Origin of the sequence: Arthrobacter sp. SAFR-044 (assembly GCF_051965175.1) — a bacterium.
Taxonomy (GTDB): domain Bacteria; phylum Actinomycetota; class Actinomycetes; order Actinomycetales; family Micrococcaceae; genus Arthrobacter.
The window spans coordinates 1-113,586 of record NZ_JBQCMK010000012.1 but is presented as its reverse complement, the minus strand read 5'-3'; the positions used below and the strand labels follow the sequence as shown (position 1 = coordinate 113,586).

Sequence of the window (113,586 nt, the reverse complement as noted above, 5' to 3'; positions counted from 1 at the left end):
CTCGTCGCCCGCTTCGTACCCGTCGGAGTCCCCGTCCCCGAATGCGACGGACCCTCAACACCAACATCACCCGTGGCAGCCGACGCAGTTAGCGGCACGACCAAACCACCCCCAAGCACGAGGAGAAGCGCAGTCAACAGGGCCCGCAGCCCCCTTTTCCGGGGCCCGCCGTAGGACCAGGACGCCTTGGGGACGTGCTCAAAGTGGCCAGAATTAGATAGTGGATGGTCCATCAACTTCACTCCCCGGTGTTGGATACTCAGCCAATCCCCAGGTTGTTCAGTGTTGGCGGTGCCGGTAGCAAAAACAACCCCCGGCGTGCCCCCTAAACCCTAGGGGACACAGCCCCTAATCCCCGCAAAACCCCTATTCCCTACCCCATGGAGGCAAAGCACGCGCCGGGCAGCCCCGGGGGTTCCCCTACTGCAGGGGGCCGGGTCCCCTTGCTGAGGCCGTCACGCCTTGCCGGAAATACCGGCAAGCAGCTGCTCGAACGGGAGGGATTCCAACGGGGCCGGCTTCCGCCCCGGCTGCGGCCCCTCCAGCAGGCGGGTGAACTCGCCGGCCGCGCGCTCGACCCGGTCCGCGAGGGATGCCGCGCCCTCCTCTGCGGTTCCCCAGTCTTGGGGCCCTGCAAAGACTCCAGTGGCCGCCATGCGCGTCCGGAGGTAGCTGAACAGTGGGCGCAGGGCGTAGTCAAGGACCATCTGGTGCCGGTCCGTTCCGCCAGTCGCACCGAGCAGGACAGCCTTGCCGTCCAGCGACTTGGGATCCAGGACGTCTACGAAGGACTTGAAGAGGCCGCTGTAGGAGGCGCTGAAGACCGGAGTCACGGCAATGATGCCGTCCGATGCCTCCACACTGGTGATAACTTCTGCCAGCCGCGGTGCCGCGTAGCCAGTGACAAAGTTGTTGGCGATGTCCACGGCCAGATCGCGGAGTTCGACGACGTCCAGCGCCACATCGTAGCCGGCAGCCCCGAGCTGCCGTGAGACGGCGGCTGAAAGCTGGCCGGCCAGCAGGCGGCTCGATGAGGGTACGCCAAGTCCTGCGGAAAGGACGGTGATGCGGCGGGTTTCCATGGCATTCTCCTGTACTCGTTCAATCCATCATACATGCATATGCATCTATACCGCTGAACCATTGCCAGGGGCCGGATATTCCCAACGAGTCTGCCGGAAGGGGCGGTTGGCGGGTCCGGGTTCACCGGAGGAGGCGCCACCGCACAAACGAAAGACCCCCGCCGCCGGAGTCCGGCAGCGGGGGTCTTTGACGTGGCGCAGGGGAAATTACTTTCCTGCCACCACGTCCAGTTCAATCACAGCGGCAACGTCAGCGTGGAGGCGGACGTTGGCCTGGTAGGAACCAACCGACTTGATGTGGGCGGGCAGTTCAACCTTGCGCTTGTCGATCTTGCCAAGGCCAGCGGCCTCAACAGCGTCGGCGACGTCGCCCTGCTTGACGGTGCCGAACAGGCGGCCGGACTCGCCGGCCTTGACGACCAGCTTGACCGGCTTGGCGGACAGTGCAGCGGCCTGCTTCTGAGCATCTTCCAGGGAAGCGTGCTCGCGGGCGGCGCGGGCAGCCTTGATGGACTCAACCTGCTTCTCGCCACCCTTCGACCAGGTCAGGGCGAAGTTGCGGGGCAGCAGGTAGTTACGTGCGTAACCGTCCTTGACCTCGACAACATCGCCGGCAGCACCGAGACCGGTGACTTCGTGGGTCAGAATGAGCTTTGCCATGTTAGTTAATCCCTTCCTTAGCCGCGGCCAGCGCCGGAGTAAGGCAGCAGAGCAACTTCGCGGGCGTTCTTGATTGCCTGGGCGATCTTGCGCTGTTCCTGCACCGTGACGCCAGTGACGCGACGGGCGCGGATCTTGCCGCGGTCGGAGATGAACTTGCGCAGCAATGCTACGTCCTTGTAGTCGATGACAGTGATGTCAGCGGCCTTCAAGGGGTTGGACTTTGGTTTGGGCTTACGGAGTTCAGCCTTAGCCATCGTGGAGCTCCTATTCTAGGGAGCCCGTGGATATTGATCCACGGGATGGTGGTGGTCCGACGGCGGCAGTACCTTGGGTGCGTGGCGCACCAGGCAACTCCCGCGCCGGGCCGTTTATGGGTTTTAGAAGGGAGGTTCGGAATCGGGGCCGTTGCCCCAGCCGCCTGCGTTGGACACACCGGGCGTAGCCCAAGGATCATCCTGTGCAGCCTGCTGGTTGCCGCCGCCCCAGCCTCCACCGGAGTTGCCACCCTGGTTTCCACCAGCGTTGCCGCCTCCGAAGCCACCGCCGCTGTTGCCGCCGCCGAAGCCGCCGCCACCCTGTCCGCCGGAGCGCTGGGTGCGGTTGACCTTGGCATTGGCGTAGCGCAGGCTGGGGCCGATTTCGTCGACCTCGAGCTCGATAACGGTGCGCTTTTCGCCTTCTTTTGTTTCGTAGGAGCGGCTCTTCAGGCGGCCGGTAACGATGACACGCATGCCCTTGGTCAGGGACTCGGCAACGTTTTCGGCTGCTTCACGCCAGACAGCGGCGCGGAGGAACAGGGTTTCCCCGTCCTTCCACTCGTTGGACTGGCGATCAAAGGTGCGGGGGGTGGAAGCGATGGTGAAGTTCGCTACTGCCGAACCGGACGGTGTGAACCGCAATTCCGGGTCATTGGTGAGATTACCGATGACCGTAATGGTGGTCTCGCCTGCCATCTACTGCCTCCTTGTTCGATCCTGGGTGAAGAGTGCGTTTCCTGCGGGGTAAAGAATGAAGACGGCTGAATTACTCAGCAACAACCTTCTGCTCTTCGGGGCGGGTGATCTTGGTGCGCATGATGGTCTCGTTAAGAGACAGCTGGCGGTCAAGTTCCTTGGCGGTCTCCGGCTTGGCGGTGAAGTTCACCACGGCGTAGATACCTTCGGACTTCTTCTTGATGTCGTAAGCCAGACGGCGACGGCCCCAGATGTCAACCTTTTCGATGGTTCCACCATCGTTGGTGATGACGTTCAGGAACTTCTGAAGCGACGGCTCAACGGTACGCTCTTCGACCTCGGGGTCGATGATTACCATCAATTCGTAAGGACGCATATGTGAACCCACCTCCTTTGGGCTAAGCGGTTACGGCATTTCCGTAACAGGAGGTTCATTTGCGATTCCGTGCAATGCCTTGCCGCCGGAACGGAGGCAGGACGCAGCACAGACTTCAATATCCTAGTGCATTTGGACCCGATAGGCGATTCGCGCTTGACTCAAGGCTAGGCGCGTGATGCGTCCCTTGGCAGCGTCCGGGCGGTTATGTGGAAAACCCGTCTCGGCGCGCGGCAACAGTTTCATCAGCACCACGCCGCTGGAGCCACTACCATCTGACGTATGCGTCGACATGTGATCGCCATAGGTGTGGCGACGATGTTTTTGTATGGCTGCTCTGCTCCCTTAGCCGAACCGGCAGCCAACGAGGCGGTTCCTGCCTCGGTTCCAGCAGCCCCGTCGGGGCCTGCTGGGCCAGAGACGGACTCGGCCGCGGCAATTTGGGATTGGGGCTCGCCGATTGCCGGCGACGAGTTCGACTACACCGGTGAACCGGACGCCACGAGGTGGTCCGTGTACGACAGTGCCGGGCATGCAGGCAAGGGCATTCGCAGTCCCCGGCAGGCGACGGTCGATGGCTCCAATTTGGTTATTACGGGAACAGCACGGGGTACTTCCGCTGGAATGAGCGCCAAATTTGGCCTCCAGAAGTACGGCCGGTGGGAGGTCCGGGCAGCAGGTTCAGGTGACGATGAATACCATATGGTGGCGATTTTATGGCCGGACAGCGGGGACTGGCCTTGCGACGGCGAAGTGGACTATATGGAAACTACCGGTGACTGGGGCCTCATCAACTTCTTCCACCATTACGGATGTTCGAACTCGAAGACTTCCGTATCCAAGGCCCTGGACCTTAGCCAGTTCCACAACTACGCCGTTGACTGGTCTCCCCATGCCATAGTCGGCTACGTCGACGGGGTGAAGTGGTTTGAGGACAACGATCCCGCGCACCAGCCTCCGGGTTCGATGCACCAGACGCTCCAATTGGACTGGTTTCCTGACGGGACCGCCAACGGGCCTGGCGAGATGCGGGTGGACTGGGTTCGCGTCTATGCGGCTGCAGGTGGTTCCCCGCCTCGTTAACCGCCGTCCCGCAGAGGGGTCCGTCGGCCAGGTACCCCCTATACCCCCAACGGCAATGCGGCAAGGTCCCTAATCTACCCAACCCCGGGTGAAGACCTGTCCCTCCACCCCTATCTACTGCGTAACGGCCAATTTCCCCACGTAGGACCCGGTGTAAAAGCGAGTACCTACTACCGGTGTTTACCTAGCGCCCCTACCCTACGCTCGATTCTGCCGGGGGAGTCACACCCCGTGGTTTTCGAATCCGCATAGGGGCACTGGCGGGCTTGGAGCCCAGGTATGGACACCACGGCTGACACTAATCAGACAGGGGAGGACCATGAGCACCAGGCGGACGAAGGCACTGCACTTCGACATTCACGGCCGCGTCAACATCAGCGTCGACGCGAACGCCCCGGCAGCAAAGCAGCTTCAGAGCATGCTGGCATGCTTTGCCTCGGACACGGAACGGCAAGCCGAAATCATCGTCGACGACCAGCCGGAATTCATGCCCGATGCAGGCCACGTGGAGCACGAACTGGCCTACACCGACCACAGCGTGCGTTTCCAGGCCGACCGGGTCCAGGTGGTACGGGATGCAGACAACTGGCGCATCCACGGCCCGGGCGAGCTGCTGACCACAGTGGTACCTGTTCTCGATGCCGCCATGGTGGCCCGGGGAGCAGCGATGTTCCACGCAGCAACGATGGCATTCCGGGGGCATGCCATCGCGCTTCCCGCAGCCGGAGGAACAGGCAAGACGAGCACCGCCGCAAAATTGATGCGACGCGAAGGATGGTCGTTCATGGGAGACGACTGGGCATTCCTCGCTGAGGACGCCACGCTGCTCGGGTACGCGAAGCCGATGTTTATCAAACCCCACCACCGGGCCATCTACCCGCACCTGTTCGAAGGTGCCCGCAAACCTCTCGTCCCCTCAAGGTTCTCCGGACCCGTCGGGCGCCTCACCACAGTCGTGCACCCTTACGTCATCCGTTATCCGCGGCTGGCAGATTTCTCCCGGCGCTGGTCGCCCGAGCACCGGATGGTTACCCCCCAGGCGGCATTCCCGGGCCGTGAAATAACCACCCAGGCCCCGCTCGCCGCTGCCATCTACATCGAGCGGTACGACGGCGCACGGACCAGGGCTGTAGAGCGGACCAGCGATTGGATGGTGGACCGCATGATCGGAAACTTCCATATCGAGATGGCGGGCTTCTCGCAGCGGGTCGTGACGGGCTTGGCGGCCACATCCGTCCTCCCTTGGCGCGAGCACTTCGCGGCGAAGGGACTCGTGCTGAACAAAGCGCTCGACGGCCGTCCCTGCCACCTGTTGCAGGTTCCTGAAGCCTACTCCGCGGACCAGGCGTCGGACGACATCGTCCGGCATCTTGAGGAGCTGTTGCCTTCGGTCCTCGACGAGCAGATCTGAAGGGGTTAGGACGATGGCCCACAGCACAGCAGACATCACGGCGGTCGTTCCGGCACGCAATGCGGAGCACTTGCTCCCCGGCTGCCTCGCAGCTTTGCGTCAGTCAGGCGTCGCCGAAATCATCGTGGTGGACGGCCTGTCCACGGATCGAACCGTCGACATCGCCCGCGAGGCCGGCGCCAGGGTCCTAAGCGACGAGGGCCGTGGATTGCCTTGGGCCCGGACCCTCGGTGTCCGCAGCAGCACGACACGTTGGGTCCTGCTCGTGGACGCCGACGTCGTATTTGGTGCCACCGGTGTCGCGGACTTGCTTATCGAGTTCGTGGAGGACGGATATGACGCCCTCCAGGCCGGGCTGGAAAGTGTTGCCGGCCCTGGCTACTGGGGTCAGGCGCTGGCGCATCACCATCGCACCGGCCGCAGCCGCAACTGGTTCGGGCTGGTAGCGACGTTGGTCGATCGGACCCTGATGTTGAACCTGGGCTTCGATGATTCTTTCAAGTCAGGGGAGGACATCGAACTGCGGTGGCGAATGAGGCAATCGGGAATGAAGACCGGCGTATCACAGCGGGTTCTCGTTGAACACAGATTTGCCGCAGACGACTTCGACTTCGCGCTCGACCAGTTCCTGATGGACGGAACAGGACTGGGACGGATGGTCCGCAAGCACGGCTGGCGCGGTGCGCGGTTGGCGCTCCTGCCGGCGGCTGCCGCAGCCCGGGGCAGCGTACTGAGCCTCGCCGCAGGCCAGCCTCAATGGTTGCGTTACTACATCGCCTTCTGCTGGTACAACTACGCGGGAATGGCTAGGGGTCTAGGTCGTGACGGCTGAACGGGAGATAGTGCCTCCAGAGGCCTCATCTACCGTCCGGCGGCACTCCCCCCTGCGCAGCTCCATCGGTCTTGTCATAGCCAAGGCCGCGCAAACCGGTACCGGTTTCGCCTTTTGGATCCTGGCCGCGCACGCTACGTTCGACCGTGAGGTCGGGCTCACCACAGCCGCCGTCTCGGCAGTGATGATATGCACACAACTGGCGGTGCTCGGCACTGGTTCTGCCGTGATCGTCTCGGTGGGGCGTGGGGAGCCTCCCGCCCGGGTGTTGGACGCAGCCTTCGGCATAGTGGGAGTCGCCGGCACGGTGCTTGCCCTCGGATACCTCGTGCTGGAGACATTTGTGGCCCCGGACACGGCCTCACTGTCGGTTCTCTTTTGGCTCACGTTTGTCGTAGCAGCGGTAGCGGGGACCATGTGTACGGTGCTGGACCAGGCTCTCGTAGCGTTGGGGCGCGGCGGCAGCGCGACGTTGAGGTACACGTTGGGCGGGCTGGCGTCACTCGCGGCGACAGCGCTGGTGGCCTGGCAGGCGCACGGTGCCTCCGCCGACGTGCTAATGGCCTGCTGGACTCTTGGGTCGGCGGTGTCGTGCATCATCGGCGCCGTCCAATTGCGGAAATTGGTCGGCTATCGGCCGCGCCCCACCCTGCACCCGGCACGCCACAGGCCACTGCTGATGCTGGGAATACCAAACCAACTCCTCACCCTTACCGAACGCGCCCCCGGACTCGTACTGCCGCTGCTGCTGGCGCACCTGGTATCGCCGGAGGTCGCTGCGTACTGGTACCCGGCATGGATGATGGCCTGGGCTGCATACACCGCACCAATGCTGATTGGCATCGTCCAATTCTCCGAGGGAGTGCGTGACCCGGACCGCCTGGCGACCACTACCTGGACCAGCTTCCGGTGGTCGCTGGTCATTGGAAGCCTGGCCGCCGTCGTACTGATTATCTTCGCCCACCCTCTTCTCCACCTGCTCGGTGACAGGTACGCAAACGCGTCCACCGTCGCCCTGCGGCTGCTGGCCGCCGGACTCGTGGCGTACGCAGTGCTGCAGGCCTATAACTCCGTCTGCCGCGTCCTGGGGCGCTACACAGAGGCCATCGTGGTCGGCGTAGTGCTCGGAACCGCGCTCTGCGTCTCGGCTCTATGGGCCGCTGAAAGGGGCTCAAGCGCCATGGCCCTTGCGTGGATGGTGGTGCTTTACGTCGGGGCCGTCGTGGTCGGCCTCCGACTGCTCGCAATTCTCCGCCGCGCCAAAAAGGAGGCGTCATGACCAGCACGCTGAAGCAACCGAGCCGGACCCGGGCACACCCCTGGAATGCCCGTGACATTTGGTGCGCCGTGGCAGGCGCCGTCTCACTGGCTCTGGCAGTGGGAAGTGCCGCCACAGTGGCAGTACCTGTAAACAGCGACCTTGGGCTAGTGGCTGTACTGCCCTATCCCTTCTGGGTGGGCGTTCTGATTGTCAACGTCGCCTTCGTCGTGGCGTTGCGGGGAGATGCCACCGGGCCCGCGCGCCGGCCGGTCATGCTGTGGCTCATCGCAGTCCTCGTGCTGATGCTCTTCGGCGCGGCCGCTTTCGTCACGGATGTCCCACGCGGCGAGGTTGCTTTCCGGCACCTTGGCATTGCCGACGCTCTTTCAACCTCCGGCGGCGTCGACCCGAACATCGATGCGTACTTCAACTGGCCAGGCTTCTTTGCGCTCCTGGCAACGGTGCTCCGGGCGACGGGTATTGATCCGGTGACCGTTGCCCTGTGGGCCCCGGTGTTCAACATGGGCTTGTGGCTCACGGCCGTGGGCGTGCTGGCCCGCTACCTGACGAAGGATCCGCGCCGGCGGTGGCTGGTGCTTTGGATCTTTTGCCTCGGCAACTGGCAGGACCAGGACTATCTGTCTCCCCAGGCCTTCGGTTTCTTCCTGTACCTGGTGGTAATCGTGCTGCTCATGGGCCCCCTTGCCGCCAAGGCTCCGACTTTCCCCGGCTTCAAGCGTGCCGGTCTCAAATCATGGTGGCAGGCGAGGACGCCGGCCGATGATCGTCCGGGGCACCGGGTCGGCGCCCTCGTGGTCACCCTCCTCCTGATTGCCGTCATCTGCGCAAGCCATCAACTGACGCCGTTCCTGGTACTGATCGCCGTCACCGCCCTCACCCTCAGCGGGCGGGTGTGGCCCGGCAGGCTGCCGCTCATCATCGGCATCCTGCTGGTGCTGTGGCTCGTCTATCCGGCAAGCACCTACCTTTCGGGCCACCCACCCCTGGCGGACGCCGGACTGCAGACCGCCATCGAAGCGAACGTTGTGGACCGCACGACGGGTTCAGCGGGACATGTGCTGGTGGTCCAGATCCGGATAGCGCTCACCCTTATTCTTTGGGCCCTCGCCACGATCGGTTCGATCCGCGACTGGCGCCGGGGATGCCTCGATATCCGGGTGGTCCTCCTGGCTGTCACTCCCCTGTTGCTCTTTCCCGTGCAGGCCTACGGCGGGGAAATGCTCATCCGCGTGTCGCTGTTTGCACTACCCTTCATTGCCGTGCAGGCGAGCTCGGTCCTGCTCCCCACCACAGGCGGCTTGCGTCTTTCGTCCCGCAACGCGGTGGTCCTGGTTCCAGCCTGTGTCCTGCTCGCTGTGATGACCGTGACCGGCAGGTTCGGCAACGCACAGTACGACGTGTTCGCTGACGATGAGATCGCCGCTGTCCAAGCCGTGGATAATCTCGCGCCACCCGGCTCCGCGATCATCTCGGCAGCCCATCCAACGCCGTGGCGCAGCCAGGACTACCTGGACCACCGGTACCGGACTATCGAGGACCTTTGCCCCTCCGACCTGTCGGCGGCAACGTGCGGCCCGCTGGTCTACCGTTACGCAAAGCACAACCCCGGCGGCGGCTACCTGCTGCTTATGAGTTCCGCGGAATCGAGCCTTGTACTGCAAGGCCAAACCACCCCACGCAGTTTCGAGGAGCTGGAGAATTGGCTCAAGGCACAAGACGGCGTAGATCTCGCGTTCAGCAACAGCGACGCCCGAGTGTACCGGGTGGCGCCATGAACGCCCGTACAGTAAGCCGGCCCACCATGGCGATCGCGCTCACGGCCGTGGTCCTCTCCGTGGTGTCCCTCCTCGGGCTGCCGACACCGATCCAGGCGGTCGCCGCACTCCTTGTTCTCGTCCTGCTCCCGGGACAGGCGCTCACCAGGCTTATGCGGGTCACCGACCTCGGCCTGGGCGCACTGCTCGTCCTGGCACTCGGCCTTGCCAGCCTTACCGCGGTATCCACGGCGATGTTCTACCTCTCCGTCTGGTCCTGGCAGGCCTGTCTCGTCACCATGGGTGCCATAACCATCCTTGCGTGCATTGCACGCGCACGGCAGGAGGCCGCGTCATGATCGATATCGCCGGATTGGTTGCCGCTGCGGTTCTGCTGTTTGCCCTTATCGGGCTGGAGGTCCGGCATACCGGGTCAGCCTCCGGACAGCCGGCCAGCCTGCGGCTCTTCAGCCGCGCCGTGAACATCAGGATCGCGGTCGGCGCCATGTGGCTGCTGGTGGTCATCCTCCTTTTCCCCCGTGTCCTGGGGCTGCTGACGTGAACCACGCGGCGCGATGGGTACTCCTCAGCGATCTCCACCTGGACGTGTCGGACAGCGACCCCCGGCACCCAGGGAAAGTCCTGCCGGAGTTCCTTCGCCGCGAGGTGTACGCAACCCGACCACCAGGCCTGGAGCAGCACGTCATCTTCCTTGGTGACACGTTTGAGCTCGTCAGGCTGGACGAAGCGCAGAGCCTTGCCAGGCTCGAGTCGATCCTCAAGCACCATCCCGAAACGTTGAGGGCGCTGCAGGCATGCGCTGCAGCGGGCGTGCGGCTGCATTTCGTCTGCGGCAACCACGACGTGGAGTTGGCGCGGCCCCCGGTGGCCGCGCGGTTGTCAGCGCTGCTGTCCCCCGGTGATCCCACGCGGGTCAGCGTGCACCCTTGGCTCCTTTACGTCCCCGGCGTGCTCGTGGCTGAACACGGGCACCTCCACCATGCGCTGCACCGGATACCCGAAGTGCTCCGCACCGCCGTCAATGGCACGGATGAGCTGGACCTGCCCCCACTGGCGGCCTGGCATGCGAATCCAACGGCATCGCGGCTTAGCCGTGCCGGAGCCGTGGCACGGGCCTGCGTGGCCTCGGAACGGGCGGAACGCCGGGTCGGGAGGCCTGCCTACGACGAGCTGCTGCAGACCGAATCGTTGCGGCTCACGCTCGACGGGACGGCAGTGCGGGAACTTGCCCGCCTCTCCCGTTTCCGGACCGTGTCAGCACTGCCCGTGACGGCCACCCGTATGGTGCTTGCTGCCGCCGGGCGCAACATCCATGGCGGCGGCCAGCCCCCCGCAGCGGCGGCCCGGGTCGCGGGGATCCTCGAAACGTACGGCTCCCGCGTGGCCTGGTATGTCTCAGCCCATACGCACCGTGCCCTCGAATCGACACTCGAGGCTTCTCCAACCCGATACATCAACACCGGGACCTGGTCATCCGACGTCCGCGGCCAGGGGCCCGACCAATCGGACCGCCAGGCTTTCCCCTATGCCCTGGTGGACGTTGCCGACGACGGTGCCACCAAGGGTGGACTGCGGTACTGGCGGCCGGAGCCGGGCCAGGTCTGAGAGTCATCCGGGCGCGGCTGTTATTGTTCAGGCGCTCTGCTGCGGAACCGGCGTCGATTTCCTCCCCCGGGACGTCGTGAACAGCGTGGCGTGATGTGAAAGGCGAGGGCCTGGGGACCCGGCCCTGTGCTGCGGCACGAGCGGCAGCGCGCACGCAGCCTGCGCGTGCCGCACGTGCTGCTTGCCGGCGTCGGCCTGGCAACTACCGTTGGACAGCGAAGTGCCGGGCCTTCTTGGATATGAAGACCCGGCACTTCGCGTCGCACCCCGACATTTAACTGTTAGCAGCCGCCGCTCACTGGACTTCCCGCCAGGGCGCGTCCTCAATTGCGAGCTCATCCAGGGGTGTGGAGCCATGAGCGATCCTGCGTCCACGTATGTAACCGGCGGATGTGAAGGCCAGCACGGCGAGGACGGACCCGGCCCGGCCCAGCCCTTGCGGGCTCCCACCCCGGCTCCAATCGCGGATTCCGGAAAACACTGCGCGCGGCAAGGTACTGCGGACGTACCGCCGTTCCGGGCCGAGGGCACGTTTCTGTCCCACGATGTGGCTGACCTGGGCTTTGGAGATGCCTTCAGACCAGGATCTCGAGAGCATGTAACGCACGGTGCCACGTTCCGCCGGTACATGGTGCCGGACCAGGGCCGCGGGTTCGTAGACGATGCGTGAGCCAGGTGATCCCATGGTGGAACGGATACAAATTTCTGTCTCCTCGCAACCGAGCGGCAACGTGCCTTTCCGGCCAAGCAACTGGTTGAAGCCACCCACCTGGCGCAGCACCTCACGCCGGAACGACATGTTGGCTCCAATGACGTTCCGGACTTCGGAAGCCACACGAGGCAACCCTCGGTGGCTGCATCCGACAATCCAGTCCAGTTCCTCCGCGAAGTAGCCCGGCCGGCCGGATTCCCACAGCGGAACAACCTTCCCGCCCACGGCAAGAACGTCGGGGTCGTCGTACAACGCCAGCAGTCGTTCAAGCCAATCCGGTGCCGCCTCGGCGTCGTCATCAAGGAAAGCGACGATGTCAGATTCGGCGAGCCCGACGCCTGTATTGCGGGCACCCGACAGACCGGGCAGTCCGGTGCTTTCCACGATGGTGACGTCGTCGACGATTTCGACGAGCCTCTCGTGCAGTTCCTTGTTGTGGTCGATGACAACCAGCACCTGGTCCGGTGCGAGGGTCTGGTTGCGGACTGATTCGATGACGTCCAGCAGCAGGCCCCACCGTTCCAAGGTGTAGGCGCAGATCACCACTGAGACAGACAGGGGTTTGATGCGGTCAAGCATGCCGGCTCACCGCCGACAAAAGGACGTTGTCGTGTGCGCTGGCCGGAGTGAGGACGCTGTGTGGGTCCACGGGGAGCCGCGGAAAGCGGACGTTGGAGTAGGTGTATTTCACGCGGCGAAGGGCCTCCGGCCGGGCGCCTGCCGTCGGCGCCTCCCACACCGTGCACTCCCGGGCCAGCGTGTGGAGGACCCGCCAGCCGTCGCGGAATGTCTGGAGGTTGGAGGCTCCCGAAATACGGTCCAGTTCAAGGCTGGGGACTTCCGCAATTCGCAAGCCGGCCCTGGCAGCCCGGACAATGAGCTCAGTCTCGATCTCGAAACCGTCAGACTCCAGTTCCAGCACCGGCAGGCATTCCCGACGGAAGGCGATGTATCCGTAGCAGAGATCCGAGTAATTGCTGTGCAGTACCGCGTTTGCGAGTCGGGTCAGGGCCCTGTTGCCGGCCTTCCGCAACCGGGTAAGGTCCTCCGACCCACCTCCGGTTACGTGCCGGGAGCCCTTCACGAAATCGAAATCATGCTGGAGCGGCGCAACGAACCACCCGATTTCCCGGGGGTCCATACTCCCGTCCGCGTCCAGCATCACGATGATGTCGCCTGTTGCAGCGGCAAAGCCGGAGCGAAGGGCTACGCCCTTCCCCTTCCGGGTTTCATTGACCACCACCACATCGGCACGCACTGCCTTGGCCACCTCAACCGTGTTGTCCTGCGAGCGGCCATCCACAATGATCACCTCATCGACGTAGGACGGCATTCGGCGCAGGACCCAGGGTATGTTTTTTTCTTCATTCAGCGTAGGAATGATCACACTGATTGACGCTTGCGGAGATAACAGTCCCGGCTCGGAAAACAGAGCTGGAAGTTGGGGCGAAATCGACAATTGCCTCACCACTTCATGACAGTTCGGATTCTTGACAATGCAGGCGTCGGTTACGGCGGCTGCACTAACGCTTAATCCGGTCATGGTCTGGTCGCTGTCCCCCAGCAACCCATCGCCAATCCTCTGGCCGTGTAGGAAGACTATCCCCTACCTAATGCGGGTATCACGAGTAGTAGGTACTCGCTTTTTACCTACCGTTTACCCCCTGTTAGGCAAGTAAGGGGCTGCGGGTTTTCCGAATTCGTTAGGTATAGGGGATTGCAACGGCCCTTAAGCGGTGGGGGCAGGGGAGGAGGACCTCCCCACAGGGCCTTGAGCAGGTCCGGACGCCAATCTTGATCGAATCCAGCGGTAACCATGTGGTGCGGCTGCTGGTTGCGACGCTATATTCGCAGGCACCGGCAGAAATCCGCACTGGGAGCGGATGCCGGGACATGTACTGGAAGTGCAGCAATGCGGTCTCCTTCTCGACGAATGGGGACACCATGCCACTTATCGGCCGAAGCAAAGAACTGGACCGCATCATGTCGGTCATCCGTGGGCCCAAGGACAGCGCATTAGCGGTAGTTGGCAGCAAAGGCACGGGCAAATCCGCCTTGTTGTCCGCCATTCCCACTCTTTCCGATTACCGCACCGTATTCCTGTCCGCCAGCGCTGCCGAATCGGACTGGCCGTTATCGGGGCTGACCGCGCTCCTGAGCGACATGGACGATCCCGTCCTGAACCGCATCGCCGACGAGCTCCTGCGGGACACCAGCGGGGCCATGAGCGTGCCGGCAGTGTCCAGCATGCTGCTCAACGGCCTGCACCAGCGCTCCTCGTCACGCACCATCATCGTGCTCGATGACGCCGACCAGCTGGATCCCAGCAGCCAGGCAGTGATCGGATTCGTAGCCAGGCGTTTGACGGGAACGGACATCGTCCTGTTTGTCAGCATGCGGGAGGACCTACCGGAAAGCCCCTTCAGCGGCCTTCCTGCCCTGGCCCTTGGCCCGCTGGGCTACAGCGACACGGTACGGATGCTGGAGAGCTTGCCCGCAAAGAGGACCACGACGGCGGCCGCCCACGCGGTTGCCGCAGCTACCGGCGGCAACCCCCTTGCCGCCGTCGACCTTTACGGCCGGCTGCTGGAAAGGCATGCAGAGGGCAAGTACGCGCTGCCCGTCCCGCTGCCCTCCGGGAGCAGCTTTGATGCGGAGTACGCGTCGGCGGTGGGTGCGCTGACCCCTGGCGCCCGCAACGTCCTGGACCTGCTGGCCCTTTCCTTCCGCAGTGACATCACCACGATCGAGAAGATCGACCGCGAAGTGTGGACGAGCGTGGACGAGCTGCTGGCTGCCGGCCTGGTCAAGCGGACGGGACCCCATCTGGGGATCGGTGACCAGCTGCTGCGGGGATACGTCTTCATGGCCATGACTCCGGCCGTTCGCACGGCCAACCACAGGGCCCTTGCGGAAGCAGCCGGCGACACGGACCCTTATGCCCGCAGGTGGCACCTGAGCTTTACCGCCCTGGAACGGCAAACCCCGTTCCAGCTGCTGCGGCACGCTGTTGACCTGATCCGCGGCGGTGAGGTGGGTTTCGCGGTCGAGTATATTGAGCGCGCCCTGACCATCAACCCCTGGGAAGCGGAAACGGCGGCGCGCCTGACCAGCGTGGCTGAACTGTTGTTCAACCGGGGTGAGTTCGTGTACGCGCGCCGCTACCTGGAATGGGCACAGCGGGTTACCCGCAACCCCGCACTGATCCTTCGGCTGACCGGCCTGTCTTTCGAAATCCAGTTCCTCCAAGGAGCCGCCGTGCGTTCCAGCATGGTTCTCCGGCTTGTGAAGGAGTTCGGCCAGCACGATCCGGCCTATGCCGCCAGCCTGCTGGCCATCGGTGCCCTCTACTACGCCGAGCGGTGGGAACTGCAGGAAGCCTCCGAGCTCCTGCGCCACAGCAACGCGTTCCGCGGGTCAGCATCCGCGCAGTGCCTGGGCATCGCCGACCGCGCCAAGCTGCTGGTCGAGTCGATCGGCGGCGACACGGCCAACCTTGGCCGCAAGCAGGAACAAACGGGCACCGCCCGGGCAGCCGGCCTCTTGGTGCACGGCCGGGCCCTCACGTACGCCGAGCACTATGAAGGCGCCCACGAAACCTTTGCCCTGCTCAATAATTCGGACGAACCAGGCCACATCAACTGGCAGAAGACCGCCGCATTCATGGCAGTGGACAACGCGATCCGCGCCGGCAACGTGCGCGCAGCCGTCCGGCTGATCGACGAACTTGAGCTTTCCGAACCCGAACTGAAGTACCACCGTGCGACGCGGCACCTCTTCCGGGTGTGGCGTGCACACTCCCTTGGCGATGATGCCCAGGCCCGTGCTTACGCAACCGAGGCGCTCCGGTATGCGGGCGCGGACAGCCACCCTGCCATCACGGCACAGCTTGCGGCCTGCCAGGGCCACTTCGCCCTGTTGCGCGGCGATCTGGCGGAGTCCGTTGCCCAGTTGTCGCACGCCGTCGACATCGGCAAGGGGTTCAGCAACCCCACCCTCCTGCGCTGCGAAGCGGACTTGGTGGAGGTACTGATCCGCCTGGGCCGGCACCACGAGGCCACGCAGGCGCTTCTGCGCCTCGAGAGCCGTGGGGTGGGGCTGCGGTCCCCGTGGCTGATGATGGCTGTTGCCCGGAGCCGTGCCCTGCTTGCGGACGGCGAACAGTCGCTGCAGCTTTTCAGCCAGGCACTCGAAGGCAGGAATGGGCACACCCTTGAAAGGGCAAGGACCCTCATGTGCTATGCGGAGCGGCTGCACGCGTTCGGCAGGCTGCGCGACGCACGGGATGCATTGCTCCGGGCCAAGGTGATGTTCGACGAGGCGGGTGCGGATGCATGGACCCAGCATGTGGATGCCCTCCTGCTGGATGAGCGCATGGAGCCTGTCCGCCCGCAGGGCAACCCGGCGATGCTGTTGCTCGCGGACCATGAGCGGGCGTTGGCAAAGATGGTGGCACGGGGCATGCGCAACAAGGAAATCGCTGCGACCTTGTACGTGTCCGTGCGCACGGTCGAAGTGCGCCTCACTGCCATTTACCGCAAACTCGGCGTTGAGTCCCGGGCGCAGCTGACCGCCCTCGCCGCGCGCAAGGGATCCACGGCCGCCGAGCCGTACGTCCTGCCTGTCCTATAGGCCTAAAGTCCTGCAATCTGCAGGTCCCCGCAGTTTCCACATCCTTCCCTTGCAGGATCCACAAAGGACTTGCCGGCCCGGCAAAACCCCGCACCTCTGCGGCTAGTTTTGCTTCACGGCCAGAGAACAGGCGGCTACGCCGGAAAGGGGAACCATGGCAGAGATACCAGTAGCCAAAACCCGGCAGGCTGCGTTCGGCTGGCCCGTTGCGCCCGCTGCTGCACAGCGGGTGTCAATACAGCAGTCGGCGGCAGCGGAGACCGCAGGAACCCGGTTTCCGCTGCCGCCGTCAGCATCGACTTCTCCCGGGGCGAAGACCAGGAGCAGAAAAGCAACGGCAAGTTGGATTTCGCTGCATCTCAATCTCCTCAGGGGAGCTGACGCCGCAGTGGTCACGGCAGCTGTCTACACAGGTTTCCTTCTCTCCGAGGACGGGTTCTCACCTGTTGGACCGAAAGATGGGGGTGCAGCGGCAGCCGCCGCTGCACTCACGGTCATCTGGCTGGGGGCACTGGAGGCCTACCATACGAGGGATGCCAAGGTACTTGGCATCGGTGCCGACGAATACAAACGTGTCGCATCAGCCACCCTGCGGATCTTTGGCCTGATGGCAATCGCTGCGGTGGTCTTCTCCATCCACGGTGCCAGCGCCTTCGTAACAGTCTCCCTCCCCCTGGGCCTGGTAGCCCTGACGGCTAACCGCAAGATGTTTCGCCGGCGGCTGGCAGCCGAAAAGGCAAGAGGGCGTCATCTCTCGCGCGCCGTAGTGGTGGGCGATCCTGAGGATGTTCGCTATGTGGTCCAGCAAGTCCGCAAATCAGGGGCTGTGTACGAGATCCTCGGCGCTTGCCTTCCCGGGGCAAGGCGGGGAGCCTGCCTGCGGGTGGACGGCCAACCGGTACCGGTGCTCTCCTCCACGGATGACATCGCCCGTACCGTCCGCTCGGTGGAGGCCAACTCGGTAATTGTCGCTGGTCCCCTACCAGGCGGAAACAGGTTCATTCGTGAGCTGGGATGGAAGCTGGAAGAGTCCGCGACGGAACTCATTCTGGCCGCAACCCTCACCAATGTTGCCGGTCCACGCATCCACTGGCGGCCTGTGGACGGATTGCCTCTGATGCACGTGGATATTCCACAGTACGCCGGAGCAAAACACGTCTTGAAACGGGTCCTGGATGTCACGGCTGCGCTGATCGCCCTCTTGGTCCTCTCACCCGTACTCCTCGTGCTCGCGCTGATCGTCCGGTTGGACAGCCCCGGTCCCGTCCTCTTCCGGCAGGACCGGATCGGCAAGGACGGCCAGGTGTTCGGAATGCTCAAGTTCCGCTCCATGGTGGTCGACGCCGAGGCGCGCCTGGCTGCCCTGAACCAGCAGAACCAAGGGGCGGGGGTGCTTTTCAAGATGAAGGATGACCCCAGGGTCACCCGCTGCGGACGCTGGATGCGCAAGTACTCGCTGGACGAACTCCCACAGCTTTGGAACGTGGTCCTAGGGGACATGAGCATGGTAGGGCCCCGGCCCCCGCTGGCTCGCGAAGTCAGCGGCTACGAACGCCATACCCACCGCAGACTCCTCATCAAGCCGGGAATCACCGGACTTTGGCAGATCAACGGCCGCTCCGATCTTCCTTGGGATGAAGCGGTCCGGCTGGACCTCTACTACGTCGAAAACTGGTCACTTGCAGGTGACCTGCTGATTCTATGGCGTACGTTTCGGGCCGTCGTCCGGCCGTCCGGCGCCTACTGACATCACATACACAGGAAAGAAAGTGACATGAGAGCATTCGCCAATCCATTCCGTGCCCCTACCCACCCGCAACCTGCCCGCAAACTCCAGATCGCCGTCGTCGGTGCCGGCTATTGGGGACCAAACCTGGCGCGCAATCTGGTCGCCAGCCCCGATTGGGACCTGGTGGCCATCTGTGACCTCGACCTTGAGCGGGCTCGGATGTTGGCCGACACACTCGGCGGGATTGCCTGCGTAGAGTCCCTGGACGAATTGCTGGACAACTTCGACGTGGATGCCGTGGCCATTGCGACACCGGCCCGCACCCACCATGGAACGGTCATGACGGCCCTGCGCGCCGGGAAGCACGTCCTGGTGGAAAAGCCGTTGGCGGACAGCAGGGAACACGGGCAGCAGATGGTTGCCGAAGCCCAGGCAAACGGACTGGTCCTCATGGCAGACCACACCTATTGCTACACGCCGGCCGTCCTAAAGATGCAGGAGCTGATTCAGTCCGGATCCCTGGGCGAAATCCTTTTCGTGGACTCCACCCGCATCAACTTGGGACTGGTGCAGCCCGACGTGAATGTTTTCTGGGACCTGGCACCCCATGATCTCGCAATCCTGGATTTCGTCCTCCCGGGCGGTCTGCATCCGGCCGAAGTGTCGGCCTTCGGCGCGGACCCGCTGGGAACCGGACGCGATTGCGTGGGACACCTCAACTTCCGGCTTCCCAACGATGCCACCGCCCATATCCACGTGAACTGGCTGAGCCCCACCAAGATCCGGCAAATGGTCATCGGCGGATCCCTGCGGACGCTGGTATGGGACGATCTGAACCCACAGCAGCGGCTCAGCGTGTACGACCGTGGGGTAAGCCTGGACCGGCAACCGAAATCAGTGGGTGAGAAGACGTCAACCGCCGTTTCCTACCGGCTGGGCGACACATGGTCCCCCGCCCTGCCGGAACGGGAGGCCCTTGGCCAGGTGGTAGCGGAGCTGGCGGCCTGTATCCGCAATCGCCGGGAGGCCCGGACAAGCGGCGCTTCCGGGCTCCGCGTGCTATCCGTCCTCGAAGCGGCCAACCAAAGCCTGGCTTCGGATGGCCGTCCGACACCCGTGGCCGGACCTGACTTTTCGGCGCCCGATGCTGAATTTCCTGGAAACAGCCCGGAACTGGAGGGTGCCCGATGAACGCGTTGGAAGGGGCCAGAGTCCTGGTAACGGGCGGGGCCGGCACCATCGGATCAACCCTTGTGGACGCCCTGCTTGACGGCGGTGTGCGGCACGTCGACGTCCTGGACAACCTGGTCCGCGGCCGGTTGGATAACCTCTCCGGTGCCCTGGCAACCGGGCAGGTTGAACTGGTTCGGGGCACCATCCAGGACCGGGACCTCGTCCATGACCTCACCAAAGGCAAGGACCTGGTATTCCACCAGGCCGCCATCCGCATCACCCAATGTGCCGAAGAGCCGCGGCTGGCCCTTGAGGTGCTGGTAGACGGAACATTCAACGTCCTGGAGGCCGCCGCGGAGCACAAAGTGGACAAGCTTGTGGCAGCATCAAGCGCCTCTGTGTACGGGATGGCCGAGGAGTTTCCCACCCCCGAACGGCATCATCACGCCAACAATGACACCTTTTACGGCGCCGCCAAGTCCTTCAACGAGGGCATGGCCCGCAGCTTCCGTGCCATGACGGGACTCGACTACGTGATCCTCCGCTACTTCAACGTTTACGGGCCCCGGATGGATGTCCACGGCCTGTACACCGAGGTCCTGGTGCGGTGGATGGAGCGGATCATGGACGGGCAGCCGCCACTGATCTTCGGCGACGGACTCCAGACCATGGATTTCGTGCATACCGCTGACGTGGCGCGTGCCAATGTCCTGGCGGCCGGCAGCGACATTGCCGAGGGAGTCTACAACGTGGCCAGCGGGGCGGAAACCAGCCTGCTGGAAATGGCGCAGGCACTGCTGCGGGTGATGGGCTCTGGTCTTGAAGTGGAGCATGGGCCTGCACGGCAGGTAAACGGCGTGGCCCGCCGGCTGGCCGACACGTCGGCTGCCGCACGCGATCTTGGCTTCAAGACCGAGGTGGAACTTGAAGAAGGACTTCGGCAACTCGTCAGCTGGTGGATGCCTCTGCGCGACGAGATTGCCGCTGCACGGAAGGTTGGTGCCCGATGACTGCGGAAGCATCCCTTACCCGGATCAACGTGATGAAGCCCTGGCTCGGGGAAGAGGAAGCCCGGGCCCTGGCCGAGGTGGTGGCCTCCGGGTGGGTGGCGCAGGGACCCAAGGTTAAGGAGTTTGAGTCCCGCTTTGCCGAATCCCAGGGTGTCCGGCACGGCGTGGCCACCTCCAGCTGCACCACCGCCCTCCACCTGGCGCTGGTGGTGGCGGGAATCGGGCCGGGGGACGACGTCGTCGTTCCGTCCCTGTCCTTCATCGCCACGGCGAACGCGGTCACCTACGTGGGCGCCCGGCCGGTGTTCTGCGACGTGGACCCGGTCACCGGGAACGTGACGGCAGAGACCATCCATGCCGCACTTACCTTGGACACCCGGGCCGTGATCGTGGTGGACCAGGGCGGCGTTCCGCTGGACATGGATCCCATCCGTGAACTGTGCGACCGCCACGAGATCACCGTGGTCGAAGACGCCGCATGCGCGGTGGGGTCAACGTACAAGGACCAGCCGGTGGGTGTGCGCGCGGATGTCACCGTGTGGTCCTTCCATCCGCGCAAGATCCTCACCACCGGTGAGGGCGGGATGCTCACCACCAACCGGGCCGACTGGGCGGCGAGGGCCAGGACCCTGCGGGAGCACTCCATGAGCGTGTCCGCCGCAGACCGGCACGGATCGCTGCTGACACCTTCCGAGGACTACCTTGAGGTGGGGTTCAACTACCGGATGACGGACCTGCAGGCCGCCGTCGGAATCGTCCAGCTGGGCCGGCTCCCGGCGGTGCTGGAACGGCGGCGGGACATTGCGGCGCGGTACGTAGCCGGCCTTTCGAGGGTGCCGGGCCTGCGGCTGGTGTCGGATCCTCCTTACGGCACCACCAACTTCCAGTCGTTCTGGGTGGAGGTCCTGCCGAGCTTTGGGACCACGCGGGACGGGCTGATGGAAAAGCTGGCCGAGGCCGGGATCTCGGCGCGCAGGGGCATCATGGCGGCGCACCGCCAGCCTGCCTACCGGTGGCGTGACTCCGGCGGATCCCTGCTGCAGCACACGGAACGGCTCAACGACAGGACCCTGATCCTGCCGGTCTACCACGAGCTGGACAACGACGGACTGGGCAGGATCATCAGCACCATCAGGGCTGCAGCTGCGGGGACGCGCACATGAGTGAGCTGATCCTGATAGCTGCCAGCGGCCTGGCCCGCGAAGTCCTGGCGATGGTGCGCAGCAGCGGCCAGTACGACGTCGTCGGCCTGCTTGACGACGACAAGGAAATGGCGGGCGTGACCGTGGACGGTGCGCCCGTACTGGGGACCATCGATGACGCCGCGAAGTACACGCACGCGTTCGTCCTGGTATGCATAGGTTCCGGCAGGGTCCGCGAAGCTGTGGTGGAGCGGTTGACCGCGATGGGCCTCACCGAGGCCCGTTATGCCATCGCCGTGGATCCCTCCGTCCAGTACCCGGAGGGGTGCCGTGTCGGGAGGGGCAGCATCCTGCTGCGGAACGTCACGCTCACGGCATCGGTCACGCTGGGATCGCACGTGGTTGCCATGCCGTCGGTGACATTCACGCACGACGACGACGTGGCCGACTTCGCGACCTTCGCTGCGGGCGTGTCGCTGGGCGGCGGAGTCCGGATTGGCCGGGGAGCGTACCTGGGCATGAACGCGAGTGTGCGGGAACGGACGTCCGTGGGGGCGTACGCCACGGTGGGCATGGGCGCTGCGGTCCTGAGCAACGTGCCCGACGGCGAGACGTGGGTAGGTGTGCCGGCGCACGAAATCAACGGGGAGAACTTCAAGTTTCGGGGGATGTCATGAGCACAGGGGTAGACGTAGAGAGCGTTCCGCTGGTGGATCTGGCCGCGCAGCAGGCGGAGGTCCACGAGGAAGTCATGGCGGAACTGGCCGACGTTTTTTCTTCAGCTTCCTTTATAGGCGGACCTGCCGTCTCAAATTTCGAGTCCGCGTATGCCTCCTTTCTAGGCGCCCGGCATTGCGTCGGCGTTGCCAACGGAACCGACGCGCTGGAACTTGCACTCCGGGCCGGGGGTGTATGCCCCGGCGGGGAAGTGATCCTGCCAGCCAATACGTTCATCGCGACGGCCGAGGCGGTGAGCCGGATCGGCGCCGTGCCCGTGCCTGTTGATGTGGATCCGGAGTATTTACTGATTTCCCCTGAGGCGGTCGCCGCTGCGGTCACATCCCGTACGCAAGCGATAGTGCCGGTGCATTTGTTTGGGCAGACCGCGTTCGTGGAGCGCCTGGTGCCCATCGCGCAGTCCTGCGGTGCCGTGATCATCGAGGACGCTGCGCAGTCGCAGGGTGCAACACGCTTTGGTGCCCATGCCGGGACATTGGGCGCGGCTGCAGGGACCAGCTTCTACCCTGGCAAGAATCTTGGAGCCGCCGGGGATGCCGGAGCGGTGCTGACCAATGATCCCGGACTTGCGGCGCGGGTCCGACTGCTGGGCGCGCACGGCAGCTCTGAAAAGTACAGGCACGAGGCCATAGGGTTCAATTCGCGGCTGGACACGGTGCAAGCTGTGGTTCTCAAGGCAAAACTTGCCAGGCTTCACGCATGGAACCTGCGGCGGCGCGCGGCCGCGGAACGGTACGCTGCGCTTCTGGCCGATGTGCCGGGGGTTGAGATCCCCCGGGAGGCCCCCGGAAACGTGGATGTGTGGCATCTGTACGTAGTGCGGGTCCAGCACCGGGATGCCGTCCTCCAGGCGCTGCACGCTGCCGGGATCCACGCCGGAATCCACTACCCGGTGCCGGTTCACCTCAGCGAGGCGTATGCCGGCGGCCATTCCGGTTCGTTCCCTGTTGCCGAAGAAGCCGCCCGCCGGATCCTGTCGCTGCCGCTGTTCCCGCACATCACCGCGGAACAACAGCAGCGGGTCGCAGAGGTGCTGGCAGATGCCGTGGGAGCGGCAGGATCTTGACGACGTCGTGGTGGGGTAATCGATGAAACGCCCGGGCCTGGCCTCTGACCCTGTGGATGGCAAAACGCCCCCAGGCCTGCGCGAGAAGTCCGGCGCAACCGCAGCGCTTGCCTGGAGCCTGCTGAACACGGGGGTCGCCAAGTTTGGCACCCTGGGCATTGGGATTGTCTTGGCCCGGTTGCTGGGCCCTGATTCATATGGCAGCTTTGCGGTTGCCATGGTGGCGCTGCTTGCCGTGCTGACAGTCAACGAGCTTGGTGTCAGCCTCGCCATCGTGAGGTGGCCGGAGGATCCCGCACGGATTGCACCCACCGTGACCACCATCTCGATCGTGTCCAGCGCACTGCTCTGTGTGGCCGGTCTTGCCGTCGCCCCCTGGTTTGCGGACCGCATGGGTGACCCCGGTGCGACGGATGTAGTGCGGGTCATGGTGTGCTGCGTCCTGGTGAGCGGCGTCGTCGCCACCCCTGCAGCCCTGATGCAGCGCGCATTCGACCAAAAGACGAAGATGCTCATCGACCAGGTGAATGTCTGGGTAGGGGCTATCGTTTCGATCTGCCTGGTATTGGCCGGCGTAGGTGCAATGAGCTTGGCTGTTGGCCGGCTCGCCGGAACGATGGCCGGCGGGCTGCTCTTCGTCCTCAAGTCGCCCCTGCCCGTGCGCCCCGGCCTTGACAGGAGCGTCCTGATGCCGCTGCTGCGGTTCGGGCTGCCACTGGCAGGGACCAGCATCATCGTGTTTTGCGTCGGATACCTGGACCAATTGGTTACGGGCAGTACCCTCGGACCGGTCATGTTGGGGATGTATGTACTGGCCTTCAACTTGTCGAGCTGGCCGGTAACCATGTTCTCCCAGCCACTGCGGAGTGTAGCTCCCGTGGTGTTGGCCCGGCAGCAGCATGACCCGGAAAGCATGCGTTCAACAGTCACGGCCCTGATCGGCGTGATGATGTGCGTTGTCTTCCCCGCAATTACGTTCCTGGCAGCCGAGTCCGAGACCATCGTCCGGATTGTTTACGGCGACGTGTGGGCGGGTGCAAGCACCGCCCTTTTTTGGCTTGCCATGGTGGCGGGACTCCGGATCCTGTTCGAGTTGATCTACGACTATCTTGTCGTTGCAGGAATGACGGGCTCCATCATGTCCATCCAGGTGGGTTGGCTGGTGGCCCTGATACCGGCACTGTTCCTCGGCGCCAGCGCTGGCATCGCCGGGGTGGCCATGGCCCAGTTCGTGGTCGTGGTGGCGCTGGTCCTGCCCCTGTACCTCTGGCGGTTGCGGGCCGTGGGAATCAAGCCGCTCCGGGTACTCCGCCAACTGCTGTTGCCTGCAGGGGCGTCGGCAGCACTCTTAACCCTCTCCGCCATCTTCGGCCGCCTGGAACTCGCTGTTCCATGGGCCCTGCTGCTCTCCGGAGCTGCCACCGTCTGCGTCTCAGGAGTCCTGCTCTGGTTCAAGCGCGCAGACGTTGCCATGTTGACGAAACTGGGAAGGAGCGGCGCCCTTGCGTAGCATCAGCAGTAACCGGGGAACCTTTGAAGGCCTGGTGGGGACTGCAGGACTACTGACTGCAGCCGGGTTTTGGGAACGGGCGGCTGTGCAGGCACAACTCGCCGCCCGCTTCGCCTGGACCGACCACACCGGGTACTTCGGCCATCAAGGGCTGGAAGAAGTCCTGTGTAAGCTCCGGTTCTCGATTGCACAACCGCCACCTGCACTCCGGGGGCGAGCGTCGGAGCGCCTTGTGGTCCATGTCGCCACGCAGCTGTACGGTACTGGCGGTCACACGCAGAGCATTGCCCACTGGGTCCGTCAGGATCCAGGCTCGCGCCATCAGGTGGTTGTTACCCGCCAAGGCAGTACCGAATGTCCGGCCAAAATTACGGCATGCCTCTCTGATCCCCACGACCTGTTCCTCCTTGACCGCGGGCCCGGCGGGCTCATCAGAAGGGCGGCCACACTGCGCAGGATCGTCGCTCGGGCCGACGTTGTTGTTGTGCACGCCCATCCGCACGACGTCGTCCCCTCCATTGCGTTGGGCGTTCCCAATGCGCCTCCCGCCGTCTACGTCAACCATGCCGACCATGTCTTTTGGCAGGGGACATCGGCGGCCGCCCTCGTCTTGTGCCTGCGTGGGAGCGGACGGGATCTGACCGTCCACCGCCGGGGAGTTGATGCGGACCGCTGCCTGGTGGCCAACAGGCCACTCGAAATTGCTCCCGCCCAGGCAACTGAACGAGCGCAGAGGGCAGCGGCACGGAGCGGCTGGGGCGTCCCGGAGACCGATTTCGTGGTGGTGTCCGCCGCGGCGGCCAGCAAATACGACCCCGTCGGTACGGACTCCCTGATAGGCCTGTTCCGTTCTTTTCTGCTCCGACGGCCGAATGCGCGCCTCCTCGTCGCAGGCCCCGCTCCGACCGGGGCCTGGGCTGCAGCGGCTGCTGCCACCAACGGAAGGATCCGGGCCGTCGGGAGGCTCACCAGCATCTCAACGCTCTTATCCGTTGCCGATGCATACGTAGACTCCTTTCCATTCTCTTCACTGACATCAATGCTGGAGGCCGGAGCACACGGGCTACCGTTGGTGACTTTCCGGGGCCATCCGGCAGAATGTGCGGTCCTTGGATCGGATTCACCGGGCCTGGAGGACCTTCTACTCGCGCCGTCAACGCCCGTGGGGTTCGTATCCGTCCTGACGGAACTGGCAGATTCGGCTTCCACCAGGATGGCGCGGGGGGCAGCCACCCGCGAGGCAATAGTCCAGGGCCATAGCCCTGCAGCCTGGCGGAACACAGCGGAACTGGTCTATGCCAAGGCCGATCTGGCGCGGATTGCACCTGCTGCACCACGTGCGACTCTCTGGGGAGACGGGCCTCTCGACCGGTTGGTGGGCTTGGTGCAGCAGGAAACCGGATTTGCCGGGCTGGACGCGGCATGGGCTGACATCATGCCCTTCCTTGGAACATCACTGCGCATCAAGCAGTGGGCCGCCTGGCGGAAGTCACCCCATATGGGCCTGGCGCAGTTGGTTCCGGACCGGAGCCGAGCGTGGGCTTCAGACACGCGCAGGCGCCTTATCCGACCTTCATAGCGAGGGGTGTCGAACGGGGGGTGCGGTAGTGTGCCTCCGCCGCATCGACACTGGGCCCCGTGAGCAGCCATGCTCCGGTATTTTCATGGAACCCCAGGATGACCCTTCTTCCCGCCAATGATCCGACCACCTCACGGGCAGCATCAAAACTGATATTTGTCACGGCCACGGTGGAACCCGGCTCCTGGGCGGACACCACGGCTGCAATGGCGGCCTCATCGACTGTCAGGAAGCTGAAACGGACACCTCGCCTGCTCAGCTCCAGGGGTTTGCCCAGTTCGTGCATGCCGGAACTCTCGGGAAGCGCACTGATAATCGTGGCGGCGCCGACGCCGGCGGCGGTACAGATGTCGTCGATGTCGCGGCGAAGGTCGCCCAGGACCGTCACAGGGCGCACTGCGGATCTGTTACGGAGCTTGTGGGCAGAGACAGATTCCCGGAGCCATCGGTACCGCCATTTCTGTGCCGTCAACAGCCTGCCAAAAATGGCGGGAACACCAGCGCGTTGCCGCACAGTACCGCACGTGGTCACAATCGGCAGCTGATCGGGATACGCTCCCGCTATCCACTGATGTGCCTCAGCCAACCGGTCCAGGTTGATGGTGAGGCTGTTATGGGTCAAGGGAATGTTGGCCACCACCACCCGGCTGCCCATCGACCGAAGCCGGGCTCCATATTCGACCGCGTACGCATGCCATGCAAGGTCCGGCTCCTGGCTGAGCGCATGCCGGAGAATTTGATCCCGCCGCACCATGAAAAGGACCTCATCCAGACTGTCTACGTCCGCAAGGCCGGCTTCCTGGCGACCGGACAAGACGATGCGGTCACGGATCAGACCCAGGAGGTGGCCTTGTCCGGTCATTCCGGTTGCCCCGACCATGCCCAGGGACAGATCTGCCATTAACGCGGCGGCGACCTTTTCCAATGCGGGGATGGAGTGGAGGAACACGTCCTGGTGGACAAAAACCACTACATCGTGACGCGCCAATGCCGCACCATGGTTTAAGGCGGCTCCGGCGGAAGAGAACTGCCGCGCCGTATTGTCCACTGGCAGGTATTCGATGTCCGGGGCATCGGCGTGGCCTGCCGCGACGGAGGCCGTAAGGCACTCTTGAAGCACTGCTGGATTGTTGAAGACACAGACAACAGAGACCGGGACCCGCCGCTCTTGGTCAACGTTTGGCTGGGACATCAGAGCCTCGCTCCTCAAAGGAAAGATCCTGCAGCTCGTGCTGGGGCAGCAGGAAGGGCGCATCATGCACGGTTGCCACAGATGGCTTTGGCTTCCGGCCTTCAACTGCCTTTGCCGCGAGAGCCGTGTCCGCTCCCGGTTCCTGGTCATCGTCCACGGAGGGGGCGGCCGGAGCGGCACGACGGTCGTCGGAGCGCCTGCGCCGGGACAATGGCTTGGCCTTATCCGCGGCGTCCTTTCGGGCAGCCCGCGAACTTTCCAGCATCCTCGCGATCGAGACAGCACCGAAGAGGAGGATGACGCCACCGATCAGCACCACGATCATGGAGCGAAGACGGCTGGAGAACTGTTCTGTTGCCTTGCTTGGCGGGTCAATTTGAAGCGCCGTGAACAGGTAGCGGTCGTCTGCCCCGTTGACCTTTTGTGCGTCCTTCAACTTAGCGGTGAGATGCTGGCCCAGGGCTTCCGCAGTCGAAATAGCCAACTGCGGGCTCGACCCCGTAGCCTCCATCCTGATGAGTTGTCCTGCACCAGTAGTGGCCGGCAGGGTCACGGTGTAATCCGGTGACAGCCCGTCGGCCCTGAGCGAGTCAACGACGTCACTCGAGCTCAACTTCGTCGCCATCACTTGCGTGATCAGGGAGCTATCCGCCGAGCGCAAGTAGGGGTTGTCCGAGTTGGCGGACGCGAGTGCGGGGTCGGTACGCATTTCTTCAGTGCTAGGGACCCGGGGGGTCACGAGAACGTAGACAGTCGACGCCATGTAGCTCCGGGGCGCGTAAAAGAATACGTAGGCGGCCGCAACCAGCGTGAGCACCAATACGGTAATCATCGAAGCTTTGTGGCGCCACAGGATTTTGAGAACCGAGACGGGAGTCATGGGAGCCTTTCAGATTCTGCAAGGTCGGAGCCTTGTTCCTTGGTAGTAGCGTTGTGCACCCGCCGCTCGCCGGCAACGAGCAACCAGACCGTCCCGGAGAGCCCGACGCAAATGGGATACACGAGCGCGAGCACGGGGAAGCCCAGTGAGTCAAAGGCCGCCGAAGCGGGGGCTGCCACGAGGCAGGCTGCCGCAACTGCTGCGGCAAGAGTCTTCAAGCATTCTTCCTTGGCGTTGAACGCTGCCAGCCACGCCGCAAGCCCTGGGACAACCATGTACAAAAGGAGTGCCAGGAATCCCGGTACGCCCATCTCGACGATCGTTTTCAGGTACTGGTTGTCCAGGACCTCGATGGCGTTCCGCGTCAGGTAGGCGCCGGGGCCGATTCCAAGCCAGGGCCGTGCGGACACCATCGCTTCCACGCGAGGATAATCCTCGAGCCTTGCGGTGATGGAAGGGTCGGCCGTCCCCGCTGTTACGGACCCAAACAGCGTTGCAACGAATCCCGGCACTGCCAGGAACAGGAGTGTCGCAGCACCAGAGAACCCCAGGACCGTCCACTGCCGTGATTTGGACGGCAGGAAGGGGAGGAACACCAACGCCACAGTCAGGACCCCCAGGACCGCGGAGCGGGAGATCGTCGCGGCGATAGCGAACACGATGAATCCCGTCCCCGTCCAGTGCAACCATTTGCGGCCCGCCCTGTCATACAGCGCGCGCCACAGCGACAGTGGAAGGAGCATGGATGCTATAACCCCGAGTTCAATGGGATGGAAGGTGCTGCCGGCAACCCGCAGGAAGCTGCCGCGTTCCTGGAACGGCTGGTTTCCGCCGTTGTCCTTGAAACCGGGAAGCACCCCCTGAAACCACGCCATGGGATCAACATGGGTGGTGAACTGGAAGGCCGCCACGATGCTGCAAAATACGGCACCGCGCAGGAGCGCACGAACCAGCATCATCGCAGCGTCGACTGTCCGCGTCGTTTCAGTTGTCACCAGCACCAAGCCGGACGAGGCGACCATCAGCAGCATCCAGCGGTCCGCAGCCGCCCGCGTTGCATCGGTGCTGCCCCCGCTGATACCTACATACATGGCGGCATAGGAGGCGCAGGAGACCGCAAAGAGGGCAATCAGCGCGAACCGGCCTGGATGCTCCCGGTCGATGGTCTTGTGCAGGCCGAACATGACGGACGTTGCCCACAGGGCGAAAACCAGCAACGCGAGTATGTGTGCCACATAGCCTGCGGCACCCAGCGGTTCCAACACCAAATTGGACGGAAAAACAAAACATGCCACAGTCGTCACCCTCAGCAGCAGGGGTGGCTTGTTGTCCGCACCATCAACGTGCAGGGGGGCGTCCAGTCGGACTTCCGCACCCAGCACAGACGAAGCTCGCAGATGCTTTCCCATATACCCCCAATCTTCCTGCCGGGGTTGAAATACCCTTACCGACGCAATGTTCAGGGTGATAGCGTAGCTCCAAAATGCTTATTTGTCGCCGAATATTCCCCATTTATTCCGTATGACATTTGACTCATGATTTTACGACAGGAAATGCGATGAGAAACTTGCTCGAAGCGCCGGGAGTAACCGCTCGGGGAATGCGCAATTCCACAAAATTTATCAAAAAAACCACAATTCTATTGACTTTGCTTTTGGCAGCCCCATGCATGTCATCGAGTACCGTGACTGCATCCCCAGCATTGGCTCAAGATCCCCTTCCAGACGGAATCACCATCCTCGGCGTGGATGGCGGGGCTGGCTTCTACGGCAGGTTCTCGCCCACATTGCCGGCTGACCACAACTTTTTTCCTATTGGAGTGTGGTTTGAAAGTGTTTTGCAGGCATCGGACGTTACGTCAGACCGTGGTGCTGGCCTGAACACCTATGTGCAACTCACCGAAGACTCGAACGTGGGGCTTATTCGAAGCAGCGGCCTTCATGCCCTCCCTTCCGTGGCTGTTCCAGGTGCCTCCGGGTTCGTTGTTTCCGATGAAGTGGACATGTGGGCCGGCGGGGGAGATTCGACGTGGACCGGGAGGTCCCAAGGGGAAGGTGTCATCTGTGATCCAGCAGACTCCGAATGTGGCTATACCGTACAAAGTGCCCTGGTGAAGCAGTTCCCGCCCCAGGCCTTGCTCTACTCGAACTACGGCAAGGGCGTCACATTTCAACTGAAAAATCCGCAGGCAGCCCAATTTGTCAACGGCTATCAGGACGTTGTCTCCGCGGATAACTACTGGTTCACTGACCCCTATATATGCAGTCATGTGGAAGGCGGCGCTGTATTCGCCAACGGGCGTGACTTGAGCGACGAGGAATGCCGCACGGGCGCCCACTATGGCTGGACGGTTGACCGTGTCCGGTCACTTGTCCAGCCAGCAGGTTCCAAACCGGTGTGGGCTTTTGTTGAGGTGGGCCATCCATTTTCCGAAACTGACTCGCTCACCATCAGCCCCGCCCAGCTACGGTCAGCGGTGTGGAGCAGCATCATTCACGGCGCGCAGGGAATTGTCTACTTCAACCATAATTTCGGCGGCCAGTGCCAGTCCCAACATGTGCTGCGGGATGAATGCGGCACCGCCATACGTCCTACGGTAACTGCAGTGAATCAACTCATAACTAAGCTGGCTCCGGCGCTCAACACGGGTTCGATAACAGGACTCATCACCGCAAGCAGCAAGGACGTCGACTTTTCCGTGAAGGCCAGTGCCGGCCAGTTTTACGTCTTTGCGGCGTCCACGCGTCCGGGTCCCCAATCGGTAACCTTCTCTGTACGCTGCGGTGGACCAAGCGAGGCAGAGGTACTGGATGAAAACCGTTCAGTGGCAGTGGCGGACCACACCTTTACAGATAGCTTCAGCGATGCTAACGCGGTCCACATTTATCGCCTCAGCGGTGGAAACACCTGCGGTCTCGGCTAGGCCAAGGCCTCGTATCCCTCACTGTACGCGGCTTGCGACACCGGATTGTGCCACGGACCGTCCAACTCTCCGCTTCCTGTACCCGTCGACTATGGGGTGGTGACCTCCACGTCCACCCAGTAGTTAGTGGCATTCCAGGTGGGGAATCCTCCTTCACCGTAGGCCTAAACCGTTGGGACCACTGGTACCGTCCATCGTGGTGAGGGATGGCACCCTCAGGACCCATCCACCTCCCTGCCAGGGCTCGGCCCGCGACACCGGATTGCGCCGCGGGCCCTTGAGCTGCCCTGCCTGTTATCCCCTCCTGCTACGGGGTGGTGACTTCCACATCCACCCAGTAGTTGGTGGCGTTCCAGGTGTTGCTGGGGAACCCGCCTGCACCGTAGGCGTAGACGCCGTTGGGACCGCTGGTACCGTCCGCCAAGCCGTGGAGGACGCCACTGTCCGCTGACTTCCCGGCGAAGAACGCACCGTCTGCCGAGTAATACCCGTTGGGCGCCAGGTAGGAAACCACGTAGACCGTATTGGCGCTGATCGGAATTGGCGTTGCGAACGTCGCCCGTTGCCAACCCGATGCGCCCTCATTGGTGAAGGTTACGGACCCCAGCAGTTGTCCTCCGGAGGTCCAGAGCTTACCGACGTGTGTGCCGGTGTTCTGGGGTCCCTTGTAGAACCGGACGGCCGTTACGGTGGCGTTGGTGTCCGCTGTGAACTTCATGCCCAGTTCCACTGATGAGTTGTCCTGGGCGGTGACGGTGGATGGAGCCGCGGTGGGGGCAAATACGGTACACGGGCAGCCCGCCGTTGGTTGCGGGGCTGTCGTGAACGACCAGGTGTACGAGGACGCCATGGCCAGTCCGTTGCTACCCGTGGCCCCGGATACGGTGGCGGTGAATGTTGTGCTGTAGGCCAGCGCAGCTGCGGGGGTAAACACCGAGGTGTTGGTCAACGTGTCATAGCTGAGCGTGCCCGGAACGTTCGCGTTCGCCGCGTCCTTGACGTTGAAGACCACAGTGCTCGGGTCAACTGCCCTGTCGTACGTCGCCTTGACCGTAGTGGAGGTGGCGATGTTGGTTGCACCGGCAGCCGGGGATGTGGATGACACCGTTGGCACAGTGGACGAACTGGATCCGTTCAGCACCACATCAACCCAGTAGTTGGCATTGTTGTAGCTGCTGGATGGGAAGCCGGACGTACCGTAGCGGTACACGCCGTTGAGTCCATCCACCCCGCTGGCAAGGCCGTGAAGTGGATAGCTGTCCACACCTTTCGTGAAGAAGGCTCCGTCCGCCGAGTAGTGGCCATTGGGTGCATAGTACGAAACGATATAGGTCGTGTTCGCCTGGATGGCCACGGGCGTGGAGAAGTTTGCCTGCTGCCAGCCGGAACCTGACTCTCCGGTGAAGGTGATGCTCGCCAGCAACTGTCCTCCGCTTGTCCAGAGCTTTCCGGTATGCGTCCCGGTGTTCTGGGAGCTCTTGTAGAAGCGGACACCGGTAACGTTCCCGGCAATGTCCGAGCGGAATTTCATCCCGAGTTCAACGGACGATCCGTCCGGCTGGTCGATGGTTCCGGGCAGTGCGGCCGCGGCAAACACGCTGCATGGGCAGTTTGCCGTGGGCTGGGCCACCGTGGTGAAGGTCCAGCTGTATGGCGCGGTCATTGCCTGGCCTGCCGCGTCTGTGGCCCCGCTGACAGTCGCCGTGTAGGTGGTGTTGTAGGCCAAGGCGGAGCCCGGCGTGAACGTCACTGTGTTCCCCGAGTAGCTGCTGGTACCAGTCACGCTGGTGGTCCCGGCTTGGAGGGTGAAAGTAATGCTATTGGCGCTGACCACCTGGTTGAACGTTGCGCTCGGCGCCGTATTGACACCAACTGCCGTGGCTTTATCTGCTGGCAGCGTTGACGTCACTGCGGGCGGAACAGGTGCGGTGGTGGTGGTGAATGTCCAGGAGTATGGGCTTGCCATCGCTTGGCCGGAACTGTTCGTGGCACCGCTGACGGTTGCCGTGTAGGTGGCGTTGTACGCCAGCGGGCTGCTGGGCACAAAAGTGGAGGTGTTGGTTGCGGAGCTGTAATTGGTTGTCCCCGGCACCGAGTTCAGGGACGGATCCAGCACGCTGAAGACCACCGAAGTGGGCACCACTGCCTGGTTGAACGTCGCTGCCGGTGTCACGGAGAGGGGTACGCCAGTGGCCTGGCCGGCTGGCGAAGTACTGCTGACGGCCGGAGCGGGAGGCGGTGCCCCGGTGGTGAACGTCCAGCTGTAGGGGCTGGCCATGGTTTGCCCGGCCGCATTGGTCGCGCCGTTGACGGTCGCCGTGTACGTGGTGTTGTAGGCCAGTGCGGCAGAGGGGGTGAAGGTGACGGTGCCTGAGCTGTAGGCGGCGGTGCCCGCAACCGCCGAATTGTCCGGCTTCTTCAGCGTAAACGTGATGCTGCCGGCCGTCACGGCCTGGTTAAAGGTGGCTGACGGCGTTTTGGCGATTGCGACGTTGGTGGCGGCATTGGCAGGGTCCGTTGAAGAGACTGCGGGCGGCACCGATGCCGACGGAACGAACTTGACGTCCACCCAGTAGTTCTCGGCGTTGTACGAGGACTGCGGGAATACGCTGCTGGCCCCGTAGGTGTAGACGCCGTTGCCCGAGGTGGGGGTGTTCCTCAGCCCGTGCAGCACTCCGCTGTCCAAGGATGAGTGCCCGGCCGGCATGGGCGACGGGTTTGGATACATGAAGCCGGCTGCCTGCGCATAGTGTCCCTGCGGAGCGAAGTAGGAGACCACATACGTGGTGTTTGCCGTAATGGCCACGGGGGTGGCGAAGGTGACCGTTTGCCAGCCGGTTGCCGTCTCACCTGTGAAGGTTGCCGTGGCCAGCCGGGTTCCACCCGACGTCCACAAACTGCCGACGTGCGTTCCCTTGTTCAAGCTCGACTTGTAGAAGGAAACGCCGGTGACGGTTCCCGCGGTCTGAGCGGTGAACTTCATCCCGACTTCCACACTTCCGCCGTCGCCGGAATCCGGCCTGTCGGGAATCATGCTGGACCCGAAGATCGAGCAGGGGCACGAAACGTTAACCGAAGCACCGGACCCCGGCACCTCGGTATTCCCTGAGTCGTCCGTGGCGCGGGTCTTCACGGCCACGGCCGGGCTGCCGTGGACCGTCCACGTGTAGGTCCAGTTGGTGGTGCCGGTTGCCGGGCGCCAAGTGGTTCCCCCGTCGGTGGAGACTTCGACGCCGGCGACAACCCCGCCGACATCGGACGCCGTTCCTGACACGGTGACGCTGGAGCCATCGGCCAGGGTCTGGCCGTTCAGGCCCGATGTGATGGTCGATACAGGACTGATGGTATCGGTGGACTTTGAAGCGGCCACCAGTCCCGTCATCAGGGTGGTTGGTTGGACACCCATGTCGGCGAACAGGTTGACGGTAGCCTGCTGCATGTTCTTATCGGGAGTGCTGGTGGGAATGGTGAAGTTGTCCAGGCCGTAGGCCCACTGGACAGTGCCGGCGCCAAAAACAAGCGCGCCGCTGGGAACCCGATACATGATCAAGTTGTGAGTTTGGGAGGACGCGGCAGTGGTACTGCCGTAGTCAGTGAACGCCTCGGGCACGGACACCGTGGTGGACGACAACTTGAAGGCGCCGGCGGGGCGGAAACCGTTGTCAGCGTCAACGTCCCATTCGTAACCCAGCGTGTCCAAGCCGCTTCCGAGGGTAAGTGACTGCGTTCCGGTCAGCTTGGCAGCTGCTGTGTTACGCCAGATCCGCATCCCTGCATACTGGGCCGGAACCTTGATGTCCGCGGAACCGGAATTAACCAGGAAGAACTGCCCGGTCAAGGAGTTCTCCGGGTTTCCGCCCCCGGACGACGTGCCAAAGCGTGGGTCGCGCCAGGTCCCGGTCCATTCCACAGGGTCTACGGGCGCGTTGTAGTGGGTGTCCTTATATGACACGAGGGTACGGCCGGCCGTCTGGCTGCCATCAATCGAAGCCTCCCAACGGGTCCGCCAGAACGCCTCGTTACCGCTGAAGAATGCCAGGTTGACTCCTGCATTCCGGGCGGCCTCCACGTTGGTTCGTTGTGTTCCGCTCCAGTATTCATCGTGCCCGGAGGACATGAACATCTTGTGGTTGAGCAGCAGGGGGCCGCGCGTTGCAGTGTCAAGCCCGCTTATGTAGCTGACGTCGTATCCATTCGCCTCCAGGAAGCGAATCATCGGGTACTCGGTGTCCATCAGCCAACTGTGACCTTGGTCGCCTGTGGAGAGGAACGGCCTGTTGTAGGACACCTTGAACGCCGACTTGTAAGCCTGCGGATTGCCAGTAGGGCACGCAATCGTGCATTGGTAAAGGCTGTTGCCGCCGTAGGTGTTGTAGGCCTGCCACGTCGTGTCGGAGGTTTGCACCACCATGCCGCTCTTGCCGGCGTCATTCCGGACCACGAACGGGATCATGCTGTCGCCGCCCGTATCGTTTCGGACGAGATGGGCAAAGTACACCCCCGAGACGGCCGACGCCGGAACAGTCCAAGTCGCTGAAATTCCCCAGTTCCCGCAGTCGACCAAGCCCGTTCCCGACTGGGTCAGGCAGGCGGGCTGGGACTGCGGCAACTTTACTGCGAGTGGGATATTTGCGGCGACCTTTCGCGCTCCATCTCCCTGATAGTAGCCAAATCGGAGAATGTCGATGTGGTAGGCGCTGGCCGTTGTCTTGATCTTGAAACTGATGGTTTCGCCCAGGTTGAGGCTCATCGACGTTCCATAACCCTGGATTGACGAGTCGCCGGATCCCGCAACTTCCCAGTCCGAGGAGGGCGTGCCAGGCAACGAGTTTTCACAGGCGATGGCGCTGGCAACGGGCGGCGTGCAGGCATCTGCGTGAGCCGCCGGCGCCTGGGAAAGCGTCGAACTAAAAGACAACATCGTGGCGACAAGAAATAGTACGGAAAAACTCACTGCCGAACGCAGCCTGCCTTTAAAGGGCCCTGATTTCGCAAACACTATAACTCCAATTCGAGACATGAATAGCCGTTTGGCGACAGATGCCCGCCCATCGCTTTGTACGAATATGCGGCCATTTAGAAATGTAGAATTAGAACTTCATGGGTACTTCTGGGATTTCAACCACAGCCGGCTCCCGGGGACTATAATCCATAATTCCGACTGCTTTCATCCCGCTCCCAGGCTGGGCTCTTGCGGCGTCGGGCGGCACGGCCGGCCAGCGCGAAAGCGGCATACACTATGGCATCCATCGCCGAGCTGGGACCCTTGATTGTCTGGGCTAGTTGCCCCGCCGTCCGTCCCGCATGGGCACCTGGAATATCGCGGAGTTGGGAGTTCCCCCTATACACGCGCTTCAGGGTGGAGAGCAGTGCGCCGGCGGTCCGCGGGGTGCGTACTATCACCGGTTGGCCGGCAATGGTGGCCTTTTCGGAGGCCGCGAACAGTCGGTCGACGTAGCAGTCGTCGGCCGTGACGGGCGGGAATTCCGCCAGCCGTTCATGTCCCCTGCAGCTTAGGCCGTAGACCCCGGCCCCCCACATCGATGCCGTTGCTTGGGGAAGTCGGTTGCGTGCTCTGTAGTAGGCGCGAACCGCCCATGAAGCGCCCGCAGTGTCATAAGCGAATGCCGGCCGGGCGCACAGAGGCCCGTCGTCGTCAGCCAGTGCCGCCAACGTGGCACGGAGCGCCGCCGCCGGTACCTCAATGTCGGCGTCAAGATACAACCGCGGCCAACTGCCAGCGGCTTGATCCCCGGCGTTGAGGGCAGCAGTCTTGGACGCCTCCTCCACACAGATAACCCGAACGCCGGGTACGGAACCAGCCACTGCTTCTGTCCCATCCGTGCATCCGTTACAGGCAACTATCACTTCCACATTCCCGCTGGCTATGGGCGCCTTGAGCGCTTCGAGCGTCCGTCCCAGTACCGAAGCTTCGTTGTGCGCCGGAATGATCACCGAGCCGAAAGGGAACTCCTGTTCCTGCTCCGCACGGCACGGGTAAGCGACAGCGTGCGGCAAATCGGCCCACCGGGATTCCAAGGCAATCAGACCCAGGATCCCTCTGTGACCCGGCAGTGGAGCCCGCAGCATGGCAGCAAGAAGGACGGCGGCACGAAAGAACCGCGCATACCCCGTCCGACGGTACTTGCGTGCATACCGGATGCGGTTAGCTTCCATCAGTGCATCGAGGGAAGGTGAACTCCCGGATGCACCACGGGAGTGAACCATGGCTGCCCGAGGCTCGAACCAGACGGCCGCCTTGAGGTCCCGGACGCGGTGCAGGTAGTCAGTCTCTTCCGAGTACAGGAAGTAGGATTCGTCCCAGTTGCCGACCTGTTCAGCGATGTCGGACCGGATCAGAAGCGCAGCCCCCGTGGCCCAGTCCACCTTGTGCGGGTGGGCGTAACTTTCCACATCGAAGTCGATCTCCGTGAGCCATCCCGGACGCCGTTGGAACCTACTTCCGAAGAGGGCATCACCCAACGCGCGCGAAATGCTCGGCTCCCGGCGAAGGGAGGGGTAAACGCTTCCGTCATCGTCCCGCAACAACGGCACCACCACTCCCGCACCGGTACTCCTCATGGATTCCCGAAGGGTCCGGACCGCATCCGGACAAAGGCTGAGATCGGGATTCAGGACCAGGTATGCGTCCGCACTTCCCGCTTTCGCGTAGGCCGCATTGATGCCGCCCGCGTACCCGAGGTTCCCCCCGGTAGCGAAAGCGGTCACACCGGGAAACTGCCCCAGGCAGGAAAGCGTCGCCGGGTTCGGTGAGTTATCCGCAACCACTACCTTGATGGACTGGTCCCGTGTCTGAAGCCGGAGGCTCTCCAGCAGCTCACAAACGTCCGCGCCATTGTTGTAGGTCACCACCAGGGCGGCAACGTCCGCGTGTTCGTCGGCATGTGCGAAGCCGGCAGCCTTGCTTCGGTCTTCGCGAATCGCACCGGATAGGGTTTCAGGGACACCGTCAGTTGGGGTGCCCGGGGCTCCATCTGCACTGTGGCGACGGAGCTTCAGGTAGGCTTCCGGTCCTTCGATAACGTATCGTTTGGCAAGCCGTCGCGGTTCCATGGCCAGCCGCCAAGCCCATTCAAGGCCCATGTTGCTGATGGGGGCCGGAGCGCGCTGTATGTGGCCACCGAGGAAATCGATGACGGCCCCGAAAGCAAGCAGCACATTGGCCCCGGTTTGCTTCCCATACTCCCGGATCCAGAGCTCCTGGCGTGGTTTACCCAAACAGACCACCAGTATCTCCGCTCCGGCAGCGCGGATCTCTGCACACAAGGCCGTGGAGGCGGCGGAATCAGTTAGCACTTCACGGGGGGGAGCCCACCACCCCGCCACGCGAAGGGCGGGCCGCTCTGCTGCGAGTCGGGTTGCAACCAATTGATGTGTTTCCCGGCTCCCGCCCAAAAACCCGATGGACCGCCCCTGTACCGTGGCTTCATCGAGGACCTGCTCGATCAGATCACTCCCTGCAAGCCGGGTCCACCGCTGCCCTGTGAGCTCCTCCGCCTTGGCCACCAGTGGGGCACCGTCAAGCAGGGTCAGCCACTCCAACGCTGGTATGCCCAGAGTTCCTTCCCACCGGCTGCCGGTCCCGAAATGGTTCACGTGGTCCAGGTTCGCCGACACGACGCCCAAGGGCACTGCGGCGCCACCTGCGGCACGTTCCATGATGGCCGCCAGGGCGCTTTCACGGCTCATCAGGTCCACCCGGACGCCGCCGAGCGTAACAGTCCGGTTCAGTGGTCCTGCAAGGCCCGATGTTGCCCGCGAAGTCACCAACCCGGCCATCCCGATTTTGTAAATGCGGCGGGGCATGCGTCCAAGTGCAGATGTCATTCCAGCTCCAGGGCTCACAGCGCAGGGGCCCGTGGGCCGGAACCGGGGTCTGCACTCCCCACTCCAGCCAGCGCCGGCTTACCGGCACAGCACCTGTCGCATCGGTCAGTTGTCAACGGGCGCCATCAGTCGGCAGGCCTGCGAGGACCTGGCATGCCGCCCGGAACCTGGACCGCATGCCCAACGGCATCCGTGTTTTCAACCGTAGGTGTTGGAAATACCCCCATCAGGAGAATAGGGGCTACCTATGTGGGTCCCCACATCAACTGTGCGGGGGTACCTATCGCAGGAAAGGAACTACGCCGCAGTCCCGAAAAACAGCTCCGTAACGGCAGCCAGGCGAAGGGGATCCTCCACACCGCACAGCTCGCGGGCGGAGTGCATGGACAGCAGCGGCACGCCCACGTCGACGGTCCGGATCCCGAGCCGGGTGGCGGTGAGCGGACCGATGGTGGAACCGCAGGGCATCACGTTGTTGGAAACGAATTCCTGGTACGGTACCCCGGCTTCACCGCAGAGCCGCGCCCAGAACGCCGCACCGCAGGCATCCGTGGCGTAGCGCTGGTTTGCATTGATCTTCAGCAGCGGGCCGCCGTTCAGCACGGGGTGGTTGGCGGGATCATGCCGCTCGGGGTAGTTCGGATGCACTGCGTGGCCGGCGTCGGCAGAGAGACAGAAGGACGCCGCCAGGGCCTGGCGCCGCTGGCTCACCGTTGCACCCAGGCCGTCGGAGATGCGCACCAGGATGTCTTCCAGGATGGGTCCGCACGCACCGGAACGGGAGTTGGACCCGATTTCCTCGTGGTCGAAGGCAGCGAGCACCGCAATGGGACCGCCGGCGCCTGCGGAACCGGCGTGGTCAATCAGTGCCGCCAGGCCGGCGTGCGTGGCCGAAAGGTTGTCCAGCCGCCCGGATGCGAAGAACTCCCCCTTACCCCCGAAAACTGCCGGTATCTGCGTGTCCGCAATGACGACGTCGTACCCGCCGATCTGCCCCGGATCGACGGAAGCGCCGGCAACCGAAGCGGCCAGGACGCCCAGCAGGTCCGAGTCCGTGGGATTCCCCAGGCCCCAGACGGGGTTCATGTGCCGCTGCTTGTCCAGGGTGAGACCCTCGTTCACCGCCCGGTCCAGGTGGATGGCCAGCTGGGGGAAGCGCAGCAGCGGTCCGGTGGCCGCGAGGTGCTGCGTGCCATCGAGCATCACCAGCCGGCCCGCGAGCCGAAGTTCGCGGTCCAGCCAGGAATTCAGCAGCGGTCCACCGTAAATTTCCACCCCGGCCTGCAGCCAGCCGTGGGCACCCGTGGTGGGTTTGGGCTTGAGTTTGAACGACGGCGAATCGGTGTGCGCGCCGAGGATGTTGAACCCCGTGGCCGGTCCCGCCCCTTCCGGGACCACCCACGCGACCAGCGCCCCGTCGCGGATCACGAAAAATGATCCGGCACCGCCCTCCCAGGGCTGCAGTTCATCCAGGCGGATGAATCCGGCTTCCTCGAGCCGCCGGCCACCCTCATGCGCAGCATGGAAGCTCGACGGCGATGCGCTCACATACGCGCCAAGGTCCTGGACGTGGTCTGCGGCAGAGGAAGGCAAAGGCATGGTCCCGAGTCTAGTGCCGCGCCTACTCAGCCGGTGCCGGGGCAGCCTCCGCTGCAACGGCGGGCTGGCCAGCGCCCTCTGCACCCTTTCGGCGGTAACGGAGCACGCCCACTGCCACAACCACGGCGGCCAATGCCAACGACAGCAGCAGGGATTCCCGCGTGGATTCCACGATCACCATGCCAATGAGCAGGGCCACGATGCTGATTATCGCTGCCCAGGTGAGGTACGGGAACAGCCACATCTTCAGCTGCAGGTCCTTGGCTGCGGCACCCATCCGCCGGCGGAGGACCAGCTGCGAGGCCGAGATGACCAGCCACACGAACAGGGCAATGGCGCCGGAGGTGTTTACCAGGAAGAGGAATACGGTGTCCGGTGCAATGTAGTTCAGGCCCACGGTGACGAAACCGACCACCGTGGAGGCAAGGACAGCAGCAGCGGGAACGCCGCGGCGGGAGATGCGGGTCCACGAGCGGGGGGCGTCACCACGGGTGGAAAGTGAGAACAGCATGCGGCTGGCGGTGTAGAGGCCGGAGTTCAGGCACGAGAGGACCGAGGTCAGCACCACGACGTCCATGATGGTTCCTGCGCCGGGGATGCCGAACAGTTCGATGACCGCCACATACGGGCTCTTGGCCACGGAGGCGGAGTTCCACGGAAGCAGCGTGACAACAACGGCGATGGAGCCAATGTAGAAGACCAGGATGCGCCACACGGTCGACTTCACGGCCTTCTTCACGGCATCAACGGGGTTTTCGGATTCGCCTGCTGCGATGGTGGCGATCTCGGCACCGAAGAAGGAGAAGACCACCACAAGGATGCCGGCCAGGACAGCACCCGGGCCGTTGGGCATGAATCCGCCGTTGTTGATCAGGTTGCTCAGTCCGGGAGCGGGAACCCCGGGGACGAGGCCCAGGATGGCGGCGGCGCCGAAGAGCAGGAAGAGGACGATTGCCGCCACCTTGATGGAGGCGAACCAGAATTCGAACTCGCCGTAGGACTTCACGGAGCCGAGGTTGGTCAGCGTCAGCAGCACCATGAGGACCAAGGCCCAAACCCACTGGTCAATGCCCGGCACCCACCGGTGCATGATGGCGGCGCCGGCGGTGGCCTCGATGCCCAGGACGATGATCCAGAACCACGCGTAGAGCCAGCCGATGCTGAACCCGGCCCAGCGCCCCAGCGCCTTGTCTGCATAGGTGGAGAAGGAGCCTGTCTCAGGGTTTGCTGCAGCCATCTCGCCGAGCATGCGCATCACCAGGATGACCACCAGCCCGGCGGCCGCGTACGCCACGAGGATGCCCGGGCCGGCCTGCTGGATGGCTGCCCCCGAGCCGACGAAGAGGCCTGCACCGATGACGCCGGCGATGGCGATCATGGACAGGTGCCTGGGTTTCAGGGACTTTGAAAGTTGCTGGTCAGCATGCATGGAAGCGCCGTCCTGTTGGGAAATAGCATGGGTTGAGCGACGTACCTTGGTGGACCCCGGCGGACCGTGTGATGCACCACATCGTTGTTTCACCCTAGATCCGCCATTATGCGCCCTGCTTTGTGCAGTCCAACAGATCTGATTCCCGCCAACAGGACGGCACTCCAAGCGGAAACACCAAGGAGCAATAAAAGTTGCCTTTCAGGCATATTTGTAATGTGCCCGAAACCACGCGCCCGGCGGGGTGGCGGAAAGAGGAGGGGGCTACACGTCCCGGCGTTTCAACAGGACGGCGGCGAGCAGGACGGGAATGACCACCCAGGCACCCAGGACCATTCCGGCCTGCCATGCCTCCAAGGTATCCGGGACGTGCTGGGCCGCCGTCAGCGGTTCCACGGTGTTGCCTGGCAGGTACTTACGCGCCTCCTTGAAGAAGTCCCCTGGGATGAGCTGGAACGCGATGGGGGCCACAAAGAAGATGCCCACCAGGCTCATAATGCCGCCGGCTGAATTCCTGATCAGCGTACCCAGGGCCATGCCGATGGCGGCCACGGCTGCCACATAGACGCTGTTGACCAGGAGGAGCTTCACGGACTGCGAACTGCCCAGGTCCAGCTTGAGGCCATAGTTGTCCAGGATGGGCACTGCCACCAGTCCCGCCACCCAGGTGGAGACGGCGGTAACCACGAAGGATGTCCCCATCACCACCACCAGTTTGGCAGCGAAGGCCGGGAGGCGCCGGGGTACCGCTGCAAAGGTGGACCGCGCCATTCCGGTGGTGAATTCCGAGCTCATCAGCAGTACGCCAAGGGACCCCAGGATCAGCTGGGCGAAGGCGATCCCTGACGTGGGCACGCTGACGGCAAGGTCTCCGCCCTGGGATGCCATCCGGGCCGCAGCCTGCGGGTCCCGGTTGGCCGCATCGGCGAACTGGCCCGTGCCCCATGCAGACAACGCGCCAAAGCCGACCATGACCACAGCGGTGGAGGCGAGCAGGATCAACGTGGAGAGAAGGCTCCGGAACTTAATGACCTCAGAGTTGAGGACCCGGATAAAGGTGGGGCCGGGAAGGGACCGTCCGGTGTTGCGGGAGCCCGGCACGGCGGGGGAGGGTACCGGCTCGCGCGGAGGCATGGATTCGGTGGTCGTGGTGCTCATGAGTGACTTACCTCCGCAGCGGGCAGTGAGTGGTATTCGACGTCGTCCTTGGTCAGCTCCATATATGCCTCCTCGAGGCTGGCAACCAGGGGCGTAAGTTCATACACCATGACCTGGTTTTCCAAGGCGGTGGCTGCGATGGCCCTTGGTTCGAGGCCTGCTACTTCGAGCAGCTCCCGTTCCGGAACCTCGACGGACGCACCCCGTACGGCAAGCAGCTGATGGAGGCGGTCGGGTTGGTCGGTGCGGACACGGACCCGGGACTGGCCCTTGCCGGTAATGATGTCCCGGATGGGGGCATCCGCAATGACCCGGCCGCGGCCAATGACGATCAGATGATCTGCCGTTTGTGCCATCTCGCTCATGAGGTGGCTGGAGAGGAATACGGTGCGCCCCTGCCCGGCGAGGTACCGGACCAGATTCCGCACCCAGACCACGCCCTCAGGGTCCAGGCCGTTGACGGGTTCGTCGAGGATGAGGGTCTGCGGATCCCCCAGCAGGGCGGCAGCGATACCCAGGCGCTGGCCCATCCCCAGGGAGAACCCGCCGGCCTTCTTCCGCGCCACCGCTTCCAGTCCGGTCATCTCGATCACCTCATGCACCCGGGCTTTGGGGATGCTGTGGGTGGCTGCCATGGCCAGCAGGTGGTTGTAGGCGCTGCGGCTAGTGTGTACGGCCTTGGCATCAAGCAGGGCACCCACCTCCCGCAGCGGTGCCTTGTGCTGAGCGTAGGGCAGGCCGTTTACCCTGGCGGACCCCGACGTCGGCCGGTCCAGCCCCATGATCATGCGCATGGTGGTGGATTTTCCTGCCCCGTTGGGTCCCAGGAAGCCGGTGACTTGCCCTGCCCTGACGGTGAAACTGACACCGGCCACGGCGGTTTTGGCGCCATAGACCTTTGTCAGCCCGTTTACCTCGATCATGAATCATCCTTTGAACGGCAGCGGACGGCTGCAGACGCTGCGGGTGCGGATACCTTCCCCACGGTACCGAGGCCGCCGCCGCTTTTCGCCGCTTTCAGGGATGATTCAGGGGAGAATCAGGGTAGCCATCCACTCTGCCGGCAGCGCTACCGGCGGGGCGAGTAGTACCTCAGCGCCCTGGGCCGCACCGCGTAGGCCACTTTGCGCACGCCGGCCAGCGCTTCTCCGTCCACTGCCAGCGCCATGGGCGCCCCGCCGGCGTCGATCCCCACTTCCCTGGCTTCCCGCAGGTGCGTGATCCTGGAACTTGCCACAGTCCCCGTCAGTACGGACCACAGCAGCCGGAGCCGGGCGAACGATTCGTCAGCGGTAATCAGCCGGACGTCCAGAACCCCGTCATCCATCACGGGCCGAATCAAGGGCGCATGGTCCCGCGGATAGAAGCGGCCCCGCCCCAGGTACGCGATCCACACTTTGTGCCGGACGCCGTCCACGGTGAGCGTGATGGGGGTGCCGGCAGCGAAGGTCCGGAACATGGCCACAACGCCGGCCAACGGCTTCCCGAGTGCCGGCCGAAGGTGCTCCCGGCGCCGCACAAAATTCGGGTAAAGACCCACGCTGGAAGTGTTCAGCATGACCAGCTCCGACACCTCCGGGTTTCCGGCCAGTCCGCGCTCCGCGGTGACCACGCCGAGGTCCGCCAGGGCGGCTTCACCCTTGCTGGCGGCCTCCACCGCGTCCTTCAGGCTGCCCGTGCCGGCATCCCGCGCAAAGTGGTTCAGGGTCCCGCCTGGCAGGACCAGCAGGGGAATGGAGCGTTCGACGGCGGCAGCGGCCGCCGCGCCCACCGTCCCGTCACCGCCCCACACACCCAGGGCCAGGGTGCCTGGAAAGTCGGCAGTGGCGGCGATGCGCTGCACCAGGTCTTCGTCAGGCTGCACGGTATTTATATGCGCCTTTGGAAATACTTCCTGCAGCGCTGACGCGGTTTCCTCCTTGAAGGAACCACCCAAGGTGTTCACTACGATGCTGAGTCCCTCACCGTCCGGCAGCACAGGGGCGTTGGTCCACGCGCGCGATATCTGCGGGATGGGCGGCCGGACAGGCCACCAGTGACGGGTCACCAAGGCAGCGCCGGCACCCAGCGCCGACCCGAACAGGACATCCGAAGGCCAATGCGCGCCGGTGTGAACCCTTGAATAGGCCACACCCAGGGCGGCCGGGGCCAGGGCGGCGCCCAAAGCCGGGCGGACCAGGCCTGCCCCCACCGCGAACGCCACAGCTGACGCCGAGTGCCCCGACGGCATGGAGGAACTCTTGGGCTGCGGATGCACGAAACGGAAAACGGGCAGATGCTCGGGCAACGGGCGTGTCCGGGGGAGCAGGGTCTTGAACACCACGTTGGTGACGGCGGATGCCACGCCCTGGGCGATCAGGCCATGCAGCGCAGCCCTCCGCGTTTTTCCCGGGAAGAGCGCCATGACCGCTGCCGCTCCCATCCACAGCTTGCCTTGGTTGGCAGAGGCAGACAGGCGGCGGAAAAAGACGTCGTGATTGCCTCCGGGCAGGCTGGATACATGTCTTAAAAGGTATCTATCGAGGCTGCTGATCCACGTCCGGCCCCGTGGCCTGGTGCTTTGCATCTGATCACCCTAACCCCATCAGCTACTCCCGCTCGGCAGGCTCCTGCCCCACGGGCAGCGGCCTGGCCGCGCCGGCAAGGAGCAGCGCCACCAGGATCGGCGCCATGATTGCCAGCAGTGCGGTGTGGATGCCGGTGAGGTCCCCGAGGTAGCCGAGCAAAGGCGGGCCTGCCAGGAATGATATATACCCCAAAGTGGATACGACGGACACGCGGGCCGCGGAGTGCTTGGGGTCGTCGGAGGCCGCGGACATGCCCATCGGGAAGGCCAGGGCGGCACCCACTCCCCAGAGGGCCGCACCGATTCCGGCCCCCCAGATGTTGGATGCCAGCACGAACAGGCCCAGTCCTGCGGCGGCGGCTGCCATGCTGGCCCGAAGTACCGCCACCCGTCCGTACTTGTCGATGACCCGGCCGCCAAGGAACCGCATCGCGGTCATTGCCAGGACGAACAAGGCAAACATGAGGGCGCCGGTTGATTCGGAGGTGCCAAGCCCGTCCACGGAGGCCTTGGCTATCCAGTCGTTGCCGGCCCCTTCGGTCAGGGTGGCGCCCAGTACCACCACACCGATGAGCAGGGTCCGGCTGTCCCGCCACGCCGACGGTCCCTTAGCCGGTTTCGGCTCCCCTTCCAGGGGGGCAGTCGATATATGCGGAAGGAAGTAACGCGGCACGGTCAGTGCCACCAGCACCACCACGGCTGCGATCACCAGGAGATGCAGCGGCAGGTCCACGCCCAGGGTTGACAGACCCGCCCCCACGAGGGCGCCTACGAAAGCCCCGCCGCTGAAGGCCGCGTGGAACTGGGGCATGACGGTCCGGCGGAGCTTATGCTCCACGTCGGCCCCTTCGATGTTTTGTGCCACATCCCAGAGGCCAATACCAATGCCGAAGAAGAACAGGGACACCGCGGTCCCGGGAATGGACGTGGCCAGGAGTGACACGGCAATGCCCACTCCCGCGGCCGCCGCGAGGAGCCCGGCAAAGCGCACGGTGTTGGCCGTTCCTATCCTGCCCACCACCAGGCCGGCGGTGGGCAGCGCGAGCAGGGAGCCCACAGCCGTGCAGAGAAGCAGCGTGCCCATTTGGCCGGAGGTGATCTGCAGCGTCTGGGTGACTGAGGGGATCCTGGCGGCCCAACTGGCAAAAACAAGTCCGTTGATTCCGAAAACCACGAAGGTGGCCACGGCGGCGGCCTTCAATCCTGCCTGCTGTTCCGTACCGGTATTGGTGCTCATACGCTCACTACTTCCACTGAGTATTTTTCGAGTTCGGCTTTGTCCTGTGCGCTGAATTTTCGGTCCGTGACGATGACGTCCACCCGGGCCAGGGCGGCAACGACCACACGGGCATGGGCCTGCCACTTCGCGGCTGAGGCGGCCACCACCACACGTCCTGCTGATTCCAGGCCGGCTGTCTTGACTGCTGCATCTTCAAGATCGTGGGCAAGGAGGCCATCCTTGAAGTCCACGGCACAGGGCGTGAGCACTGCGGTATCAAAGCGCAGCGACCTGATATTGGACTCGGCCAAGGGTCCGCGGAAACAGAGTTCGCCGGGTACCACGCTGCCCCCGGGCAACAGCAGCGCCGGGCGTGAGCCCTCGGCACCGTCCCCTTCAGCCGCCGCGTTGAGGGCCTGGAGCGACATGGGCATCAGCGTCAGCTCCCTGCCTGCCACGGCCCGCGCCACCGCGGTGGCGGTGCTTCCGCTGTCGAGCCAGACGTGTTCGCGGTCGGCCAGGAGGCCGGCGACGGCAGCCGCAATCCGCTTCTTGCCGTCCCGTTCCTCCAGCTCCCGCTGTCCGTACCCAGGGTTTTGCCCCTGCCCTATCAAACTCCTGGCCCCGCCGTGGACCCTTCGAAGCACACCGTGGCCGGCGAGTACCTCCAGGTCGCGGCGGATGGTGGCACCGGAAGCGCCGCACGCCTGCATCAGCTCTTCGACGCTCACCTCTGGCCGGTGCCGCAGGACGTCGGCAATGGTCCGGTGCCGCTCATCCGTCTTCATGATCAAATGCTATCAACTCTTGATCATTTGATCACGGAGGATGGACACCTCAGCGAATACGCTCTACCCGTTGTTCGTCCCACACCGGTTCCGCCGACTCGTACACTTTTCCGTCCGAGCCGAACACCAGGAACCGGTCGAAGGTCCGGGCGAACCAGCGGTCGTGGGTGACCGCGAGGACCGTCCCCTCGAAGTGGTCGATGGCGCGCTCCAGGGCTTCGGCTGAATGCAGGTCCAGGTTGTCCGTGGGCTCGTCCAGCAGGAGCAGGGTGGCACCGCTGAGCTGCAGGAGCAGGATCTGGAACCGTGCCTGCTGGCCACCGGAGAGGGACTCGTACTTCTGCTCCGACTGGCCCGCAAGGCCGTAGCCATCAAGGGCGCCTGCTGCGGCCTCGCGGCCCAGCCCAGACCTGTGCTCGTCGCCGCGGTGCAGGATTTCCAGCAGGGTCTTGCCCAGCAGATCGGGGCGGACATGGGTCTGCGCGAAGAAGCCGGGCCTGATCCGCGCCCCGAGCTTCACGGTCCCTTCGTGCGGGACCTCCGCTATTTCGACGTCAGAGACCGGCAGGTGTTCGCGTTCGGGGTCGGTGCCGCCGGTGGCGAGCAGCCGGAGGAAGTGGGACTTGCCGGACCCGTTGGATCCGAGCACGCCGACGCGGTCACCAAACCACACCTCGGTGGAAAACGGCTTCATCAGCCCGGTGAGCTCCAGTCGTTCCGCCACGATGGCGCGCTTGGCGGTCCGGCCGCCCTTGAGCCGCATCTGGACATTCTGCTCAATGGGCAGCGCCTCGGGTGGCCCAACTTCAAGGAACTTTGCCAGCCGGGTCTGGGCGGCGTGGTACCGGTTGGCCATATCGGAGCGGAACGCGGCCTTGTTCTTGTACATGTTGACGAGTTCCTTGAGCTTGATGTGCTCCTCGTCCCAGCGCTTGCGCAGTTCTTCGAAGCGCGCGTTCCGGTCCGCGCGGGCCTCGACATAGGAGCCGAAGCCACCGCCGTGGATCCATGCCGCGGCTCCGTTGATTCCGGGCTCCAGGGTGACAATCCGGCCGGCAGCGTTGTTCAGCAGCTCACGGTCGTGGCTGATGAAGAAGACCGTCTTCTTTGAGTCATTCAGTTTTTCCTCCAGCCAGCGCTTGCCGGGGACGTCCAGGTAGTTGTCCGGCTCGTCCAGGAGCAGGAGGTCGTCCGGGCCGGCGAACAGTGCCTCCAGCACCAGGCGCTTTTGCTCGCCGCCGGAAAGGGTCGACGCCGGGCGGTGCTGCGCGCGGTCAAAAGGGAGTCCCAGCGCGGCCATGCAGACCTCGTCCCAGACAGTTTCGACGTCGTAGCCACCGGCATCGCCCCAGTCCACGATCGCCTGGGCATACCGCATCTGGGTGGACTCGTCGTCGTGCTCCAGCATGGCCGTCTCGGCTTCATCCACCTCGCGGGCGGCTGCCGCGAGGGCCGGGGGAGCAGCGGACACCAGGAGGTCCCGGACGGTGGAACCGTCCCGTACCTGGCCCACGAACTGGCGCATGATGCCCATGTTTCCGGAGCGCCCAATGACGCCTTCATCCGGAACCAGGTCCCCGGCGATGATCCGGAAGAGGGTTGTCTTGCCCGTTCCGTTGGGCCCGATCAGGGCGGTCTTGGTGCCGTCCGGAACCTTGAAGGTCACCCCGTTCAGGAGCTGGGTGCCGTCGGAGAGGAAGTAGTCAATGCCGGAAACGTCAATATGGGCCACGCCGTCAATCTTCCCACGCCCGTCCTTAGCCCGCGGCGGTGAGGAACTGCTTCAGGAGGGGGCCTGACGTGGTGGCGCCCAGGCCGCCGTCCTCGACGAACACGGCCACGGCCAGGTCTCCGTGGACGGCCACGATCCAGGCGTGGGTCTTGGGCGGATTTTCGGTGCCGAACTCGGCCGTTCCGGTCTTGGCGCCCACCGGAGCACCGGGGACGCTGGAAAGGAAGCCTGCATGCCCGGAGGTGACCACGGCGCGCATCATGTCGGCCAGCGCTGCCGCCTCCGCTGCGGTGATGGGCTTGTCCGACGCCGTGGAGGGCGCCTCAGCGGTGGCCGTCGCCGATGCTTCGGCTGCTGGAGCGGTGGAGCCTGCTGTGGTCCCGACGGCGGGAGCACCGTCGTCGGGATTCAGGACCAGCTGCGCCGAGACCGGGGCGCCCTTGGCCACCGATCCGGCCATGATCGCAGCGGCCAGGGGCGACAGCAGCACCTTGCCCTGCCCGATCATGGAAGCGGCGTGTTCCGTGCCCTGGGCCTGGCCGGGAACGGACCCCAGGAAGGCTTCCGCACCAAGTTTGGGCGCCTCGACCGCCACCCCCATGGACGTGGCGGCGGCTTCAAGCTGGCCCTGTGAAACCGCGTCGCGCTGTGAGATGAAGGCGGTGTTGCAGGAGTGCGCAAAGGCGTCCCGCAGTGTGACTGCGCCCAGCGAGGTTTCGGGGTAGCCTTCGGAGTTCTTGAAGGTCCGTCCGTCCACTGTGAGCGTCGGGGTGCACTGGACGGTGGAGTCCGGAGTCATTCCGTTGCGGAACATCGCCAGGGAATCCACCATCTTGAAGATGGAGCCGGGGGCGTACTGCCCCAGCATGGCCGTGTTGTAGCCGTTGCTGCCCGGCCCCGAGGCTGCGGCCAGCACGGCACCGGTGGAGGGACGGAGGGCCACGATCGCTGATGCCGGACCCACTTTTTCCAACGTGGTTTCGGCCAGCGACTGCAGCCGGGGATCGAGCGTGGTCTTCAGCGGCGTCCCTGGCTTGGGCGCCACCTGGAAAAGGACGCGCCGTGGATCCGTTCCCGCGGACTGGATCTGTTCGCGGGTCAGGTCTGCCCGCTGCGCGCGGATCACGACGGCGTCTGATCCGCGAAGCTGTTCGTCATACTGCTGCTGGAGCCCGCCGATGCCCGTGACATCACCGGGGAGCAGGGCGCCGTTTGATGCCTCAATCTGCTCCGCGGAGGCTTCACCCACCGAGCCAAGGACCGCGCGGGCAAACGTCCTGCTCGGGGCCAGGGGGATCGATGCCGGAATCCCGCGGGCGCCGGGAATGGCCTGGATCTGCTCATCGGAGATAGTGCGGCCTTCTTCACGCAGCGTGATCGCTGGAACGAAGGCCTGCGCGCCGGCCGCTTTGACCTGCTGCACATAGGCGGCCGGGTCCACCCCTACCAGTGCCGCCAGCTTGCCTGCGGACTCGGCAGGGTCTGCGGCACCCAGCTGGGGCTTGTCGATACCCACATTGACCACGGGACGGTAGGTCACCAGCGGGACGTCACCGGCACCAAGGATGTCAGCGCGCTGGGGGGACTGGGATCCCTTGGTCACGATCTCGCTGTCCGCGAGGCCGGGGGCCAGGATAGCCGGGTCCCAGACGGTGAGCCACTTGTCACCGGACTTCTTGAAGTTCGCCGAAATGGTGTATTTCCACTCGGCATCGCCGAACTTCCAGGTGTAGTTCAAGGGTGCGGAGGCTTTGTCCCCGTCCAGCGTGAGTGCGCCGGACTGGACCGCGGGCTTTTGCGGATCCAGGGCGGCGAAAACCTGGTGCAGCTGGTCGTTGGCCGCTGCGGCGTCCTTGCCTTCGAAAGCCACAGACCCTACGTCCAGCGCCGAGACCGCGCCGGCCAATTGTTGGGCCGCGGCTTCCGCCCCGGATTTTCCGTCATCGCAGGCCACCAGCGAGGTACCAAGGATGAGCCCAGCTATGGCAAGCGAAAGTTTTGTTGATTTCCCCATGGCGCCATTATCCCCCGGGCCGTCCTGCTGCGGCGCCACCCCGGGGGTGTAAACCAACCCACCGGAACCTAGGAAAGCCCCAATGCCGGAACCGGCAACTTGAAGATGTCCTTGAGGGCGTGCTTTGCCGCGTGCATCCCGGGCATGCCCGTGACCCCGGGGCCAGGAGGTGTTGACGACGAGCAGAGGTAGACACCCAGCAGCGGGGTCCGCCACGGGACGGGGGAAACCACCGGTTTCTGGACAAGCCCGCGGACGTCCATCACACCGGCGCTGAAGTCGCCACCGATGTAATTGCGGTTGTACTCAGCCAGCTCCGCCGCGGTGATGACATGTGATTCCACCACCAGGTCGCGGAAGCCCGGCGCGAACCGTTCCAATTGGGCCACCACCTGGCTGGTCATGTCCTTCGTCGAGCCGGACGGCACATGGCAGTAGGTCCACAGGACGTGCCGGCCTTCCGGTGCGCGGCTGGAGTCGAAGCGGGACGGCTGCGCCACGAGCACATACGGCCGTTCGGGGTGGCGTCCGGCACTGACCTCGTTCTCCGAACGCGCGAGTTCAGCCCGCGTGCCGCCCACATGGACCGTCCCCGCGTCGGATAGCCCGGCTGCCTGCCACGGCACCGGCCCGGAAAGGATGAAGTCCACCTTGCAGGAGCCGTTGCCGTAGCGGAAACGCTCCAGTGCCCTGCGGTAGTGGGCGGGAAGGGAGTTCCCCGCCATGTCCAGCAGCCCCCGGGGCGCCACGTCCAGCAGGGTGGTGCGGGAGGCCGGAAGCTGTTCCAGCCGGTCGATCGGGGTTTCGGTGTGGATAACGCCGCCGTGGGCCCGGATGTCATCGGCAAGCGCTGCCGCTATTGCTGCCGAGCCGCCGCGGGGGATGGGCCAGCCGCCGGCGTGCCCCAGGGCGCCGAGCATGAGTCCGGCTCCGGAGGCTGCGAGGGAGGGCAAATGGGAGATTGCGTGCGCAGCCACACCGCTGAGGAGGGCCGGCGCAAGTTCGTCGCGGAACCTGGCGTTCCACAATCCGGTCCCCTGTTCCAAGGTCCGCAGTCCATAAATCCCCGCCACCAGGGGGTTCCGGGGAATCCGGAGGAGCTGGTTCTGCGTGAAGTCCATGACATCGTCGATATGCCGGACCAGCGGTTCCATAAGCCGCCGGTAGGCGGGTCCGTCCTGCCCCAGTTCCGCCGCTGTCCTGTCCAGTGATTTGTAGGCCAGCGCTGCGCGGCCGCCGTCCAGCGGCGAACCGAAGGAAACTTCCGGAGTGACCAGCTCCACCCGACGGGGCAGCTCGAAGGCACGGAAGAAAGGGGATGCAACGGCCATTGGATGCACCGCGGAGCAAACGTCATGGAAGTACCCCGGCCGCATCAGCTCCGTGGTCCGGGTGCCACCGCCGATTTTGGCTGCAGCCTCGAAGACCTCCACTGACAGTCCGGCCCGCGCCATGACCGCTGCTGCCGAAAGTCCGTTGGGACCGGAGCCTACTACCGCGACATCAGGCATGGGACCTTGCTTTCGGAGGAAGGAGCGAGGCGCCCGGCCGGAATGGATTCAACCGAAAGCGGTCCGGCGCATTCGCGAAAGGGCCGCCGTGCGGATCATCAAGATGGTGCCGGCGGATGGGGTCGTACGCGGGGTCGTAGATATCCCAGACGACCCGTGCCATGAGGTAGCCCACCGCGGCCATGTGCGCGGCTACGGCGAGGACGTAATAGGGCATGTCCAGGTTGTGCTGGGAGGAACCTGCGCTGGTCACCTGACCAAGGTACATCCAGATCGCAGCCCAATGCAGGGCTTCGATGCCCTGCCACACCAGGAAGTCCCGCCACCGCGGCCTGGCAAGGGCCAGCAGCGGAATGAGCCACACGACGTACTGCGGCGAATAGACCTTGCTGGTCAGGATGAAGGCAGCCACAACCAGGAATGCGAGTTGTGCCAGCCGTGGGCGGCGGCGTGCCGTCAGGGTAACAGCGGCAATCCCGCCGCAGGCCAGCACAAAGAGTCCCGCGGACAGAACGCTGACGCCTTCGGCACCAAGCCCGGACCAGCCCAGCCTGTCAGCCACAAGGTTGTAGGCGAACCAGGCTGAGCTGTGACCGGCACCCCGATCGGCGCTGTACTGGAAGAAATACGCCCAACCCGATGGGTTGGCGACAGCGAAGGGCAGATTGACCACCAGCCACGTGGCAGTCGCGCTGCCGGCGGTTACCAGCAGCGGGCGCCATCTTCCGGTGCGCACCGCAAGCAGCAGGATGGCCCCCAGCACCAGGAGCGGATACACCTTGGTGGCTGTTGCCAGGCCGATCATCACTCCGGCGGGAACGAGGCGCTGCCGGGCAAAGAAGTACATCCCCAACGCAAGCAGGCACGCAGCCCAAAGGTCCCAGTTGATGGTTCCGGCCAGCACGATTCCCGGCGCCACCGCCACCATGGCGGCGTCCCAGGGACGGCGGCCTGGCATACGGGCAACCACCACCACGGTGAGCATCGCCACGGCAGCCAACAGCACGGCGTTGATGTCGAAGTAGGCCAGCGCCTGGGCGTTAACATCCCCACCTGGCACCAGCCATGCCGTCAGCCCCGCGATTAAACCGATGAGCACCGGGTATTCAAACTGGCTGCCGCTGCCCAGGATGGGAAAGATTCCGGCCGCCATGCCGCGGTTCCGGAACAGCTCCGGGAAGTCCGAGTAGCAGGTGGCATAGAACTGTGTGGGCGTCGCCCACCCGTTGGCCCTGCAGTAGCCCTTGAGCAGGATCCCCAGCAGGGCTGCCAGTGCCGTGAGGGCAATGAGTACCCGCTCCACGGTGAAGATGCCCGATGTGACCGCACCGGGATCAGCCCTGGTCCCCAGCGGACCGCCGATCACCTCGGTGAAATTCCGCAGCAGGGAATCACTGCGGCTGGGCACCACGATGCGGGGCCGTCGTGAATCCTCCGGCGGCTGGGTCTCGTGCATGGGATCGAGCTTACAGCCGGCCCCTTCCCCCAGGTTCGGGGCCGCCTGTCAGCGCAGTCCGCCCAACTGTTGGTGCATCAGCACGAACACGTCGTTCCGGTGCTGCTCCAGCAGGGCACTGTTCAGGGAACTGCGGCGCTGCAGAGGCCGGGACAGGAGAACCAGGATTCGTCGTATCAAGGGAACCACCTCCTTTCTTTGATAATCAGGAATGAAAAAGGGCACCGTAAATCAGCACCGTTGTCGGGCGCAAAAGGGCATGCTAAAGCGGTGCGGGAATTCCAAAAAGGAAATCAGTGAATTAAGTCAGCGCAATTAAACAGGGCCGGCTACAAAACAAGCTGTTGGGGAACTGTAAAAGCCAAATGCCAGGTTCTCCGAGGAGGACCGTTCGAAGGCAGGGCACGGGCTACGCCAAGAGCTGTTTCACGGAGTCAGCGGGGAATCGCAGCGGTCCGCAGTCGGTAGGAGCTGGGCGGATACCGCAGCGGCAGTCCTGGCAGGGAAGGCCGGTGCGGGCTAGCGTCGCCGCAGCTGGACCGGGAGGGTGACAGGCCCACCCGTGCCGGCATTGACCGGGGCAACGCGTGCGGAATCAGCAAAGGCCGGGAACGCATTGATGCGGGCATTCCATTCGCCAGTCAAAGTCATCATTATCCCAACCTCCTTTTCTGCTGTCCGCTGCGTGGATTGCAATGCGGTCTGGAGCCCAAGTGGATCACCGTGGGGTCAGGAATAAAAGTACCGCAGGATTCCGTAAATTACCAGCAATTTACCGGGAAAAAGTAAAACTTCCCGAAAAGTAACGTTTACAGGCCCCAGCGGACAATTGCAGGAGTCTTCTTATCCCATCCCAGGGTGCAGACCTTCGCCGTCCCCAGGACAAAGTGCCGCCCTTCCGTGGGCGGCAATTCCAGCCAGCGGGCGGTCAGGATCCGGGAGAAATGCCCATGCGCCACGATCAGCACGTTGTCCATCCCGGATTCCAAAATCCGGCCGATGATCTTGTCCGCCCTGGCGGCGACCTCATCCAGCGTTTCACCGTTGGGCACGCCGTGGGTCCAGATCAGGTAGTCGGGGTTGTCCTTGCGGATCAGGTCGGAGCTGATGCCTTCGTAGTCGCCGTAGTTCCACTCCACTGCAAGCGGCTCGTGCCGGGCATCGGGGAAACCTGCCAGTTCGGCTGTCCGCCGCGCACGCCGCAGCGGGGAGGTGAGCACCAGGTCGAAATCGACACCGTCCAGCACCTTGCGGGCCTCCACGGCCTGCTGCTCACCTTCCACGGTCAAAGGAAGGTCGGTGAGCCCGGTGTACTGTCCGCTCTTGGACCATTCGGTCTCACCGTGGCGAAGGATCCAGAGCTGGGGGCGCGGGGCAAGGGCGGGATTGGTCACTTGGACTCCTCAACGGGTGAAGGTTCGACGACGGCGGGAGGGGCTTCGGCCCCAGGTCCGGCAGGTGCTGATTCAGGCTGTTCGGCCCACCAGCGGAGCAGGCGCGCCTCCGCTTCTTCGGCGGGCAGCGGGCCGTGTTCCATCCGCTCATTAAGGAGGAACTTGTAGGCGCGCCCCACAACAGGTCCGGGTTTAAGGTCCAGCAGGGCCATGATCCGCGCGCCGTCCAGATCCGGGCGCACCGCGTCCAGGGACTCCTGTTCACGCAGGACGGCAATCCGTGACTCAAGGTCGTCGTAGGCGAAGGCCAGTCGTTCGGCCTTCCGCTGATTCCTGGTGGTGACGTCCGAGCGCGTCAGCCGGTGCAGCCGCTCCAGCAGCGGCCCGGCGTCCGTGACGTAGCGCCGGACGGCGGAGTCACTCCAGCCGGCGTCGCCGTAGCCGTAGAAGCGCATATGGAGCTCCACCAGCCTTGATACGGCCTTGGTGGTGTCATTGTCGAACCGCAATGCCTTCATGCGCTTGCTGGTGAGCTTGGCACCCACCATGTCGTGGTGGCGGAAGCTCACCGCGCCGCCCGGTTCAAAACGGCGCGTAGCCGGCTTCCCGACGTCGTGCATTAATGCCGCAAAGCGCAACACGAAGTCCGGCCCGGGAACGGGGCCCTCCGCGTCCGTTTCCAGCTCCGCGGCCTGTTCCAGGACCTGCAGGGAGTGCTGGTAGACGTCCTTGTGACGGTGGTGCTCGTCGGACTCGAGGCGGAGGGCGGACACCTCGGGCAGCACGTGCTCGGCCAGTCCCGTGTCCACCAGGAGGTCAATACCTGTCCGCGGCCGGGCCCCGCAGACCAGCTTGACCAGTTCATCCCGCACCCGCTCCGCGGAGATGATCTTGATCCGGTCGGCCATGTTGGTCATGGCATCCCGGACATCATCGCGGACGGAAACGCCCAGCTGGGCGGCGAACCGGGCCGCCCGCATCATCCGCAACGGATCATCAGAGAAGGAAGCCTCGGGGGCGCCCGGCGTGGCCAGCACGGACGCGTGGAGGTCACGCACGCCGCCAAAGGGATCCACCAGCTCCATGGAAGGCAGCTTCAGCGCCATGGCATTGATGGTGAAGTCGCGGCGCAGCAGGTCATCGGTCAACGAGGAGCCAAATGCCACTACCGGCTTGCGGGAGTCCGGATCGTAGGCCTCGGCCCGGTACGTGGTGATTTCGATCTGGAAACCGGCCTTGCGCATGCCGATGGTGCCGAACGCCCGGCCGATCTCCCAAAAGTTGTCCGCCCACTTCTTGATCAGCGCCACGGTCTGGTCCGGCGTGGCGTCAGTGGTGAAGTCCAGGTCGGGGGAGGTCCGGCCCAGGAACAGGTCACGCACGGGACCGCCCACCAGGGACAACTCGTGGCCGGCGTCCACGAAGCGCTGCCCGAGCTCCAGGACCACCGGGGGCACCTTGAAGTCGACAGTGTGGGAATCAATCTTGTGATGTGCGTGCGCCATAGTTCCTTAAGCTTGGCAGAAACCAGCGGCTTGGCAGTCCAAAAAAGCGTCACGATCCGCGCTGATTCGCGATCCCCTCCGGAAAGTACGTCATATCCCGTCCATGTTGCTGTCATGTTCCGGTCATCACCGGAGGGCAACAGTCGTTAGAGTGGACTCCATGGCCCATCCAGTACCGAGCGCTCCAGGCAGGAGGACAAACGCACCATTGCCGTCGGCAATCGGTGCGCACGTTGCCCCTGCCCAGCAGTCGGCACCGGCATCGCTGCCTACGGTTGAGGAAGTCTCGGCCGGTGGCGTGGTGGTGGACACGTCCGACGCCGAATTGAGGGTGGCGATTATCGCCCGCCTTAACAGGGGTGGCCGCCTCGAGTGGTGCCTGCCCAAGGGCCATCCGGAGGGCAAGGAAAACAACGAAGAGGCCGCGGTCCGGGAGATTGCCGAGGAAACCGGCATCGAGGGCACCATCCTGGCTCCGCTGGGCAGCATCGACTACTGGTTCACCGTCAGCGGCCACCGGGTCCACAAGACCGTGCACCATTACCTCCTTCGTGCCACAGGCGGCGAGCTGACGATCGAGAACGATCCGGACCAGGAAGCCGTGGACGTGGCCTGGGTACCCATCCAGGAACTGGCCCGGAAGCTGTCCTTCCCCAACGAACGCCGCATCGCCGACCTCGCCCGCGAGGTCCTGCCCGGGCACCTTTAAGCCCGGACGCCGCCGTCGCCATTGCGGTGTTAAGTGCCCGCGGGTGAGACGATGAAGTCGATGTCAGCTACCAACTTTCCTTCCGACCGGTCCGGCCGGCCCGATGACGCCGCGCCCGACGGCGTACCCCCTGAGCCGGCGGCCCCGGACCTTGCGGAGCCTGCAGCGGCGGGCGTCAGCGAGACCCGTTCCAGCGCCATCATGGCTGCCGGGACGCTCGTTTCACGTTTCCTGGGCTTCGGCAAGACCTGGATGCTCGGCACCGCCCTGGGCCTCGGTTCAACGGTCAATGACACCTTCATCAATGCCAACAACCTGCCCAACCTGATCTTCCTGCTGGTGGCCGGCGGCGTGTTCAATGCAGTGCTGGTCCCGCAGATCATCAAGGCCAGCAAGGCTCCGGACAGGGGAGCGGACTACATCAGCCGGCTGCTGACGCTGGCTGTCCTGCTCCTCCTCGGGCTGACAGCGCTGGTTACCCTGGCGGCGCCGGGGGTTATCGAACTGACCACGCAGGGGTACTCGCCACAGCAGAAGGCGCTGGCGGTGACGTTCGCGTTCTGGTGCCTGCCACAGATCTTCTTCTACGGCCTCTACGCCCTGCTCACCCAGGTCCTGAACGCCAACGGCGCGTTCGGCCCTGCCATGTGGGCACCCATCCTGAACAACGTGGTGGCTATCGCCGGCCTGGGGATGTTCATTTGGATCTTCGGCACCAACGAGTTCAGTCCCCACACCCTGGACAACTGGGGTTCCACGCAGACGCTGCTGATCGCAGGGTTCTCCACCATTGGCGTGCTGTCGCAGACGGCCATCCTGCTGGTGCCGGTCTTCCGGCTGAAGCTGGGACTCCGGCCGCGGTTCGGCTGGCGGGGAGTGGGACTCGGCCACGCAGCCAGGCTGAGCGTGTGGACGCTCCTGACGGCCGCCGTCGGGCAGTTGGCTTTCCTGTACGTCATGCGCATCGCCACTATCCCCGGCGCTGAGCGCATCCGGCTGCAGGAGGCGGGGGACCCTTCCGCCTCCACCCTTCCGGGCAACGCCGTCCTTGAGGTGGCCAGCCAGCTGTACCTCCTGCCGCACTCGATCATCGCCCTCTCCCTTGCCACGGTGCTGTTCAACCGCATGACCCGCGCCTCACAGGAGGGCAATCGTGCGGAACTGCGGGATGCTCTCTCTCACGGTCTCCGGACCATGGCTGTGGCCACCGTCTTTGGAGCGCTGGCGCTGTTCGCCCTGGCAGGTCCGCTGGGCATGTTCTTCTCGGGCGGCCTCCGCCAGGACGGCGTCATGCTCGCCCAGACGCTGACCATCCTGGCCCTCAGCACGCCGTTCATGAGTGCCAATTTCATGATGTCCCGCGTTTTCTACGCCAACGAGGACGCCCGCACCCCGTTCTACGTGCAGCTGCTCCTTGCAGTGGTGTACGTGGCGGGCGCCTTTGCCATCCAGTTCCTGCCGGTGGGCCAGATCATCTACGCCATCGCCGTCCTCTACATGGCAGGCAACATTCTCTCCGTGGTCATCAGCGCGTTCTTCCTGCGCCGCATGCTGGGCAGCCTCGATGGGCCGCGCATCGCCAACTCCTACATCCGCATGGGGTACGCGGCCTTGGGCTCGGCCATTGCCGGTGCCGGCGCGCTCTGGCTGATGGGCAGCTACAACCCCGACGGGTTCGCATGGAGCGGGCGACTCCAGGCGCTGGTGACGGTGGCCGTGGCAGGGCCGGTCATGCTGGCCGTCTACTTCCTGCTGCTCAGGCTGTTCCGGGTCTCTGAGCTGAGCGATATGCTGCGGCCCCTGTTGGGACGGTTTGGCCGGGGCGGCCCGGCCCCTGCTCCTGAAGCCGGGGACGCGCCGTCGTCCGCTCCTGCCGGCGGAACTTCCGGCCAGGGTCAGCGTCCGGAGCGGGCCACCACGTCGGTGGACACCGGCCTCATCCCACGGATTTCAGGCGAGTTCGACGCCGTCTCCTTCCGTGCGGGCCCGGATCCGGAGCGTGGGGCCCGCCGCCAGGAAAAGTACGACGACGGGGCGCGGCAAGGTGCCGAGGAAGCCTACCTGCCGGGCGAGGACCAGCCCGGCACGGCCCGCGGCGGCCTGCTCAGCGACCAGATTCCGCTCCCCGGCCGCCGGACCTACCAGGGCAAAGCCGGTGAGAACCCGTATTTCAGCAGCCGGCGCAAGCGCAAAAAGTAACCCAGGTGCGCCCCCGCGGCCGTCTTCTCCGCGGCCGTCCGGGGCGGATCGGCTAGGATCGAACAGGTACAGGGGTAGTTGCATTCAGGGCAGGCCGTGCGCGGGCACCTGAAGGGCGGTTGCGTTATCGAGGCCGGCAATCCCGGACAGTCTAGGAGGAACACGTGTCCAACCCGATCGATGTCGGATCAGTACTGGGCGGCCGCTACAAGGTCACCGCCACAGTGCTGGCCTCGCACGACCACGATCTGGTGCTGGATGGTGTGGACCAGGTCCTCAACCGCCCGGTCAGCATCCTGGTTGCCGGACCGGAAAACACGGAACAGGTTGCGCAAAGCGCCCGCGAAGTGGCCACCGGCGAACGTCCCGGAACCGTGCAGGTCCTGGACCTTGGCGTCACCGAGGACGCCACCTACCTCATCACCAACCACACGTCCGCCGCCGACCTCCTGGACCTGGTGGTGGCCCCCAACCCGCCATACGTGGAGCCGTTCTTCACGGACACCCTGGGCAGTGAAATCTTCGGACAGGCGCGGTCACACGAGCCCGAACCGTACGACGAAGAAGACCACGTCGAAGCAGGCTACATCAGCTACGCCGATTCGCACCCCAACCAGGTTGATCCCTACCGTTCAGCTCCTGAGCGGTCAGCTCCCGCCGTTCCGCCCCGGCCGCCGGTCCGTCCCGCTTCCAGTCAGCCCACGCCGAGGGGCCGCGCCGGAGCAGCTGCCGCCGGTGTTGCCGGTGTTGCCGGTGCAGCCGCCACTGCCAAGACGGGGACGGGTGCCTCCCGGATGGACCCCGACGCCACTGCCGCCCAGCCCGTGGCACATGATGCCGTAACCGCGCCGGGCCGCGCAGTCTCCGCAGAGGCGGACACTGGTCCGAACGCTACAGCTGCCCAGGCCAACACTTCGTCAGTCACCCAGCCTTCCGCTGAAGAACGTAAGCCGAAGGTCTCCCTGTGGTCCAACGACGACTACGCCCAGCCGGGGGACCAGGACCACCACGAAGACACGGATCACGCCCCGCAGGAGCCTCGTCCTGTCAAGAGCAAATCCGCGCTCTTTGCCCGCACGGCAGCGCCCGCTACCGCCGGCGTCTCCTTTGCTGACCGAGACGACTACGACGATGACCGCGACGCATCCGAAAGCCAGCCGCGATCCATGCGCTGGCTGGTCGGGGGTCTGCTCGCTGTTGTCCTGATCGCCGGCCTCATCTTCGCCGTAACCAACCTCGGAAGCCTCTTCACGTCAGAACCGCAGGCCAAGCCCACGGCCGCGCCCGTTACCACCGGTGCTCCGCAAAACTCTGCACCGGCAACGCAAGCAGCCCCATCGGCGCCCCCGGTTGTTCCTCCGGCCATCGAGAGCGTCAGCCGGCAGGGGAATTTCGACTTCGCCGCCACGTTCGACGGCGACCTGATCAAGGCGTATGACGGTAACGCGGCCAGCTACTGGTCCGACATGGAATTCGCAACGGAGAACTGGGGCGGTTTGGCTCCCCAGGGGGTCCCGTTGGTTGTGAAGTTGAAGGGCACTTCCACCATCTCATCCATCACCCTCTCCCAGCTCGGTGGATCGGGCGGCAACATCACCGTTTACACCAACGACCGGCCCTCCATGGACGGAGCGAAGCCAGTGGGAACCAACAGCTTCACGTCCACTGACCTGAACATGCCCCTTCCGGAACCCGTTCAGGCACAGTACGTGATCGTCTCCATCAATTCGCTCCCCAAGCTGGCGGCCCCCAAGACCCGTTACGGCTACGGCCTCCGGCTCGCTGAAATCAAGGTCCAGTAGCGCTTAGGCATCACGGCGGCCCGGCTGCTGTAATCCATCCTGCAGCAGCAGGGACTGTAGTCTGGGAAAAGCGCCCTGATACGGCGGGACCTTTGTCTTCCGCTGTGCTTTACGTCGTCCGGGCGCTGGAATATTCAGCACTCGGACACAGTTGTGCCATGTGGCCGGCCTCCACGGGGAGGCGAGTCGAACAAGGAAGAGGTTCACGGTCCAGTGACCATCGAAGAGAAGACGGCGTCGGACGTTCGCGACGTCATTATTGTGGGCTCAGGCCCGGCGGGCTACACAGCAGCTGTCTATACCGCCAGGGCAGACCTTAAGCCTCTGCTGCTGGCTGGTTCGGTGACCGCCGGCGGGGAATTGATGAACACCACGGACGTGGAGAACTATCCCGGTTTCCCAGAGGGAATCATGGGACCGGACCTGATGGAAAACTTCGAGAAGCAGGCCGCACGATTCGGGACTGAAATCCAGTTTGAGGATGTGACCGCGCTTGAGCTCGATGGGCCCGTGAAGACGGTTACCATCGCCACGGGGGAGACCTTCAAGGCAAAGGCAATCATTCTCTCCACCGGCTCCGCCTATCGTGAACTGGGCCTCCCCAACGAAAAGCGGCTCTCTGGGCACGGTGTGAGCTGGTGCGCAACCTGCGACGGTTTCTTTTTCAAGGATCAGGACATCGCAGTCATCGGTGGCGGCGACTCCGCCATGGAAGAGGCCCTGTTCCTTACCAAGTTCGCGAAATCGGTAACGGTTGTTCATCGCCGTGACTCGCTGAAGGCCTCCAAGATCATGGCCGACCGGGCGCTTGCCCATGAAAAGATCAATTTTGTCTGGAACAGCACCGTAGACGACGTCCTGGGAACGGACAAAGTCACGGGTCTGCGGTTGAAGAATCTGTTGGACGGCTCAGTGTCCGATCTTGCCGTTACGGGAGTTTTTGTCGCTATCGGTAATGATCCCCGCACCGACCTGGTTGAGGGTGTCCTGGATCTGACGCCTGAAGGAACCATCGCGGTGGAGGGGAGGAGCTCCCGGACCAGCCTCCCGGGTGTGTTCGCCGCCGGCGACGTTGTGGATCCCACCTACCGGCAAGCCATCACTGCCTCGGGTTCCGGATGCGTTGCGGCTATCGATGTTGAACACTATCTGGCAGACCTGCCTGCATAATCTGCCCCACTGTTATTCGAAGAGAAAGATTAGGTTATGAGCAACGCTAAAGATGTAACTGACTCGAGTTTCGGCTCCGACGTCCTCTCCGCCGATAAGCCGGTAATCGTAGACTTCTGGGCAGAATGGTGCGGCCCCTGCCGCAAGCTGGGACCTATCCTGGATGAAATTGCAGTCGAGTACGGTGAGAAGGTGGACGTCGTCAAGGTAAACGTTGATGACAACCCCGCTATTGCTGCCCAGTATGGAATCACCTCCATTCCTGCGGTCTATCTCTTCCAGGGCGGCGAGGTGAAGAGCACTGTCATAGGCGCCAAGCCGAAACAGTTCTTCGAAAAGGAATTTTCTGACGTCTTGTCCTGATGCCTGCATCCCTCAGATGTTTAGTGGGGGATTGCCCGCGCAGAGATAGCGCTTGAAGTGGCCATCGCCTACCGGCGGTGGCCACTTTTTATTGTGTTGGCCCCCTGGTTGCTGGGCGACCACGTGCCGGAGACCGCATCAGCGCCCCTGTCCGTCATACGACGTGTTTCACGTGAAACGTTCCCAGTGGGCTAGTCAGGCGACAACTGGGCGTCCCTGAACCCGCACTTCAGTAACCGCCCTCGATCACGGTACACCCACGACTACTGCAGAGACACCGCGCAATGGAGACGCGTCGTCCGGGAATAAGCGTCCTCGTGTTGAGTCTCCTGCCTGCTTCATCTCTTCAACCCACCACTGCTGTCGCCCTGATGCTGGCAGGCGTCCCACGGACTATCTAGGCAGAGGGCGACAGGGGATAGAAACGCGCATACCCCGCCGGATCCCTTCAGAGACTCCGGGGAGTCCGTCGAGGTCCCGGCCTCCCCAAATCGGGGTGGAGCAGCCTGCGAGTCCTGATCGGCATGCGTCTTGGGAGGATGTTTCACGTGAAACGAGGCAGCATCTCTTTGTCCTCTAAGCTGCATCCCCTTACCGGGGTCAGTCTCCATACTTGCAGATTGAATCTCCACTATGATGCGAGGATTGGTCGCCTGTGCGTGGTGCGCGGCAGCGTACACCACTTCAGGCTCCCCAGATGCCTTCAAACTTACTAGTCACGAACACTATTCGAGTATCCTTTTGCGCAGGACCTACCAGTAGCAGCGGCGACGTCAGCTATCCACTACATTGAGACGCAGTATCCGTCTTGCAGCGGCCGCACGACCAGGGGAAGGCGATTGCAGTCGTGGATCGACACGAACGACAACGCTCGCGATAACCCGGAATACGCGACCAACCCGGCGCGCCCGGTCGAAATCTGCCGTCTCCGTCATCGCGTAGCTTCTCGGTCCGCGCTGCGCTGAACACCAAGCGTTGTTTGCCACTCAGCCACTAGGGCTCCGACGTGCTCATGCCCGGGAGAGTGGTGACACCGACACCAGCCAGCAGACGCGGGATCTGGTCTGAAGACCATAAGAACACTAGTGGTAGCTCCCCGCGGACGACGTACATCCAAGGTGCCATACCGCTTGGGGCCGATTCGCTGGGCACGGCCATTGGTATCCGATGGGCTGGGCCCGGATCCGCACGGCGAGCAGCAAGAGGGTGGGCAGCTGCGCGTCCGCAGTCACGGATGGACTGACAGCCTAGGTGCCATTGCGTCCCGGTCAGCGCAGGACGGGGAACTCGTTAGACTAAGCCTTTGGCTCGGGCACCATCCGGGTTTCCGCGGCCTCCCGCTGATTCAAGGACCGGTGAAACATCGGCGAATGATGATTGCGGGTTGTTCATTCACGTCCGCGATCCCCATCCAACGACCCGCACGCAACCCCGGTTCACTTGGAAGGCCGCACTCTGTTGCGCCGGTGCTTCACGTGAAACAATGGCGCCACCGGGGGACAAGTCCTGTTCACTCAGGCGCACTCCGGCCACTAACAGGACAATGTTTCACGTGAAACGTTCATGCGACACAGGACCGCGGCGAGGTGCAGGCGTAGACCCCAGGGAATAGGCAGGCGGGGGCATACCCATGCACTCATCGCCCACGATATGCACATTCTCCTTTAGGGATGTGCGACCCGCTAGACGATGATCGAGCCCCAGCCTTGAAGGAGGGCGTAGGAATATACCGCTAAACGGTTGACCGATCATGCGGCCTGCGCGAACAGCGGCGGTAGCAAAGGTCAGGCATGCATCCACGTGGCGGCCCAGGGGCCAGGCATCAGTCCATCACCGCGTGAGATCCACGCCATCGACTGAGGCCCCGCATCGTACGAGACTGCAGTAGGAGATGCTACCTTCCCGGCGGGTGCTGGCAGTCAGCTCAGTAGACCCGCACGGATATCGATGGTAGCCGGTCGCCCTGGGCTTATCGCACGCCAGGTGGCATTCTCTGAAGTGTCGTGCCCTGCATCTTGAAGGGTCCAGCGGCACAGCGCCCGACTGCGCGACGAGAACGGGCGAGGTCTAGCAGGAAGGCGTAGTCTCAGGGGGCAGAGGTCTGCCCGCCATGGTGATCTTGTCCACACGATTATCCACAGCTACACGGTGGGCTAATCCACAAGTTTATCCACAGCCCCCAAGGTGGGAGGCGGGCCGCGCTGTATAGGCTATCTTGCTATGAAATTGAGGACGGTCCTGGGCAGGCCTTCCTGTTCCTATGGGCAACATGGGACCAGTGCCAGCACTTCCCAGCGAATCGCGATTTTCAAGCCCGATTATTACCCTCTTTGGTTGTAAACTCAGTCTAGCTTCCACTACGAGTGCATGCGGCGCCAGCTGTTTCACGTGAAACAATGCTAGCGCCTCACGTCATCCGTCTCGGGTATCGGGACATATCCGGACGGTCGGCCGCTGGGTGGCCGGAGGAACCGGTAGGGGACTGCAGATGTGTCCCATTTATCCCCATGGTTATCCACAGGGATATCCACGGCCGGTCTCTCTGTTGATACCCCGCCACAGTGGCAGCGGGGCAGTACTGCGAAGCCGTAACTCGAAGGACGGTGACCGCAGCTCCGCCGCAACACTGGTAGGTCGCCAGAGGCCAGCCTCAGGACCAGGAGCGGACCCACCCCAACAACGGCATTCACGGTCCGCGCGGGCATGCGGAACAAAGAGATGCGGATTTTTCCCGGGGGGCGGATTTTTCCCGGGGGGCGGATTTTTCCCGGGGGACGGGCGCTTCAAATGGACTTCCTCAAGTCGTCATTCGGCTGCCGGGTACTTAGCTCCATGATGCTGGTAGCGACTGCCCCTGGACTTGGTCAAGCCAGAGGGGCACTGCGGGAACGCGTCGAACTCACTGTAGCGCAAAGGCCCATCCGTGACCGATGGGTAGCGGCGGACGTGGGGCCGCCATCTACATGCGGTTAATGAGAGGTAAACGAAATTGCACAGTTAACTATGTTCCGCCACGGTCGGCCCCATCGTCAGCTCGAGTACGTCGAAGGCGGTGGCTGGTGAGCCCACCTCACATGACCCTGCGGGCGCAGTCACAGCTCTGCCCAGCACTTTTTTCTGAACAGATCCTCGCACCGTCCTCCATGTGCGTAGCAGCGTTGGTCCGCCTACGTGGGGTCCAGGGACAATGCGGGCACCGCACGTGCAACTGAGTCGTCTTCCGCCAACCAAGGTCTGCTTAGGAAGATACGGACGGGTCAGGCGCCGGCACCGGTAGCCCTGGTCGACGCCGTGGGCGTACACGTTGTTTCACGTGAAACGCCGCGTCGATGGACGGTCTGGGATGAACGCAATTGCCCCATTCCCTCGCCACCCCCGGCTTCCCTTGCTCACCGGCTTTGTCTCATAGGATGAGTACCCGCTGCACGTCAGGACTTAGCTTTCCCGCACGATGAATTTGAACGCGTCTTGCTGGATGCCGCCCAACTCGTTAGCTGGATGAAGACGGCGGCCTTGCGTCCAGGTAGCCCGCAAAGCAGGTGAGGGGACCTTCGCGGTGGCGCCAACCTTGTTTCACGTGAAACACGGCAGCGCGTTTTCGCTGTCAATTCCGTCGGCACGTGCTGCAATCCGTGACCGACTATATTCACATAGAGGTACCCGGTCCTCCGTTGAGTCCCGACAGTCTCCTCTTCTAAACCTCCGTATACACAATGTTCGTCAGCAGACGATGAGTCACCCTAGTGGAAAGGCAGGGCGCAAGGGGTAGCGAAGCTAGTATCGCCGTGGTCTATGCTGCATCAGGGCTGGGGAGGCCGCGAACAGCTCATAGGATGCGAGTCCTGATCCGAGCCCCACCTGGGCGAGCACCACGGGGGCCAGCCGAAAAGCCCTTCAACGGATCCTTGGCAACCTTACCGTCAAAGCTGAAAGAGACGGCTAGGTTGGAATACTGGTCTTGTTCGCGCGTTTCTGGATGAAGCACATTTTGGGCGGCAGCCTAAGGCGTCAATGGCACGGGTTTCCGACCAACCACATGTAGAGCAGCGGCCACGGGCAGCTGTCACGCCCATTCACGGCCCCCAAGTAGGCGGCACATGCGCCGCGGTGGTGGCGTGCGCGTGGAGCTTCAAGAACGCGTGGAGTAACCTCTTCCTCGGGCCAAGAGGTGCTGCGATTCTGACGCGGAGACCATTAAAACGGCCACCACGTTGATTCACTGGCGGCTCATTCAGTGCAATGACGGATGTCGCCAGTAATCCAAGCACGGAATGCAAGACGTGTTTCACGTGAAACGTCGCAGCCGGGTAAGGGATCGAAAGGAGTTACCCTGTTCACTGGGCCAGCGTCACACCGCGGATCAGCAATCACCACGTAGGTTTAGCCAAGTCCTATCCTCGTTGAGCTGAAGCTCGGCTGTACTGCGGGAGCGGAGGCGCCAGTAGGCTAGTCACAAAAAGATCGAGGTATCCCGTTCAGGCAGACATCGAGGTATCCCGTTCAGGCAGACTGGGCAGCAATCGCCCTAGTACGTTGCAGCAAGCGTCGGCGCCGTCCAGATCGGGTTATGAAAGCAGTGCTACAAGGGAGGCACGGAAGCACCATCACGTGCGGGACATAAAGGGAAAGTGCAGGCGAGGCGCCAATCGAGCCAGTCTCGCGGTCGCTTATATTCATTGATCTGAGGTCCGCGAGGCACTACGCAAAACAGAAACAAAAAAGGCCCGGTCCACAACGGACCGGGCCTCTTCTGGACTCAATTATTGGAACCGGGAGCCAAAACGTCCATAATCCGGTTCAGGTCCTCAACGCTGGCAAATTCGATGCTGACTTTGCCTTTCCTGACACCCAGGGAGATCTTGACGTTGGTGTCCAAGCGATCTGAGAGCGAAGAGGCAAGGTAATCCAGTCGTTCATGCCTGGCCCCAGGACGCGGAATGTTGTTCTTGACCGGCTTGGCAGGATCCTGGTACAGGGTCACTGCTTCCTCTGTTGCCCGAACAGACATCCCTTCGGCAACGATTTTCTGGGCGAGGCGCTCCATGGCGGCCGCGTCAGGCAGCGAGAGAAGGGCCCTGGCGTGGCCAGCGGACAGCACACCGGCGGCTACGCGGCGCTGAACCAGCGGTGGCAGCTTCAGGAGACGCAGGGTGTTGGAGACTTGGGGCCGGGAGCGACCGATACGGTCCGCCAGCTGCTCGTGGGTGGTACCGAAGTCCTCCAGGAGTTGCTGGTAAGCCGCAGCCTCTTCCAGGGGGTTCAGCTGGCTGCGATGGAGGTTCTCGAGCAGGGCGTCCCGCAGAAGGTCGTCATCGGTGGTGTCCCGGATGATCGCGGGGATGGTTTCCAGCCCTGCTGCCTGCACTGCGCGCCAGCGGCGTTCACCCATGACAAGTTCGTAGGGTTCACTACCGTCTTCGGTTGAAGTACGAACCACGACTGGCTGCAGGACGCCGATTTCACGGACTGAGTGAACCAGCTCAGCCATGTCGTCTTCATCGAAGACACTTCTAGGTTGCTTCCGGTTGGGATGGATATCGGCGACGGGGATCTCCGCGAAGCGGGCACCCGGAACCTCTACGAGCTCAACACCGGAGTCCCCAGGACTACTTACGTCGGCGCTGGCGGCAGGAGCGTTGCTCTCTGGCCTCTCGGCACCAGCAGGCGCCTCCATTGGAGGAGCGGGCTCAGCTGCTGCCTTAGCCTCCGCAGCGGACGCCTTTTTGGCAGGAGCCTTTTTCGCCGAAGCCGCAGCTGCAGAAGGAGCGGGCTTCTCTCCGTCCCCACTGCCGTTGTCCACGGTGGACTTTGCAGCTCCCGACCTGGCTGGGGAACGGCGTGATGCCGCCGATTCCGCCGAGTCATTGTCCTGCGACCTGGCAGCGGCAGGCGCTGCAGGCTGCTCCAAGGGTTCGGTCTTCTTCCGGCCCTCGGGGAAAAACAAGTCCACAGGTCGGGATACCGCCCCGCCGTTACCGGAAGACCCATTGGCTGCGGCGGAACTAGGAATCAGCGCGCCAAGACCGCGGCCTAGGCCCCGTCGCTTCTCGCTCATGGGTAAATCCCTCCAGTGGTGGAGGCAGGACCAGCCTGGCTCCGTGCGTTGCGGTATTGAAGATTCTAGCGTTCGGCTATTTCAGCAGCGGCTTCCAAGTATGAAAGAGCACCACTCGAGGAAGGGTCGTATGTCATAACCGTCTGCTGGTAGCTCGGGGCCTCCGAGATGCGCACCGAGCGCGGAACGACGGCCGAGAGCACCTGGTCGGGGAAGTGCTGGCGCACCTCAGCGGCTACCTGTGCAGCAAGGTTGGTGCGGCCGTCATACATAGTAAGCAGGATGGTGGATACAACAAGATCGGCGTTGAGGTGCTTTTGGATCATCTCAATGTTCTTGAGCAGCTGGCTAAGGCCTTCCAGGGCGTAGTACTCGCACTGGATGGGAATCAGTACCTCGTTGGCCGCACAGAAAGCATTGACTGTCAGCAGGCCCAGGCTGGGCGGGCAGTCGATGAAGACGTAGTCCAGGCGCTCTTCGCCGTTCTTCTCGCGCGTCTTCGCGTAGACATCGATGGCCCGGCGCAAACGCTGTTCACGGGCCACGAGCGATACCAGTTCAATTTCGGCGCCGGCGAGGTGGATCGTGGCCGGCGCGCAGATCAGTTTTCCTATGTCCGGGCACGGGGCGACTACGTCAGCCAGCGGGACGTCGTTGATCAAGACGTCGTAGATGCTGTCGACGTCTGCATGGTGTTCAATGCCCAGTGCAGTGGAAGCATTGCCCTGCGGGTCGATATCGATAACAAGGACATTCAGCCCGGCGGCCGCCAGGGCCGCGGCGATGTTGACGGTCGTGGTGGTTTTGCCCACCCCGCCCTTTTGGTTGGAAACGGTAAAGACCCGAGTCTTTTCGGGCCGCGGCAGGTTCCTCCCCATCAGACGCTCACGGCGTTTGGTTTCGTGGGCGAGCTCACGGGCGATGGGACTCGAGTCGTCGATGGCGTCCATGACGTTGGAACGACCGGCAGAGGTTGTTTCACGTGAAACGGCGTTTCCCAGAGATGGCGAGGCAACCGCCTTAGGATGATTACCGCCGCGACCAGGAGCCATGGCGGTACCCGCCAGTCCTGACCCAGCGACAGAACGTGCCGACCCCAAGGACACAAACGGCGGGATCCGTTGTGCGGAGGCTTCACTACTGGTCACTGGGGCACACTCACTCTCGTTCAGCCAATTTTGCTGCCGTTGTCTAGCCTAGCTGCTCCGGCCTGCTGACAGCCGTCAGCGGGCCCGCGTTAGGACTTCTTTTGGGACTTGTTCACCACGATGCGGACCACCGTGGTGGGCTCCTCCAGGAGGTTGTCGCCCACTGTCAGCACCGACGTCTCCACGCCACCCAGCTTGCGGATGGTCTTGGCAGCCTTCTCGATCTCTTCAGCCGCGCTGCGGCCCTTGATCGCCACCACTTCGCCGTGCCCACCCAGCAGCGGGATGGTGAGGCCGGCAAGGTTGGACAGCGCGGATACGGCGCGGGCCGTCACAACGTCCGCATGCACGTGGCCCACGGCCAGCTCGGCCCGGGTGCGCATCACCGTGACGTTGTCCAGGCCGAGGTCATCAACCACTTCCTGGAGCCAGATCACCCTTCGTTCCAGCGGTTCGATGAGGGTCAGTTCCAGGTCCGGACGTGCGATGGCAAGGCAAAGGCCCGGCAGTCCGGCGCCGCTTCCGACGTCGGCCACGTGGCTCCCGTGGGCGATCTCGCTTTCGATGACGGCACAATTGAGCACATGGCGGCTCCACAGCCTGGGAACCTCACGCGGGCCAATCAGGCCCCGTTCGGTCCCGGACGTGGCGAGGTGCTCCACATAGCGTTTGGCCAGCTCGAGGCGGTCGCCGAAGATCTTCTCAGCAGCGCGAAGCTCTGCTGCCGTGATGTCAACCATAACTATTGGGTCAGCATTCTCTAGTCTGCGGAAACAACAATGTGGCGGCCGGCGCCTTCGCCCTCGGACTCGCTGACCAGGCCGAGGTCGGCCACAGCGTCGTGCACGATCTTGCGTTCGTAGGCGCTCATCGGTTCAAGGGCGACCGACTTGCCGGTTTCCTTCACGGAAGCCGCGGCGTCCTCGGCGATTTTCTGCAGATGTCCGGTGCGTTCCTGCCGGTAACCATTGATGTCCAGGACAAGCCGGGAACGGTTCTCTGTTGCGGACAGGACGGCGAGGCGGGTGAGCTCCTGCAGGGCTTCGAGGACTTCGCCGTCCTCACCAACCAGGCCCTCCAGCCCTTCGGTCTCCTCCTCGGCGACGATGGAGATGTAAGTCCGTCCGTTGCGGACCTCGATGTCGATGTCACCGTCGATGTCGGCGATGTCCAGCAGTTCCTCCAGGTAGTCGGCAGCGACATCCCCCTCTTCCTCGAGGCGGCTGGCGGCGGAACCCTTGGCAGCGGAATCATCCTGGCTCACGGACTCGTCCTGATCTTCGATCGCTTCAGAAAAGGCGTGTTCGGTGCTCTCAGCTGACATTACTTCTTCTTCCTGTTCTTGCGCTGGGGCTGGACGCGCTGTCCCTTGGTCTCAAGTGCGGCAGCCTCGGCGGCGTCGGCTGCTTCGTCCCGCTTCCCGCTCAGGACGGAAAGGGCCGGCAGGCCCTTGGCGGCACGGCGCTCGGCGAGGGCCTTGGCTGCGGGCGATCCCGGCGTCGGCATGCGTCGGATGACGAAGAACTGCTGGCCCATGGTCCAAAGGTTGGTGGTGGTCCAGTAGATCAGGACGCCGATGGGGAAGTTGATGCCACCCACGCCGAAGACGAGGGGCAGGATGTAGAGCATCATCTTCTGCTGCCGCATGAACGGGCTGGCCATGGCTTCTTCGGACATGTTCTTGGCCATGATCTGCTTCTGGGTGATGAACTGCGAGGCCGTCATGGCGAGGATCATCACGATGGAAAGGATCCACACAGCAGCCTGGTTGCCGGTACCCCCGCCATGCAGCAGGGAGGCGGACAGCGGAGCCCCGAAGATGCTCGAGGCGTCGAACTCGACAACCTGCTCGTGGCTCATCGCACCGATGCCGGCGCCCTGGTCCTTGGCCTGCGAGATGCCGGAGAGCACCTGGAACAGGGCAAAGAAGAACGGCATCTGGATCAGCATGGGCAGGCATGCGGAGAACGGGTTGGTCCCGTGCTTCTTGTACATGGCCATCTGTTCCTGGGCCATGGCCTGGCGGGACAGCTGGTCAGTCTTGCCCTTGTACTTGTCCTGGAGCTTCTTCAGGTCAGGCTGCAGCAACTGCATGCCGCGCTGGGCCTTGATCTGCTTGACGAATACCGGGATCAGGGCGGCACGGATCACCAGCACCAGTCCGATGATGGACAGAGTCCAGGTCCAGCCGTTCGCGGCGGGCATCCCGATGGCGCTCAGGCCATCGTGGAATCCAATCATGATGATGGAAACCAGCCACTTGAACGGGGCCATGATTGTTCCAAAGAAGTCCATACTTATCCCTATTCGTCAGGCCGCACTGCGGCCTTCTTCATCAGTCCGAGCAACCAGGTACCGGTCCGGATTGTTCAGCACAACAATTGTGGGGGTCTGGCCCGCTGGCCATTCCCGGCCGCCGGCGGGGACGTGGTCCACTCCGCCGGCGTTCCATGGGTGGCAGTGGCCAAGGCGGCGCGCCGCAAGCCAGCTTCCTTTGACCGCGCCGTGGACGGTGACCGCTTCAAGGGCATAGGCCGAACATGAAGGGAAGAACCGGCAGACCGGACCGTACAAGGGAGAAACCACCTTGCGGTAGCCCATCAGCAGAAGAATGAGGATGTTCCGGGGCAGGTTCCAGAGGAACTTCCCGACGGCGGCAATCACGTTGCGGAGACGGGCGACGACGGCGCTGGCGTTAGGCACGCGGTGTCCCCTCCTGTGTTGTACCGGCTGAACCCTTGGCGGCAGCCCGTGGAGGGCGGCCGGCCAGCCGGTTCAGCGTAGATTCCAGTGCAGCGTTGTAGTCCGACAGCAGCTGGTCCCAGCTGGCAGAGGCGGACGCCGGAAGCGCCCGCACTACGATAGCGAGTCCCGTACCGTGCTCACGCAACGAGGCAGCACCTGCTTCTCTCAGTCTCCTCTTAACGAGGTTCCTGACCACAGCGTTCCCTACACTCTTGGAAACAATGAACCCGATCCGGCTGGGTTCGTCGGCAGCAATGGCTGCCGCATATAACACTACGTTCCGGCGTCCATTGCGGACACCGGAACGTACAGTTGTTGAAAAATCGGTTGGGGTCCTCAAGCGGTTGCGGGCGGCCAGCACCTTAAACTCGCAAGGGAATGTCTACCGACAAGCCAGTTATTTAGGCCGACAGTTCGGTGCGGCCCTTGCCACGACGGGCTGCCAGGATGGCACGGCCGGCACGGGTACGCATACGAAGGCGGAAGCCGTGCTTCTTGGCTCGACGGCGGTTATTCGGCTGAAAAGTCCGCTTGCTCACGTTAGTTACTCCAGTGGATCAAAGGTGCGCCCACCCGATCAGTAAAGGGGAAGAACTGGCCGACGCTAAGTTTTGTATATGCACGCTTCCCCCGACTGCCCAGGCGCACTGCGCCAGGATGTTCAGATGGGGCCCAAAAAGCGGACACAAAGGACTTCACAACGTTAGGGCAATCTGCAGGCCTTAGTCAAACCGGAGGGGCCCTTCGAGGCTGTCCCCAACTGTTCCTAACTATCCCCAACAGCCTGTGGATGAAGTGGCTCACAGAGGCCCTTCCGAAACCACACCGATGTAATTATCCACAGCCGGATAGCCAGCTATCTTCTAGGCTTTTCATCCCCTAGAGTGTCCCAGTAGCCGATTATCCACGGACTGTGCATAACCCTGTGGATGAAGCTGGGCCAGGACCTGGTTCCGGACTTGGGGCTGCAGGCAATGCAGGCATAGCAAGTTTTGAGGGAACCGATTGATGACAGTAGACGAAGCCAACCACGCCAATACTGTCGGAAGTTCCTGGCGTCGGGTTGTCAGCCTGCTGGAACAGGACCACCGCGTATCACCCCGCCAGCGCGGTTTTGTCATCCTTGCCCAGGCGCAGGGCCTCATCGGTTCCACCCTCCTGGTTGCCGTTCCCAACGAACTCACCCGCGAGGTGCTCCAGACCCAGGTCAAGGAAGCCCTTGACGATGCACTGCACAACGTCTTTTCTGACGACATCCGCTGCGCCATCGACGTGGACACTGACCTGGTCCCCATCCATGTGGAGCCCGAACCCGTCGTCGAACCTGCTTTCGCGCCGGACCAGGTCATCGAGCAGAAGCCGCAGCCAATGCTGCCCAGCACGTCGCACGAATTCGGCCGGCTGAACCCCAAGTACGTCTTTGACACCTTCGTGATTGGTTCCTCCAACCGGTTCGCCCATGCGGCTGCCGTTGCTGTTGCCGAGGCGCCCGCCAAGGCGTACAACCCGCTCTTCATCTATGGTGACTCCGGCCTGGGCAAGACCCATCTCCTGCATGCCATCGGCCACTACGCCAGGCGGCTGTACAGCGGGATCCGGGTCCGATACGTGAATTCGGAAGAATTCACCAACGACTTCATCAACTCGATCCGCGATGACGAGGGCACCAGCTTCAAGACGACCTACCGCAACGTGGACGTCCTGCTGATCGATGACATCCAGTTCCTGGCCGGCAAGGACCGGACGCTGGAGGAGTTCTTCCACACCTTCAATGCCCTGCACAACAACAACAAGCAGGTGGTCATCACCTCGGACCAGCCGCCCAAGCTGCTGGCCGGGTTCGAAGACCGCATGAAGTCCCGCTTCGAGTGGGGCCTGCTGACCGACATCCAGCCGCCGGAACTTGAAACCCGGATCGCCATCCTCCGCAAGAAGGCGCTGAGTGAGGGCCTGTCGGCGCCGGACGATGCGCTGGAGTACATCGCATCCAAGATCTCCAGCAACATCCGCGAGCTGGAGGGCGCTTTGATCAGGGTGACAGCCTTTGCCAGCCTGAACCGCCAGCCGGTGGACGTGGCCCTTGCAGAGATGGTCCTGAAGGACCTGATTACCGACGACGGCGCCCAGGAGATCACATCCGCCCAGATCCTTCAGCAGACGGCTGACTACTTCAAGCTCAGCATGGAAGAACTGTGCAGCAAATCCCGGACCCGGACGCTGGTGACTGCGCGGCAGATCGCCATGTACCTCTGCCGGGAGCTCACGGACATGTCGCTTCCCAAGATCGGCCAGGAACTTGGCGGCCGCGACCACACCACCGTCATCCACGCCGACCGGAAGATCCGCGAACTGATGGCGGAGCGTCGTGTGATCTACAACCAGGTCACAGAGCTGACCAACCGGATCAAGCAGCAGCAGCGCGACTCCTGAATCCACACCGCGCCCCGCACTCTATACCTTATTAACAGGGGCGTGTGGATAAGCCTGTGGATACTTAAGGGGACAAGCGCGGTTAATGGGCTTAAAACCCTTAAGCCGTCTGTGGATCGTTAAAAGCGGTCTTTCGCCTTGTCCCCATCCACACCCTGTTTAAAACCCCTTAACACACACTCGGTGAACAGGGCTTAAGCGCGGAACTGCGCGGCAGGACCGGGTTATCCACAGTTTCCACAGCAGTTATTAACACTACTAATCCCAAAAAATTGAAATCCCTCAAACAACAAGAACGTTCCGCGCATCCGGCACACGGGGCCTGCCGGCCCCTGAGGGGGCTGGACCGAACTTTGGGGGATGGGTTAATCCCCGATCTTCCGGCTAAGCTGTCAGCAGCGCTCCCATCCCTGGGTTTTCGTGTGGTTTCCGTCTTCGCGGACCATGCACCAGCCGGGGTGCGCCCAACTTCTTCCGGAGTTTCCTGCGAAACTCCCGGGTTTTACATGGCAGCAGCAATGAAAGGCGGCACCCTTCCGTGAAGTTCAGAGTCGATCGGGACGTCCTGGCAGAAGCCGTCACCTGGACAGCCCGGTCGTTGTCTCCGCGGCCGCCCGTACCTGTCCTGTCAGGGCTGCTTTTGAAGGCTGAAGGCGGAACCGTCAGCCTTTCGAGCTTTGACTACGAGACCTCTGCACGGCTTGAAATCACCGCAGACATCAGGGACGAGGGCACCATTCTGGTATCCGGCCGGCTGCTCGCCGACATCTGTCGGAGCCTGCCTTCTGCTCCGGTGGATGTGGAAACAGACGGAAACAAGGTCACGCTCACCTGCCGTCGAAGCAGCTTCCACCTCGCCACCATGCCGGAAGCCGAATACCCGCCACTGCCTTCCCTGCCGGATATCAGCGGAACTGTCCCGGGCGATGCCTTCGCCCAGGCTGTTTCGCAGGTCATCATCGCGGCAAGCAAGGACGACACCCTCCCCATCCTCACCGGTGTGCGGATGGAGATCGAGGACGACCTGATCACGCTTCTGGCCACCGACCGCTACCGGCTGGCCATGCGCGAAGTCCCGTGGAAGCCGGTTACTCCAGGCATCTCCACCAGCGCCTTGGTCAAGGCCAAAACCCTCAACGAGGTAGCCAAAACGCTCGGTAACAGCGGCGACATCAACCTCGCCCTGGCCGACGATGACAGCCGGCTTATTGGCTTCGAAAGTGGCGGACGCACCACAACGTCGCTGCTGGTGGATGGGGACTACCCCAAGATCCGGTCGCTGTTCCCCGAGTCCACCCCCATCCACGCGACGGTCCAGACCCAGGAACTGGTTGAAGCTGTCCGCCGTGTGTCCCTCGTGGCAGAGCGCAACACTCCGGTCCGGCTTGCCTTCACTGCCGGTCTGCTGAACCTGGATGCCGGCACCGGAGAGGACGCCCAGGCATCGGAAGAACTGGAGGCCCAGCTGTCCGGTGATGACATCACGGTGGCCTTCAACCCGCATTACCTGATCGAGGGACTCAGCGTCATCGAGACCAAGTTCGTCCGGTTCTCATTCACCACAGCTCCCAAGCCCGCCATGATCACGGCGCAGGCGGACGCCGACGGCGAAGACCAGGATGACTACCGCTACCTGGTGATGCCGGTTCGACTCCCCAACTAGTCCCCCTCCACCGCCAACCCCGTTCCTCCCACTAGCGCAGAAAAGAGTTCCACATGCACATTGGACTGATCGGCCTCGGCAAAATGGGATTCAACATGCGTGAGCGCCTGCGCAAGGGAGGCCTGGAAGTCACTGGCTACGACCGGAACCCGGACGTCACTGATGCCGCCAGCGTCGATGACCTGATCGCTGCCGTTCCGGCACCAAGGATCATCTGGGTGATGGTGCCCTCGGGCCCCATCACGGACGCCGTCATCACTGAGCTGAGCGAAAAGCTGGAGTCAGGCGACCTGGTCATCGACGGTGGCAATTCCCGGTTCACCGAGGACCAGAAGCACGGCGAACTCCTTGCGTCCAAGGGGATCCGCTTCGCTGACTGCGGCGTGTCCGGCGGAGTCTGGGGGCTGCAGAACGGTTATGGACTCATGGCCGGTGGCGACGCAGCAGACATCGAACGCGCTTTGCCCGTTTTCGATGCGCTGCGTCCGGACGGTGAAAGGGCCGACAGCTTTGTCCACGTCGGCGGCGTCGGAGCCGGCCACTACGCCAAGATGGTGCACAACGGGATCGAGTACGGCCTGATGCAGGCCTACGCCGAAGGCTACGAACTGCTCGCGGCCAAGGACATTGTCACCGACCTCCCCGGCACGTTCAGGGCATGGCAAAAAGGAACGGTAGTCCGCTCGTGGCTCCTGGACCTCATGGTCAAGGCCCTTGACGAAGACCCGGGGCTGGCCTCGATTGACGACTACGTGGAGGATTCCGGTGAAGGCCGCTGGACCGTTGAGGAAGCCATCGCCAACGCAGTCCCCGCCCCGGCCATCACCGCCGCGCTGTTCGCCCGGTTCGCATCCCGGGAAGACACCTCGCCTGCCATGAAGATGGTTTCCGCGCTGCGCCACCAATTCGGCGGCCACGCAACCCGTCCCGCCAAGTAGTACCCATCGGGAACCAACAGAGTTCCCAGAATTGCCGATAACCGCGTGTATCTGGAACACCTTTCACTGACCGACTTCCGCAGTTACGCCCAGGTTGACCTCACCCTGGGACCCGGCGTCACCGTCCTGGTGGGATACAACGGCATCGGCAAGACCAACTTGATGGAGGCCATCGGTTACCTTGCCACGCTCAGCTCGCACCGGGTCAGCTCCGACGCCCCCCTGCTGAAGTTCGGCACGGAACGTGCCCTGGTGCGGGCGCGGCTGGTCCGCGGCAGCCAAACCACGGTCCTTGAACTGGAAATCAACGCCAGCCGCGCCAACCGGGGCCGCATCAACCGCAGCAACCCGGTCCGGGCCCGCGACATTCTCGGCATCTGCCAGACAGTCTTGTTTGCCCCGGAGGACCTGGCCCTGGTCAAGGGCGACCCCTCAAACCGCCGCCGCTTCCTGGACGAGCTGCTGGCAAGCCTCATCCCGCACCACGCCGCCACCCGCAGCGACTATGACCGGGTCCTGAAACAGCGCAACGCCCTGCTCAAATCGGCGCGGGCCGGAAAGTTCACGGCGGCACATGAGTCCACCCTGGATGTGTGGGACCAGCACATGGCCCGGGCCGGAGCCCAATTGCTGCATGCGCGGCTGGAGCTCGTGGAACGCCTCCGCCCGCACCTTGCCCGGGCCTATGCCCAACTCACGGACGCGTCCAAGCCGGCGGACGCCACCTACCGGTCAACCCTCCAGAACCAAATGGACGACGACGGCGTCCCGGCGGGAAACGCGCAGCGCACCGCACCGGGAGGTTCTTCAGGCGGCCAGGATGACCTCCGCCTTCTGTCCGTGGAGCAGCTCACGGAACGCTACGTCCAGGCATTCGCGGAATCCCGGAAGAAGGAACTCGAACGGGGTATATCCCTGGTTGGCCCGCACCGGGACGAACTGGATCTCATGCTCGGGCAAGCGCCTGCCAAGGGCTATGCGTCGCATGGGGAAACCTGGTCCATGTGCCTGTCCCTTCGCCTGGCCTCGTACTACGTGATGCTGGACGATGCCCGGACCGGAGGTTCTGCCCCGATCCTCATCCTCGACGACGTCTTTGCCGAACTCGACGTCCAGCGGCGGCGTAAACTGGCGGCAATAGTCTCCGGCGCGGAACAGGTCCTGGTGACCGCCGCCGTCGACGCCGATATTCCGGAAGAACTGTCCGGACGGCGGGTGAAGGTCATCCCGGGAGGTATCGATGAGCAGTGACCAGGGCGGCGGGCTCCAGCCCGGCCGCGAACCTGACGACATCGATGCCCCGCAGGCCGCCCTGAACCGGATGCGTGAAGCCGCCGCTGCCCGTGGCGAAGTCCGCCGGAAAGTGGCGCGGCCTGGTTCCCAAAAAGCTAAAGGCAGTATCCGGGACACCCGGGGCTTCAGCCAGTTCCACGCAACGGGCCGGGACCCCCTGGGATTGGGGAAGGTTGTGGGACGGCTGGTTGCGGAGCGTGGCTGGACATCACCCGTGGCGGTCGGCTCGGTCATGGCGGAATGGGCCACGCTCGTGGGGCCGGAAATCTCTGCCCACTGCACGCCGGAGAGCTTTACCGGCACCACCCTCCACGTGCGGTGCGATTCCACAGCCTGGGCCACCCAGCTTCGGCTTTTGAGCAGCAGCCTGCTCGATAAATTCCGCCGGGAACTGGGCGACGGCGTGGTCACCACCATCCAGGTCCTTGGCCCCTCTGCACCAAGCTGGCGCAAGGGCGGACGCAGCGTTAACGGCCGTGGGCCGCGGGACACGTACGGATAGCCGGAACCGCAGGTCTTGAAACTGCGCCCAAGGGCGTGTAGGGCCTTCTAAGGACTGCGGCGTGTATAGGCACCCGGGGGGCGTACCGCTGGGCCGCCCTAGGCAGGACCGAGAGCCTCGCATGGCGGTATTCGCTGCCGGCGAAGGCCCCGGAATGCAGGGATATGCGCTGGTTCGCGGTAGAATTGTCGCAGATAACTGGGCGCGGATGAAACGTTGACTTCAGTCCGTTCTCCGCGCACTTCCCGTGTGCGGAGACTGGATCACCAACCGTCAGCAGGTCACCGGCGCCATAAGTTTGTGCCTGTTGGCGGGTGGCTTTCCCCTTGGGAAGAGCAACCGGCCGGCCATCATCGAGAACAGAGGAGTCGCAGCGCCTGTGGCTAACGACAATACAGATATTCTGGCAGCAGATACAGCAGTCGAGGATGGCCGCACCCCTGATACTCCACCCGCGTCACCCACTCCAAGGGAATACGGCGCCAGTGACATCACTGTGCTCGAAGGCCTGGAGGCTGTCCGTAAGCGGCCAGGCATGTACATCGGCTCCACCGGTCCCCGCGGACTCCACCACCTTGTCTACGAAGTGGTGGACAACTCCGTTGATGAGGCGCTGGCAGGCTACTGCAGCCATATCGAGATAGTCCTGCAGGCCGACGGCGGCGTCAAGGTGGTTGACGACGGCCGTGGCATTCCCGTGGACATGCACCCGACCGAACACAAGCCCACCGTCGAGGTGGTCATGACCATCCTGCACGCCGGCGGCAAGTTCGGCGGCGGCGGATACGCAGTCTCCGGCGGCCTGCACGGTGTGGGCATCTCGGTGGTCAACGCCTTGTCCAGCCGCGTGGACACCGAAGTGAGGCGCCAAGGGCATGTATGGCGGATGTCCTTCGCTGACGGCGGCAAGCCGCAGGGCAGCCTGGTCAAGGGCGAAGAGACAGACACCACCGGCACCACCCAGACCTTCTACCCGGATCCGGCGATCTTCGAAACCACGGAATTCGATTTCGAAACGCTGCGCGCCCGCTTCCAGCAGATGGCGTTCCTGAACAAGGGCCTGCGGATTACCCTCACGGATGAGCGTGCTGCAGCCAGCGACGATGCCGACGGCGACCTGGACCTTGATGACCTCAGCACCGAGGGTGAGGTCAGCGCCGAACACCGCACCGTGGTGTACCAGTACAACGAAGGCCTGCTGGACTACGTCAGGCACCTGAACTCGGGCAAGAAGGTTGAGGTGGTCCACGAGGACGTCATCGCCTTCGAAACTGAGGACACGGAGCGCAAGATCGCCCTGGAAATGGCCATGCAGTGGACCAGCGCCTATTCCGAAAGCGTCCACACCTACGCCAACACCATCAACACCCATGAGGGCGGCACGCACGAAGAAGGCTTCCGCGCCGCTATGACCTCCCTTATCAACCGGTATGCCCGCGAAAAAGGCATTATCAAGGAGAAGGACGACAACCTCACGGGCGACGACATCCGCGAGGGCCTCACCGCCGTCATCTCGGTCAAGCTGGCCGAACCCCAGTTCGAGGGCCAGACCAAGACCAAGCTGGGCAACTCCGAGGTGAAGGGCTTCGTCCAGCGCGTGGTCACTGACGGCTTGGGCGATTGGCTGGAGCGCAATCCCGGTCCCGCCCGCGACGTGATCCGCAAGGCGATCTCTGCCGCGCAGGCCCGGATGGCGGCACGGAAGGCCCGCGACAACGCCCGGCGCAAGAGCCCGCTGGAATCCTTTGGCATGCCTGGCAAGCTTTCGGACTGCTCCTCCAAGGACCCGGAAAAGTGCGAGGTCTACATCGTGGAAGGTGACTCGGCCGGCGGCTCCGCCAAGCGTGGCCGCAACCCCGAGACCCAGGCCATCCTGCCCCTTCGCGGCAAGATCCTGAACGTGGAGCGCGCACGCCTGGACAAGGCCCTGGGCAACGCGGAAGTGCAGTCCATGATCACTGCCTTCGGTACCGGCATTGGCGAGGACTTCGACTTGGCCAAGCTGCGGTACCACAAAATCGTGCTCATGGCAGATGCCGACGTGGACGGCCAGCACATCACCACGCTGCTGATGACCCTGCTGTTCCGTTACATGCGGCCCCTGATCGAGAACGGCTACGTGTACCTGGCCCAGCCGCCGCTGTACCGGATCAAGTGGTCCAACGCCCCGCACGACTACGTATACAGCGACCGCGAACGCGACGCCAAGCTCGTGTCGGGCCAGGCCGCCGGCCGCCGTATCCCCAAGGACAACGGCATCCAGCGCTACAAGGGCCTTGGCGAGATGGACTACACCGAGTTGTGGGACACCACCATGGACCCCGACCACCGCACCCTGCTGCAGGTGACCATGGACGACGCCCTGGCCGCCGACCAGATCTTCTCCGTCCTCATGGGCGAAGACGTCGAATCCCGCCGCAACTTCATCCAGCAGAACGCCAAGGACGTCCGGTTCCTGGACATCTAAGGACCCGCTCCAAAGTATTCGGAACCAGACATATACCTGAAACGGAAAATAACCAATGAGCGACGAAACCCCCGAGAACTCCGCGCCTGAGGCCGGATCTCCGGACACCGTTCTTGAAGGCGACGTGCTGATCGACCGGGTGGAACAGGTGGACCTGCAGACGGAAATGCAGCGTTCCTACCTGGACTACGCGATGGCCGTCATCGTAGGCCGTGCCCTGCCGGACGTCCGCGACGGCCTCAAGCCCGTGCACCGCCGCGTGCTCTACGCGATGTTCGACGGCGGCTACCGCCCCGACCGGTCTTTCAACAAGTGCGCCCGCGTGGTGGGCGAGGTCATGGGCCAGTACCACCCCCACGGCGACACCGCGATCTATGACGCCCTGGTGCGCCTCATCCAGGACTGGACCATGCGCTACCCGCTGGCACTGGGGCAGGGCAACTTCGGTTCGCCGGGCAACGACGGCGCCGCCGCCCCGCGGTACACCGAAACCAAGATGGCCCCCCTGGCCATGGAAATGGTCCGGGACATCGACGAGGAAACCGTCGATTTCCAGGACAACTACGACGGTAAGAACCAGGAACCCACCATCCTGCCGGCCAGGTTCCCCAACCTGCTGGTGAACGGTTCCTCCGGCATCGCCGTGGGCATGGCCACCAACATCCCGCCGCACAACCTCCGGGAAGTGGCCGACGGTGTGCAGTGGTACCTCTCCAACCCCGGCGCCACGCGTGAGGAACTCCTCGAGGAACTGCTGGTGCGGGTCAAAGGACCGGATTTCCCAACAGGCGCCACCATCCTTGGCCACAAGGGCATCGAAGACGCGTACCGCACTGGCCGCGGATCCGTCACCATGCGCGCCGTGGTTGCCGTGGAGGAACTGCAGGGCCGCACCTGCCTGGTGGTCACCGAACTTCCGTACCAGGCCAACCCTGACAACCTGGCCATCAAGATCGCCGAACTGGTCAAGGACGGCAAGATCCAGGGCATTGCCGACCTCCGCGATGAAACCTCAGGACGCACCGGCCAGCGCCTGGTGATCGTGCTGAAGCGCGACGCCGTGCCCAAGGTGGTGCTGAACAACCTGTACAAGCACACCGAGCTGCAGAGCAACTTCTCCGCCAACATGCTGGCCATCGTTGACGGCGTCCCGCGGACCCTGAGCCTCGATGCGTTCATCCGGCACTGGGTGACGCACCAGATGGACGTCATCGCCCGGCGCACCCGGTACCGCCTGCGCAAGGCCGAAGAAGAGGCCCACATCCTGCGGGCCCTTTTGAAGGCACTGGACATGCTGGACGAGGTCATCGCCCTCATCCGCGCCTCCAGCACCACCGAGGCCGCACGGGACGGGCTGATGGAGCTGCTGGACATTGATGAGCTGCAGGCCCGGGCCATCCTTGATATGCAGCTGCGCCGCCTGGCTGCCCTGGAACGCCAGCGGATCCAGGAAAAGCACGAAGAACTCGAAGCGATGATCACCGAATACAAGGAAATCCTGGCTTCGGAGCAGCGTCAGCGCGAGATCATCAGCACCGAGCTGGGCGAAATCGTGGACAAGCACGGCGATGACCGTCGCACCAGGATCCTCATGGGTTACGACGGCGACATGTCCATGGAGGACCTGATCCCCGAAGAGGAGATGGTCGTCACCATTACCCGCGGCGGCTACGTCAAGCGCACCCGTAGCGACAACTACCGGTCGCAGCAGCGCGGCGGCAAGGGCATCAAGGGTGCCCAGCTGCGTGGTGACGACGTGGTGGAGCACTTCTTCGTCACCACAACCCACCACTGGCTGCTGTTCTTCACCAACCTGGGACGGGTCTACCGAGCCAAGGCCTACGAGTTGATGGAAGCGGGCAGGGACGCCAAGGGCCAGCACGTGGCCAACCTGATGGCCTTTCAGCCCGACGAACACATCGCCCAGGTCCTGGATCTCAAGGACTACCAGCAGGCGCCCTACCTGGTGCTTGCCACGAAGAGGGGCCTGGTGAAGAAGACCAGGCTGGAGGACTACGATACGAACCGCTCGGCAGGCGTGATCGCCATCAACCTGCGCGACGGCGACGAATTGGTCTCCGCCCAGCTTGTCTCGGAAACCGACGACCTCTTCCTGGTCTCCCGCAAGGGCCAGTCGATCCGCTTCACCGCAACCGACGACGCATTGCGCCCCATGGGACGTGCCACGTCCGGCGTTACCGGCATGAAGTTCCGGGAGGACGATGAACTGCTGGCGGCAGACGTAGTCACCGACGGCTCCTTCGTGTTCATCGTGACCGAAGGCGGCTATGCCAAGCGGACGGCCGTGGAGGAATACCGGCTGCAGGGCCGGGGCGGACTGGGCATCAAGGTAGGCAAATACCAGGAAGAACGCGGCCACCTGGTGGGTGCCCTGATCGTCCATGAAGAAGATGAAGTCCTGGTGGTCATGGAAGGCGGCAAGGTTGTCCGCTCCTCCGTCGCCGGTGTGCCTGCCAAGGGCCGCGACACCATGGGGGTCATCTTCGCCAAGCCGGACAAGAATGACCGGATTATCGAGGTGGCGCGCAACAGCGAACGCGGTCTTGAGGACGAAGAATCCGCCGCCGATGACGTAACGTTGGCTGAAGATGGCGGGACCGCTGGGGAATCCGCCGCGCCAGCAATGGCAGAAGAATCACCGGCCGTTGAGTCAGAGGACGCCTCGGGCGACGCTGAGCCGAACGAAGACAACACGGAGGTAACGAGTGAGTAATTCCGACTCATTTCCCAAGCCGAACAGCACTGTTCCCGACGGGAACCGGCCTTCAGCGGCGCCCCGCGTGAACGCCCCCGTTCGTCCGCAGCAGCGCCCCTCGGCGCCTGCCGGCGCGCCAGGCCAGCGGCCTGCCGTCCCGGGACAGCGCCCCCAGCAGGGCGACCGCCCCGTGCAGCCCGGCCAGCGCCCCTTCCAGGGCCAGCCCGGGCAGCGTTCCGCACAGGGTTCCAGCCAGGGAACACCTGGCCTGGTGAAGCCGGCGCCGAAGGCAAAAGTCCGCCGGGCGCGGCTGCTGATCAGCAAGGTGGACCCCTGGTCAGTCCTGAAGATGGCATTCCTGCTGTCTGTGGCACTGGGAATCGTCACCGTCGTGGCCGCCATCGTCCTGTGGACGGTCCTGGACCTCACCGGGATCTTCGACCAGGTGGACAGCCTGCTCGGGACGCTTGCAGGCTCCGAAGGCGGCGGCTTCGAACTGAAGAAGGTGGCCTCGCTGGGCCAGGTGGCATCATTCGCTACCATCATTGCCGTGGTCAACGTCGTCCTGCTGACGGCGCTGTCCATGCTTTCCGCTGTGCTGTACAACATCTCCGCCACCCTGGTGGGCGGCGTTGGCGTGACCCTCACCGACGATTAGGAAGCCATTTCCACCGGCTCCGCACCGGTGGAAAGGCCCGATTTGAGATCGGGCCGGGGTGTGCTGTAAAGTCATGTCTCGGCCCGATGAGGGATCGGGGCGTATAGCTCAGGCGGTTAGAGCGCTTCGCTGATAACGAAGAGGTCCCAGGTTCAAGTCCTGGTACGCCCACGGAACCTGTGCAGGTTTCAAACGGAGGTTTGGTCCGGATCATTCGGTACCGGACCGGAACGGGGAGCATGTGAAGAAGTTGCTGGTACTGGCAGCCGCAATCGCAGGCTTCCTGGTCTACCGAAAGGCACAGGAATCCGAAGCCCGGAAGACAGTCTGGAGCAAGTCAACCGATACGGTCGACTAGCCCGGACACCCGCTCCGGGAGCCTGTCAGGGGCTCCGCGGTTCTAGGGTATGATGGACGGGTTGCTTCTTATGGGGGCATGGCGCAATTGGTAGCGCACCTGCTTTGCAAGCAGGGGGTTCGGGGTTCGAGTCCCCGTGCCTCCACCATAGGAAAGTCCCGGTCAGCGGAAACGCCGGCCGGGACTTTTTGCTTTCCATCTGAGTAAGGAACCAGCACCAGGGGGCTGCAATGAACTTCTTCTTCGCGGCCCTGGGAGTCCTGGGCGTTGCATCGTCGGGACCCCTGATCGCGGCGACGCTTGGCGCCACCGGCGTCAGCGCCCTTGCCATTGCCTTCTGGCGCAATGCCATCGGGGCCGCGGTCATGGCGACCCCTACCCTGGTCCGGGAGCCCGGCCAGTTCCGCAGGATCAGCGGCCGCGAGTTCCGCTGGTCCATGCTGGCCGCCATTGCGCTTGCCTTCCACTTCGCCTGCTTCATCACGTCCCTTCAGCTGACGTCCGTTGCAGCTGCCACCGCCCTCGTGTGCCTGCAGTCCGCCTGGATTGCCGTCTTCCAGCTGTTCCGCGGCATCCGCCACCGTTGGCAGGTCCTGGCCGGGCTGGGGATCGCCTTCGGCGGTGTCGTGGCGATCACCGGCTTCGATATGGGATCTTCCCCGCAGGCACTCACGGGCGACCTGCTGGCGATGGCCGGCGGCGCCCTTGCCGGCCTCTATACGCTCGCCGGCGGCAAGGCACGGCAGAGTATGACCACCGGAACGTACACCACGCTGTGCTACGGCATGTGCGCGGCCCTCGTGGCCGTGCTGGCCGTGTTCGCTGGGCAGCCCCTGGCGGGTTTCGAACCCGCGGGATGGCTGGGCATCGCAGCCATCACCGTTTGTGCGCAGCTGGTGGGCCACACCGCCTTCAACCACCTGTTGGCCACCATGAGCCCCCTGATCGTCTCCATGATCATCCTCCTGGAAATCCCGGGGGCAGCGCTGTTGGCGGCCCTGTTCCTGCACGAGACCCTGCCCGCGGGCACCTATGCGGGGCTCGGGCTGATCCTGGCGGGACTCGCCGTCGTGGTCCTCGGCCAGAGAAACAGCAGGGGCCAAAGGAACGGCAGACGCGGCAGCGGTGGCACGGCGCCGCAGGAGGAACCGCCGTCGGAACGCCTCGCCGGGCTGGGAACTGACTGAGCGCTATTGTCCGCCGCGGCGGACTGGCTGGGCCGTATTAACGGTGTGGATTGCCCTGAGGAGCTTGGCCGGGAAGTACACCGAGAAGAAGACCACCATGGGGGCCTTGAGCGCCATTTTTTTGACGTTGTGGGCCTTGTAGGTGCGGTCGAACCGGGTGACGTAGTAGCGGTAGTCCCGCGGTGAATCTTCAAGCCGCCGCGCGGACATTCCGGACACCATCTGCGGCCAGTAGCGAACCGGCAGCTCATGGTCAGCCAGGTGCAGGGACAAATCGATGTCCTCGTGCATCTCGTCCTTCTCGTCCCGGCAGGTCTCGGAACGGATGGTCTCCCAGGCGCTGGCCCGCAGTGCCATGTTGGAGCCGAACAGGAAATGGTACTGGTGCTTGGCCAGCTTCAGCATGAGCTGGCGCATTTTGTCGTCCGCCTTGAGTCCAAAACGGCGCATCGGCATGTCGTAGTAGACCACAGGGCCGGTTGCAGCCTGGACCGACTGGTCAGCGAAGGCCTTCTGCACCTGCTCAACCCAGTCGGGTTCCACGATCGAGTCGGCGTCAATCCGGCCCAGGATATCCCCTGTGGCACTGTCCAGCCCGAAGTTCCGGGTGGGGATGAGCCCCTGCTCCCGGTCCTGGCTCAGGAGGATGATGGGGCTTTCCGGATACTCAAGCTGCATCTGGCGAACAATGTCAGCCGTCCGGTCCTTTGACAGGTTGTCCACCACGATGATCTCGTGGGCAGGAACGGACTGGTAGATGGCGGCTATCAGGCACTGCCTGATCACGCTCTCCTCGTTGTACGCCGGGATGACGATTGACACACGGAGCTGTACGGCTGCGTCGTTCACGGCATCCCCAGAGGATCGATTGGCTGACATCACTTCAAATCTAGCATCCGGGAACGATGCCCCCGCGGACGGGAAGAGACACAAAAGGGGGCCCCGCCGTCAAACGGAGCCCCCTGTGTGAACGGCGAAAATCAGGCCTGGCTGCTGCCCTTGTCTTCATCGGCAACCGTCTTGGCGCCGCCTTCGGTGTCGTCGGCAACGTGCTTGGCCTTATCGGCGGCGTCCGCTGACTTATCAGCGGCAGTCTCAGTTGCGTCACCGGCCTTGTCTGCGGCAGCATCGGCTATGGACGTGCCCTTGCCGGCGGCGTCGGCAGTTGTTGCGTTGACATCGCTGACCGTCGTGGCCGGAACGGGCGCAGGAGTCGGAGTGACGGGCGAGGGGGTCTTCCAGGGGTCTTCCACCGGCTTGGATGCCTTCCATGCCGCAACACCCGCAGCAACCGCGGCGGCCACCACGCCGAAGACCAGCCAGCCGCGCTTCTTGGGCTTCTCCGGCTGGGCCAGCTGGACGTCCACTGCGCGGCTGGCTCCTGCTGCGGCTGCCTTCAGCTGCGTGCCGGTGGCCTGGGCCTGCTCCTGGAGGGCGTGGATAATGCCCACGTCTCCCAGTTTCTGCGCAACAGCGTCAACCCGTGCGGGGGTGTTTTCCAGGGTGCGGTGAACGACGCCGGACGCCACGCCAATCTGGTCGGAGAGCTTGGGCAGGTACTCCACCACTACCCGGTCACGGGCATTGAGGACGACGGGAGTGGCCTTGTCCAGGGCTTCGTGCAGCCTGGGCGATGCGCCGTCAACCACGTCATTGATCTTCGGGGCTAGGTGGGCCAGGCCGTCCTGGATCCGGGGAGTCACGGTGGCAACACCGTCAGCCAGGCTGTGGGCCGCGGTCTTCAGGCCTTCCTGGATCTTGGGAGACGCGGTGTCCAGGCTCTGCTGCAGCCGCGGAACAGCCCAGTCCACGGCAGCTTCCACCCGGGGGGCCGCCCAATCCTTGGCGTTTTCCACCGCACTGGTGACCGACTGCTCAAGGTCACGGGCAATACGATCCGATTTCTTCACAACTACCTCCCGATTAATGTGACGGTTCTGTCGCTAGCCTACGTGCCCAGATCACCACGGGCTATTCACTCTGCGGATTTTAGGGGGATTTCACCCAGCGCGGAACTGCCCGCGGAGCCGTGGCTGCCCAGAACCGGCATGGGAGAATCAACCTATGACTGCCATCGCAACTGCAAAAGCAACCATCCACACCAGCCTCGGCGACATCGTGGTTAACCTCTTCGGCAACCACGCGCCCAAGACGGTCAAGAACTTCGTCGGCCTTGCCACCGGCGAGCAGGCGTGGACCCACCCGGAAACCGGCGAGGACAAGGCCGGCACGCCGCTCTACAACGGAACCATCTTCCACCGCATCATCAAGGACTTCATGATCCAGGCGGGCGATCCCCTGGGCCGTGGAACCGGTGGCCCCGGCTACCGCTTTGACGACGAGATCCACCCGGAACTGAGCTTCAACCAGCCCTACAAGCTGGCCATGGCCAACGCCGGCATCCAGATGGGCAAGGGAACCAACGGTTCACAGTTCTTCATCACCACCATTCCCACCGACTGGCTCCAGGGCAAGCACACCATCTTCGGTGAAGTGGCTGACGAGGAATCCAAGAAGGTCGTGGACGCCATCGAGGGTGTCCGCACCGGCATGGGCGACCGCCCGGTTGAGGACGTCACCATCAACAGCATCGACATCGAACAGCTGTAACGTCCCACCATGAGTTACGGAATTCCGTCGGCTGAGCCGTCCGCGCAGGTCCCGGTGTGCCCCCGGCACCCGGACCGGCCGTCCTACGTGCGCTGCCAGCGCTGTGGGCGCCCGGCCTGCCCGGACTGCCAGCGGGCGGCCGCCGTCGGATTCCAATGCGTTGACTGCGTCAACGAAACAAAACGTACGACGCCGGAAGTACGGACCGTCTACGGCGGTGCCGTTGCCACTGGCAAGCCTTTGGTGACGTTCGGCATCATCGCAGCCTGCGTTGTGGTCTACGCACTGCAAATGCTCATCCCCGGCGATTGGGTTTACAAACAGTTCGCCTACAACAACATCTTTGCCGCCCCGCAGTACGGCGCGTTCGAGCCGTGGCGGATGGTGACCTCAGCTTTCCTCCATTCCCCGGACTCGCTGCTGCACATCCTCCTGAACATGTACACGCTGTGGATCTTCGGCCAGGCCCTGGAACCCATCCTCGGCCGGGTCCGCTTCCTGGCGCTGTACCTTATCTCTGCTCTTGGCGGTTCAGTGGGTTACCTGCTGATGAACCCCGTGCTGGTGCCAGGGCAGGGCCTGGTTGGGCTGGTGGGCGCCTCCGGAGCCATCTTCGGCCTCTTCGGCGCCATGCTGCTGGTCCAACGGCAGCGCGGCGGTGATACCCGGCAGCTGTGGGTCCTGATCGCCATCAACGGCGTCATTGGTTTCCTGATCCCCCACATCGCCTGGCAGGCCCACCTTGGCGGCCTCATCACCGGCGGCCTCTGTGCCGCGGTCCTTGCCTACACACCCCGGGGACGCCGCCAGGGCCTTCTCCAGGCGCTGGGACTCGCCGCCGTTTTTGCGCTGCTTGTCGCTGCGAGCTGGATACGGGTGACACTCTAGCCGCCGCTTTTCCAACACCCGCATGCCCCCGACACCGTTGGTGCCGGGGGCATTCGTGTTTTCCACAGCCTTTGTCCACAGTGTTGGTAACTTACATTGCTGTAGTTCAATAGCGTCTTCGCCGCGTTCCGGGCCTTGGCCCCTGATAAGCGGGGAGCTGGGCCGCTGTTCTCCACATCTGTGGATAACCTGTGGGGATAGTGCTGTGCGTAAGTGGATAAGCGGCCCTCTGAGTGCCGTTCTGTGGAAAAGTCATCGCCCGGCAGAGGCGCAGGCCCCCTCTGCCCTCCTTCACAGGAGGTTATCGACACCGCTATCCACACTGTTAATAAGTGACAGGAGTGTTGTTTTCGTGCCGTCCCCGACCGCAGGAGTAGGGCAAGGGGGCCTCGAGTGGCAGAATTTCCACGCCGTTTCCCACAGCTGTGGATAACTTGTGGGTATCGCGATGTTGGTAAGTGGATAATGCCGGCAGCTGCGGCCCGCTGCCTGCCTATGATGGTTGCCTGCCAGCCGTTCAACCTGACAAGGACACCCGTGAGCGCCACCGAGCACTTGTACCTGGATAAACAACACCCTGCCCTCTGGAGGGCGATCAGCGGGCTTGGCCTGAAAGTGCAGGAAGCGGCCGAAGAAGCTGGAATCGGGCGGGGCCTGCTGGAACTGCTCAACGTACGGATTTCCCAGATCAACGGCTGCGCCTACTGCCTGGACCTCCACGTGCGGAAGGCCGGCGAGGCGGGGGAAAGCCCCCAACGGCTGGCGGTACTGCCTGCGTGGCGCGAAACGGCTCTGTTCACGGACAAAGAGCGGGCCGCGCTGGCCCTGGTGGAGAGCATCACCGAACTCCGGAACGAGGAGTCAAGGGAGCACGCGGAGGCGTACGCGCGGGAGCGTCTCACAGCTGACGAGTTTTCGGCTGTGAGCTGGGTTGCCGTGACCATGAATGCGTTTAACAGGGTGTCCATCACCAGCCACCATCCGGTCCGGCGGAACCGTCCCTAGGCTCAATGGGCCGCCGGGCGGGATGTGTCCCCCGAGGGTCCTTGGATTTATCCACAGGTATTCCACACTGTTAATAACCACATCTTCCCGGCAGCTTTGGGCGGAAAGGCGCTGCACGGGGCTGCTGTCGCTGTCTACAGAGCTCGAAAGGAAGGTTGTCCACACTGTGGATAACCTTCCCAACAGCTGGGGATAACGGGTAGCGGTAGGGTCTTTAGGCCTGCATGGACCAGATGCCGGAGGAACCGCGGCGGTGGCTGTCCAGGAGATGGGTGTCCACTATTCCCACGGCCTCCATCAGCGCAAACATGGTGGTGGGACCAACAAAGGAGAAGCCGCGCTTGCGGAGCGCCTTGGACAGGGCCACCGACTCCGCTGACTGCGTGGGGATATCGGCAGCCACGGCCGGCTCCGGGGTGCTGGCCGGGCGGAAGCTCCAAACAAAGTCCACCAGTCCGCCGTCGTTGCGAAGTTCCAGGGTGGCCTGTGCATTCTTGACCGCGGCAAGGATTTTGAGCCGGTTCCTGATGATTCCCGGATCCTGCATGAGCCGCTCCACGTCGGACCCGCTGAACGTGGCAACCTGTTCCGGATCGAAGCCGGCAAAGGCGGCACGGAAGGCCGGACGCTTACGCAGTATGGTGGCCCAGGACAGACCGGCCTGGAAACCCTCCAAGCAGATCCGCTCGTAGAGGCCCTGCTCGTCAGTGACGGGCAGTCCCCATTCCTGGTCGTAATAGTCGCGCATGAGCGGATCTGTGGCAGCCCAGGCAGGACGGGCCAGTCCATCCTCGCCAACGATCACTCCGCTGGAATCGGGAGCCAGTGGGGTCCCCCTTGGAACAGTTCCCTCGGCAAGCGCTAGGAGCGCCAGCGGGTGGTCATCAGGAACCCGACGATGGCGATGCCGAAGCCCGCCACGATGTTCCAGGACTGCCAGGCCTGGACCGGGAAGCGTCCCTCGCTGATGTAGAAGGTGATGATCCAGAAGAGACCGATGATCATAAGGCCAAACATGACCGGCTTGAACCACACGGGGTTGGGCTTGTAGGCCTGCGGGGACGCCGGTTGGGCGGTGCTGGCGGTCTTTCGGCGGGGCTTTGACTCGGGCACTGGCTCTCCTTGGCGGGCTGGGCAAGCTCGGCGGTCCGGGCTTGGTATCCTGCAAGAAGGAAATTGCCAGCGGCCTGCGCGATCTTGGTCAAATCTGGATTCTTACTAGCAGCCAATTCTAGCCGCAGTTGACGGGCACCCCGGTGCCCAGGGCAAAAGCCCGGAGGGGAACGCGTGGTATTGCAGGAGAAGGCGGAGCCCGCCACTGCGCCCGCATCCCGTCGCGCCCTCCTGCACGGCACCATCTCGGTACTAGGCGAGCTGCTGATTACTGCCGGCGTGATCCTCCTGCTCTTCGTGGCGTGGCAGCTGTGGTGGACCAACGTGGAATCCGATGCCAAGCAGAGCCAGGTCATCAAGGAATTTGCCGAGGACCTGGGCAGTGCTGTTCCGGACCCCGCCGCCTCAGCTCCCGCGGCGCCACCTGCCGCCGGCGAGGATTTCGGTGTGCCCGTGGTGGGGACTGCTCCCGGGCATGCGGGCACCATCGGCATCATGTACATCCCCCGGTTCGGCCCCACCTACACCCGCCCGATCGTCCAGGGGACCAGCCAGGACGTCCTGGACACCCTGGGCCTTGGGCACTACAGCAATACGGCGATGCCGGGCGCAGTAGGCAACTTTGCGGTGGCCGGGCACCGGCAGACGCACGGCGCGGTGCTGGACAACATCCACACGCTGGTGCCCGGCGACAAGATCTACGTCCAAACCAAGGACGGCTATTACGTCTATGTCTTCCGGAACAACCAGATCGTGATGCCTTCCCGCACCGACGTCCTGGAACCGGTCCCCACCCAGCCGGGCGTCGCGCCCACCGAAAGCTACCTCACCATGACCAGCTGCAACCCCCGCTTTGGCGCAGAAGAACGCATCATTGCCTACGCCCTGCTGGACAGCTGGCGCCCGGCAGCGGCAGGGCCGCCGGCCGAAATCGCGGCGCAGGTCGCAGCAGCCACCGGACGGAGCTGACCGTGTACGCCTGGATTTTCCGCCACCTACCCGGGCCGCTCTGGCTCAGGATCATCATTTCGCTGGCACTGATCTTTGTTGCCCTGATCCTGATGGTCCAGTTCCTTTTCCCGTGGATGTCCCATTTCACCCAATTCACCGACTCAACGATTGGTTCCGCAGACCAGCCATGACCACAACCAAGATCCTTGTAGTGGATAACTACGACAGCTTCGTCTACACCCTGGTGGGCTACCTCCAGGAACTCGGTGCCGAGACCACGGTGGTCCGCAACGATGACGTCACCCTGGCCGAGGCCATCGAACTCGCCAGCACCCGGGACGGTGTCCTCATTTCTCCGGGTCCCGGAAATCCTGCCGAGGCAGGGGTCTGCATCGAGCTGATCAAGTGGTGCGGCGAACACAGCGTCCCCATGTTCGGGGTCTGCCTGGGCCACCAGGCGCTGGCAGAGGCTTTCGGAGGCAAAGTGACCCACGCCCCGGAGCTCATGCACGGCAAGACGTCCCAGGTGGAGCACATTGGCACCAGCGTGTTCGCCGGGCTCCCCTCCCCCGTCACGGCAACCCGCTACCACTCGCTGGCCGCGGTACGGGAATCCATTCCCGACGTCCTGGAAGTGACGGCACAGACCGCGTCCGGCGTAGTCATGGGACTGCAGCACCGTACAGCCCCGCTCTGCGGTGTACAGTTCCACCCCGAATCGGTACTCACCGAGGGCGGATACCAGATGCTGGGCAACTGGCTGGAGTCTCTGGGCATGAAGGGAGCGGCCGCGAGGGCCGCGAAGCTGAGCCCGTTGATCCAGCACTAGCCAGCAGACGGCCAGCCAGGACGCGTCAGCCCTTCCTGGTGGGCTTGGGCGTCGGTGTTGGCGTGGGCGTAGCCGTTTCCGTTGGCGCCGGCGGAGGCGGGGGCGGCGGCGCCTTGGCCACCACGACGGTGATGGTCTTTCCCTGCTCCACGGCGGCGTTGGCCGCGTCGCTTTGGTCCGTGACCTTGCCGGGCTCCACCTGGGAGTTTTCCACCTCGACCACCGAGGGCACCAGGCCGAGCTCCTTCAGTGCTGCCTCGGCTTCGTCACGCATCAGGCCCCGCAGTTCCGGGACCACCACCTTTCCGGTGGACACGATCAGCTCCACGCTGGTACCGACACCGACGCTTTGCCCGGGAGCCGGGTTGGAGGTGATGACGATTCCCGCAGGCACAGTGGCACTGTTGGCGGTGGTGGTCGACGGCGCGCCCACCAGGCCGACCTGGCGGAGGATGTCCCGCGCCGCTGCCTCGGTCTTGCCGGGAAGGCTGTCAGGGATCTTCACCGAGCTGGGGCCGTCGGAGACGTTAAGGATGACCTCGGCCCCCGGATCCAGCGAACCGCCCGCCGCGGGATCCGTCCCAATGGCGGTCCCCTTGGGCACCGTGTCGTTTGCTGACCTGGCGATCTTGGGGCGAAGGCCTGCGTTGTACAGTTCCTGGAGAGCGGCTGTTTCCGTCATGGACGCCACCGCCGGGATGGGAACCTTGGGCGGCGCCGGAGCGGGCCGGTTGACCGTTTGGTACAGCCACAATCCACCCCCGGCGAGGATCAGCAAGGTGAAGATCACCAGGGTGGCAATCCATGCACGACGGCGGGACTTCTGCCGGGTGGTCCGCTCGCGTTCGGGAGCGAGGCCCAGCGGGAGCGGGCCGTCCCCGTAGGAATCTGCACCGTACCTATTTGCACCGTGCTCATCCGCCCCGTGCGCATCTGCCAGTTCCAGCGGAACCGCGCCGCCCTCGTCATGGAAGAGGTTGGTGGCAGCCAGCCGCCCGGTGGGCGCGTCATCAAGGAAGTTTGCCCCCGTTGCAGCGAACGCCTCGGTGGGCGGCGCCGCCTGGGGTACGTGGTCATTTGGATCGGTGGGTGCCTCGGATGCCGGCAGGGCCGGGACGGGGACGCCGGCCTTTGCTGAGCGCAGGGCTCGCCGGAAGGCTGCCGCATCCTGGAACCGGTCCGCGCGGTTTTTTTGCAGGGCCTTGGCGAGGACGGTGTCCAGCGCCGGTGACACCTCGGAGTTGAGTTTGCTGGCCGGCTCGGGAATCTCCCGGACGTGCTGGTAGGCCACGGAAACAGGGCTGTCCCCGACGAACGGCGGCCGTGAGGTCAGCATTTCGTAGAGCAGGCATGCGGCCGAATAGAGGTCGCTGCGGGCGTCAACGGTCTCACCCCGGGCCTGTTCCGGCGAGAGGTACTGGGCCGTTCCCACCACTGCCTGGGTCTGGGTCATGGTGGCGGACGAATCGGCGATGGCGCGGGCAATGCCGAAGTCCATCACCTTCACCGAGTTGGTGCCCGGGCAGTACATCACATTCGCAGGCTTGATGTCCCGGTGCACAATGCCGGCCTTGTGGCTGTACTCGAGGGCTCCCAGCACGCCCAGGCAATAGTCGATCGCCTGGTTGATGGTGACCTCGTTGCCGCGGATCAATTCGCGAAGGGTCCTGCCCTCCACGTATTCCATGACGATGTACGGCACCCGCACGTCTTCGGCGGAGCCGTCATGGACCACGTGCTCACCGGTATCGAAGATGGCCACGATGGCGGGGTGGTTCAGCGCGGCCACCGCCTGGGCTTCACGTTTGAAGCGTGCCTGGAACTGTGGATCCCGGGCCATGTCAGGCCGGAGCAGCTTGATGGCAACAGTCCTGCCCAGGCGGGTATCGGTTCCCTTGTAGACGTCCGCCATACCGCCGCGGCCAATGAGGTTGCCCAGCTCGTAGCGCCCGCTCAGGACACGCCGGTTATCCACCGGCAGGCTGTCCTCCCGGTGCAACGGTGTGCGTGGTGACTCATTCACTGGTGGTCCAGGCCTTTACGGGGCGCAGGTCGGGGGTATTCCCGGCGTTTGGCCGGCCGCACATGTTGCCAAGGGCGAGATGGGCGTGGGCCCCGCCTGGGAGGACGTTGTGGGCGTAGGGGTAGGTGCCGCACTGGTGGGCGCGGGGCTGGGAGCAGGAGCTACGGCGTACGTAACCGTGATTGGCGACCCAACCTCGATACGACCGGAACGGGACAGCGCGATGACGGTGCCGGGCTTCGCCGTAGCGTCCACCTGCTGTTCCAATGTGACGTCCAGGTTCTTCGCGGATAGCTCGGATTGGACGGTCTGGTACGGCTTACCGAGGTATGCCTCGGGAATGATGTCAACGGTTTCCGGCGTTGGTGTGGGTGTGGGCGTTGGGGTGCTGCGTGTCTGCGTAGGCGTCGCCGACGGCGTGGTCCGCGTGGGTGTAGCGGACGACGGCGGTGCGCTGCTGGCCGACGCGCTGGAGGTAGGAGTGCCGGACGGCGAGAAAAGCCCCACCTGGTTCAGGAGGAAGCCCACCAGCGCGAAGAGGAGCAGCAGAATCAAGGCGACCAAAGGCCAGGTCCAGGGGCTGCGGCCCTTGCGCCGGGGCTCATCGGCGGGCTCGTCGTCGTACGTCTCCTCCTCCTGGTCCCAATTCCGCTCAGCAGCCAGCGCGTTGGCGCGGGCAAGGGGTCCCTGCGCCCGCTCCGCGTCGTCTCCGGAGGCGCCATGGGCGCCGGCAGCCATTGCGGCGGCAGCGCCGGCCGCAGCTGCCCCGATCACCGGCAGGGCGGATGTGGCAGTCGGGGAATCCCGCTGGCTGCCGATGATGCCGGTGGGGGCAGTGGCGGTCTCGACGGGGGCCGTGATGGGGCCGGTGTCGGCGTCGAAGAGAAGCATGCCGGGCACTGCTGCGCGCGCCGCGCTGATGTCACCGTTACGGATGGCCTCCGCCGCTTCGGCCAACTTGATGGCATTGGCGGGACGGTCCTTGGGATCCTTGGCCAGCATGGACATCAGGAGCGCCCGGACCGGAGAAGGCAGGCTGTCCGAAAGGGGTGGCGGAGCGTCGTTGACCTGAGCCAGCGCAATCGCGATCTGCGATTCGCCGGAGAAAGGGCGGTGGCCGCTGAGGCATTCGTACCCGATAACGCCGAGTGAGTAGATGTCAGAGGAACCGGTGGCGGTCTGGCCTGTGGCCTGCTCCGGTGCGAGGTACTGCGCCGTTCCCATGACCTGGCCGGTCTGGGTGAGCGGCACCTGGTCGGCGAGGCGGGCGATGCCGAAGTCGGTGACCTTGACCCGTCCGTCGGGGGTGATCAGGAGGTTGCCGGGCTTGACGTCGCGGTGGACCAGCCCCTGGGCGTGCGCAACGGCCAGGGCACGGGCGGTCTGCGCGATGATCGAAAGGGTACGGTCCGGCGACAGCACCTGTTCGTGCTCGATAATGCTGCTCAGCGGCTGGCCCGGGACCAGTTCCATGACCAGGTAGGCCGAGCCCTCTTCTTCGCCGTAGTCGAAGACGTTGGCGATCCCCACGTGGTTCAGCAGGGCGGTGTGGCGGGCCTCCGCACGGAAGCGCTGGAGGAAGCCCGGGTCACCGGTGTACTCCTCCTTCAGCACCTTGATGGCGACGATGCGGCCCAGGACGAGGTCTTTGGCCTTCCAGACTTCGCCCATGCCGCCGATCGCAATCCGCGTGGTCAGCTGGAATCTGCCGCCGAGGGTGATTCCCGTTGTAGGCCTCACTTATTCAACACCGCCTCAAAAATCTTCTTCGCGTTGGGACTGGTCAGCTTTGCTCCCGCGTAGATGTCTACGCCTTCCATGACGATCGTGACGCTGACCTTCGGGTTGTCAGCGGGGGCGAACCCGGTGAACCATGAATTGTTGGTTCCGTTCCCGAGTTCCGCGGTGCCGGTCTTGCCCGCTACCTGTACGCCGGGGACGGCAGCACCCTTGGCAATACCGTCCGTCACTACGCTGGTCATCCATTCGGTGATCTGCTTGGCGATCTCCGGGCTGGTGGACGTCCTGAGTTGGGATGGCTGCGGCTCATCAATGACCCGCAGGTCCGGGGAGCGCAGGGTCTTGACCAGGCTGGGCGCCATCTGCACGCCACCGTTTGCGATGGCGTTTGTCATCATATTCACCTGCAGCGGCGTGACCCTGACATCCTTCTGGCCAATGGCGGACTGGGCCAGTCCGGGCTTGTCCAGGTTGTCGGGGAACCCGTTCCCGGTTGCATGGCCAAGCTTCAGCTGGTCCCCGACGTCCTCGCCGAACCCAAACTTCTTGTACTGGGCGGCGATGGCGTCGCGGCCAAGGTCCAGGGCGATGCTGGCGAACGGGGTGTTGCAGGATTGCTGCAGGGCGAAGGCGAAGCTGGCGGTGTCCCTCGTGTAGCAGTTGCCCCCGGCGTAGTTGGGCAGCTTGTACTGGATGCCGTCGAAGGGCATTTCCGCGGGGTTGGGCAGGACGCTGTCCTTGTTGTACTTGCCCGAGGCGAGGGCGGCGGCCGTATCCACGAGCTTGAAGACCGAGCCCGGGGCGAGCAATTCGCCGGTGGGACCACTGACGTTCTGGTTCAGGTTGATGCCCGGCACCTTGACCAATTCGTTGATGTTGGCCCGTTCCGCGGCAGCGTCCTGGGTGGCCACCAGGTTCGGGTTATAGGACGGCTTGGACACCATGGCGAGGATGGCGCCGGTCTTGGGATTGCTGACCACAATCGAGCCGCGCTGGCCGTCCGGGATCAGGTCATACGCCAGCTTCTGGATCTGGGGGTCGATGGTCAGTTCCACTGATGCACCCTTGGGCTGGTTGCCCAGGAAGAGCTGGCCCACGCGGTCAAGGAACAGCTGGTCCGAGTTGCCTGCCAGTTCCGCGCCCATGGTTTGTTCCAGCCCAGTGGCTCCGTAGTTCTTCGAGAAGTAGCCGGTGAGGCCGGCGTAAAGTTCAGGCTGGGCGTAGGTGCGCTGGAACGTGCACGTCTCCGAACCGGTTTCCACCGACTCGGCCACGGGAGTGCCGCCAACGATGATGGCACCGCGGTCATTGCAGTAGTTCTGGAGAATGGCGCGCTGGTTGAGCGGGTTGGTCTTGAGGTCGTCCGCACCCACCACCTGCACAAAGCTGATGGCGCCGAAGAGCAGCGCAAACATGGCCACTGCTGCCACCCATGAATGTCGAATTGCCTGGTTCACGCCTGCTTCACCGCCTCGGTTGGAGTGTCAATGCCGGTTGCTGCCGCCGCATCGGCGGGCGGGAGCGGAGTGGTATCCACAGGGCCGCGGGCTGCGTGCGAAATCATCAGGAGCAGTCCCACAATGATCCAGTTGGCCAGGAGGGACGATCCGCCGGCCGCGAGGAACGGCGTGGTGAGCCCGGTCAGCGGAATGAGCCGCGTGACGCCGCCGATGACCACGAAGCACTGAAGGGCGACGGCAAAGGACAGGCCGCAGGCAAGGAGCTTGCCGAACGCGTCGCGGGTCCCCAGGGCGGCGCGGAAGCCGCGGGTAATGAACAGCAGGTACAGCAGGACGACGGCGAACAGGCCGATAAGCCCCAGCTCCTCGCCCAGGGATGCGATGATCATGTCGCTGTTGGCGAAAGGAACAAGATCGGGACGCCCCTGGCCGAGGCCGGTACCCACCAGGCCGCCGTTGGCCATGCCGAACAGGCCTTCGATGACCTGCCGGCTGCCGTTCTCATAGACGTCCGGGGAGAAAGCATTGAGCCAGCCGTAAACGCGCTGCTGGACGTGGGAGAACACCTGGGCCGCCACGAAGCCGCCGCCAATGATCAAGGCCAGCCCGATGACCACCCAGCTGATCCGGCTGGTGGCCACGTAGATCATGACAATAAACAGGCCGAAGAACAGCAGGGAGGAGCCCAGGTCGCGCTGGAAGATGAGCACGCCAATGCTGACCAGCCACGCCGTGATCATGGGGCCCATGTCCTTGAACCGGGGAAACTGCAGTGGGCCGATCTTCCGGCCGGCCAGCAGGATGAGGTCCCGGTTGGACGACAGATAACCTGCGAAGAATATGGCCAGCGTAATTTTGGCTACTTCGCCCGGCTGGAACGTCATGGGACCGAACCTGATCCATACCCGTGCGCCCAGGATTTCTCCCGCGCTGATCCCTGGAACAAGCGGAAGGATCAGCAACAAGGCGGACGCGGCCAGCGAAATAAAGGTAAACCGGCGCAGGACGCGGTGGTCCTTGAGGAAGAACACCACCGCAATGGCCACGGCCATGGCGATCAAGGTCCACCGAAGCTGGTTGTTTCCCGTGTCCTCGCCCGGAGCGTCTAGGCGGTGGATCATGGCGAGCCCCAGGCCGTTCAACGCAACAACGATTGGAAGTATAACGGGATCGGCATATTTGGCCCGGAAGCGCAGCACCCCGTGGAACACCAGGGCGGCGACCGCCAGCAGGCTGGACTGGAACCAGAAGTCGGAGTCGAAGGCCTTTTCCTGGTCCACGCCAACCAGCATGTTGGCACCGATGCCGACGGCGAGGGCCAGCAGCAACAAGACAAGTTCAACATTGCGGCGAGGCTTGGGCGTGGTGCTTACCTGGCTCATTTAGCCGCCTCGCAGGTGATGGTGGGACTGGGTGAGGGGGACGGTGCCGATGGCGCGGGGGCAGCAGCGGACGCATCCGGTGCCGGCGGCGGAGCTGCTGCGCTGGCCGGGGGTGCGCTGGCTGACGGCGCGGGGGCAGTGGCAGACGCGGAAGGCTTGGGGCACTCTTCCTCCGGGGAGGTGGTCCCGGTGAGCTCCAGGTTCTTGACGATCCGCTGGGCGTCGTAGAGGTCATTGGCGGGAACGGTCTGGCGGACCCGCTGCTGCGAGAACGGAGGAAGGGAATCCATCCGGATATCGGTCACCGCTTCCAGGGAGGACAGCTGGATGGGACCCAGCCTCTGGGACACTCCGTTGTAGATTGCCACGCGGGAATCGAACTCCCCCACGTAGTAGCGTGTCTGCGTCCAGGCGTACCCGAGCCAGAGGCCGACGGCCACCACCACCAGCACGGCTGCCGCAATGGACCAGGTCAGCCAGCGGCGTGGCCGCAGTGCCGGCAGGGTGTCTTCCCCGTCGGCTGGCTCCGCTTTGTGGGTGAGGAGAGTGGCGGCCCGACGGGCCACGGTGCGGCCCGCCACCGTGGGGATGGAACCGGACTCCGCGGCAGCAGCAGCGGCACCCACCAGCTCGTGCGGGCGGGAGGCAAGTTCTTCGCGCAGGACCTCAGCGGAGAGGTGTTCGCCCAAGTGGGGGTCCGTGCTTCCGGCTTCGGCGGGGGGTGTATCGCCGTCCTTCGCGTCGCCGTCCGCCGGTTCCTTGGCAGGCCGTGGGTCCTGCTCGGCAGATTCGGCGCCGGCGGGTTCCTTGCCGGCGGCCGGGGCAACGGCAGCAGCTCTGGCAACGGGGGGAACATCCGCCGCGGCAGCGGGCTTGCTGCCCTGCACCGGCGGGACGATCTCCACGGCGGCCGTGCTGACGTCGTCGGGCGTTTCCTCCACAATGTCCACCATGACCACGGTGACGTTGTCCGGGGAACCAGCCTCGAGGGTCAGCTCAACAAGCGTTTCGGCGCACTCATGCAGGTTGTGGGTTTCGCGGACCGTCCGTTCCACGGCATGGGCGGCAACATAGTTCAGTCCGTCGGAGCACAGCAGCCAACGGTCGCCGGGCCGGGCATCCAGGGTGTCCAGGTCCAGCTCAGGGCTTGCATCGACATCACCCAGGACGCGCATGAGGACGTTCTTGTGGGGATGGGTTTCCGCTTCTTCAGGGCGCAGCCGGCCTTCGTCGATGAGCCGCTGGACAAACGTGTGGTCCACGCTGATCTGCTTGAATTCGCCGTCGCGAAGCCGGTAGGCGCGTGAATCGCCAATGTGGGCGAAGTGGAGTTTTCCGTCGGCCAGCAGGAGGGCCGTGACGGTGGTGCCCATGCCCGCCAGCTTCGGGTTGATATGCACCAGCTCGGAGAGCAGGGAGTTGGCCGTCTGGATTTCGTCGGCCAGGACGGTTCCGGCGTCGTCACCGTGGTCCGGGCTGTCCAGGTGGATCATGTCCAGGACGGTTGCGGCTGAGGCCACGTCGCCGCCGGCATGCCCGCCCATGCCATCCGCGACCACTGCGAGGTGGCGGCCGGCGTAGGCTGAATCGTCATTCTTGGAGCGGATCCGGCCGACGTCGGACCGCGCGGCGAAGCGCATGATGAGGGGCCGCTGCGCCGGACTGGAGCCGGGTGCGGGGGTTTCAGCCACGGCCATGGTTACGGCCTCAATTCAATGACCGTCTTGCCGATTCTCACGGGTACCCCTGGCTCGACAGGCAGGGCACGGGTAAGTTGCTGGTCTCCCAAGTAGGTTCCGTTGGTGGAACCAAGATCTTCGATGAACCAGCGGCTGCCCTGCGGGAAGAGTCTCGCGTGGCGGCCGGAGGCGTAATCATCCTCAAGGACCAAGGTGGCTTCCTGGGCGCGTCCCAGCAGGATGGGGCTGGCTGCCAACGGCAGGGTCCGGCCTTTAAGCGGTCCTTCAAGCACCACCAGTTGCCGGGCCTGCTGCTTCGCGGGCTGCGGCGGCGCGTCGGCGAGTTCGGGGTTGCGCCGGACCTGGCGGGCCGTGGGGGCACCGGCTGCAGCTTTGCGGCCCACCATCAGGTCGCGGCGCATGGCGGAGACGATGCTGAAGATGAGTACCCAGAGCAGCAGCAGGAAGCCGAACCGCAGCGCGGTGATGGTGAGGTCGCTCATGCGTGGCCACCTTGGGTGGCAGGAAGCAGGCGGAAGATAATCTTTGTCCGTCCCATCGTGATGGTGGAGCCGTCCGTGAGTTCGGTGCTTCCGGAGACCTTCTGGCCGTTGACGTAGCTGCCGTTGGTGGAACCCAGGTCCACGGCGCTGGTGACACCGTTGTTGGTGCGGATCTCCAGGTGGCGCCGCGATACGCCCGTATCCTCGATGTGGATGTCCGCCTCGGAGGACCGGCCCAAGACGATGGACGGGGCGTTCAGCGAATAGCGCTGGCCGTCAATGTCCAGCACCGGCTGCAGCCTGACAGGCTGCCGGCTCGGGGCCGCCGGGACGTTCGGCCTGGGCTGGGCGGGCGCGGAACCCTGGGACGTCTCGGTTGCGGAAGCAATTTCGAAGTCGCCGGCGCGGAGCTCGGCGTCGCGCCGGAATGAAATCCGGACCGGGCCCTGGAGGGTGTAGCCCTGGCCGCGGACGTGGTTGATGACCACGTCGCACAGTTCTTCGGCCAGCGGGGTGCCCCATTCCTGTGCCCGGCTGAAGTCGTCGTCACTGAGCTGGACGTCAAAGACATTGGGCACCAAAGTGCGTCCGGCGGCCACGGTGAGGGCTTTGTGGTCCACCTCGCGGCGGAGCCGGCTGGCGATCTCAACGGGCTCAACCTGGGCCTTGGAACCGGTGGAGAAGACACCGCGGACGGCCTTTTCAATGCCACGTTCAACCTTGTCCAGCAGTCCCATGGTTCTTCTCCTTTCCCCCCGGCTCCGGGGCAGTAGTTGTTGTTGGCCAGTACCTGCAGGGCAGTCCACCGTTGTGCGGTGATGCCCTTCGGCAGTGGCCACTCCTACATCCGATACTAATGGCCAGCCCTGCGAATGACCTTAATCCACAACGGCCGGGCGCCGGCAAAAGTTCGGATGCGTAACTGTTCCGCACTGCTGTGACGCCGGTGGTGGAGTCTTCTTGCCGGGCCCGCGATCCCTGCTATTGCGCAGTTTCGATCCTGTTTCGACGGGCGTGCGGAAGGGTGGGCGGGGGCCAATTGGTAATTTGCGGCATCTGTCCGTTATGCTTGATCTCGCTGCTTTTACGAGGCGCGGAACGGGAAACCGGTCCGGCTCAGTGGAAGAAGTTGCGCGCGAGTGGCGGAACGGCAGACGCGCTGGCTTCAGGTGCCAGTGTCCGAAAGGGCGTGGGGGTTCAAATCCCCCCTCGCGCACGCAAATGGAAGAGCCCCGGTCTTGGACCGGGGTTCTTTTGCGTTTCCCGCCTGCAACAGCGGTTCTGCCGCCTAGCTGGACGGACGCGCCGAAGCCTTGAACCGGCGTCGTGAGTTGGCAAGATGGCTGCGCATCGCTGCCGCCGCGGCAGCCTCGTCGCCGTCGGCGATTGCCTCCAGGATGGAGCGGTGCTCCAGCACCACCTGGTCAAAATGGTCCCGCGCATAATGTTCGACGCCGGTCATCAGGCGGGTGCGCGGCATGGCAATCATGGTTTGGCCCAGGGCCGCCAGGCAATCGGAGTAATAGGGGTTGCCGGATGCTGCGGCAACGGCCCGGTGGAACTCGAAGTCCGATTTCATGGCATGGGCAGGGTGGCCGGCGCTTTCGGTGAAGGCGTCCAGCGCCGTACTGACGGCGCGCAGCTGCCGGTCCGTGCGGTTCCGTGCGGCCAGGGCAGCGGCTTCCGTCTCCACCCCCATGCGGAAGGCCAGCAGGTGCAGCCGGTCCTCCGTGGTGGCCACCGGCCGGACCCCGGGTGCTGCCTGGGGCCCGTCCGGTGGCGGCGTAAGGGCGAAGCTGCCGCGCCCGCGCTCGGTTTCGACGAGCCCCTCTGCCTGGAGCCGGGTGAGGGCGGCCCTGACCACGGTCCGGCTGACACCGAAGTCGCTGATGAGCGTGTTCTCGCTGGGGAGCTTCTCGCCGGGCTGGATCACGCCGTCGACGATGCGGTTGCGAAGGTCAGCGGCGAGGTCCGCGGTGAGGTTCCGGCTCATGGCTCAAGGTTACGGCTTCGGGGTTACGCGCCGAACTCCACGCTCTCGGTGGTCCAGGCGCGGGCCTGCTCGCTGAGGGTGACGCCCAGGCCGGGGCGGTCCGGGACGATCATCCGCCCGTCCTTGGTCTCCAGGCGTTCGTTGAACAGCGGGTCCAGCCAGTCGAAGTGCTCCACCCAGGGCTCGCGCGGATATGCAGCCGCGAGGTGGAGGTGGATCTCCATGGCAAAGTGCGGGGCCAGGCCCAGTCCCCGCTCGTCCGCCAAGGCGGCTAAGCGGAGGAACTGGGTGATGCCGCCCACGCGCGGGGCATCAGGCTGGATGATGTCGCAGCCGTTGGCGGCAATAAGCCCTTTGTGCTCGGCCACGGAGGCGAGCATCTCACCCGTGGCGATGGGGGTGTCCAGGACCTGTGCCAGGTGGGCGTGGCCTTCGAAGTCGTAGGCGTCCAGCGGCTCTTCGATCCAGACAAGGTCGAATTCCTCGAGGCGGCGGCCCATGCGCAGGGCGGTGGCACGGTCCCACTGCTGGTTGGCGTCCACCATGAGCGGAACGTCAGGGCCAATGTGCTCGCGGATGCCGGCAACGCGGCGCAGGTCCTCTTTGCTGTCCGGCAGGCCCACTTTGATCTTGATCCCGCCGATGCCTTCTTCAATGGACCGGGTGGCCCGTGCCTTAACTTCCTCCAGGCTGGCGTTCAGGAAGCCGCCCGAGGTGTTGTAGGTCTGGACGGAGTCGCGGTAGGAGCCGAGGAACTTTGCCAGCGGCAGCCCGGCGCGCTTGGCCTTGAGGTCGTACAAAGCGATGTCGACGGCGGCGAGGGCCTGGGTGGCGACCCCGGAGCGGCCCACGGAGGCCCCTGCCCACAGGAGTTTGGTGTAGATCCTTGCGATGTCGTTGGGGTCCTCGCCGATGAGGCCTTCGGCCACTTCCTTTGCGTGGGCATACTGCGCCGGGCCGCCGGCGCGTTTCGAGTAGCTGAAGCCGATGCCGGAGTGGCCGAGTTCAGTGGTGATCTCCGCGAACAGGAACACCACCTCGGTCATGGGCTTTTGCCGGCCGGTGAAGACCTTGGCGTCGCTGATGGGAACGGCGAGGGGAAGGCGGGCGGTGGACAGCCTGACGTGCCGGATGAGATCGACGGTGCTCATTAATTCTCCTAAGGGCGGGGCGGGGCTCCTTCGCCCACACACCTAGGATATAAGTGTTCAACTTGTATTACAAGTATCGTGAAGGGCCCTGCGGTATGCCACTCCCGCAATGTCCCCGGATGGCCGCTACTTCCTGATCCCCCCGAAACCGGCAATCAGTGCCTCGAGCCCAAGGTGGAAGGCGGTGTCGGCCGGGCGGCCGCGTTCCGGTCCGGCCGGCGCGTGTCCCTGGGTTGAACTCCTCACGGCCGCCGTGAAGTGCGGCGTGGAACCGGCCATCGACCCGGAATCGAAAATGTCTTCCGGTGCCGTGACGTCGTACGCAGAGCCGAAGATGAACGATTCCAGTGCCACGATGGCGGGGACGATGCGCTCCTGGGGAAACCCGGCGTCGGAAAATCCCTTGCTGACGGTTTCATACATAGCAAGGGTCTGGGGAGCGTCCGTCACTGGCAGGACTGCGATGACGGGAATGAGCGGGGTGTGTTCGGCGAAGACATCCCGGTAGCTCCACGCCCAGGTGCGGACGGCGTCTTCCCAGCTGCCGCCCCCGAAACCTGAGACGTCCACCAGTGACATCAGGTGGTCCTCGACCAGGAGCAGTACGTCCTGTTTTGATTTCACATGGTTGTAAAGGGCGGAAGGTGCCACGTCGAGCACCTTGGCCAGCGCCGCCATGGTCAGGCCGTCATAACCTTTCCGGCTCACCAGTTCCAGGGCCGCTGCCGTAATGCCCGCCTTGTCCAGCACTGCAGCCGACGGCCGGCCTGCCCGCCTCCTCTGTGCGCCGCCATTGCTGGCGGAGCGCCCCTGTGCGGCTGATACTGCCGGCATTGCTGCCCTTTCGTCGGTGTCCCAAGCATTATTCCATCCAGCACTTCCGCTCCCGGCAGGTACCGGCTATAGTTCTAGCTAAATGAATGGCATTCATTTAGTGGTCCCCGTCACCAAGGGCCGCAGAGAGGACATCATGCTTAACCTGAACCGCGACGTCGTGGTCGTTGGAGCCGGGCCGTCCGGACTCACCGCCGCCCGTGAACTGAAGAAGGCCGGCCTCACCGTCGCCGTGCTCGAGGCCCGCGACCGCGTGGGCGGCCGCACCTGGACCGACACCGTGGACGGTGCCATGCTCGAAATCGGCGGCCAGTGGGTCTCGCCGGACCAGACAGCCCTCCTGGAACTGCTCCAGGAACTGGACCTGGAAACCTACCCGCGCTACCGCGAAGGGGAGTCCATCTACATTGGAGCCGACGGTGCGCCCGTGCGGTACGCAGGCGACACCTTCCCGGTGGACCCGGACACCGCCGTCGAAATGGGCCGCCTGGTGGCCCTCCTGGACGGACTTGCCGCAGAGATTGGACCCACTGAACCCTGGGCCCACCCGAAAGCCCGTGAGCTGGACACCATCTCCTTCCACCACTGGCTGCGGCAGAATTCCGCCAACGAGGAGGCGTGCAGGAACATCGGCCTCTTCATCGCCGGCGGCATGCTCACCAAGCCCGCGCACTCCTTCTCCGCCCTGCAGGCCGTCCTGATGGCAGCTTCTGCCGGCTCCTTCACCCACCTGACGGACGAGGACTTCATCCTGGACCGCCGCGTGGTGGGTGGGATGCAGCAGGTATCACTGCTGCAGGCACAGGAGCTGGGTGACGACGTCGTCCTTAACACGCCGGTGCGCACCATCAACTGGGAGCCGGATGCGGACGGCGGCCATCGCGTGACCGTTGTTTCGGAGCGCGCCACAGTGAACGCCCGCTTTGTGGTCATGGCCGTGCCGCCCAACCTTTACTCCCGCGTCTCCTTCAACCCGCCGCTGCCGCGCCGGCAGCACCAGATGCACCAGCATCAATCCCTGGGCCTGGTCATCAAGGTGCATGCCGTCTACAGCACCCCGTTCTGGCGGGACAAGGGGCTCTCCGGCACCGGCTTTGGCGCGGATGCCCTGGTCCAGGAGGTGTACGACAATACGAACCACGGCGACCCGCGGGGCACCCTGGTGGGGTTCGTGTCCGATGAAAAGGCCGACGCCGTTTTCGAGTTGGGTGCGGAGGACCGCAGGAAGGCCATCCTGGAATCCATCGCGGGTTACCTCGGTGACGAGGCCCTCACCCCTGAGGTCTATTACGAGTCCGACTGGGGCTCCGAAGAATGGACCCGTGGCGCCTACGCCGCCAGCTATGACCTTGGGGGCCTGCACCGCTACGGCAAGGACCAGCACGCCCCCGTCGGCCCCATCTACTGGTCCTCGTCGGACCTCGCCGCGGAAGGCTACCAGCACGTGGACGGGGCCATCCGCATGGGCCGCATCACCGCGGCGCGCATCGCCGAAGTTGCCAAGGTCCCGGTGGCATCCGGCTGGTAAATAAGCATGCTTACTAATAGGCTGGCGGCGGGGAGCGTCCCCGGCTTTTCGACGAACGAGGTGAGGCATGACAGACGCCCAGAGCATCAGCAAGGTTACTGAGATCATCAACGATTCCAAGATCGGAATGGTCACCACCATCAACGAAGCAGGCGCCCTCGTCAGCCGGCCGCTGGCGGTCCAGGAGGTTAAGGACGACGGCGACATGTGGTTCTTCACGGGCCTTGGCACTTCGCAGGTTGCGCACGTCCGGGCCGATCCGCGCGTCAACGTCGCCTTTGGCAAGAACACCGAATGGGTTTCCGTGGCCGGAACTGCGGAAGTGGTCACGGACCGGGCCAAGATCCACGAACTTTGGAACCAGGTGGTCGAGGCGTGGTTCCCGGACGGCCCGGACACGCCTGAGGTGTGCCTGCTGCGCGTCGATTCAGATTCCGCGGAGTACTGGACCAGCCCGGGCGGCACCGCTGCCACGGTGCTTCAGTGGATCAAGTCGAAGGTCACCCACGACCGGATGAGTGTAGGCGAAAGCGGGACGGTGGAGCTGTAACCGGGGTTCTTGGGAAAGGGGAGGGGCGGCTACTGCTGCTCCGCCCCTTCCAATGTCTCCAGGACTGCCGGCAGCAGCATGTCATTGCGTCCCCATGCGGGATCCAGGATCTCCACGTACCAGGAATCTGCGAGCAGGAGGGCCAGCGCATCGTTGGTCTCGCCGGCCCAGTCCTGGATCTGGGCTTCCTCGACAGGGTTTTCGCTGGAGCCGAGCACCGTGGCGATCTCCGTTCCGGCGAGGGTCACGGGAATGGCGGCGCTGCTTGCCTCGCCGGGAGCATGGGCCACGGTCACCAGTTCGGTCCGGGTGGAAAGTGCCAGCAGTCCGCGCGCGGTTTCGGCACTGCAGAAGCCGGTGACGTACTGCCGCTGCGCGGCGCCATCGGCCAAAATGCCCGGCTGGGACTCCTTGGTGAACAGCCCGTGGCGGTTCAGCTCCGCCAGCGCCGCGGCAATTGGTCCGGTCTCGGCGTCGAACGCGGCAGCAAAATGTCCCGGCTGGTACGAGTTCCCGCCTTCCAGCCACCGGGCCGTCAACTCGCCGGCAGCCTCCAGCGTGGTGGCCTGGCGCCAGACTCCCCGGTCCTCCAGCAGCCGGCCGTACTCGTCATGGACAGGCAGTTCCTCAGGCTTCATCTTGGGATGCTATCGCCGGGCCTCGGGAGCGATCCAACCCCTGCGACACACCGGTTAACCTCAGCCGGCCTGCTTCGCCTGCAGGGCGCCCGGAATCCCCGCCGCCCGTTCCGCCGCTGCCAGCGATGCGGCGAGGCTTCCGACGGCGTCCGGGTACTCCTTGTGCGCTGCTGTCCGCAGCTGGTCCGCGGTCCGCATCGCCTTGATCAGCGCGGACGTTTCCGGCAGCCGCACGTCGGTCAGCGCCGGGTAGTCGATGCTGCAGCCTGGATCCAGCTCGTAGCGCCGCCAGCGCGCCATCAGCTCATCATGCTGTATCCGCGCGGCCTGGTGGGCGGAAAGCTGCTCCCGGTGTTCACGGCGGCCAGAGCGCCACGCCAGGAACTTCGGGCTTCCCCGGTAGGCCGCAAGGCCCGAAGCAACAGCTGCCCCAGCCAGCACCAGCCCCGCCCACGGTGAAACCAGGGCCGGAATCAGAAGGGCGGGAAGGGCCACGCAGGAACCAAGGAAGAGGTCCCAAAACAGCTGGTCCGTCCGCTCGGGTGAGGTTCCGCTGGGAGCGAGGGACCGTCGTCGGACGACAAAAACTGTGGCGGCTACGCTGGCAACCAGCACCGGACCGCATAACAGGACCGCACCCGCACCATGAAGCAGTCCCTGCACCAAGGATTCCATGACTGACATCTGCGCACCTCCGGCGCCCCGCATACCCATTCGCGACTGGCCCCGGCCGGAAAGCACCGGCTGGTCCTTCCATTGCACCGTTTTCCAGCAGGTGGGTCAATGCCAGGGACTGGATCCTTATGCTTCCGATACACCGGAACAAAAGCGGGGCCGCGACTTCGAGGCGTACACTGCGTTCACGCCTTCGGAAGGGGCCTGACGGGTACCGTGGGACCATGCGACTCAAAATGTGCAGCATCCACGTCCAGGACCCGGCGGCCGCCCACGCTTTCTACACCGGCACGCTCGGCTTTGACACGCTCATGGCCATGCCTGAATACAACCTGTACATCATCAAGGATCCGGGTGCGGACGACAGTTCGGTGGGGCTGCTCCTGGAACCCAGCGACAACCCGATCGGCGCCAACTACATGAACGCCGTGCGGGAGGCCGGGCTCCCGGCCATCGTCTTTGGGGTCCCCGATGTCCAGGCGGAGTACGACCGGCTGACGGCTGCCGGGGTCAGCTTCAAGACGCCGCCTACCACCGATCCGTTCGGGACCAGCGCCGTGTTCGACGACGGCTGCGGCAACTACGTCCAGATTCACCAGGACTGACTGCCCCGGATGCAACGGAAGCTTGTCCGCGCATCCGGGCCTTCACGGACCTGACGGGCGAACACGCTTCTGAAACAACTGGCCGCGCTACTTGGCCTGGGCGCGGTCCTTCTTGGCCTGCTTCTTTGCGGCCTCGTCCTTGACCCGCTGGGCTTCGGCGCGGACGGCGGCATGCGTGGCCCGCTCGGTGACCAGCCACTGCGGGGGAGCCTGCAGCAGCGCGGTGATCTCCGCCGTCGTGAGCGCTTCCTCCACGCCGGCCCGGGCCAGGCCGCTGATGGACACGTTCAGCTTCTGGGCCACCACGGGGCGCGGGTGCGGGCCGTTGCGGCGCAGTTCGGCCAGCCATTCCGGCGGGTTGGCCTGGAGTTCGGCGAACTCCTCGCGGGTGATGGTTGAATCCTGGAACTCCTGCGGCGTGGCCGGGAGGTAGATGCCAAGTTTCTTGGCAACAGTGGCCGGCTTCATGGACTGGGAGTTTGCAGAGGTCATGCTTCAAGGGTATCCGGGCGGCAGGTACTGTGAAGACGTGCCAGCCGACAATACCCCCACCCCCGACGCCCCCGCTGCCCCTGAGGAAGGGGCGCCGCGGGTGCTGCGGATCGCGTACGTGGCCGGGGTTACGCCCGGGAAGTGGATCCGCCGCTGGGAGGAGCGGATGCCGCATATACCCCTCCAGGCATTCATGGTCGACGACGGCCGCCAGCTGGGGAGCCTGCGGGATGCCAGCGCAGACATGGCCTTTGTCCGCCTGCCCATCGAGCGGGAGGGCCTCAGTGTTATCCCGTTGTACGAGGAACAGCCGGTGGTGGTGGCCCCGAAGGGTCATGAGATTTCGGTATTCGAGGAAGTGCCGCTTGCCGACCTCGCGGAGGAATCGTTCCTGGATGTTGCGGCGTTGGGCGGGCCGGAGGCTGCACTCCAGGTGGTTGCCGCAGGCGCCGGCCTGGTGATCCTCCCCATGGCGGTGGCGCGCCACTTCAACGTCAAGGACACTGTTGCACGCCGGCTTACGGGCGCGGAGGCGACCGAAGTTGCCCTGGCCTGGCCGACGGACGCCACGGACGACGTGCTGGAGGAATTCATTGGCGTAGTGCGCGGCCGTACCGCGCAGAGTTCACGGCAGCCCTCCGCCCAGCCGCAGAAGGTGAAGAAGGAACCCAAGCCGGACCGCCGCGGCACCGGCGCCAAGAAAGCACCCAAGGTGGCCCAGCGCTACGCCCCGAACCCGGACAAGGGCCGCGGCAAGGGGTCACGGAAGAAGGGCAAGCGCTAGCCGCACGCCCTGCCGACCGGGGAGGGTGCGGCCCGGGCAGCAGAAAAGCCGGCCCCAGATGATGCGGAGCCGGCTTTGCTGCAGTCCGTGGTTACCCACGCGGACTAGGTGTTTTGGATGTTGTCTTTGGCGTCTGTTGCGCGGTCTTTGACGTCGGTGGCTGCGTATTGGCCTTCGGTTTTG

General features: G+C 64.0%; 95 protein-coding genes and 3 tRNA genes. 46 read left to right on the top strand and 52 right to left on the bottom strand.

Translation table 11 applies throughout. The features are described from left to right. Nucleotides 1-455 precede the first annotated feature (455 nt). The 5 genes from ACTHQS_RS17370 to rpsF form a co-directional block, all read right to left on the bottom strand. Complete coding sequence (locus ACTHQS_RS17370; protein WP_440171404.1) at nt 456-1,082, bottom strand: FMN reductase; 627 nt, start codon at nt 1,080-1,082, stop codon at nt 456-458. A gap of 207 nt (nt 1,083-1,289) precedes the next feature. After that, complete coding sequence (gene rplI, locus ACTHQS_RS17365) at nt 1,290-1,742, bottom strand: 50S ribosomal protein L9 (RefSeq protein WP_018769834.1); 453 nt, start codon at nt 1,740-1,742, stop codon at nt 1,290-1,292. A gap of 17 nt (nt 1,743-1,759) precedes the next feature. Beyond that, complete coding sequence (gene rpsR, locus ACTHQS_RS17360; RefSeq protein ID WP_003800144.1) at nt 1,760-1,999, bottom strand: 30S ribosomal protein S18; 240 nt, start codon at nt 1,997-1,999, stop codon at nt 1,760-1,762. 123 nt (nt 2,000-2,122) lie between these two features. Next, a complete protein-coding gene (locus ACTHQS_RS17355; protein WP_440171402.1) occupies nt 2,123-2,698 on the bottom strand; it encodes a single-stranded DNA-binding protein in 576 nt (191 codons plus the stop codon). 70 nt (nt 2,699-2,768) lie between these two features. Next, entirely contained in the window at nt 2,769-3,074 is a 306-nt protein-coding gene (rpsF, locus tag ACTHQS_RS17350; RefSeq protein WP_015939036.1) for a 30S ribosomal protein S6, read from the bottom strand. 282 nt (nt 3,075-3,356) lie between these two features. Here rpsF and ACTHQS_RS17345 point away from each other — a divergent pair, with 282 nt between their 5' ends. From ACTHQS_RS17345 to ACTHQS_RS17310, 8 genes are all read left to right on the top strand, one after another. Beyond that, on the top strand, nt 3,357-4,157 hold the full coding sequence (locus tag ACTHQS_RS17345; protein ID WP_440171400.1) for a glycoside hydrolase family 16 protein: 801 nt from the start codon (nt 3,357-3,359) through the stop codon (nt 4,155-4,157). Between the two features lie 319 nt (nt 4,158-4,476). After that, entirely contained in the window at nt 4,477-5,568 is a 1,092-nt protein-coding gene (locus ACTHQS_RS17340; RefSeq protein WP_440171398.1) for a hypothetical protein, read from the top strand. A 13-nt stretch (nt 5,569-5,581) separates the two neighbouring features. Beyond that, nucleotides 5,582-6,400: a glycosyltransferase gene (locus ACTHQS_RS17335; protein WP_440171396.1), complete on the top strand. Its 819-nt coding sequence runs from the start codon at nt 5,582-5,584 to the stop codon at nt 6,398-6,400. After that, entirely contained in the window at nt 6,390-7,679 is a 1,290-nt protein-coding gene (locus ACTHQS_RS17330) for a lipopolysaccharide biosynthesis protein (RefSeq protein ID WP_440171395.1), read from the top strand. Before ACTHQS_RS17335 ends, ACTHQS_RS17330 begins: the two co-directional genes overlap by 11 nt. After that, nucleotides 7,676-9,457, top strand: a complete 1,782-nt coding sequence (locus tag ACTHQS_RS17325; RefSeq protein WP_440171393.1) for a glycosyltransferase — start codon at nt 7,676-7,678, stop codon at nt 9,455-9,457. Before ACTHQS_RS17330 ends, ACTHQS_RS17325 begins: the two co-directional genes overlap by 4 nt. Further along, complete coding sequence (locus tag ACTHQS_RS17320) at nt 9,454-9,795, top strand: hypothetical protein (RefSeq protein ID WP_440171392.1); 342 nt, start codon at nt 9,454-9,456, stop codon at nt 9,793-9,795. Before ACTHQS_RS17325 ends, ACTHQS_RS17320 begins: the two co-directional genes overlap by 4 nt. Beyond that, complete coding sequence (locus tag ACTHQS_RS17315; RefSeq protein ID WP_440171391.1) at nt 9,792-9,998, top strand: hypothetical protein; 207 nt, start codon at nt 9,792-9,794, stop codon at nt 9,996-9,998. Before ACTHQS_RS17320 ends, ACTHQS_RS17315 begins: the two co-directional genes overlap by 4 nt. After that, nucleotides 9,995-11,062, top strand: coding sequence for a hypothetical protein (locus ACTHQS_RS17310; protein WP_440171389.1), 1,068 nt, complete (start codon nt 9,995-9,997; stop codon nt 11,060-11,062). The genes ACTHQS_RS17315 and ACTHQS_RS17310 overlap by 4 nt, the downstream gene beginning before the upstream one ends. Before the next feature lie 295 nt (nt 11,063-11,357). Here the strand turns inward: ACTHQS_RS17310 and ACTHQS_RS17305 are convergent, their stop codons facing one another. Both ACTHQS_RS17305 and ACTHQS_RS17300 read right to left on the bottom strand, forming a co-directional pair. Then, nucleotides 11,358-12,353: a glycosyltransferase family 2 protein gene (locus ACTHQS_RS17305; RefSeq protein ID WP_440171387.1), complete on the bottom strand. Its 996-nt coding sequence runs from the start codon at nt 12,351-12,353 to the stop codon at nt 11,358-11,360. After that, complete coding sequence (locus tag ACTHQS_RS17300) at nt 12,346-13,161, bottom strand: glycosyltransferase family 2 protein (protein ID WP_440171385.1); 816 nt, start codon at nt 13,159-13,161, stop codon at nt 12,346-12,348. The genes ACTHQS_RS17305 and ACTHQS_RS17300 overlap by 8 nt, the downstream gene beginning before the upstream one ends. Before the next feature lie 557 nt (nt 13,162-13,718). Between ACTHQS_RS17300 and ACTHQS_RS17295 the strand changes: the two genes are divergently transcribed. The 9 genes from ACTHQS_RS17295 to ACTHQS_RS17255 all read left to right on the top strand — a co-directional run bounded on the left by ACTHQS_RS17295 (nt 13,719) and on the right by ACTHQS_RS17255 (nt 26,353). Beyond that, nucleotides 13,719-16,406: an AAA family ATPase gene (locus ACTHQS_RS17295; protein ID WP_440171383.1), complete on the top strand. Its 2,688-nt coding sequence runs from the start codon at nt 13,719-13,721 to the stop codon at nt 16,404-16,406. 154 nt (nt 16,407-16,560) lie between these two features. Next, nucleotides 16,561-18,153, top strand: a complete 1,593-nt coding sequence (locus ACTHQS_RS17290; protein WP_440171381.1) for a sugar transferase — start codon at nt 16,561-16,563, stop codon at nt 18,151-18,153. A gap of 27 nt (nt 18,154-18,180) precedes the next feature. Continuing rightward, on the top strand, nt 18,181-19,326 hold the full coding sequence (locus tag ACTHQS_RS17285) for a Gfo/Idh/MocA family protein (protein WP_440171379.1): 1,146 nt from the start codon (nt 18,181-18,183) through the stop codon (nt 19,324-19,326). Then, the gene (locus tag ACTHQS_RS17280) at nt 19,323-20,318 is read left to right on the top strand and encodes an NAD-dependent epimerase/dehydratase family protein (RefSeq protein WP_440171377.1); all 996 of its coding nucleotides are present in this window, start codon (nt 19,323-19,325) and stop codon (nt 20,316-20,318) included. Before ACTHQS_RS17285 ends, ACTHQS_RS17280 begins: the two co-directional genes overlap by 4 nt. Beyond that, nucleotides 20,315-21,481, top strand: coding sequence for a DegT/DnrJ/EryC1/StrS family aminotransferase (locus tag ACTHQS_RS17275; RefSeq protein ID WP_440171375.1), 1,167 nt, complete (start codon nt 20,315-20,317; stop codon nt 21,479-21,481). The genes ACTHQS_RS17280 and ACTHQS_RS17275 overlap by 4 nt, the downstream gene beginning before the upstream one ends. Further along, complete coding sequence (locus ACTHQS_RS17270; RefSeq protein ID WP_440171373.1) at nt 21,478-22,137, top strand: acetyltransferase; 660 nt, start codon at nt 21,478-21,480, stop codon at nt 22,135-22,137. The genes ACTHQS_RS17275 and ACTHQS_RS17270 overlap by 4 nt, the downstream gene beginning before the upstream one ends. Beyond that, on the top strand, nt 22,134-23,264 hold the full coding sequence (locus ACTHQS_RS17265) for a DegT/DnrJ/EryC1/StrS family aminotransferase (RefSeq protein WP_440171371.1): 1,131 nt from the start codon (nt 22,134-22,136) through the stop codon (nt 23,262-23,264). The genes ACTHQS_RS17270 and ACTHQS_RS17265 overlap by 4 nt, the downstream gene beginning before the upstream one ends. A gap of 22 nt (nt 23,265-23,286) precedes the next feature. Then, a complete protein-coding gene (locus tag ACTHQS_RS17260; RefSeq protein ID WP_440171369.1) occupies nt 23,287-24,774 on the top strand; it encodes an oligosaccharide flippase family protein in 1,488 nt (495 codons plus the stop codon). A gap of 484 nt (nt 24,775-25,258) precedes the next feature. Next, on the top strand, nt 25,259-26,353 hold the full coding sequence (locus ACTHQS_RS17255; RefSeq protein WP_440171368.1) for a glycosyltransferase: 1,095 nt from the start codon (nt 25,259-25,261) through the stop codon (nt 26,351-26,353). Here ACTHQS_RS17255 and ACTHQS_RS17250 read toward each other — a convergent pair. From ACTHQS_RS17250 to ACTHQS_RS17240, 3 genes are read right to left on the bottom strand one after another with little or no spacing between them, the layout of a single operon-like run. After that, nucleotides 26,337-27,545 (bottom strand): glycosyltransferase, encoded by a 1,209-nt coding sequence (locus ACTHQS_RS17250; protein ID WP_440171366.1) that lies wholly within the window; start codon nt 27,543-27,545, stop codon nt 26,337-26,339. The genes ACTHQS_RS17255 and ACTHQS_RS17250 overlap by 17 nt on opposite strands. After that, entirely contained in the window at nt 27,526-28,377 is an 852-nt protein-coding gene (locus tag ACTHQS_RS17245; protein WP_440171364.1) for a chain-length determining protein, read from the bottom strand. Before ACTHQS_RS17245 ends, ACTHQS_RS17250 begins: the two co-directional genes overlap by 20 nt. A 44-nt stretch (nt 28,378-28,421) precedes the next feature. Continuing rightward, nucleotides 28,422-29,660 (bottom strand): O-antigen ligase family protein, encoded by a 1,239-nt coding sequence (locus tag ACTHQS_RS17240; RefSeq protein ID WP_440171362.1) that lies wholly within the window; start codon nt 29,658-29,660, stop codon nt 28,422-28,424. A 323-nt stretch (nt 29,661-29,983) separates the two neighbouring features. Between ACTHQS_RS17240 and ACTHQS_RS17235 the strand changes: the two genes are divergently transcribed. Continuing rightward, on the top strand, nt 29,984-31,348 hold the full coding sequence (locus tag ACTHQS_RS17235) for a hypothetical protein (RefSeq protein ID WP_440171360.1): 1,365 nt from the start codon (nt 29,984-29,986) through the stop codon (nt 31,346-31,348). A gap of 307 nt (nt 31,349-31,655) precedes the next feature. Here ACTHQS_RS17235 and ACTHQS_RS17230 read toward each other — a convergent pair whose 3' ends face one another. From ACTHQS_RS17230 to ACTHQS_RS17150, 17 genes are all read right to left on the bottom strand, one after another. Continuing rightward, nucleotides 31,656-36,098 (bottom strand): DUF4082 domain-containing protein, encoded by a 4,443-nt coding sequence (locus ACTHQS_RS17230; RefSeq protein WP_440171358.1) that lies wholly within the window; start codon nt 36,096-36,098, stop codon nt 31,656-31,658. Nucleotides 36,099-36,490: 392 nt separating this feature from the next. Continuing rightward, nucleotides 36,491-39,196 (bottom strand): WecB/TagA/CpsF family glycosyltransferase, encoded by a 2,706-nt coding sequence (locus tag ACTHQS_RS17225; RefSeq protein WP_440171356.1) that lies wholly within the window; start codon nt 39,194-39,196, stop codon nt 36,491-36,493. 297 nt (nt 39,197-39,493) lie between these two features. Continuing rightward, nucleotides 39,494-40,795, bottom strand: a complete 1,302-nt coding sequence (locus ACTHQS_RS17220) for a M18 family aminopeptidase (RefSeq protein ID WP_440171354.1) — start codon at nt 40,793-40,795, stop codon at nt 39,494-39,496. A gap of 22 nt (nt 40,796-40,817) precedes the next feature. Beyond that, entirely contained in the window at nt 40,818-42,224 is a 1,407-nt protein-coding gene (locus ACTHQS_RS17215; RefSeq protein WP_440171353.1) for an amino acid permease, read from the bottom strand. A gap of 264 nt (nt 42,225-42,488) precedes the next feature. Next, entirely contained in the window at nt 42,489-43,382 is an 894-nt protein-coding gene (locus ACTHQS_RS17210) for an ABC transporter permease (RefSeq protein WP_440171351.1), read from the bottom strand. Then, a complete protein-coding gene (locus tag ACTHQS_RS17205; RefSeq protein ID WP_440171349.1) occupies nt 43,379-44,305 on the bottom strand; it encodes an ABC transporter ATP-binding protein in 927 nt (308 codons plus the stop codon). Before ACTHQS_RS17205 ends, ACTHQS_RS17210 begins: the two co-directional genes overlap by 4 nt. 146 nt (nt 44,306-44,451) lie before the next feature. Beyond that, nucleotides 44,452-45,948, bottom strand: a complete 1,497-nt coding sequence (locus ACTHQS_RS17200; protein ID WP_440171347.1) for a bifunctional phosphatase PAP2/diacylglycerol kinase family protein — start codon at nt 45,946-45,948, stop codon at nt 44,452-44,454. Between the two features lie 22 nt (nt 45,949-45,970). Next, nucleotides 45,971-47,185: an MFS transporter gene (locus tag ACTHQS_RS17195; protein ID WP_440171345.1), complete on the bottom strand. Its 1,215-nt coding sequence runs from the start codon at nt 47,183-47,185 to the stop codon at nt 45,971-45,973. Next, nucleotides 47,182-47,955: a DeoR/GlpR family DNA-binding transcription regulator gene (locus ACTHQS_RS17190; protein ID WP_440171343.1), complete on the bottom strand. Its 774-nt coding sequence runs from the start codon at nt 47,953-47,955 to the stop codon at nt 47,182-47,184. Before ACTHQS_RS17190 ends, ACTHQS_RS17195 begins: the two co-directional genes overlap by 4 nt. 49 nt (nt 47,956-48,004) lie before the next feature. After that, on the bottom strand, nt 48,005-49,687 hold the full coding sequence (locus ACTHQS_RS17185) for an ABC-F family ATP-binding cassette domain-containing protein (RefSeq protein ID WP_440171341.1): 1,683 nt from the start codon (nt 49,685-49,687) through the stop codon (nt 48,005-48,007). 25 nt (nt 49,688-49,712) lie between these two features. Then, entirely contained in the window at nt 49,713-51,701 is a 1,989-nt protein-coding gene (locus tag ACTHQS_RS17180) for a penicillin-binding transpeptidase domain-containing protein (RefSeq protein ID WP_440171339.1), read from the bottom strand. 68 nt (nt 51,702-51,769) lie between these two features. Then, nucleotides 51,770-53,212, bottom strand: a complete 1,443-nt coding sequence (locus tag ACTHQS_RS17175; RefSeq protein WP_440171337.1) for a phytoene desaturase family protein — start codon at nt 53,210-53,212, stop codon at nt 51,770-51,772. Further along, complete coding sequence (locus tag ACTHQS_RS17170) at nt 53,205-54,668, bottom strand: glycosyltransferase family 87 protein (RefSeq protein WP_440171335.1); 1,464 nt, start codon at nt 54,666-54,668, stop codon at nt 53,205-53,207. Before ACTHQS_RS17170 ends, ACTHQS_RS17175 begins: the two co-directional genes overlap by 8 nt. 48 nt (nt 54,669-54,716) lie before the next feature. Continuing rightward, on the bottom strand, nt 54,717-54,848 hold the full coding sequence (locus ACTHQS_RS17165) for a hypothetical protein (RefSeq protein WP_440171333.1): 132 nt from the start codon (nt 54,846-54,848) through the stop codon (nt 54,717-54,719). Between the two features lie 339 nt (nt 54,849-55,187). Then, nucleotides 55,188-55,322: a hypothetical protein gene (locus ACTHQS_RS17160; RefSeq protein ID WP_440171331.1), complete on the bottom strand. Its 135-nt coding sequence runs from the start codon at nt 55,320-55,322 to the stop codon at nt 55,188-55,190. A gap of 155 nt (nt 55,323-55,477) precedes the next feature. Next, on the bottom strand, nt 55,478-56,062 hold the full coding sequence (locus ACTHQS_RS17155) for a histidine phosphatase family protein (RefSeq protein WP_141182849.1): 585 nt from the start codon (nt 56,060-56,062) through the stop codon (nt 55,478-55,480). Further along, nucleotides 56,059-57,567 (bottom strand): CCA tRNA nucleotidyltransferase, encoded by a 1,509-nt coding sequence (locus tag ACTHQS_RS17150; protein WP_440171329.1) that lies wholly within the window; start codon nt 57,565-57,567, stop codon nt 56,059-56,061. The genes ACTHQS_RS17155 and ACTHQS_RS17150 overlap by 4 nt, the downstream gene beginning before the upstream one ends. A 208-nt stretch (nt 57,568-57,775) precedes the next feature. On the opposite strand from ACTHQS_RS17150, the gene ACTHQS_RS17145 reads away from it, so the two are divergent. The 5 genes from ACTHQS_RS17145 to trxA all read left to right on the top strand — a co-directional run bounded on the left by ACTHQS_RS17145 (nt 57,776) and on the right by trxA (nt 63,810). Next, a complete protein-coding gene (locus ACTHQS_RS17145) occupies nt 57,776-58,276 on the top strand; it encodes an NUDIX hydrolase (protein ID WP_056335973.1) in 501 nt (166 codons plus the stop codon). Between the two features lie 60 nt (nt 58,277-58,336). After that, nucleotides 58,337-60,475, top strand: coding sequence for a murein biosynthesis integral membrane protein MurJ (murJ, locus tag ACTHQS_RS17140; RefSeq protein ID WP_440171327.1), 2,139 nt, complete (start codon nt 58,337-58,339; stop codon nt 60,473-60,475). A 164-nt stretch (nt 60,476-60,639) separates the two neighbouring features. Continuing rightward, a complete protein-coding gene (locus ACTHQS_RS17135) occupies nt 60,640-62,277 on the top strand; it encodes a discoidin domain-containing protein (protein WP_440171325.1) in 1,638 nt (545 codons plus the stop codon). Nucleotides 62,278-62,490: 213 nt separating this feature from the next. Next, nucleotides 62,491-63,447 carry a thioredoxin-disulfide reductase gene (gene trxB / locus ACTHQS_RS17130; protein WP_440171324.1) on the top strand — a complete coding sequence of 319 codons (957 nt, stop codon included), beginning with the start codon at nt 62,491-62,493 and terminating at the stop codon, nt 63,445-63,447. Between the two features lie 36 nt (nt 63,448-63,483). Next, entirely contained in the window at nt 63,484-63,810 is a 327-nt protein-coding gene (trxA, locus tag ACTHQS_RS17125) for a thioredoxin (RefSeq protein ID WP_440171322.1), read from the top strand. Between the two features lie 4,756 nt (nt 63,811-68,566). On the opposite strand, the gene ACTHQS_RS17120 is transcribed toward trxA, so the two are convergent. The 8 genes from ACTHQS_RS17120 to rpmH all read right to left on the bottom strand — a co-directional run bounded on the left by ACTHQS_RS17120 (nt 68,567) and on the right by rpmH (nt 74,297). Further along, entirely contained in the window at nt 68,567-69,865 is a 1,299-nt protein-coding gene (locus ACTHQS_RS17120) for a ParB/RepB/Spo0J family partition protein (protein ID WP_440171320.1), read from the bottom strand. 65 nt (nt 69,866-69,930) lie between these two features. Beyond that, on the bottom strand, nt 69,931-71,013 hold the full coding sequence (locus ACTHQS_RS17115; RefSeq protein ID WP_440171318.1) for a ParA family protein: 1,083 nt from the start codon (nt 71,011-71,013) through the stop codon (nt 69,931-69,933). Nucleotides 71,014-71,102: 89 nt separating this feature from the next. Then, nucleotides 71,103-71,753, bottom strand: coding sequence for a 16S rRNA (guanine(527)-N(7))-methyltransferase RsmG (rsmG, locus tag ACTHQS_RS17110; RefSeq protein ID WP_440171316.1), 651 nt, complete (start codon nt 71,751-71,753; stop codon nt 71,103-71,105). A gap of 20 nt (nt 71,754-71,773) precedes the next feature. After that, nucleotides 71,774-72,337 (bottom strand): Jag family protein, encoded by a 564-nt coding sequence (locus ACTHQS_RS17105; protein ID WP_440171314.1) that lies wholly within the window; start codon nt 72,335-72,337, stop codon nt 71,774-71,776. Then, nucleotides 72,337-73,308 carry a membrane protein insertase YidC gene (gene yidC / locus ACTHQS_RS17100; protein WP_440171312.1) on the bottom strand — a complete coding sequence of 324 codons (972 nt, stop codon included), beginning with the start codon at nt 73,306-73,308 and terminating at the stop codon, nt 72,337-72,339. Before yidC ends, ACTHQS_RS17105 begins: the two co-directional genes overlap by 1 nt. A 15-nt stretch (nt 73,309-73,323) precedes the next feature. Next, nucleotides 73,324-73,716, bottom strand: a complete 393-nt coding sequence (yidD, locus tag ACTHQS_RS17095; RefSeq protein ID WP_440171310.1) for a membrane protein insertion efficiency factor YidD — start codon at nt 73,714-73,716, stop codon at nt 73,324-73,326. Continuing rightward, nucleotides 73,709-74,119, bottom strand: a complete 411-nt coding sequence (gene rnpA / locus ACTHQS_RS17090) for a ribonuclease P protein component (protein WP_440171308.1) — start codon at nt 74,117-74,119, stop codon at nt 73,709-73,711. The genes yidD and rnpA overlap by 8 nt, the downstream gene beginning before the upstream one ends. A gap of 40 nt (nt 74,120-74,159) precedes the next feature. Then, nucleotides 74,160-74,297 carry a 50S ribosomal protein L34 gene (gene rpmH, locus ACTHQS_RS17085; protein WP_003800212.1) on the bottom strand — a complete coding sequence of 46 codons (138 nt, stop codon included), beginning with the start codon at nt 74,295-74,297 and terminating at the stop codon, nt 74,160-74,162. A 469-nt stretch (nt 74,298-74,766) separates the two neighbouring features. Between rpmH and dnaA the strand changes: the two genes are divergently transcribed. The 12 genes from dnaA (at nt 74,767) to ACTHQS_RS17025 (ending at nt 87,970) form a co-directional block, all read left to right on the top strand. After that, complete coding sequence (gene dnaA, locus ACTHQS_RS17080; RefSeq protein WP_440171306.1) at nt 74,767-76,188, top strand: chromosomal replication initiator protein DnaA; 1,422 nt, start codon at nt 74,767-74,769, stop codon at nt 76,186-76,188. A 538-nt stretch (nt 76,189-76,726) separates the two neighbouring features. After that, the gene (dnaN, locus tag ACTHQS_RS17075) at nt 76,727-77,851 is read left to right on the top strand and encodes a DNA polymerase III subunit beta (RefSeq protein ID WP_440171304.1); all 1,125 of its coding nucleotides are present in this window, start codon (nt 76,727-76,729) and stop codon (nt 77,849-77,851) included. A 53-nt stretch (nt 77,852-77,904) separates the two neighbouring features. After that, the gene (gene gnd / locus ACTHQS_RS17070) at nt 77,905-78,789 is read left to right on the top strand and encodes a phosphogluconate dehydrogenase (NAD(+)-dependent, decarboxylating) (protein ID WP_440171302.1); all 885 of its coding nucleotides are present in this window, start codon (nt 77,905-77,907) and stop codon (nt 78,787-78,789) included. Nucleotides 78,790-78,834: 45 nt separating this feature from the next. After that, complete coding sequence (gene recF / locus ACTHQS_RS17065; RefSeq protein ID WP_440171300.1) at nt 78,835-80,040, top strand: DNA replication/repair protein RecF; 1,206 nt, start codon at nt 78,835-78,837, stop codon at nt 80,038-80,040. Beyond that, nucleotides 80,030-80,584: a DUF721 domain-containing protein gene (locus ACTHQS_RS17060; RefSeq protein ID WP_440171298.1), complete on the top strand. Its 555-nt coding sequence runs from the start codon at nt 80,030-80,032 to the stop codon at nt 80,582-80,584. The genes recF and ACTHQS_RS17060 overlap by 11 nt, the downstream gene beginning before the upstream one ends. 379 nt (nt 80,585-80,963) lie before the next feature. Beyond that, a complete protein-coding gene (gyrB, locus tag ACTHQS_RS17055) occupies nt 80,964-83,051 on the top strand; it encodes a DNA topoisomerase (ATP-hydrolyzing) subunit B (protein WP_440171296.1) in 2,088 nt (695 codons plus the stop codon). Nucleotides 83,052-83,106: 55 nt separating this feature from the next. Continuing rightward, nucleotides 83,107-85,785, top strand: a complete 2,679-nt coding sequence (gyrA, locus tag ACTHQS_RS17050) for a DNA gyrase subunit A (protein WP_440171294.1) — start codon at nt 83,107-83,109, stop codon at nt 85,783-85,785. Beyond that, nucleotides 85,778-86,425: a DUF3566 domain-containing protein gene (locus ACTHQS_RS17045; protein ID WP_440171292.1), complete on the top strand. Its 648-nt coding sequence runs from the start codon at nt 85,778-85,780 to the stop codon at nt 86,423-86,425. The genes gyrA and ACTHQS_RS17045 overlap by 8 nt, the downstream gene beginning before the upstream one ends. A 97-nt stretch (nt 86,426-86,522) precedes the next feature. Then, nucleotides 86,523-86,596 (top strand) — tRNA-Ile (locus ACTHQS_RS17040). 70 nt (nt 86,597-86,666) lie between these two features. Further along, nucleotides 86,667-86,783, top strand: a complete 117-nt coding sequence (locus ACTHQS_RS17035) for a DLW-39 family protein (RefSeq protein ID WP_210411329.1) — start codon at nt 86,667-86,669, stop codon at nt 86,781-86,783. A 72-nt stretch (nt 86,784-86,855) separates the two neighbouring features. Further along, nucleotides 86,856-86,931: transfer RNA gene (locus ACTHQS_RS17030), tRNA-Ala, on the top strand. 82 nt (nt 86,932-87,013) lie between these two features. Further along, on the top strand, nt 87,014-87,970 hold the full coding sequence (locus ACTHQS_RS17025) for a DMT family transporter (protein ID WP_440171289.1): 957 nt from the start codon (nt 87,014-87,016) through the stop codon (nt 87,968-87,970). A 3-nt stretch (nt 87,971-87,973) separates the two neighbouring features. Here the strand turns inward: ACTHQS_RS17025 and ACTHQS_RS17020 are convergent, their stop codons facing one another. Next, nucleotides 87,974-88,849, bottom strand: a complete 876-nt coding sequence (locus ACTHQS_RS17020; protein WP_440171287.1) for a glycosyltransferase — start codon at nt 88,847-88,849, stop codon at nt 87,974-87,976. A gap of 101 nt (nt 88,850-88,950) precedes the next feature. After that, nucleotides 88,951-89,880, bottom strand: coding sequence for a hypothetical protein (locus tag ACTHQS_RS17015; RefSeq protein ID WP_440171286.1), 930 nt, complete (start codon nt 89,878-89,880; stop codon nt 88,951-88,953). A gap of 154 nt (nt 89,881-90,034) precedes the next feature. On the opposite strand from ACTHQS_RS17015, the gene ACTHQS_RS17010 reads away from it, so the two are divergent. The 3 genes from ACTHQS_RS17010 (at nt 90,035) to ACTHQS_RS17000 (ending at nt 92,473) form a co-directional block, all read left to right on the top strand. After that, nucleotides 90,035-90,580 carry a peptidylprolyl isomerase gene (locus ACTHQS_RS17010; protein ID WP_440171284.1) on the top strand — a complete coding sequence of 182 codons (546 nt, stop codon included), beginning with the start codon at nt 90,035-90,037 and terminating at the stop codon, nt 90,578-90,580. A 9-nt stretch (nt 90,581-90,589) separates the two neighbouring features. After that, a complete protein-coding gene (locus tag ACTHQS_RS17005; protein ID WP_440171282.1) occupies nt 90,590-91,468 on the top strand; it encodes a rhomboid family intramembrane serine protease in 879 nt (292 codons plus the stop codon). A gap of 537 nt (nt 91,469-92,005) precedes the next feature. Next, nucleotides 92,006-92,473 (top strand): carboxymuconolactone decarboxylase family protein, encoded by a 468-nt coding sequence (locus ACTHQS_RS17000; protein WP_440171281.1) that lies wholly within the window; start codon nt 92,006-92,008, stop codon nt 92,471-92,473. A gap of 214 nt (nt 92,474-92,687) precedes the next feature. Here the strand turns inward: ACTHQS_RS17000 and ACTHQS_RS16995 are convergent, their stop codons facing one another. After that, the gene (locus tag ACTHQS_RS16995) at nt 92,688-93,278 is read right to left on the bottom strand and encodes a DNA-3-methyladenine glycosylase I (RefSeq protein ID WP_440171279.1); all 591 of its coding nucleotides are present in this window, start codon (nt 93,276-93,278) and stop codon (nt 92,688-92,690) included. 56 nt (nt 93,279-93,334) lie between these two features. Further along, nucleotides 93,335-93,586 (bottom strand): cell division protein CrgA, encoded by a 252-nt coding sequence (locus ACTHQS_RS16990; RefSeq protein ID WP_141158788.1) that lies wholly within the window; start codon nt 93,584-93,586, stop codon nt 93,335-93,337. 174 nt (nt 93,587-93,760) lie between these two features. On the opposite strand from ACTHQS_RS16990, the gene ACTHQS_RS16985 reads away from it, so the two are divergent. From ACTHQS_RS16985 to ACTHQS_RS16975, 3 genes are read left to right on the top strand one after another with little or no spacing between them, the layout of a single operon-like run. Further along, the gene (locus ACTHQS_RS16985) at nt 93,761-94,555 is read left to right on the top strand and encodes a class E sortase (protein ID WP_440171277.1); all 795 of its coding nucleotides are present in this window, start codon (nt 93,761-93,763) and stop codon (nt 94,553-94,555) included. A gap of 2 nt (nt 94,556-94,557) precedes the next feature. Next, nucleotides 94,558-94,728, top strand: coding sequence for a hypothetical protein (locus tag ACTHQS_RS16980; protein ID WP_440171275.1), 171 nt, complete (start codon nt 94,558-94,560; stop codon nt 94,726-94,728). Continuing rightward, nucleotides 94,725-95,366: an aminodeoxychorismate/anthranilate synthase component II gene (locus ACTHQS_RS16975; protein WP_440171274.1), complete on the top strand. Its 642-nt coding sequence runs from the start codon at nt 94,725-94,727 to the stop codon at nt 95,364-95,366. Before ACTHQS_RS16980 ends, ACTHQS_RS16975 begins: the two co-directional genes overlap by 4 nt. 25 nt (nt 95,367-95,391) lie before the next feature. On the opposite strand, the gene pknB is transcribed toward ACTHQS_RS16975, so the two are convergent. From pknB to ACTHQS_RS16940, 7 genes are read right to left on the bottom strand one after another with little or no spacing between them, the layout of a single operon-like run. After that, nucleotides 95,392-97,389 carry a Stk1 family PASTA domain-containing Ser/Thr kinase gene (gene pknB, locus ACTHQS_RS16970; RefSeq protein WP_440171272.1) on the bottom strand — a complete coding sequence of 666 codons (1,998 nt, stop codon included), beginning with the start codon at nt 97,387-97,389 and terminating at the stop codon, nt 95,392-95,394. A 15-nt stretch (nt 97,390-97,404) separates the two neighbouring features. Then, nucleotides 97,405-99,129 (bottom strand): protein kinase domain-containing protein, encoded by a 1,725-nt coding sequence (locus ACTHQS_RS16965; RefSeq protein WP_440171270.1) that lies wholly within the window; start codon nt 99,127-99,129, stop codon nt 97,405-97,407. Next, complete coding sequence (locus tag ACTHQS_RS16960; protein WP_440171268.1) at nt 99,126-100,586, bottom strand: peptidoglycan D,D-transpeptidase FtsI family protein; 1,461 nt, start codon at nt 100,584-100,586, stop codon at nt 99,126-99,128. The genes ACTHQS_RS16965 and ACTHQS_RS16960 overlap by 4 nt, the downstream gene beginning before the upstream one ends. Then, nucleotides 100,583-101,971, bottom strand: a complete 1,389-nt coding sequence (locus tag ACTHQS_RS16955) for an FtsW/RodA/SpoVE family cell cycle protein (RefSeq protein WP_440171266.1) — start codon at nt 101,969-101,971, stop codon at nt 100,583-100,585. Before ACTHQS_RS16955 ends, ACTHQS_RS16960 begins: the two co-directional genes overlap by 4 nt. After that, nucleotides 101,968-103,668, bottom strand: coding sequence for a PP2C family protein-serine/threonine phosphatase (locus tag ACTHQS_RS16950; RefSeq protein ID WP_440171264.1), 1,701 nt, complete (start codon nt 103,666-103,668; stop codon nt 101,968-101,970). Before ACTHQS_RS16950 ends, ACTHQS_RS16955 begins: the two co-directional genes overlap by 4 nt. A gap of 2 nt (nt 103,669-103,670) precedes the next feature. Continuing rightward, complete coding sequence (locus tag ACTHQS_RS16945) at nt 103,671-104,153, bottom strand: FHA domain-containing protein FhaB/FipA (protein WP_440171262.1); 483 nt, start codon at nt 104,151-104,153, stop codon at nt 103,671-103,673. Then, nucleotides 104,150-104,890 (bottom strand): FhaA domain-containing protein, encoded by a 741-nt coding sequence (locus ACTHQS_RS16940; RefSeq protein WP_440171261.1) that lies wholly within the window; start codon nt 104,888-104,890, stop codon nt 104,150-104,152. Before ACTHQS_RS16940 ends, ACTHQS_RS16945 begins: the two co-directional genes overlap by 4 nt. A gap of 396 nt (nt 104,891-105,286) precedes the next feature. Between ACTHQS_RS16940 and ACTHQS_RS16935 the strand changes: the two genes are divergently transcribed. Continuing rightward, nucleotides 105,287-105,369 (top strand) — tRNA-Leu (locus ACTHQS_RS16935). 72 nt (nt 105,370-105,441) lie between these two features. Here ACTHQS_RS16935 and ACTHQS_RS16930 read toward each other — a convergent pair. The 3 genes from ACTHQS_RS16930 to ACTHQS_RS16920 all read right to left on the bottom strand — a co-directional run bounded on the left by ACTHQS_RS16930 (nt 105,442) and on the right by ACTHQS_RS16920 (nt 108,131). Then, the gene (locus tag ACTHQS_RS16930) at nt 105,442-106,146 is read right to left on the bottom strand and encodes a FadR/GntR family transcriptional regulator (protein ID WP_440171260.1); all 705 of its coding nucleotides are present in this window, start codon (nt 106,144-106,146) and stop codon (nt 105,442-105,444) included. 23 nt (nt 106,147-106,169) lie between these two features. After that, nucleotides 106,170-107,297, bottom strand: coding sequence for an L-talarate/galactarate dehydratase (locus ACTHQS_RS16925; protein WP_440171258.1), 1,128 nt, complete (start codon nt 107,295-107,297; stop codon nt 106,170-106,172). A 126-nt stretch (nt 107,298-107,423) separates the two neighbouring features. Then, nucleotides 107,424-108,131, bottom strand: coding sequence for a TetR/AcrR family transcriptional regulator (locus ACTHQS_RS16920; RefSeq protein ID WP_440171257.1), 708 nt, complete (start codon nt 108,129-108,131; stop codon nt 107,424-107,426). 82 nt (nt 108,132-108,213) lie between these two features. On the opposite strand from ACTHQS_RS16920, the gene ACTHQS_RS16915 reads away from it, so the two are divergent. Further along, entirely contained in the window at nt 108,214-109,659 is a 1,446-nt protein-coding gene (locus tag ACTHQS_RS16915) for a flavin monoamine oxidase family protein (RefSeq protein ID WP_440171255.1), read from the top strand. A 67-nt stretch (nt 109,660-109,726) separates the two neighbouring features. Next, a complete protein-coding gene (locus ACTHQS_RS16910; RefSeq protein ID WP_440171254.1) occupies nt 109,727-110,209 on the top strand; it encodes a pyridoxamine 5'-phosphate oxidase family protein in 483 nt (160 codons plus the stop codon). A 29-nt stretch (nt 110,210-110,238) separates the two neighbouring features. On the opposite strand, the gene ACTHQS_RS16905 is transcribed toward ACTHQS_RS16910, so the two are convergent. Next, on the bottom strand, nt 110,239-110,847 hold the full coding sequence (locus ACTHQS_RS16905) for a DUF6919 domain-containing protein (RefSeq protein ID WP_440171252.1): 609 nt from the start codon (nt 110,845-110,847) through the stop codon (nt 110,239-110,241). Between the two features lie 60 nt (nt 110,848-110,907). Next, nucleotides 110,908-111,531 carry a hypothetical protein gene (locus ACTHQS_RS16900; RefSeq protein WP_440171251.1) on the bottom strand — a complete coding sequence of 208 codons (624 nt, stop codon included), beginning with the start codon at nt 111,529-111,531 and terminating at the stop codon, nt 110,908-110,910. A 215-nt stretch (nt 111,532-111,746) separates the two neighbouring features. On the opposite strand from ACTHQS_RS16900, the gene ACTHQS_RS16895 reads away from it, so the two are divergent. After that, the gene (locus ACTHQS_RS16895) at nt 111,747-112,127 is read left to right on the top strand and encodes a VOC family protein (protein ID WP_440171249.1); all 381 of its coding nucleotides are present in this window, start codon (nt 111,747-111,749) and stop codon (nt 112,125-112,127) included. Nucleotides 112,128-112,214: 87 nt separating this feature from the next. Here the strand turns inward: ACTHQS_RS16895 and ACTHQS_RS16890 are convergent, their stop codons facing one another. Continuing rightward, entirely contained in the window at nt 112,215-112,619 is a 405-nt protein-coding gene (locus ACTHQS_RS16890) for a DUF5997 family protein (RefSeq protein WP_440171247.1), read from the bottom strand. On the opposite strand from ACTHQS_RS16890, the gene ACTHQS_RS16885 reads away from it, so the two are divergent. After that, a complete protein-coding gene (locus tag ACTHQS_RS16885) occupies nt 112,582-113,403 on the top strand; it encodes a LysR family substrate-binding domain-containing protein (RefSeq protein WP_440171245.1) in 822 nt (273 codons plus the stop codon). The two genes, ACTHQS_RS16890 and ACTHQS_RS16885, sit on opposite strands and share 38 nt — an antisense overlap. Nucleotides 113,404-113,586: the final 183 nt, after the last annotated feature.

What these genes read in the sequence shown, in the direction of transcription:
- gyrA (WP_440171294.1), top strand. Translation starts at nt 83,107, where the DNA reads ATGAGCGACGAAACCCCCGAGAACTCCGCGCCTGAGGCCGGATCTCCG.
- ACTHQS_RS17290 (WP_440171381.1), top strand. Translation starts at nt 16,561, where the DNA reads ATGGCAGAGATACCAGTAGCCAAAACCCGGCAGGCTGCGTTCGGCTGG.
- ACTHQS_RS17005 (WP_440171282.1), top strand. Translation starts at nt 90,590, where the DNA reads ATGAGTTACGGAATTCCGTCGGCTGAGCCGTCCGCGCAGGTCCCGGTG.
- ACTHQS_RS17175 (WP_440171337.1), bottom strand. Translation starts at nt 53,212, where the DNA reads ATGCCTGATGTCGCGGTAGTAGGCTCCGGTCCCAACGGACTTTCGGCA.
- ACTHQS_RS17060 (WP_440171298.1), top strand. Translation starts at nt 80,030, where the DNA reads ATGAGCAGTGACCAGGGCGGCGGGCTCCAGCCCGGCCGCGAACCTGAC.
- ACTHQS_RS16925 (WP_440171258.1), bottom strand. Translation starts at nt 107,297, where the DNA reads ATGAGCACCGTCGATCTCATCCGGCACGTCAGGCTGTCCACCGCCCGC.
- ACTHQS_RS17335 (WP_440171396.1), top strand. Translation starts at nt 5,582, where the DNA reads ATGGCCCACAGCACAGCAGACATCACGGCGGTCGTTCCGGCACGCAAT.
- ACTHQS_RS17270 (WP_440171373.1), top strand. Translation starts at nt 21,478, where the DNA reads ATGAGTGAGCTGATCCTGATAGCTGCCAGCGGCCTGGCCCGCGAAGTC.
- ACTHQS_RS16915 (WP_440171255.1), top strand. Translation starts at nt 108,214, where the DNA reads ATGAATGGCATTCATTTAGTGGTCCCCGTCACCAAGGGCCGCAGAGAG.
- trxA (WP_440171322.1), top strand. Translation starts at nt 63,484, where the DNA reads ATGAGCAACGCTAAAGATGTAACTGACTCGAGTTTCGGCTCCGACGTC.
- ACTHQS_RS17235 (WP_440171360.1), top strand. Translation starts at nt 29,984, where the DNA reads ATGAGAAACTTGCTCGAAGCGCCGGGAGTAACCGCTCGGGGAATGCGC.
- ACTHQS_RS17345 (WP_440171400.1), top strand. Translation starts at nt 3,357, where the DNA reads ATGCGTCGACATGTGATCGCCATAGGTGTGGCGACGATGTTTTTGTAT.
- ACTHQS_RS17105 (WP_440171314.1), bottom strand. Translation starts at nt 72,337, where the DNA reads ATGTCAGCTGAGAGCACCGAACACGCCTTTTCTGAAGCGATCGAAGAT.
- ACTHQS_RS17200 (WP_440171347.1), bottom strand. Translation starts at nt 45,948, where the DNA reads ATGCAAAGCACCAGGCCACGGGGCCGGACGTGGATCAGCAGCCTCGAT.
- rpsF (WP_015939036.1), bottom strand. Translation starts at nt 3,074, where the DNA reads ATGCGTCCTTACGAATTGATGGTAATCATCGACCCCGAGGTCGAAGAG.
- ACTHQS_RS17220 (WP_440171354.1), bottom strand. Translation starts at nt 40,795, where the DNA reads ATGCCTTTGCCTTCCTCTGCCGCAGACCACGTCCAGGACCTTGGCGCG.
- ACTHQS_RS17315 (WP_440171391.1), top strand. Translation starts at nt 9,792, where the DNA reads ATGATCGATATCGCCGGATTGGTTGCCGCTGCGGTTCTGCTGTTTGCC.
- rsmG (WP_440171316.1), bottom strand. Translation starts at nt 71,753, where the DNA reads ATGGTTGACATCACGGCAGCAGAGCTTCGCGCTGCTGAGAAGATCTTC.
- rpsR (WP_003800144.1), bottom strand. Translation starts at nt 1,999, where the DNA reads ATGGCTAAGGCTGAACTCCGTAAGCCCAAACCAAAGTCCAACCCCTTG.
- ACTHQS_RS17245 (WP_440171364.1), bottom strand. Translation starts at nt 28,377, where the DNA reads ATGATTACCGTATTGGTGCTCACGCTGGTTGCGGCCGCCTACGTATTC.
- ACTHQS_RS17280 (WP_440171377.1), top strand. Translation starts at nt 19,323, where the DNA reads ATGAACGCGTTGGAAGGGGCCAGAGTCCTGGTAACGGGCGGGGCCGGC.
- ACTHQS_RS17325 (WP_440171393.1), top strand. Translation starts at nt 7,676, where the DNA reads ATGACCAGCACGCTGAAGCAACCGAGCCGGACCCGGGCACACCCCTGG.
- ACTHQS_RS16975 (WP_440171274.1), top strand. Translation starts at nt 94,725, where the DNA reads ATGACCACAACCAAGATCCTTGTAGTGGATAACTACGACAGCTTCGTC.
- yidC (WP_440171312.1), bottom strand. Translation starts at nt 73,308, where the DNA reads ATGGACTTCTTTGGAACAATCATGGCCCCGTTCAAGTGGCTGGTTTCC.
- ACTHQS_RS17025 (WP_440171289.1), top strand. Translation starts at nt 87,014, where the DNA reads ATGAACTTCTTCTTCGCGGCCCTGGGAGTCCTGGGCGTTGCATCGTCG.
- ACTHQS_RS16895 (WP_440171249.1), top strand. Translation starts at nt 111,747, where the DNA reads ATGCGACTCAAAATGTGCAGCATCCACGTCCAGGACCCGGCGGCCGCC.
- ACTHQS_RS17170 (WP_440171335.1), bottom strand. Translation starts at nt 54,668, where the DNA reads ATGCACGAGACCCAGCCGCCGGAGGATTCACGACGGCCCCGCATCGTG.
- ACTHQS_RS16905 (WP_440171252.1), bottom strand. Translation starts at nt 110,847, where the DNA reads ATGAAGCCTGAGGAACTGCCTGTCCATGACGAGTACGGCCGGCTGCTG.
- ACTHQS_RS17295 (WP_440171383.1), top strand. Translation starts at nt 13,719, where the DNA reads ATGCCACTTATCGGCCGAAGCAAAGAACTGGACCGCATCATGTCGGTC.
- ACTHQS_RS17020 (WP_440171287.1), bottom strand. Translation starts at nt 88,849, where the DNA reads ATGTCAGCCAATCGATCCTCTGGGGATGCCGTGAACGACGCAGCCGTA.
- ACTHQS_RS17250 (WP_440171366.1), bottom strand. Translation starts at nt 27,545, where the DNA reads ATGTCCCAGCCAAACGTTGACCAAGAGCGGCGGGTCCCGGTCTCTGTT.
- ACTHQS_RS17150 (WP_440171329.1), bottom strand. Translation starts at nt 57,567, where the DNA reads ATGGCGCACGCACATCACAAGATTGATTCCCACACTGTCGACTTCAAG.
- ACTHQS_RS17355 (WP_440171402.1), bottom strand. Translation starts at nt 2,698, where the DNA reads ATGGCAGGCGAGACCACCATTACGGTCATCGGTAATCTCACCAATGAC.
- ACTHQS_RS17340 (WP_440171398.1), top strand. Translation starts at nt 4,477, where the DNA reads ATGAGCACCAGGCGGACGAAGGCACTGCACTTCGACATTCACGGCCGC.
- ACTHQS_RS17160 (WP_440171331.1), bottom strand. Translation starts at nt 55,322, where the DNA reads ATGATGACTTTGACTGGCGAATGGAATGCCCGCATCAATGCGTTCCCG.
- murJ (WP_440171327.1), top strand. Translation starts at nt 58,337, where the DNA reads ATGTCAGCTACCAACTTTCCTTCCGACCGGTCCGGCCGGCCCGATGAC.
- ACTHQS_RS17260 (WP_440171369.1), top strand. Translation starts at nt 23,287, where the DNA reads ATGAAACGCCCGGGCCTGGCCTCTGACCCTGTGGATGGCAAAACGCCC.
- ACTHQS_RS16955 (WP_440171266.1), bottom strand. Translation starts at nt 101,971, where the DNA reads ATGAGCCAGGTAAGCACCACGCCCAAGCCTCGCCGCAATGTTGAACTT.
- ACTHQS_RS17205 (WP_440171349.1), bottom strand. Translation starts at nt 44,305, where the DNA reads ATGATCGAGGTAAACGGGCTGACAAAGGTCTATGGCGCCAAAACCGCC.
- rplI (WP_018769834.1), bottom strand. Translation starts at nt 1,742, where the DNA reads ATGGCAAAGCTCATTCTGACCCACGAAGTCACCGGTCTCGGTGCTGCC.
- ACTHQS_RS17010 (WP_440171284.1), top strand. Translation starts at nt 90,035, where the DNA reads ATGACTGCCATCGCAACTGCAAAAGCAACCATCCACACCAGCCTCGGC.
- ACTHQS_RS16890 (WP_440171247.1), bottom strand. Translation starts at nt 112,619, where the DNA reads ATGACCTCTGCAAACTCCCAGTCCATGAAGCCGGCCACTGTTGCCAAG.
- ACTHQS_RS17370 (WP_440171404.1), bottom strand. Translation starts at nt 1,082, where the DNA reads ATGGAAACCCGCCGCATCACCGTCCTTTCCGCAGGACTTGGCGTACCC.
- gnd (WP_440171302.1), top strand. Translation starts at nt 77,905, where the DNA reads ATGCACATTGGACTGATCGGCCTCGGCAAAATGGGATTCAACATGCGT.
- ACTHQS_RS17305 (WP_440171387.1), bottom strand. Translation starts at nt 12,353, where the DNA reads ATGCTTGACCGCATCAAACCCCTGTCTGTCTCAGTGGTGATCTGCGCC.
- ACTHQS_RS17195 (WP_440171345.1), bottom strand. Translation starts at nt 47,185, where the DNA reads ATGAGCACCAATACCGGTACGGAACAGCAGGCAGGATTGAAGGCCGCC.
- ACTHQS_RS17180 (WP_440171339.1), bottom strand. Translation starts at nt 51,701, where the DNA reads ATGGGGAAATCAACAAAACTTTCGCTTGCCATAGCTGGGCTCATCCTT.
- ACTHQS_RS16940 (WP_440171261.1), bottom strand. Translation starts at nt 104,890, where the DNA reads ATGGGACTGCTGGACAAGGTTGAACGTGGCATTGAAAAGGCCGTCCGC.
- ACTHQS_RS17215 (WP_440171353.1), bottom strand. Translation starts at nt 42,224, where the DNA reads ATGCATGCTGACCAGCAACTTTCAAAGTCCCTGAAACCCAGGCACCTG.
- ACTHQS_RS16930 (WP_440171260.1), bottom strand. Translation starts at nt 106,146, where the DNA reads ATGAGCCGGAACCTCACCGCGGACCTCGCCGCTGACCTTCGCAACCGC.
- ACTHQS_RS17285 (WP_440171379.1), top strand. Translation starts at nt 18,181, where the DNA reads ATGAGAGCATTCGCCAATCCATTCCGTGCCCCTACCCACCCGCAACCT.
- ACTHQS_RS17275 (WP_440171375.1), top strand. Translation starts at nt 20,315, where the DNA reads ATGACTGCGGAAGCATCCCTTACCCGGATCAACGTGATGAAGCCCTGG.
- ACTHQS_RS16910 (WP_440171254.1), top strand. Translation starts at nt 109,727, where the DNA reads ATGACAGACGCCCAGAGCATCAGCAAGGTTACTGAGATCATCAACGAT.
- ACTHQS_RS17190 (WP_440171343.1), bottom strand. Translation starts at nt 47,955, where the DNA reads ATGAAGACGGATGAGCGGCACCGGACCATTGCCGACGTCCTGCGGCAC.
- ACTHQS_RS16920 (WP_440171257.1), bottom strand. Translation starts at nt 108,131, where the DNA reads ATGCCGGCAGTATCAGCCGCACAGGGGCGCTCCGCCAGCAATGGCGGC.
- ACTHQS_RS17320 (WP_440171392.1), top strand. Translation starts at nt 9,454, where the DNA reads ATGAACGCCCGTACAGTAAGCCGGCCCACCATGGCGATCGCGCTCACG.
- ACTHQS_RS17225 (WP_440171356.1), bottom strand. Translation starts at nt 39,196, where the DNA reads ATGACATCTGCACTTGGACGCATGCCCCGCCGCATTTACAAAATCGGG.
- ACTHQS_RS17265 (WP_440171371.1), top strand. Translation starts at nt 22,134, where the DNA reads ATGAGCACAGGGGTAGACGTAGAGAGCGTTCCGCTGGTGGATCTGGCC.
- ACTHQS_RS16950 (WP_440171264.1), bottom strand. Translation starts at nt 103,668, where the DNA reads ATGGCCGTGGCTGAAACCCCCGCACCCGGCTCCAGTCCGGCGCAGCGG.
- ACTHQS_RS17230 (WP_440171358.1), bottom strand. Translation starts at nt 36,098, where the DNA reads ATGAGCCTCAACCTGGGCGAAACCATCAGTTTCAAGATCAAGACAACG.
- ACTHQS_RS17120 (WP_440171320.1), bottom strand. Translation starts at nt 69,865, where the DNA reads ATGAGCGAGAAGCGACGGGGCCTAGGCCGCGGTCTTGGCGCGCTGATT.
- ACTHQS_RS16945 (WP_440171262.1), bottom strand. Translation starts at nt 104,153, where the DNA reads ATGAGCGACCTCACCATCACCGCGCTGCGGTTCGGCTTCCTGCTGCTG.
- dnaA (WP_440171306.1), top strand. Translation starts at nt 74,767, where the DNA reads ATGACAGTAGACGAAGCCAACCACGCCAATACTGTCGGAAGTTCCTGG.
- ACTHQS_RS16900 (WP_440171251.1), bottom strand. Translation starts at nt 111,531, where the DNA reads ATGTCAGTCATGGAATCCTTGGTGCAGGGACTGCTTCATGGTGCGGGT.
- ACTHQS_RS17210 (WP_440171351.1), bottom strand. Translation starts at nt 43,382, where the DNA reads ATGAGCACCACGACCACCGAATCCATGCCTCCGCGCGAGCCGGTACCC.